Here is a 107,010-nt window from a genome sequence, read left to right as displayed (position 1 = left end):
ACATCGGCAAGCTGCCCGACCACAACACCGCCGCCGCCCTGCGCCGCATTCCCGGCATCTCGGTGATGGAAGACCAGGGCGAGCCCCGCTTCCCCGTCATCCGCGGCCTGCGCTCGACCTACAACCGCACGACCATCGACGGTGCCCTGGTCGCCTCGGTCGACGAAAGCGGCCGCACCGTGCCGATGGACATCGTCCCCTCGGTGATGGCCGGGCGGCTGGAAGTCATCAAGACGGTGACGCCGGAGAACGACGGCAACGCCATCGGCGGGGTCATCAACGTCACCACCCGCAGCGCCTTCGACATCGGCCGCCCGTTCTTCAACGGCATGGCCTCGTACGGCATGTACGAGCGCAGCGGCGACGTGCGCAACGACAAGCCGTCCTACCGCCTGGCCTTCGCCACCGGCACGACCTTCGGCGACCAGGACCAGTGGGGCGTGGTGGTCGGCGCCTCGCACGAGCAACTCGACTACGACATCCCGCAGGTCGAATCCCAGGACCCGTCGGTGCGCGAGTACACCGCCGCCGGGGCCCCGGTCGCCTCGGGCGCGCCGACCGGCAACGGCATCCAGGTGCCGACCTATCAGCGGCTGTTCTGGTACAACAACACCAAGCAGCGCAGCGGCGTGAACGCCAAGATCGAGTACCGCCCGACGGATGATTTCCGCTGGGAAGCTGCAGGCCTGTTCTCGCGCATGGAGGACGACGAGGAGCGTATCGAGTACCGCCTCGAGCCGCTCGGCAACGTCGCAAACCAGACCCCGACCAGCGGCTACTTCGCCCGCGGCCGCGGCGTGATCCAGCTGAACCAGCCGATCACCAAGCGCGAGATCGGCCTGCTGCGCAGCGGCTTCGAGTGGACCTTCGCGCCGCAGTGGACCGCCAGCGGCGACCTCGTCTACTCGCAGGCCGGACTGGAAGTCCCCAACCATTCGGTCGAGTTCCGCACCGTCGACGCCCAGGGCGCCAACTACGCGTTCAACTACGACACCACCAATCCGCTGTTCCCGGTATTTACGCCGGTCAACGACGGGGCCGCCCGCAACCCGGCCAACTTCGTGCTGCAGCAGCACCGCGACTCGCTCACCAAGACTGACGAGACCACCGCCCAGGCGCGCTTCGACCTGGCGTTCGACGACGGTAACGCCGACGGCAACTTGAAGGCCAAGTTCGGCGGCCTGCTGCGCTCGACCGAGCGCGAGTTCAACTCCAGCCAGACCAACTATCGGGCCGGATCGGGCTTCGTTTACACCTTGGCCGAGGTCGACAAGCCGGGTCCGAGCGAGCTGATCGCCGGCCGCTACCTGCTCTCCCCGCGCATCGACGCGGGCGCGGCGATGGACTTCTTCAACGCCAACCGCAGCCGCTTCACCACGACGACCAATGCTCCGACCGGCGACTACAAGGTGCAGGAGGATATCTACGCCGCCTACGCCCAGGCCAGCTATGCGTGGGGCGACTTCACCGTCCTCGGCGGCGTCCGCTTCGAGCAGACCGAGGTCGAGTCCGACGCCGTGCGCAGCACCCGCGGCGTGCTGACCCCGGTCAGCAACTCGGGATCCTACGGCAACTGGATGCCCAGCCTGCACGTGGAGTGGAAGCCGCGCGAGGACCTGATCGTCCGCGCCGCCTGGACCAACACCATCGGCCGTCCCGACTACGGCTCGCTGGCCGCGACCGAGGGCATTAACTTCGACGGCAGCCAGCCGACCCTGTCGCGCGGCAATCCCGGCCTGAAGGCCCGCGAGAGCCGCGGCCTGGACCTGTCGGTCGAGTACTATCCGACCGACGGCATGATCTCGCTGGCGGTGTTCTCCAAGGACATCGAGAATGAGATCTTCACCTTGTCCTCGACCGAGACCCTGGACGTCGGTCGCGGCCCGGAGACCGTGCTGGTGTCGACCCCGCGCAACGCCGAGAGCGCCAAGATCCGCGGCGTCGAGTTCGCCGTCCAGCAGGCCTTCACCTTCCTGCCCGCGCCGTTCGACGGCTTCGGCTTCAACGGCAATATCACCTGGCTGGACACCGAGTTCACCTTCCTGACCTCGACCGGCCCCCGGGTCACCGGCCTTTTCCAGCAGCCGGAAATCACCACCAACGAGTCGATCTACTATCAGCGAGGTCCGTTCGAGGCCCGGGTGTCCCACAACTACATCGGCGGCCAGCTGGAGACGATCAACGACGCCAACCCCAACTCCGACCAGTACTGGAAGGGTCGCCACGTCTTCGACGCCAGCCTGTCCTATCGCTTCACCGACCGCTTCACGGTGTTCGTGGAAGGCCAGAACCTGTCGAACACCGGCCGCCAGGAAGTGACCGGCCCCGGCCGCCGCTACCTGCAGGAGTGGGCCAACTACGGCCGCACCTACTGGGTCGGCGCGGCGGTGAACTTCTAGGAGCCCGCGGGATGATCCGTTCGCTGATCCTGGCCGGGACGCTCGCCGTCTCGGCCCCCGCCATCGCCGAGGAAGCCGCCGCGCCCGCGCCGTCGCGTACGGCCGAGGTGCTGCGCCGCTATCCGGCCCCCGAAGCCCGGCAAGGCGTGGCGGTCGACGCCGCCCACGTCTACGCCGTCGCCAACTCGACCATCGCCAAGTACGACAAGAAGACCGGCGCCAAGGTCGCCGAGTGGAAGGGCGACCCGATCCGCTATCCGCACATCAACTCGTGCGCGGTGATCGCCAAGGAACTGGTCTGCGCCAGCTCCAACTTCCCGGCCGTGCCGCACTGGAGCGCCGTGGAGTTCTTCGATCCGGCGACCATGAAGCACCTGCGCACCGTCGCCCTCGGCCCCGGCCGCGGATCGATCACCTGGGTCGACCGCAAGGACGGCGCCTGGTGGGCGGCCTTCGCCAACTATGACGGCAAGGGCGGCGAGGCCCCGCGCGACCACCGCCACTCGGTGCTGGTCCGCTTCGACGACGAGTGGCGCCAGACCCAGAGCTGGAGCTTCCCGCAGTCGGTGCTCGACCGCTTCAAGCCGATGAGCTCGTCGGGCGGCGGCTGGGGGCCGGACGGCAAGCTCTACATCACCGGGCACGACCATCCGGAACTCTACGTCCTGGCCCTCCCGAAGGAAGGCGGCGCGGTGCTGGACCACCTCGACACCATCGGCGTCGCCACCGAGGGCCAGGCCATCGACTGGGACGAAAGCGAGCGCGGCGTGCTCTACGGCATCAGCCGCACCGGCCGCGAAATAGTCGCCCAGCGGGTCCTGCCCGCCAAGTAGACCTCAGGGCTGCGCTGCCGGGACTTCGCCCGGCGGCGCGCCCGTCTGCGGGTCGGCCCCTTCCTTGGGGCTGGTCAGGAACACCACCACGAACACCGCGAACGCCAGGGCCAGGATCCAGAGGATCGCCCGATGACCGTCCAGCCGCGAGCGCGGCCGTACGTTAGTCCGGCTCCCGTCCTGCGTATGTCTGGCCTGCGCCATGATGGTCGCTGCCTCCGCACGGGCAACCGCCCGCCACGCGGCGAAGTTCCCACCTCAGAACGGCTTGCCGATGAAGAAGTAGACCGCTGTCCGCCCGTCGTCCGCCGCCCCAGCGGTGATGAACACCGGGCCGATCAGGGTGTCGGCCGCCAGGAACACGTTCGCGCCCACCCGCACGTCGTTCGCCTCGGCGTCTCCATGCCGCGCCCAAACGTTGCCGACCGCCAGGGTCGCCCCGACATAGAGCGGCACGCTCATCAGGCTCTTGGAGCTGTCGGTCAGCTTGTAGCGGTACATGCCGCGCGCCACGGCGAAGGTCTCGCCCGTCAATTCCTCGACCGAATAGCCTGGGAAGCTGAACGGCCCGCCCAGGGTGAACAGCGAGGCCAGCGGCAGGTCGCCCTGAATCGTATCGCCGCCGGAGATGTTGAAGTTGAGCGCCTGGCGCCCCTTGCTGAAGGCGTAGATGCTGTCCAACCGCAGGGTCTGGAAGCCGGTCTCGCTTCCCAGCGCCTCCAGCCCGACGTTCCACTGCAGCCGTCCGCTCATACCGCGGCTGGGGAAATACGGATTGTCCAGCGTGTCGGCCCCGGCGGAGAAGGCCAATTGCCCCCATTTGAGATCGAAATCGCGCGGCGCGAGGTCGCCCTCCTGCAGCGAGGCCGATCCGCTCCCGAGGTCGACGCCAGCGCGCAGTTCGGCGATCGTCCCGAACTGGCGGCCCAGCGCCAGCGAAAGCAGGCCGTAGGAGGCATCGTACTCGCCCAGCCGGAACCCGGTGTCGTTGTAGACCTTGATCGGGCGCTTCTGCACCGATCCCATCACGTCGACGAACCAGCGCTGGTAGCTGTCGAGCACCTTGAAGTACTCGGCCGAGAATAATGTCCGCTCGCCTAGCGCGCCGACGAAGCGCGCCTCCGAGCCATAGCTGTCGAGCTGCACCAGCCGCAGTTCGGCGGAAAAGTCGAACTCCGTGCCGCTCTCGCTGGAGGCGGCGATGGTCACGCCGGGACGCAGGCGATTGGCGTCGCCGGGCCGCTGGACGGCGTTGACCACCAGGCCTGTCCGCCCGTCGGCGCCCTCCTCGATCCGGTAGTCGACGCGCGAGAACATGCCCATCGCGTAGATGTCGCGCATGGCCGTCCCGACCTCGTCAGGTTCCATCGGCTTGCCCACGAACGGCTCGATCCGCCGCAGCAGGATCTTGTCCGAAAGCCGGGAGTCGTTTTCGACCTTCACGTAGTCGATTGTCGGCGGCGGCTTGTCGACGCTGACCGCCGGCTGCGACGGGCCAAGCGCGGCGATTCGCTGCAGGCCGGCGAGCTGCTTTTCGGACGCCGCCTTGCCGATCGCGATGAACTCCGCACCGCGCTTGAAGTCTGTTGAAGACAGCTCCCCGGTGTTGACGCTGATCAGCACGTCGCCGGGCTTCAGCGTCGCCAGTTGCTGTCGTTCGTTAGCCAGTATCAGGAGGGTGACGGTCTGGCCGAGAATGCCGCCGAGGCTGCGCAGTTGGTCGGCCGCCAGCAACGGCGTCTGGGTGGCTACGACGATGACGACGTCGGCGCCCATATCCCGCGCCACGTCGATCGGCACGTTGTCCGACATGCCTCCGTCGACCAGCAGCTTGCCGTCCAGGCTGTAGGGCGCGAACACGCCCGGCACCGACATCGAGGCGCGCATGGCGCCGGCCAGTTCACCGCGGTCGAGCACCACCTTCTTGCCGGTCTCGATATCAGTGGCGACCGCTCGGAACGGGATCGGCAGGTCGTCGAAGGTCGGGACCGCGGCTCGCACTCGCACCAGCCGGCGCAGTTCGAGCAGCAGGTTGGCGTCCGAGATCAACGCGTCGGGCCTGCGCAGCCGCGTGCCGGCGAGTCCCACGCTGGCCTTGACCGGGAACGCCGCCTGCAGCTGCTTTTCACGATAGGTCAGCCCCTCGCGCGGCGGCGAGGTGTCGAAGATCAGGTCCCAGTCCATGGTCTCGATGGCGTGCTCGAGCTCGTTTCCGCTCATGCCCGAAGCATAGAGGCCGCCGACGATCGACCCCATCGAGGTTCCGACCACCAGGTCCGGACGGATGCCGAGCTTCTCCAGCGTCTGGATGGCGCCGACATGGGCCATGCCCATCGCACCGCCGCCCGACAGCACCAGGCCGATTTTTGGCCGCGCCGGCGCAGGCCGTTCCTGGCCGAAGGCTGGAGCGATCCAGACCCCGAGCCACATCACGCCGAGCATGCAGCCCAGGATCAGGAGGCGTTTGACGAGCGCAAGTGCATCCACGAGGGACATCCGGGCTCACCCTGTCGGCACAGCGATGGCGCCCATCGCGAAGTGACGGCGCCCGCTAAGGCCGCACGCGCCTTTGGATGCTCAGGCTACAGGCCGACGCGCCGCCAGCGGCATCGGGCGAAACCCCGAGTTGGCGGCGGCGAACGCCTAGAACCCGCGGGCGTCCAGCCACTCGCCGATCGCCGTCGTCGCCCGCGGCAGCAGGTCGGGGCGTTCGGCGTAGTAGTGGTCCGCGCCCTCGATGTGCACGAGGCTCTTGTCGGCCGAGGCGGTGGCGTCGAACAGGCGCTGCGCATGGCTGGGCGTGCAGGCGAGGTCGGCGGTGTTGTTGATCACCAGCACCGGGCAGGAAATCCGCCCGGCGTTGACCATCCCGTTGGCGCGGCTCTCGTCATAGCTCCACTGCGAGAGCCACGAGCGCAGAGTGGTAAAGCGGCCCAGCCCCACCGGCCCGTCGTTCACGATTTTCGGATCGCCGAGGTAGCAGGTGTAGGGCCGGCGATCGGACGGGTCCTGGCTCGGATCGGTCCAGCGGACGTCGCTCATGGTCCCCTGCACCACGAAGCAGCGCTCGGCGTCGGGATCGCCGGCCGCCTTCAGCGCGGCGAGCTGGTCCTTGGCCCAGGCGGTGATCCGCCGGTTGCGGTCGATCTGCGCCTGCCGGAACCGCTGCACGAAGGCCGCGGAATACGGCGCAGTCTCGGGGAACGCCGGGTCGTAGAGGTTGAGGCTCGGGTCGCGCTCGAACGGCCGGGATTCGTCGAGGATCGAAGGATCGAGCCATTCGGTCATGGTCACCGAGCGGCTGATGTGCGCGGCCAGCAGCAGTATCCCGTCCGCCGCCTGCAGCCCGGCCCCGGCGATATCGACCTCGTCGCCCGCCGGCGTGTGGGTGATGGTCGGGGTCTGCGCCTGGTCCTGATAGAACAACGACAGCGAGCCGCCGCCGGACCAGCCCCCGAGCACCACCTTCTCGTAGCCGAACCGCGTCTTCAGATCGGCGATGCAGGCCCCCAGGTCGAGGAGGCACTTCTCCATGATCAGCGCAGTGTCGTTTCCGCGGTAGCGCGGGTTGCAATAGATGACGTGCCGCCCGGCCCGCGCCAGGGCCGAGACCAGCGGCAGGAACGAGCCGCCACCGACCGGGTGGCTGAACAGGATGACGGTGTTCGAGTCGCCGACGTCCGGCCGCACCCTCATGCACTCGACGAACACCTGGCCGGTGGGCCCGCCATAAACCTCCTTCAGCCGGCTCTTGTCCGCATGGACAAAGCCGTAGGGCTCGCGAACCACCGCCATCCGTCCCTCCCTCGGGCGCGACTTGAGGCGCCTCCAATTTCTGACTACAAAATCAGAAAAGCTGATTACAGAGTCAATCGTCATGCCGCACGACGGTGAATGGGCCGCGACGACCAAGGGCGAAGCCACCGCCGCGCGCATCCGCGCGGTGGCGCTCGACCAGTTCTCGCAGCTGGGCTTCGAGCGGGTGACGATGGGCGGCATCGCCAAGGCCGCGCGCGTGTCGCAGCCTGCGCTGCACTATCACTTCGAGGACAAGGCCCACCTCTGGCGCAGCGCCATGCTCGGCCTGCGTGCGGTGATCCAGGAGGAAGAGCGGCTGATCGAGGCGGCAGCCGACGCGCCGGCCCTGACACAGCTGCGGGTGGCCATGCGCCTCTTCCTGCAGATCAGCTGGAAACACCCGGCGCTGGGGCGGATCGTGGCGCTGGAAGGCATGGCCGGGGGCGAGCGGCTCGAATGGCTGGACCGCCATCTGCTGGGCCCCCGCAACCGCCGGCTGGCCGCCATCGCCGCCGAGGCCGTCGCCGCCGGCGACCTGCTCCCCTACCCGCCCGAACAGGTCGTGGTGACGCTGCAGACGGCGGCCGTTGGTGTAATCAATCTCGCGCCGATGATGCGCACGACTTTCGACTGCGACGTCGCCGCGGGCCGCGAGGTTCACGACGAGATGATCCTGGAAGCCGTCCTCGGCGGCTTCCTGACTGAAAAGGGCCGCAGAGCCCGGGAGGAAGTCCAGTGACCCAGCATCCCAACGGCATTCACCACCTCGCGTTCATGGCCGCCGACATCAAGAAGCACATCGCCTTCTTCTCGGAGGTGATGGGCTGTCCACTGGTGGCGCTCTTCGACATGCACGGCGTGCCCGGCGGGCTGCACGCCTTCCTGCGCCTGAACGACCACTGCTACTTCTCGATCGTGCAGTTGCCGGCGGTGGCCGACATTCCCATCGAACTCGGCCGCACGCACGCGGGGTCCGGGGCGCTGCCGAGCGCGCCCGGCACGCTGCAGCACCTGGCCTTCGGGGTGGAGACGGAAGCCGACCTGATCGCTATGCGCGACCGCATGCGCAGCAAGGGTGTCAACGTCATCGGCCCCATCGACCACGGCATGTGCAAGTCGATCTACTTCGCCGGCCCCGACCAGATGACGCTGGAGGTCGCGACCTCGGAGAAGGCCCTCGACCCGGCCGCCTGGATCGACCCGGCGGTGTTGGCCAAGGCCGGCATTTCCCCGGAGGAGGCTGCCCGCTTCAAGGCGCCGGCCGCCTATGACGGCCCCTCGCCAGTGCCGCAGCCGCCCTACGATCCGACCATGCCGCACATGGTCTATCCGAAGGAGGTCTATGAGCGCCTGCTGGCGACGCCCGACGAGGTGCTGACCCAGATGGCCTCCTACACCGCCCCGCCGGTGGCCCAGGCTTAGAGATGAGCTACGACGGCGCCGACCCGCCGGTGGCCGAGCGCCGGATCCCGGCCGGCGGCGACTTCCTGTCGGCCCGGGCGCTGGCCGAACTGACGAGTCCGTAAGGTCGAGCGCGACAACATCGAAGCCGGCGGTCTCGAAGGCGCGATGCAGGACGCCGAGCGGCGACGTCGTCGAGCTCGATCCTGATCTAAGCCTCCAGCTCGATGTCCCAGTAGAGGTAGTCGAGCCAGCTCTTGTGTAGGTGGTGCGGCGGGAACCTCCTGCCGCGTTCCTGCAGTTCGAACGCCGTCGGGCGGCGCGGCGTGTGGAACGGGTGCATGTGCGCCTCGTGCGGGGTGCGCCCACCCTTCATCAGGTTGCAGCGCGCGCAGGCCGTGACGATGTTTTCCCAGGTCGTGCGCCCGCCGCGCGAGCGCGGAACCACATGGTCGAAGGTCAGGTCCTCGCCGGCCGTGCAGTACTGACAGCTGAAGGCGTCGCGCAGGAACAGGTTGAAGCGGGTGAAGGCCGGCGGTCGGTCCTGCGGCACGTAGTGCTTTAGCGACACCACGCTGGGCAGCTTCATCGCGAAGGATGGAGAGTGGACTTCCTGGTCGTAGGTCGAGACGACGTCGACGCGATCGAGGAACACCGCCTTGATCACCTCCTGCCACGGCCAGAGGGACAGCGGGTAGTAGCTGAGCGGACGGAAGTCGGCGTTCAGCACGAGGCAGGGCCAGCCGGACGGCGGGTGGTTAAGCACCTGCATGGTCGGCCCTCCGGGCGGGGGCGGTCCCCCCTATGTCGTACGCGTAGAGACTGAAGACAGGCCCCCTTTCGCGATCCGAACGCTCGGCGAATCGCCCACTGGGGGAATTCCCGTAGCCAGGGAATTATATGCCGGTTTTTGAGACAGCTCCATGAAATGAAGCTCGGCGGCCCCGTCCGGATGCGCAGGTCCAGACGGACGGGGCGCGCTGCCCAAGCATCAGGCGCCGACGACGGCGGTGGCGCCGGCCAGGCCAAGGCTGAGGGCGATGAAAACGACGCTGACGCTGGCGTCGAAGATGCGGCCGAGTTGGCTGAGGATGGTCATGGTCTTTGCTCCCTTGGCTTTTCCGGTGCGGCGGCGCCGCTCCCAGGTCCATCTGGACGATGTTTAGATAGGCCTAGATCTAAACGATGTACAGATACATTTTACAATGTAAGCTATTCAGAAATGCATGGAACCGCCTGGGACGCCTCCAGGCCCCGTTCAGCCCATCGCGTCGGCGGCCGCCGACGCCAGTCCGGGACCGGCGCTCCGGTGTTGGCGCAACAAAAAGGGGGCCGGAACCGGCCCCCTTCAGACGCTGACTGGAACGTTCGGCTGTTACGCGCCGACGGCGAGCGTGGCGCCCGCGAGGCTGACGCTCAGGGCGACCAGCACGACCGGCACGATGCGGTCGAAGAGACGTTCGAAGCGGTTGAAACGAGCGAGAGACATGACACACACCTTCCAAGTTGGAACCCTCGGGGGAGCGAGGGTCTAGCAATTTGAACACCGCTAAGATAACGGCGATCTGAACGGCGTCAAGATGATCTTTACGGCGTCTAGATTCAGTTTTAGAGTGACCGCCATGAGAGAAGCTGCAGCCGCCGACAATCGCCCCTATCACCACGGCGATCTGCGCCGCGCGTTGATCGACGCGGCCCAGCGGCTGCTGGAGACCGAGGGCCCGACGGCGCTTTCGCTGCGCGCCGTGGCGCGCGAAGCCGGGGTCAGCCCCGCCGCCCCCTACCACCACTTCAAGGACAAGGGCGAACTGCTCGACGCCGTCGCCCATGAAGGCTGGGACCTGCTCAACGCGCTGATGACGGAGGCCCGCGCCAGCCATGACTCGGTGCGCGACAAGCTCACCGCGCTCGGCGTCGCCTATGTTCGTTTCGCCCGCGACAACCCCGCCCTCTATCGCGTGATGTACGACTGCTCGCGCGACAAGGAGAGCCTGCCCGAGCACGTCCACGCCGAGAACGACAGTGCGTACTGCCAGGTGCGCGACACCCTGGTCGAAGCCGGCGCCGGCCCGATGGACGAACAGGAGCTGGAATTGGCGACCACAGCAGCCTGGTGCGCGGCTCACGGTCTGGCCGAGATGTTCGCCTTCAAGCAGTTCGACCATCTGAAGGACGCGCTGGGCGGCGACGACGCCTTCCTGCGCGGCGTGTTCGAGCACATGGGCATTTTCGGCAAGGCCCACCACGGCTAAAAGCTGACCGGGTGTTCGTCACCCGTTTCGCCCCGTCTCCGACCGGCTACCTGCACCGCGGGCACGCGTTCTCGGCCCTGACCGCGTACGAGGCCGCGCGCGCCGCGGGCGGTCGCTTCATCCTGCGAATCGAGGACATCGACGTCACCCGCAGCCGGCCGCAGTTCGAGGACGCGATCTACGAGGATCTCGCCTGGCTCGGGATCCAATGGGAGACGCCGGTCCGCCGTCAGTCCGACCACCTCGATGACTATCAGGCCGCGCTGGCCGCGCTCACCGCCGACCACCTGACCTATCGCTGCTTCAAGACCCGCAAGGAACGGGCGCAGGCCGCCGCCAGCGCCCCGCACGGCCGCGCCGAGACCTTTCGCGGCGCGGCTCTACCGGCCGCCGAGGAAGCCGAGCGCCTGGCGGCCGGCGCCCCCTTCGCCTGGCGCCTGTCGCTGGACGCCGCCGAGCAGGCCCTGGCGGGCCGGTCGCTGACCTTCACCGAGGAGGGTCAAGGCCCGGGCGGCGAGCATGGCCGGATCAAGGTCGACCCGGCCCTGTCGGGCGGCGACGTGGTGCTGGCCCGCAAGGACGTCGGCGTCGCCTATCACCTGGCCGTCGTGGTCGACGACGCGCTGCAGGGCGTCACCCACGTCATACGCGGCCAGGACCTCTTCGAGGCCGCGCACGTCCAGCGGCTGCTGCAGACCCTGCTCGACCTGCCCGCGCCCATCTATCGCCACCACCGCCTGCTGACGGGTCCCGATGGAAAGCGCTTCGCCAAGCGCGATCACGCCGAGACCCTGCGCGACCTGCGGGCTCGCGGCGTCACCCCCGGCGAGCTGCGTGCGGAGATGGGCTTTGACTGACGGGACGGCTGCGCGCGACCGCGGCCAGGCGCTGGCCGTGCTGGTCGCCGGCGCAGCGATCATCGGCCTGGCCCCGATCCTGGTGCGGCTGGCGGACGCGGGCCCGGCGGCCGTCGGCTTCTGGCGCGTGGCCTTCGCCATGCCGCTGCTGGGCCTGATGGCGCTTCGCGCGGACCGCGGGGTCGGGTCGCCCAACCGCTTCGCCCTGCTCGCGGGCCTCGCCTTCGCCTGCGACCTCGGCTTCTGGCACTACAGCATCCACTTCACCTCGGTCGCCAACGCTACGGTGCTGACCAACCTGACGCCCGTGGTTGTCACCGCCGCGGCCTGGATATTCCTGAAGCAGCGCCCGGCCAAGCTGTTCGTCGCCGCCGTCGCCCTGGCCGTCGCCGGCGCCTGGTTGATGGCCGTCGGCCGCGGCGCGCACGCGCCCGGCTCCAATCCGCCGCTCGGCGACGCCTTGGCCCTGACCACGGCCCTCTGGTACGCGCTCTACTTCCTGGCCATCAGCGCCGCACGCCGCAGCGTCGGCGCAACCCGCGTCATGTTCTGGTCGAGCGTCGCCAGCGCCCCGCTGCTGCTCGTCGCCGCCGTGGCCTTAGGCGAGCGCATATTCCCCGCGACCGCCGGCGGCTGGGCCGCGGTGATCGGGCTCGGCGTCATGCACGTCGCCGGCCAGGGCTCGATCGCCTGGGCGCTGGGCCGCCTGCCGGCCGCCACCGCCTCGGTGGTGGTGCTGATCCAGCCGGTGGTCGCCGCCCTGCTCGGCTGGCTGCTATTTTCCGAGGCGCTCGGCCCGCTGCAGGCGCTGGGCGGGGCCATCGCCCTCTTCGGCGTGGTGCTCTCGCAGGCGGCGTCGAGGAAGTCCGCCGCCTAATCCTCAACACAGTTCGTCATCCCCGGCCGCGCCAGCATGCCGGGGATCCATACGCTCGTGTCTATGGAATGGCCGGGACCTGAAGACCGGCCACGACGACCCTGGAAGATCTCAATGACCCGCGTGGTGCTCGGCGTTGCGCTTGCGGGTGGCCGCCGCCTTCTTGGCCGAGGCCGAGCGCTCCGCCGCCGTCCTGTTGGCCGAGGCCGCGCCGCCCTTTCGGCCGCCCTTGTGCGCGGCCGGATGGCCGGTGTCCTTGCCACGGCCCGAGCCGCCCGGCGCCTTGCCGCCGCCGTCGTCCTTGTTGACCGTCGCCCAGGCTCGGCGCTCGGCCTCCTTCTCTGACACGCCCTTGGCCTCGTAGCCCTCGGCGATGTGGTCGGCCTTACGTTCCTGCTTGTCGGTGTACTTCGACTTGTCTCCGCGAGGCATGATCGGCTCTCCTCATACTGAGGAAAAGCCAACCCGACGCCTCGCCGAAGGTTCCTAGCGCCTAGCTCAGCGCCCAGGCGGTCCGCGCCGCCTCTATCGCCGCCAGCTTGGCGTGGAACGCGCTCCAGTCGTCGCGATCGGCGATCTCGGACCAGATCGCCTCGATCTCGTCGATCAGCAACTCCTGCGGCTCAGGTGCAGCGAAGTAGGAATCGGCCAGCCGTTCCGGCCGCTCCGGCTGGAACCCTTTGATCTGCTCACGGAAGTCGGCGAACGCCTCGCCCGCATAGATGTCCCCGCGCAGCCCCGCCAGCGCCCGCCCCTCGTCGCCGCAGAACCAGTCGAAGAAGAACGGCTCCCAGCGCAGGCGCTCGCCGCCCTCGGCGATGGCGCGGAACGTCGCGTTGGCGAATGCGACTTCCTTGGCCTCCTCGTCGCGCTGCAGCCCCAGCCGGTTCAGCAGGGCGCCGGCCAGTTCCTGGCGATAGGCGGGGCCGAAGCCGTTCAGCGCCGCGATCAGCGCATCCTGGTCGGCGACCTGCGCCAGGCAGCCGGCCAGCTGCTGCAGGTTCCAGAACACGGCCTCCGGCTGGCGGCCGAAGCTGTAGAGCCCGGCGGTGTCGAAATAAGCGGCCGTGAAGTTCGGGTCGTTGTGCGGCAGGAACCGGTAGGGGCCGTAGTCGAAGCTCTCGCCAGTGATGTTCATGTTGTCGGTGTTCAGCACCCCGTGCACGAACCCCGCCGCCATCCACCGCGCCGTCAACCGCGCCGCGCGGGCCGCCACCGCCTCCAGAAGTCCCGCGCCCTTGTCGGCCGCGCCGACCAGCTCGGGATAGTAGAGCTCGACCACGTGGTCGACGAGCCGCGTGATGGCCGGCGCGTCCTGCAGGTAGGCCTGGCGCTGAAAGGTCCCGAACCGGATATGGCTGTGCGACAGCCGCACCAGCACGGATGAGCGGGTCGGGCTTGGCTCGTCGCCTCGCACCAGCTGCTCGCCGGTCTCAACCAGCGAAAACGAGCGCGAGGTCGGCACGCCCAGCGCCTCCAGCATCGCCGTGGCCAGCACCTCGCGCACCCCGCCCTTCAGCGTCAGCCGCCCGTCTCCGGCCCGCGACCACGGCGTCTGGCCCGAGCCCTTTGTTCCCAGCTCCAGCAGGCGACCGGTTCCGGCCTCGCGCAGCTGGGCGAAGGTGAAGCCGCGGCCGTCGCCGAGGTCGGGGTTGTAAGCGCGGAACTGGTGGCCGTGGTAGCGCATGGCCAGCGGCTGCGGCGGCTGGCCCGGCAGGGGCTCGAAGCGGCCGAAGTGCGCGGTCCACTCGTCGTCGGTCAGGGTGTCCAGGCCCACGCTCGCCGCCGCCCGGTCATTGCGGAAGCGCAGGAAAGTCATCGGGAAATCGGCCGCCGACACCGGATCGAAGAACACCGGGCCGAGGTCCTGGACATGCGGGTCGGGGCGATAGGCGGGCGAGACGGGCATGCACATCAGATGCGCGATCACATCGGCGCCAGCAACGACCGATTGAAGTATTTCACCTAACGCCCGCATGGTAACCGGTGCCATGGCGCGACGACTGACCCTGGACTTCCTGAAGACCGAAACCGCCTCGGGGGTGATCCTCGCCACCGCGGCGCTGCTGGCGGTCGCTCTGGCGAACTCGCCCTGGGCCGATCACTACTTCGCGTTCATCAAGCACGAGATCACGATCCAGATCGGGGCCTTCTACGAGGCCAAGCCGGCCTATCGGTGGATCAAGGACGGCTTGATGGCGATCTTCTTCTTCGTCGTCGGGCTGGAGATCAAACACGAGATCCTGCGCGGCGAGCTGTCCAATCCGCGGCGCCTCGCCCTGCCGGTCCTCGCCGCGCTAGGCGGCATGATCGCCCCGGCGGGGGTCTATCTGCTGCTCAACCTCGGCCAGGGCGGCGCGCCCCAGGGCTGGCCGGCCCCCACCGCCACCGACATCGCCTTCGCGCTCGCAGCTCTGGCCGTCGCAGGGCCGCGGCTGCCGTCCTCCCTGCGGATCTTCCTGCTGACTCTCGCCATCGCCGACGACCTCGGCGCCGTGGCGCTGATCGCCATCCTCTTCACCTCCGACGTCAACATGTACGCCCTCGGCGGGGCGGCCGCGTCGATCGCCCTGATGGCGCTGATGTCGAAGTGGAAGAGCGCTCCTTACCTGTTCTATGCGGCCTGCTTCGCGCTCGCCTGGGCTTTCTGCCTGAAGAGCGGCGTCAACACCTCGCTGGCCGGCGTCGCCGCGGCCATGACCGTGCCGATCGACCCGCGCAAGCCGGGGCACGAGGGGCCGCTCAAGCACTTCATGGAGAGCCTGCACCCCTATGTCGCCTACCTGATCCTGCCGCTGTTCGCCTTCGCCGCGGCCGGCTTCTCGTTCCAGGGGCTGTCGCTCGCCACCCTGGCCAATCCAGTGCCGCTCGGCATCGCCATGGGGCTGTTCGTCGGCAAGCAGATTGGCGTATTCGGGTTCTCGGCCGCGGTGATCGGGCTCAAGCTCGCCCGCCGCCCCACTGGGGCCAAGTGGCTGGAGCTCTATGGCGTCTCGCTGCTCTGCGGCGTCGGATTCACCATGAGCCTGTTCATCGGCGGCCTCGCCTTCGATCCCAACGACACCCTGGCCCAGACCGAGGTACGGATGGGCGTCATCGCCGGCTCGATCCTCTCGGCCCTGGTCGGCATGGCCGTGCTCGCCTACGCCCAACGCCAGCGGGCCGAAGCCGAGGGCTAGACCAGCGCGCTCGCCCAGGCCTCGTCACCGCGCGCAGCCGCCACGATCCTCACCTCGCCGGCGAAGGCCGCGACGCTCGCGACCGTCTGGGCGAAGTCCGGCGCGTCCGGTTCGCCGCTCTGGCTGATCACCACCGCCGCGATCGGCAAGCCCCGCGAGCGCAGGGTCTCGATCGCCGTCAGGGTATGGCTGATCGAACCCAGATAGGACCCTCCGACCACCACGCTCGGAAGTCCCAGCGCCAGCATCAGGTCCAGTCCCGTGCCGTCTTCGGCCATTGGCGACATCACCCCGCCGGCGCCCTCGACCAGCATCAGGTCGGCGGCGCTGGCCGCTAGCCCGGCGCGGCAGAACTCGGTCAGCGCCGAGATCCGCAGGTCGACGCCCTCCAGCCGTGCGGCCATCGGCGGCGACAGCGGCGCGGCGAAGCGCAGCGGCGCGATGGCGTCCAGTTCGGCCAGCGTCAGCAGGCGATCCATCGCCGCGAGCAGCCGGCCTGGATCGCTGTCGGTCCAGTCCGCGGGATCGATGCCGCTCACCGCCGGCTTGAGCGCCGCGACGCTCAGGCCCTTGGCCCGGGCCGCGCGAAGCATGGCGCAGGCGACGTAGGTCTTGCCGACGTCGGTGTGCGCGCCGGTGACGAACAGCTGGCGCATCAGGCCCCCATCAGCGGTGCGATCGCCGCCGCCAGCCGGTCGATCTCTTCGTCAGGATGACCGGCCGTGAACGCCACCCGCAACCGCGCGGTGCCGGCCGGCACGGTCGGCGGCCGGATCGCCACCACCAGGAAGCCCTGCGCCTCCAGCGCCTGGGCCGCCGCCAGGGTGCGGCCGGCCTCGCCCAGCACGATCGGCACGACCGCGCTGGCCGCCTGCGGCAGGTTCAGCGCCCGCGTGAAACGCCGCGCCTTGCTCAGCACCGCGGCGACCCGCTCGGGCTCGGCGGCGATCACGTCCAACGCGGCCAGCGCCGCGGCGGCGTTCGCCGGCGGCAGGCCCGTCGTGTAGACCACCGTGCGCGTACGGGTCTTGATGAAGTCGATCACCGGCGCGCTCGCGCAGACATAGGCGCCATAGCCGCCCAGCGCCTTGGAGAAGGTGCCCATCGCCAGGTCGACCTTGGCGGTGGGGAACGTCGCCGCCGTCCCGCGGCCCTCGCCCACCACGCCCAGCCCGTGCGCGTCGTCGACCAGCAGCCAGGCGTCGTGAGCCTGAGCCACGGCGCTGATCTGGTCGAGCGGCGCCACGTCGCCGTCCATCGAGAACACGCCGTCGGTGGCGATCAGCGCCCGCCCGGCCTCGCCGCGATAGGCGGCCAGCTTGGCGGCGAGGTCGGCGACGTCGTTGTGGGCGAACGGCACGATCCGCGCCTTCGAAAGCTGCGATCCAGACCAGATGCAGGCGTGCGCCAGTTCGTCGATCAGGATCAGGTCGCCCTCGCCGACGAAGGTCGGAATGATCCCGGAATTCGCCAGGTAGCCCGAGCCGAACACGCAGGCCGCCTCTGCGCCCTTCAGCGCCGCCAGCCGCGCCTCCAGTTCCCCGAAGATCGGGTTGTCGCCGGTCACCAGCCGCGAGGCGCCCGAGCCGACCCCGTGGGTCTCCACGGCCGCCAGCGCCGCGGCCTTCACGGCCGGATGATGCGAGAGATTGAGATAGTCGTTGCAGGAAAAGGACAGCAGCCGCCGCCCGTTCCGCTCGACCCACAGCCCGTCCATTCGGCGGGTCGGGACCAGTGTGCGCTTCAAGCTGCGCGCCTCGAGCGCGTCGAGCTTGGACTGGGCGAAAGCGGTCAGACTGTCCATCACGGCGCGCGGTATGCACGAGGCGGAGCTTCGGTTAAAGCCACGGCTCATGACTTTCCCCACACCGGACTGGCTTTCCCAAGGCGCCGACAACGTCTGGCGCCCCTACTGTCAGATGAAGACAGCGCCGGCGCCCCTAGCGGTAGCTCGCACGCAAGGCGCGCGGATCATCCTCGAGGACGGCCGCGAGTTGGTCGACGGCATCGCGTCCTGGTGGACCGCCTGCCACGGCTACAATCACCCGCACATTCGCGCGGCGGTGACCGCCCAGCTGGAGCGCGCGCCGCACGTGATGTTCGGCGGCCTGGCGCACGAGCCGGCCTATCGCCTGGCCAGGCGCCTCGCCGACCTGCTGCCCGGCGACCTCAACCACGTCTTCTTCGCCGAGAGCGGCTCGGTCTCGGTCGAGATCGCCATGAAGATGGCGCTGCAGTACTGGATCAACCGCGGGGTCGCCGGCCGCACCCGCTTCCTCAGCTTCAAGGGCGGCTATCACGGCGACACCCTGGCCACGATGACCATCTGCGACCCCGAAGAGGGCATGCACAGCCTGTTCGCCGGTGTCATGCCGGCCCAGGTGGTCACCGACCTGCCGCTCGATCCAGCGTCGGAAGCCGCCCTCGACGCGCTGCTGGCTGAGCAGTCCGGTGAGATCGCCGCCATCATCGTGGAGCCGCGCATCCAGGGCGCCGGCGGCATGCTGTTCCACTCCGACGACGTGCTGCGCACCTTGCGCCGTCTGGCCGACAAGCACGACCTGCTGCTGATCTTCGACGAGATCTTCGTCGGCTTCGGCCGCACCGGCGACCTCTTCGCCTGCTCCGGCTCGGGCGTCACGCCCGACATCATCACTCTGTCCAAGGCCCTGACCGGCGGCACACTGCCGCTCTCGGCCGCCATCGCCCGCAGCAAGGTCTTCGAGGCCTTCTGGTCCGACGACGCGGGCGCAGCCCTCATGCACGGCCCGACCTACATGGCCAACCCGCTGGCCTGCGCGGCGGCCAACGCCAGCCTCGACATCTTCGAGACCGGCCAGTGGAAGGCAGACGTCGCCCGCATCAACGCCGCCCTCTCTGAGGGGCTGGAGCCTTGCCGCGCCGCCCCCGGCGTCGTCGACGTGCGCACCTACGGCGCCATCGGCGTCGTCGAGTTCGACCACCCGGTCGAGACCGGCCCGCTCTGCATGGCCTTCGCCGAGCAGGGCTGCTGGATCCGCCCGATGGGCAAGGTCGTCTACCTGACCCCGCCCTACGTCACCACCGACGACGAACTCGCCCAACTGACTGGCGCGATCCGGACGGTGCTGCTGGGTCTCTAGTTGCTCCCCCTCTGGGGGAGTTGTCAGCCGAAAGGCTGACTGTCCCCCTCTGTCTCGATGCTGCGCATCGAGCCGCCTCCACCAAGAGGGGAGGAACTGGGCTACCCGATCGCCGCCTTCAGCGCCGCGGCGGTTTCCTTGGCCGCCTCGACCACCGCCGGCGAGACGTCGGGCATCAGGTAGAAGTCGTGGATCAGGCCCGGGTACTCGACGTGCGCGGCCTTGGCGCCGGCGGCGTTCAGCGCCGCGGCGTAGTCGCGGCCCTCGTCCTTCAGCGGGTCGAAGCCGGCGGTGACCACCAGGGCGGGCGGCAGGCCGGCGGAGAGCTTGGCCTTGCCGAGGAACGCGCGGCCCGACTGCGCATGGCCGATCGCGGCCAGCGACTTGTCGAACCAGGCCAACGCCGCCTTGGTCAGGATCGGGCCGTCCAGTTCCTTGCGCGACGCGGTCTCCACCTCCGGCCAGATGCCCGGATAGAGCAGCAGCTGGAAGGCGATCTTGCGGGCCGGATCGTCCTTCAGGTCGATCGAGACCGACGCCGCCAGGTTGCCGCCGGCCGAGTCGCCGCCGACCGCGATGCGCTGGGGATCGAAGCCGATCTCGGCCGCATGGTCGAAGGCCCACTTGGTCGCCGCCAGGGCGTCGTCGTGCCCGGCCGGGAACGGATGCTCGGGCGCCAGCCGGTAGTCGATCGCCAGCACCCGCACGCCGGCCAGCGAGGCCAGCCGCCGGCAGTGGCCGTCATGGGTCTCCAGGTCGCCGATCGTGAAGCCGCCGCCGTGGAAGTAGACCAGGCCGCCGCTCGGGGTCTTGGCGCCGCCGGGGGTGTAGAGCCGCGCCGGAACAAGGCCGGCCCCGCCGTCGACCTGCAGGTCCTTGGCGACCACGTCCTGCGGCGGGTTCTGATCCGTCGCCTTGCGCTGCATCTGGTAGCCCATGCGGATCATGGCGGGCGGCACGGCGTCCAGCGGCGGAGCGTTCGCCGCCTGTTCGGCGGCCGCGTCGATCATCGCCTTGAAGTGCGGGTCCAGCATCAGTCTTCCTCTCCTTGAAACTCAGCCGACGTTGCGGCCGCGGCCTTCCCAGTAGGGCGCGCGCAGCTCCCGCCGCAGCACCTTGCCGGACGGGTTGCGCGGCAGGACCGCAATGAAATCCACGCTCTTGGGGACCTTGTAGCCGGCGATCAGCGCCCGGCAGTGATCCATGACGGCGGCGGCGTCCGCCTCGGCGCCCGGCCGCAGCACGACGAACGCCTTCACCGCCTCGCCCCACCTGTCGTCCGGCACGCCCACCACCGCCGCGTCGGCCACGGCTGGGTGCGAGAACAGCGCGTTCTCGACCTCGGCCGGATAGATGTTCTCGCCGCCCGAAACGATCATGTCCTTCACCCGGTCGTGGATGAAGAGATAGCCGTCATCGTCGAAATAGCCGGCGTCGCCGCTACGGAACCACCCTTCCGGGCAGATCGCCTGGGCGGTCGCCTCGGCCCGGTTCCAGTAGCCCTTCATCACGCCCGGCGATCGGATCTCGATTTCGCCGACCTCGAACGGCGCGGCGTCGCGGTCATCGACGCGCACCCGCACCTCGAAGCCGGCCGATGGGATGCCGCACGAGCGCAGTTTCCCCCGCGCCGGATCGTGCGCCTCGGGCGGCAGGTTGGTGCCGCCGCCGATGGTCTCGGTCAGGCCGTAAAGCTGAGTGAACTGAGCCGGGAACGTCGCCTGCGCCCGCTTCAGCACCTCTTCCGAGATCGGCGAGGCGCCGTAGTAGATATTGCGCACGCTCGAGAGGTCGGTCTGCCCGACCTCCGGCCGCTGGAGGATCATGTTGATCAGCGCCGGCACCAGGAAGGCGTGCTCGATACGGTGCTGCTCGATGACCTTGAGGATCACGCCGGGATCGGGCTCGCGCAGCACGATGGCCTTGGCCCCCTGCAGCAACGCCAGGATGCCGAGGTTGGCCCCGGCCACATGGAACAGCGGCATCGCCACCAGCACCGCCATGCCCGGCGCGAATTGCGCCCACTGCTGAAGGGCGGACTCGAACACCGTGGCGTAGTTCCGCTCGGTCAGCTGCACGCCCTTGGGCAGGCCGGTCGTGCCCGAGGTGTAGAGCTGGATGACGTCGTCGTCGTCAGCGGCAGGAAGCTGTGGATCCTGCGCCGGATACCTGCCGATCCAGTCGGCGAACCCCGGCCACTGCGCATGCCCCGGCTCGATCTGCACCACCGTCTCCAGAACCGGCAGATCGGCGGCGATCTTCTCGATCACCGGCGCGAAGTCGGCGCCCGTGACCACCAACCGGCAGCCGGCGTCCTTGAGCACGAAGGCGATTTCGGGCGGCGCCAGGCGCCAGTTGACAGGCGTCAGGCAGGCGCCGGCCTTCAGGCAGCCCAGCCAGAGCAGGAAGAACGCGTCGCTGCCCTTGGTCAGCACACCGACCCGCTCGCCGGGCGTCACGCCGGCGGCGATCAGCGCCTGCGCGCATTGCGAGGCCAGCCGGTCCAGTTCGCCATAGGTCGTGACCGCACCCTCGAACCAGATCGCCGTCTCGGCGGGGCGAACGCGCGCGTGATGGCGCGCGATGTCGGCGACGCATCGGATGTCCTGGGACATCGCTCCTCCCTCCTCTCTTCTTTTCGGAGAGGATGATCCTTCAGCAAGCGGGCCGGCAAGACCCTCGTCCTGCCGGCCCGCAAAAGCCTTCGCGCTTTGAAAGCCTTACTCGGCGGCTTCCTTCGGGGCGTAGCCCAGGACGGCCTTCACTTCGAGGAACTCGTTGAAGGCGAAATCGCCCCACTCGCGCCCGTTGCCGCTCATCTTGTAGCCGCCGAACGGCGCCATCAGGTCGCCGCCGCCGCCGTTGATCGACACCTGGCCGGCGCGCAGCTTGGAAGCCACTTCACGCGCCTTGGCGAGATCGGCTGCCTGAACGTAAGCGGCCAGGCCGTACTCGGTGTCGTTGCCGATCTCGACCGCTTGATCGAGGGTCTCGTAGCCGAGGATCGACAGCACCGGGCCGAAGATCTCTTCCTTGGCGATGGTCATGTTCGGGGTGACGTTCGCGAACACGGTCGGCTTGACGTAATAGCCGACATCCAGGCCTTCCGGGCGGCCGACGCCGCCGGCGACCAGGGTCGCGCCCTCGTCGATGCCCGACTGAATCAGCTTCTGGATCTTGTTGAACTGAACTTCCGAGACCACCGGGCCCAGCTGGCTGTTGCCGTTCGGGTCGCCGACGGTGACCTGCGCGGCCGCTTCCTTGGCGACCGCGATCGCTTCGTCCATGCGCTTCTGCGGGACCAGCATGCGGGTCGGGGCGTTGCACGACTGACCCGAGTTGGTCATCACCGTGGCCACGCCGCGGCCCACGCCCTTGGCGAACGCCTCGTCGTCGAGGACGATGTTCGGGCTCTTGCCGCCCAGTTCCTGGGCCACGCGCTTGACGGTCGGGGCGGCGTTCTTGGCCACCTCGATGCCGGCGCGGGTCGAACCGGTGAACGAGATCAGGTCCACGTCCGGGTGGCTCGACAGCGGCACGCCGACGCCCACGCCGTCGCCCTGCACAAGGTTGAACACGCCGGCCGGCACGCCGGCGGCATGCATGATCTCAGCAAAGATGTGACCCGTGAACGGCGCCACTTCCGACGGCTTCAGCACCATCGTGCAGCCGGTCGCAATGGCCGGGGCCACCTTGCAGACGATCTGGTTCAGCGGCCAGTTCCAGGGGGTGATGAAGCCGCAGACGCCGATCGGCTCCTTGACGATCATCGTCGGGCCCCGGTCTTCGGTGAACTTGTAATCCTTCAGCACGGCCACGGCGGTGCCCAGGTGGCCCATGCCGATCGGAACCTGCGCGCGTTGCGCCAGGCTGGCCGGAGCGCCCATTTCCTCGGTGACGGCGGTCGCCAGGTCGCCGAAGCGCTTCTGGTACTCGGCCAGAATGCGGTTCAGCACGTCCATGCGCTCTTCGCGGGTGGTCTGCGACCAGGTCGCAAACGCTTTTCGGGCGGCCTTCACGGCCTTGTCCACGTCAGCCGCCGAGCCCAGCGAAATCTTGCCTGCAACCTTCTCGGTCGCCGGGTTGATGACGTCGAGCGTCTTGGGTTCGACCGGATCAACCCACTGACCGTCGATGTAGAACTGCAGGTACTCGCGCATGACGTCCTCCCGGAGGCGTTCGTTGGATTTGGAGCGCCGACGAGATCCCCCGACGGCTTCAAACAAGCATTTTAGTGATCAATGATCACTGTGGAAGAGGCAACCTTCTAGCCCTGAAGGATTCAAGCCGAAGCCCGCCCCTCCAATTGGTGCACATGCGGCTGTCCCGCAACCGGGCTACGGCCCTTCAGAACATAACCGGCCCGGATCGAGCCGATGTAAAGGTCCTTCAGATCGGGGCCGCCCCAGGTGACGTTGGTCGGGTGGTTCACCACCTCGCCCGACGGGTCGTGAATCACCGTCGTCACCCCCAGCTCCGGCGTGATCGCCACCACCTTGTTGGCGGCCGGCAGGCAGACCCAGAGGTTGCCCTCGGCGTCGAGGCCGATCCCGTCGGTGTAACCTAGCTCGTTGTGATCGATCCCCGGGGCGTCAGGGGCCTGCAGCTTGCCCAGCACCGGGCCGTAGCGGCCGCCGGCGCCCAACGTCCCGCCGTCGTGGATCGGGAAGCGCATGACGTCAGCGCCGCTGGTCTGGGCGCAGAACAGGTAGCGCTCGTCCGCCGAAAGGGCCATGCCGTTCGGGAACTTGAGGCCTTCGGCCACCACCTCGCTCGACCCGTCCGGCCTCAGCACGAAGATGAAGCCGTCGGTGCGCCCGTCCAGCGCCTGGGGCCAGGTCTCAGCGTGAGTGGAGTTGGCGCACCAGATGTTCCCGGCCCGGTCCATCACCGGATAGTTGGCGCTTGTCAGGCGCCGGCCTCCGACTTCCGTCAGCAGGGTTTCATGCTCGCCGCTCGCCGGATCGAAGCGCTGCAGCGGCCCGTCCTCGCGGTCATAGATACCGAAGTTCGCGATCAGCACCCGGCCCCGCCGATCCATGTTGATCCCATTGGGCGCGCCGCCCTTGGGCCCCATCCGCTTGAACGAGCCGTCAGGAAAAATCTCGGCGACCGCGCACTGATGGTCGGAGGCGAAGACCCGGCCGTCCGGCCCGACCACTACATCCTCGGGTCGGTCGATTCCCACGGCGACCTTCGTCAGGTCGCCCGGCGCGATGGGCGAGAGCGGCATGGCGTATCCTCGGCAGGCCTATTGTCGACCGCGAGCTTGGCCTGCCGGAACGCCGGTTTTCAAGCGGAGTCTAGACCCCGGTGGTGGGGCCGATGCCCTCGCCGTCCTCCGGGAACGTCATCCACTTTTCCTGCTTCTCGCGCGCCTCGCGCTTGGCCTGGAAGTCGTTCGCCCGCGCCATCAGCGCCTGGGCGTCGCGGCCGAGCTTGGCGAAGTTGGTGTCGGGGGGGGCGCTGAGCGCGGTCGGGTGGAAGAGTTCGATGTCGTGCAGCAGCTGCAAGAATTCCTGGTCCTCCTGGCTGCCGTCCGCGGGAGGGTGCTCCAGAAGGTCCGCCACCCGTTGAAGGGCCGCCTCGAAGGACTCCTGGTCTTTGATCATAAGTGTGCTCCTGCCGTCGGGCGAAGCCGCAGGGCGACGCCCCGCTAAAGCAAAGCCCGAAGCGCTGTCCGGTTCCCCGCCCCTTGCGATCCGGCTGCGCCCCCTCTAAAGCCGGACGGGTAACGCCGGAGCTTTCCATGACCGCGATCCTGACCATCCTCGCCTTCCTCGTCGTCATCGGCGGCCTGAACTACTTCGAGTTCGGCCGGCTCGACTAAGGCGACGCCTTGGCTGACACCGCCCGAGGCGCAGCCCTCGTCACCGGAGGGTCGCGCAGGATCGGCCGGGTCCTGACCCAGGCCGCCGCCGACGCGGGCTTCGATGTCGCCATCCACGTCCGAACCATAGACGACGACGCCGAGGCCGCCGCCGCAGATGTTCGCGCGCGCGGCCGGAAGGCCTCCATCCATGCCTGCGACCTGCGCGACGAGGGCGACACAGCGCCGCTGGTCGGCGCCGCCGAAAGCGAGCTCGGCCCCGTCACCCTGCTGGTCAACTGCGCCTCGGTGTTCGAGAATGACGCCTTCGCGAGCATGAACCGCGCCTCGTGGGACGCGCACCTGGAGACCAATCTCCGCGCGCCGCTCGTGCTGGCCCAGGCCTTCGCCCGCCGCCTGCCCGCCGGCCGCACCGGTCAGATCGTCAACATCCTCGACCAGCGGGTGTTCGCGCCGGGCCCCGACTTCTTCAGCTACTCGCTGTCCAAGAGCGCGCTATGGGCCGCCACCCTGATGCTTGCCCAGGAGTTGGCCCCGCGCATCCGGGTCAACGGCATAGGGCCGGGCCCCACCCTGCCCTCGATCCACCAGGAAGGCAGCGATTTCGACGACGAAGTCGCCACGACCCTGCTGCGCCACCCGGTCGATCCGGCCGAGATCGGCCATGCGCTGCGGTACCTCATTGACGCAAGGTCAGTGACGGGCCAGATGATCGCCGTCGACGCCGGCCAGCACCTGGCCTGAGCCGCTTCCCTGGAACGGAGCCCCCTTGGTTCTTCCATCGCTGCAGCAGAGTTCGCCTGAGGTCCCGGCGCCCGAGCCGCAAGGCCGCGTCGTCATGACCAAGGTGTTCGTCACCGGCCTGAAGGTCGCCGCCGAGATCGGGGTCTACGCCCACGAGAAGGGCATGTCCCAGCCGTTGATCGTCGATGTCGAGCTCGACGTGCCGACCGCCGGCGCCACCCGCCTGGCCGACACCGTCAACTACGAGACCATCGGGGAGTCGGCCCGCGCCATCGCCGCGGCCGGCCACATCCAGCTGGTCGAGGACTTCGCCGAGCGCCTGGCTCGCGCCTGCCTCGCCGACCCGCGGGTCATGCGAGCCCGCGTTCGGGTCGAGAAGCCGCAGGCCCTCGCGCCGCACGCCGCCGCCGCCGGGGTCGAGATCACCGTCGTCAGGGGCTGATGGCCAGCTACGCCGCGCGCCTCTCACCGCTGCAGGGCGAGACCGTCTGGACCATCGAGAAGTCCGTCATCGTCGAGCGGCGCACCGGTCGTGAGCGACGGTTTCCGCTTGCGGAACTTCGCGGCGTCACCCGCGCCGGCCGCGGCGCTGTGCTGCAGTTCCAGCGTCGTCGCCTGACCATCCCCGCCCTCAGCTACGGCGAGGCCCTGCGCCCGCAGGACCAGGGCGAGAGCTTCGAGGCGTTCCTGGCGGCCCTTTCGATCGCTGCGCCCGAGCGCCCCATCCGCCGTCCTTCGCCCAACACCGAGGCGGTGCTCTGGGTCATGGGCCTGATGGCGGTCGGCGCGCTGGCCGTGCTGCTGGCGGCTGGCGTCGCCGGGGCCTGGCTGCTGGGCGTCGCCCTGGCCGCGCGGCTGGTCTTCGTGGTGATCCTCGGTGCGGCGGTCCTGCCCTGGCTGCGGCCGAGAAATCGGTAATCGTCCTGCATCCAAGCGACATGAACGCGAATTAAGCTGGCATTCGCGCTGAACGGGGCCACATCTCGTTCAGATACCTCGCTTGGGAGACTGCATTGAGCCAAACCGAAACCACCGTTGTGACGACCGAGGACCGCGTCCTGCCGGCAGTGGTCTACGGCCTCTACCTGCTTGGGCTGGTGAACGGCCTGACCATCCTGGTCGGCTTGGTGGTGGCCTACATCAACCTCGACAAGGCCGGCCCGCGGATGCGGACCCACTACGACTTCCAGATCCGGACCTTCTGGATCGGTCTGGCGATCTTCTTGTCGCTGGGCCTGCTGATTGGGATCAGCGCGATCCTTTCGCTGGTGCTGATCGGTATCCCATTCCTGATGCTGTTCCTCTTCCTGTGGGGCGCGGTCGGGGTCTGGTTCGCGGTCCGCTGCATCGTCGGCCTTGTCTACATCTCGCAAGACCAGGCCTATCCGCGGCCGAACACCTGGCTGATTTGACGGCAATAGCTGCACCGCGCCGCTCGAAAGGGCGGCGCGGCTGTCGTCGCGCACGGCCTGTGGCCCCACGGCACTAGACCCCCTCTCCCCGCTTTGGCAGCATCGGCTATCGTCGACGCCATGGGGGGCGACGGCGCGGGGGGGTTCGTAGCCAACCTGGGTGTGGCGCTGCAGCGGGGGAGCGCGAGCGACGGTCCAGAGGCGGCTGGAGGGCGAATCCCCCCATCCCCATTCTTCGAAACACGAACAAAAACGCCGCCCGGACTGCTCCGGGCGGCGAACTTGTCTTGGCGGTTGTGGCGCGGTCTAGGCCGGCACGGCCTCGCGGCGCACCATGCGGGCGTAGTCGTCGGCCAGGCCCAGCGACAGGGCGCCCGGCGTGAACCGATACTCGCCGATCTCGCCGACCGGCGTCACTTCGGCGGCGGTGCCGACCACGAAGCACTCGGTGAAGTCGGCCAGCTCTTCCGGCTTGATGTGACGCTCGATCACTTCGATGCCCTTCGACTTGGCCAGCGCGATCACCGATTGACGGGTGATCCCATTGAGGAAGCAGTCCGGCGTCGGGGTGTGCAGCGCGCCGTCCTTGACGAAGAACACGTTCGAACCGGTGCTCTCGGCGATATAGCCGCGGTAGTCGAGCATCATCGCGTCCGTGTAGCCGGCCTTCTCGGCGGCGTGCTTGGAGATGGTGCAGATCATGTAGAGGCCGGTGGCCTTGGCGTGGACCGGCTCGGTCTCCGGCGACGGGCGCTTGTACTTAGCCCAGGTCAGGCGAATGCCCTTGGCGCGCTCTTCCGGGCTGAAATAGCTCGGCCAGTCCCACACCGCGATGGCGACGTGGATCTTGGTGTTCTGGGCCGAGACCCCGATCATTTCCGAACCGCGCCAGGCGATCGGACGCAGATAGGCGTCGGTCAGGCCGTTCTTGGCGCAGGTGTCCTTGCAGGCCTGGTCGATCTCCTCCACCGTGAACGGAATCTCGAAGTCCAGCATCTCGGCCGACTTGAACAGACGTTCGGTATGTTCACGGAGCTTGTAGATCTCTCCCCCATACATCCGCTCGCCTTCGAACACCGCCGAGGCGTAATGGAGGCCATGCGTCAGTACGTGCACCTTCGCCTCGCGCCAGGGCACGAACTGGCCGTCCAGCCAGATCCATCCGTCGCGATCGTCAAAGGGCACTAGAGACATGAGGGAAAGTCCTCCTTTCAATACGGCCCTCTTACAGACTCCCCCGCCCCCCGCGTCAAACAAAATGGGTTTCAAAGTGTAATGGTCGCAGCCGATCCCAGGCTCATTCTGCGCGACGAGGAACTCGACGGCGGGCTCGAAATGCTCCTACTCGCCGAGGCCGCGCTATGGGCCGGCGTCGACGCCGGACTGGAGGCCGAGAGCGGCCTCGGTCTCGGGCGTTCGCACTGGCGCGCGGCCTTTCTGCTCAAGCGCCGGCCGGGGGTCGGGGTGCAGGAGCTGGCCCACCTGACCAGCCTGTCGAAGCAGGCCGCCAGCCGCATCGTCGCCGACCTCGAGGCCAAAGGCCTGGCCGAGAAGATCGCCGGCGATCTCGACGGTCGCCGCCGCGCGGTCAGCCTCACGCCGGCCGGCGCCGCCTTCGAGGACCGCATCTCAGAACGCTTGCGCGCCCAGCTCGCCCGGTCCTATCGGGTTGGCGGCCTGGACGGCGTGGCCGGCGCCAGGCAGATCCTGTCGGCCCTGGCCGGCGGGCGGATGAAGAGCGGAGGCGCCTGATGGCCGCGGTCGACACTGCCGAACGTCACCTGCTGGTGGTCGACGACGACGACCGCATCCGCGACCTGCTCAAGCAGTACCTGACCCGGCACGGCTTCCGCGTCACTTCGGCCCCCGGCGGCGCCCAGGCCCGCAGCCTCATCGAAACCATCGACTTCGATCTCGCGGTCTTCGACGTGATGATGCCGGGCGAGGACGGCTTTTCGCTGGTCCGCTGGCTGCGCGAGCGCCGGGGCGCCGCCGGCCGCACGCCGGTGCTGATGCTGACCGCACGCGGCCTGGCGGAAGACCGCATCGAAGGCCTCAAGCTGGGCGCCGATGATTATCTGGCCAAGCCGTTCGAACCGGAGGAGCTGCTGCTGCGCATCGAGGCCATCCTGCGCCGCTCCGACCAGCGCCCGTCCGGCGCCGCCAACGGCAGCCTCTCGCTCGGCGCGTGCAGCTTCGACCTGGAGCGCGGCGAGCTCAGCCGCGGCGGCCTGCCCGTGCGGCTCACCGAAGCCGAGGTCGCCCTGCTCAAACGCCTGGCCCGCAGCCCGCACGAGCCGGTCGACCGCCTGGAGCTGGCCCGCGAGACGGTCGACCCCTCCGGCCGCGCCGTCGACGTCCAGGTCACCCGCCTGCGCCGCAAGATCGAGAACGATCCCAAGACCCCTCGCTACCTGCAGACGGTCCGCGGCGTCGGCTACCTGCTGGCGCCGGACTGATGGATCGGCCGTGAAACTCCCCCGCCGCCTCGAACCGCGCTTGGTGCAGCGGCTCATCAAGCGCAGCCTGCCGACCTCGCTGTTCGGCCGCTCGCTGCTGATCATCGTCCTGCCGGTGGCGCTGATGCAGATTGCGGTGACCTGGATATTCTTCGACGCTCACTGGCAGACGGTCACCAGCCGCCTCTCCGACGGTCTGGCGGGCGAAGTCGCCTGGGCGGTCGAGAGCTACCAGGACGATCCCAGTCCGCAGACCATGTCCACGATCGCCGGGCGGGCGGAGAAGTCGCTGAACCTCTCCATCGCCCTGCAGCCGGGCCGAGATCTGCCGCAGGGCCGGCGCACCAACGCCTTCGCCGTCGTCGACCGCGCGATCGACCGAGCGCTCTCGCAGCGGCTGGACTCGCCCTACTGGTTCGACACCACCCGCTACCCGGCCTATGTCGACATTCGGGTGAAGGTCGACCAGGGCGTCATCCGCATCCTCGCGCCGCGCGACCGCGCCTTCGCCACCCAGGGCCACATCTTCGTCCTGTGGCTGGCCATGGCGACGATCCTGCTGACCGCCATCGCCATTCTGTTCATCCGCAACCAGACCCGCACCATCGAGCGGCTGGCCAGCGCCGCCGACGCGTTCGGCAAGGGCGTCGACGCCCCGACCTTCAAGCCCAGCGGCGCGCGCGAAGTGCGCCAGGCCGCCCAGGCCTTCCTGGCGATGAAGTCGCGCATCCAGCGCCACATCGACCAGCGCACCGCCCTGCTGGCCAGCGTCAGCCACGACCTGCGCACGCCGCTCACCCGTCTCAAGCTGGAACTCGCCTTGGCCGATCCCGGCCCGCGCACCGCCGAGATGAAGCGCGACCTGGCCGAGATGGAGCACATGATCGACGAGTACCTCGCCTTCGCCCGCGGCGAGGGCGGCGAGGCCGTCGAGACCGTTCACCTGAAATCGCTGATCGACGAGGTCAGCGAAGGCGCCGTGCGCGCCGGAGCCCAGGTGCGCGTCGCCGCCGAACCGGACCTGCTGGCCGCCGTCAGGCCCAATGCGCTCAAGCGGGCGCTGTCCAACTTGGTGATGAACGCCGCCGCGCACGGCGAGACGGTCGAGGTCGCCGCCACAGCGCGCGCCTCCGGCGGCGTCGAGATTATTGTCGACGACGACGGTCCAGGGATCCCGCAGGACCGCTACGAGGACGCCTTCAAGGCCTTCAACCGTCTCGATGAATCGCGGAACCAGAACGAGAAGGGCGTCGGACTGGGCCTGGCCATCGCCCGCGACGTCGCCCGCAGCCACGGCGGCGACATCACCCTCGACCGATCCCCTATGGGCGGCCTCAGGGCGATTGTCAGGTTGCCTGGATAACCGGGTTCGGCCAGTCTCCGCCGCACGCCGAGATTGCGCGATGAGGAACCGCCGATGACCCTAGCCCGCCTGGCCGCCGCGACCGCCTTGGCCGCCGCGATCGCTTCGCCCGCCCTGGCCGACGATCCGGTCGAAGGGCTCTGGCTGGTCCAGGCCGGGACCGCAAAGGTCAAGGTTGCGCCCTGCGCGAGCGACAAGACGAAGATGTGCGGTCAGGTCGCCTGGCTGAAGACGACCGGCGCCAAGGACGCCAACAATCCTGACGCCTCGCTGCGCAGCCGCCCGATCCTGGGCATGCTGATGATCCGCGACTTCAAGTCGGCGGGCCCCGGCAAGTGGACCGGCGGCAAGATCTACGATCCAAACTCGGGCAAGACCTACGGCTCCAAGATGACCGCCAACCCGAACGGCACGCTCAAGGTCGAAGGCTGCATAGCCGTCGTTTGCCAGGCTCAGACCTGGAAGCGGACAAGCTAGCCCCCCAGCTCCCTGGACCGCCGCGTCGCCGCCGCCACCGCTTCGCGCAGCAGCTCTGGAAGGCCGTTCGCGCCAAGCAGCACATCGAGCGCCGCCTGTGTCGTGCCGCCGGGCGAGGTGACCTGCTTGCGCAATTCAGCCGGCTCCTCCCCGCTGCGCGCCATCAGCGCCGCGGCCCCGGCGATCGTCGAGCGGGCGAGCCGGGCGGAGTCCGCCGCCGGCAGCCCGGCCGCTGCGCCCGCCGCCTCCAGCGCTTCGACGAAGGCGTAGAGATAAGCCGGCGCCGAGCCGGACACGCCGGTCGCCGCATGCATCAGCTCTTCGTCGGCGACGTCCACCACCGCCCCGACGGGCGCGAACAGCGCATGGGTCCGCGCCTTGGCTTCGGGATCGGCCGCAAAGATGCTCGCCGTGCCCTGGCAGACCGCCACGGCCGTGGTCGGCATGATCCGCGCCACCGCACGGCCGCCGAACGCCTGGGAGATGTCGGCGCTGCGCACCCCCGCCGCGATCGAGACGATCACCGCGTCGGGCGCCAAATGCTCGGCGACCTGCGCGGCCGCCTCGCGCCACAATTGCGGCTTGACCGCCAGCAGCACGGTCTTGGCCTGGGCGAGTTCGCCGTCAGGGGGATTGATCCGCGCGCCGGCGGCCTTGGCCGCCTCCAGCGTCGGATTGGAATGGGGTTCGCGAATGATCAGGTCGCTGGCCTGGAACGCCCCCGCCGTGCGCCAGCCCTCGATCAGCGCCCCGCCCATGCGGCCGGCGCCCAGCATCAGGATTGGCGTCATCGGTAGACCTCGAGCGTGATGGCCGAACGGCTTTCGGCGGCATCACGCTCTAATGGTTTCGTTCGACGACGCCTAGGCTTCGCCGACGGTCTCGAACATGCAGGCGGCCACCGCGTCGGCCGCCGACTTCGATCCGCGCACCAGGAAATCGAACGCCGGATAGAAGCGGTCGGCCGCCTCCATGGCCACGTCGATCATCGCCGCCGCCTGGGCGAGGCTCGGACGCTCGCCGGTCATCAGCGCCATCGAGTGGCGGAAGATGATCTCGCCGTCGTCCCAGACTTCGAAGTGACCCAGCCAGACGCGCTGGTTGAGGGTGGACACCAGTTCGTAGGCCGCAGTCTTCTGTTCGGGCGTGGCTTGCAGGTTCACCGACAGGCACAGTTGCAGGCAGTCCGCTTCCGGACGCCAGGCGAACCACAGTTCATAGTCTTTCCAGTCGCCGGTGAGGGCGAAGGCGAGGTCGCCGTCTTCCGTGCGGTCGAACTGCAGGTTCTCGGCGGTCAGCACATGCTCGACCACGTCTAGCGGGTCGAGGGCGACCAGGACGTCTTCGTCAGGCTGAGAGGTGTCCATTAGACCAGAGGTCCTTTCGCAGAGGGCGTCCGCGGCCGGGCCGGCCATCGAATCGCCTGCGATATTGAAAGTAAGCTGCTTCGTGGTCCCCGCGTCACCGGGTTTCTTTTCCGGGGCGAGCCACGTTCGCGTGTATTTAAGACCTAGTCTTTCTTCGCGGCCTTCTTGGTCGCCTGCTCCTTGAGCGCGGCCACCTCGGCGCGCAGCGACGCGATCTCGGCCTTGAGGGCGTCGAGGTCGTCGCGGCGGACGAGGTCGAAGTCGGCCACGAAGCGATCGGCCTGGGCGCGGAACGCGGCCTTGGCCTCGTCTCCGGCCGTCTGGGCCAGGCCCATCGCCGCGCTGGTCAGCTTGGCGAACTCGTCCAGAAAGGGGTTCTGAGTCTGCATGGCCCCTATATGGCCCGCCGGGGGATGAAAGCGAAGGGCTTCTCGTCTAAACCTTGGCGGCGAAGCATTCGGAGACACCCGCCTTGCCATTCCCCGATTTCGACCCAGTCCTCGTACAGATCGGGCCTTTCGCAATTCGCTGGTACGCCTTGGCCTATGTGGCCGGCATCCTGCTGGGGTGGCGCTATGTCGCGGGGATGATGAAGAATCAGGCGCTGTGGGGCCCCCGCGGCGCGCCGGCCACGCCGGCCCAGATCGACGACCTGATCCTCTGGATCACCCTCGGCATCATCCTCGGCGGCCGGCTCGGCCACGTGTTCTTCTACACGCCCTCGATCATCGTCCAGGACCCGCTGCAGATCGTGAAGGTCTGGGAAGGCGGCATGAGTTTCCACGGCGGCGCGCTTGGCGTGCTGATCGCGGTGTTCGCCTTCGCAGGGCGCAACAAGATCGACGTGCTGCGCCTGGGCGACGCCGTGGCCGCCTGCGCGCCGATCGGCCTGTTCTTCGGACGTATCGCCAACTTCATCAACGGCGAACTCTGGGGGCGGCCGTCCAATGTGCCGTGGGCGTTCATCTTCCCGCAGGCCGACGGCGTCACGCCGCGCCACCCCAGCCAGCTCTACGAGGCCGCGCTGGAAGGAGTCGTGCTCTTCCTTATCCTGCGCTGGGCCACCCATCGCGCGGGCCTGCTGCAGCGGCGCGGCGTCGTGGCCGGGATTTTCCTGCTGGGCTACGCCGTCTTCCGCACCTTCGTGGAGAACTTCCGCGAGCCTGACCGCTACCTCCAGCACTTTCCGCTGGGCCTCACCATGGGGATGATGCTGTCGGCGCCGATGGTGATCGGCGGCCTCTTCCTGATCTGGCGCGGCATGCGCGAACCGCTGGCGACGCAAGCTGCGTCGCCGCCCAGCCAAGCCAAGACAGAGACGCCATGAGCCTGCGCGACCGCCTGACGGCCCAGATCCGGGCCAGCGGGCCGATGAGCGTCGCGCAGTACATGCACGCCTGCCTCCACGACCCGGACGACGGCTACTACGCGACCCGCCCGGCGCTCGGCGAAGCCGGCGACTTCATCACCGCCCCGCTGGTCAGCCAGATGTTCGGCGAGCTGATCGGCCTCTGGGCCGTCGAGACCTGGAGCCGCCTGGGCCGCCCGGCCAAGTTCCGGCTGGTGGAGATGGGGCCCGGCGACGGCACGCTGATGAGCGACCTGCTGCGCGCCGCGCGGCTCTCGCGCGAGTTCACCGAGGCCGCCGACGTCTGGCTGGTCGAGGTCTCCCAGCCCCTGCGCGACCGCCAGCGCCAGACGCTCGGCGATCATCTGTCGTGGGCGGCCTCGCTGGACGAGGTGCCCGGCGGCGCGCCGCTGATCCTGGTCGCTAACGAACTGCTCGACTGCCTGCCGGCCCGCCAGTTCGTGCGCACCGACAAGGGCTGGGCAGAACGCATGGTCGGCCTCGACGACGCCGGCGCGCTGGCCTTCGGTCTGGCCGGCGCCCCCGGCGTGGACCGGCTGGCCCCGGTCGGCGCGATCCTCGAGCACTCGCCCGCCCAGGCCGCCCTCGGCGAGGCGCTGGCCCTGCGCGTCATGGCGGACAGCGGCGCGGCCCTGCTCATCGACTACGGCCGCGCCGCGCCCGGACTCGGCGACACGCTTCAGGCCCTGCGCCGCCATCAGAAGGAGAGCCCGCTGGCCAGCCCCGGCGAGGCCGATCTCACCGTTCACGCCGACTTCCCCGCTGTGATGGCCGCCGCCGCCGCCCAGGGCGCCCAGACCCCGCAGATCCTCACCCAGGGCGAGTTGCTTGTGCGGCTCGGGATCGGCGCCCGCGCCGAGGCCCTGGCCAACGCCCGCCCCGACCTGAGCGACGTCATCGAGCGCCAGCTTGAGCGTCTGGTCTCGCCCGACCAGATGGGCGATCTCTTCAAGGCCGCCTGCATCCATTCCGCCGGCTTCGAACCGCCAGCCTTCGAGACGCTTACGTGACCGATCTTCCTGTTCTGACTTCGCCGCTGCTCGACCTGGCGGGGATTCGCCACGCCTTCTTCACCCGGCAGGGCGGCGTCTCCACCGGCCTCTACGCCAGCCTCAACGTCGGCCGCGGCTCCAAGGACGCACCCGACGACGTGATCGAGAACCGCCGCCGCGCCGCCGCGCACTTCGGTCAGCCGGAAGGCGCGCTCAACACCTGCTACCAGATCCACTCCGCCATCGCGCTGATCGCCGAGGGTCCGTGGAACGGCGAACGGCCGCAGGCCGACGGCGTCGTCGCCAACACGCCCGGCCTGGTCTGCAGCGCCCTGGCCGCCGACTGCGCGCCGATCCTCTTCGCCGATCCCAAGGCGCGCGTGGTCGCCGCCGCCCACGCCGGCTGGAAAGGCGCCCTGGCCGGCATCGCCGAGGCCACGATTGCGCGGATGGAGACCCTCGGGGCTCGGCCGGCAGACATCGTCGCCGTGGTCGGCCCCTGCATCGCCCAGGCCTCCTACGAGGTCGGACTGGAATTCCTCGACGCCTTCACGGCGCAGGCTGCAGAGAACGTCGAGTTCTTCGTTCCGGGCGAGGCGCCCGACAAGGCGATGTTCGACCTGCCCGGCTACGTCCTGCATCGGCTGCGCCGGGCCGGGGTCGGCGCCTGCGAATGGCTAGGCCGCGACACCTGCGCCGAGGAGGACCTGTTCTTCTCCAACCGCCGGGCCTTCAAGCGCGGCGAGCCGGACTTCGGCCGCCTGCTCTCGGCCATAGCGCTGAACTAGGCGTTGGGCCGCAGGTCGAACCGTTCCCGTGGCAGCGCGTGCGGCAACTCCGCCTGCAGGAACGCGACCATCTTCTCGCGCACCTCGCAGCGTAGATCGAAGGCTTCACCGGCGTTACGCGCGCTCGTCAGGCAGCGGACCTGCATTGTCCGCTCGCTGAGCTCGGTCACCGCGAGATTGACCACGTTGCGGTCCCACAGCGGCGAGGCCGCGGCGATCTCCTCCAGCTTGCGGCGCAGCACCTCGATTGGCGCCGAATAGTCGACATAGACCATCGCCGTGCCGATCAGCGAGGCGCTCTCGCGCGTCCAGTTCTGGAACGGCTTCTGGATGAAGTAGGTCAGCGGCAGAACCATCCGGCGCCAATCCCACAACTTCACGACCACGTAGGTCGAGCCGATCTCCTCGATCCGCCCCCACTCGCCCTCGACGATGACCGCGTCGTCGATCCGGATCGGCTGGGTGGTGGCGATCTGAATTCCGGCGATCAGGTTGGTCAGGAACGGCTGGAGCGCCAGCCCGGCGATGATCCCCGCAGCGCCGGCGGAGGCCAGCAGGCTCACCCCGTACTGCCGCACGCCGTTGAAGGTCATCAGCGCGAACGCGATGGTGAGCACCACGATCAACGCAGCGGCCGTACGCCGCAAGATCCGCGTCTGCGTCACGTGCTTGCGGGCCAGCAGATTGTCTTCCACGTCGATCCGGAAGCGGCGCGTATAGATCAAGGTGGCGATGTCCAGCGCGGTCATCGCCGCCCAGCCACAGAGCACGATGAAGCCGATCAGCAGCACGCGGCCAAGCACGTCCAGCTGCACCTGGCCCAACCTCGCCAGCGGCGCGGCGGCTCCCAACCCCAGGATCAGGGCCGCCAGCCGGCTGGGCCTGCGGGTCCGCTTGATCAGCTCCCGCCAGAACTCGTCGCGCGAGGCGATCAGCCGCCGGACCGTCATCACCAGCGCCTGGTGGGCCGCCAACGCCAGTAAGGCGCCTCCGGCCAGGATCACCATGCTGAGCAGCCAGGCAGGCAGCCAAGAGGGCGCAACCCCCTCCATCCACTCCATCATGTCGCGATTGTCTCGAACTTGCGCCGGCCGAGCCGGCCTGGGTCCGTCAACAAACGCGACAGCTCAGGAATGGATCAAGGCACGATTGTCGTGAACAGATAGACCGCGAACAGCACCAGGTGCACGACGCCCTGCAGCACCGTGGTCCTTCCGGTCGCCAGCGACAGGGTGGTGACCAGCAGGGTCAGCATCAGCAGCACCATCGCCTTGGCGTCGAGGCCGAGCGACAGCGGCCAGCCCATCACCAGCGAGACCACCGCCACGACGGGAATGGTCAGGCCGATCGAGGCCAGGGCCGAGCCCAGCGCCAGGTTCAGGCTGGTCTGCAGACGGTCGGCCCGCGCCGCGCGCACGGCGGCCAGGCTCTCCGGCAACAGCACCAGGCCGGCGATGATCACCCCGACCACGGCCTTGGGGGCGCCCGCGCCGGCCACGGCCGCCTCGATGGTGGGCGCGAGCGACTTGGCCAGCAGCACGACGGTGACCAGCGCCACGACCAGAAGGGCAAGGCTGAGCCAGGCCGCCAGCGCCGTCGGCGGCGCGGCGTGGGCGTCCTCGTCGTGCGCGGCCGAGCCGCTGGGCAGGAAGTAGTCGCGGTGGCGCATGGTCTGCACGAGCACGAAGGTCCCGTAGAGCACCAGCGACACCAGGCCGACGAAGGCCAGTTGGCTGTTCGAATAGACGGGGCCGGCCGCCGAGGTCGTATAGTTGGGCAGCACCAGGGTCAGCACCGCCAGCGCCGCCAGGGTGGCCAGCGCCGCGCTCACCCCCGCCTGGCCATAGCGCTGCTCCAGGTGGCGCGCGCCGCCGAGCAGCAGGCAGAGGCCGACCAGGCCGTTGAGAATGATCATGATGGCGGCGAACACCGTGTCGCGCGCCAGTCCCGCGCCCGCCGGGCCGCTGGACAGCATCAGGGAGACGATCAGCGACACCTCGATCACCGTCACCGCGACGGCGAGCACCAAGGTGCCGTAGGGTTCGCCGATCTTGTGGGCCACCACTTCGGCGTGGTGCACGGCGGCCAGAACGCAGGCGACCAGTCCGATCGCCAGAACTAAGTCGTAAGGCCCGCCGAGCTTCGATCCGAAAAGCAGCAGCGAGCCGACGATAGGTGAGAGCCAGGTCCAGGCCGGGAGTCCGATTTTGGGCATGGCGCACACCGTAAACCAAGCGGCGCCATGCCGCGAGGCGAACCCATTCTCCCCGCGAGATTGTTACGTGATCTCGTCCTGCGCCGTTGTGGGGCCTTGCTCCCCGGCCCTCGCCTGCTAAAAGCCCGGCAATTACCGATACCTGCCCCTGGGGGACCGATGAAGCTGCTGGCCGGCAACTCCAACCGCGCGCTGGCGGAGGCTGTCGCCTCGCGCCTCGACCTCCCCCTCACCCGTGCGCAGGTGAAGCGTTTCGCCGACAACGAGGTTTGGGTGACGATCGATGAGAACGTCCGCGGCGAGGACGTCTTCATCATCCAGTCGACGAACTATCCCGCCAACGACAACCTGATGGAGCTGCTGGTCTGCATCGACGCGCTGAAGCGCGCCTCGGCCCGGCGGATCACCGCGGTGATGCCCTACTTCGGCTACGCCCGTCAGGACCGCAAGACCGGCGGCCGCACGCCGATCTCGGCCAAGCTGGTCGCCAACCTGATCGAGCGCGCCGGCGCCGACCGCGTGCTGACCATGGACCTGCACTCGGGCCAGATTCAGGGCTTCTTTGACATCCCGACCGACAACCTGATTTCGGCGCCGCTGCTCGCGAACGACATCAAGATCAACTACGACAAGCCGGCCGACATCATGATCGTCTCGCCCGACGTCGGCGGCGTGGTCCGCGCCCTGGCCGTGGCCTCGCGCCTGAACGCCGAGCTGGCCATCGTCGACAAGCGCCGCTCCGGCCCTGGCAAGAGCGAAGTCGCCAACGTCATCGGCGACGTCTCGGGCCGCCGCTGCATCCTGTTCGACGACATGATCGACGGCGGCGGCACGCTCTGCAACGCCGCCCAGGCGCTGATCGACGCCGGCGCCACCGAGGTCTCGGCCTATGTGACCCACGGCGTGATGTCCGGCGCGGCGGTCGAGCGCGTGAACGGCTCGGTGCTCAAGGAACTGGTGATGACCGACTCCATCCCGGCCCCGGAGCGCGCCCTCGAAGGCGGCAAGATCCGCTATGTCAGCTGCGACCAGCTGCTCGGCGAAGCGATCCGCCGCATCGCCAACGAAGAGTCGGTATCCAAGCTCTTCGACTGACCCCGTTGACCTGCGGCGGTGGTCCTCAGGCGGCCTCGCCCGCAACCCGGCCGCGCCCGCGGCCGAACGACGCCCCTCAGGCGCGGTCGTCGACCGTCGCCGACTGCGCTCCTATGGTCGTCCGGCCGGGTCCGTCGGAAGGGGTCACAAATGCGTCAGACCTCGCCTAGAACCGGTTTTGGTTAAGCCTCGTTAACCGCTGGCGGTCACATTCTCGCCCGCTGGAGGGGCTAGGCTCCCACGCCTTATTTCTTGGGGAAGGCTCTGGATGATTTCGGCTTCTCGCGCTGGCCTGACGGCCGTCGCCATCGCATTCGCCACAATTCTGGCCTCCTGCGCCGAACCTCCGCCGCCTAAGCCGGCGGAGCCGCCCGCGCCGGCCGTCAGCCTGGCGCCCAGCATCGTCGAGCAGGCCTCCGCCTACCGGTACTACATGGACAAGGCCGCCGCGGTCTCGCCCGCCTTCGTCGACGGCCAGATGGTCGCCGAGGGCCTGAAGGTCGCCGCCTCCTATGAGCCCAAGCAGTTCCTGAAGGGGGCCATCGCGTACGGCGCGATCGTCGCCCTGCAGGACCCGACCTTCGTCGCCGGCGTGAAGCAGTACTCGGGCACCGCGGCCCAGCGCCAGCAGATCGCCTATGAGATCATGAAGGACCCGGCCTACGTAGTCGGCCTCCCGGGCGCGGCCAGCGGGGCCGGGGTCGTGATCGCCGCGCTCGGCGAGGACGGGAACAAGTTCTACCAGGCCGGCAAGGCCGTGAAGCAGGCCGCCTACGACGTCCAGAAGCAGTCCTGGTCCAAGAGCGACGTGGTCGGCCGCGACGCGCGCCTGTCCCAGGCCAAGCTGCTCGGCTCGACCCCGGCCGTCGGCGACATCACCCAGACCACCCGCCTGCAACAGGCGATCAGCGGCGCCCAGCCGCTCGGCGTGACCGGCGCGTCCGTCACCCCGCCGTTCACGCCGGTGGTGATTCGCAGCCTCGCCGTCGCCGCCCTCGCCGTGCTCGGCCAGGCCAGCGAGCCGAACGTCGCCACGCTCAACGCCATCATGGTCGAGCCGAACGTCGCCTCCTGCGCCAATATGGCCAAGCTGAACCTCTATCAGTGTCTGGCCGTCTCCAAGCCGCACTATGAGGACGTCTTCTGCCTGGGCCAGCACGCGATGATGGACACCGCCCGCTGCGTCATCAAAGCCTCGGGCCAGCCCGAGCCGTTCGAGCCGCGCTTCGTTCCGACCGTTCGCGAGAACGCCAGCTACAAGCCGACCCCGGCCAAAAAGCCTGCGGCGAAGAAGCCCGCGAAAAAGGGTTAGAAATCATTTCCCCTGCCCGTTGCCACGGGCGGGGGTTTTGTGTATCTACGCGCACCTTTCGGCCCTAACGGGTCGTTCCGTCGCCGCGCGGGTCTTCGCGCGGCGGCTTCGTTTTGAGGCGAGGCCATGGCCGATATTATCCTGAACGTTGAACTGCGCGAGCGCATTGGAACCGGTGGTGCGCGCGCCGCCCGCCGCGAGGGTCTGGTCCCCGGCGTGCTGTACGGCGGCGACAAGGATCCCGTGGCGATCACCGTCAAGTCGAACGAGTTCCGCAAGGCGCTCTACACCGGCAAGCTGCTCGGCCACCTGGTGACCCTGAAGCACGGCTCGGAAACCCAGCCGGTCATCGCCAAGGTCGTGGACATGCATCCGGTGACCGACGAGCCGATGCACTTCGACCTGTACCGCGTCGACGAGCATCAGACGATCAAGATCTCGGTTCCGGTTCACTTCAAGAACCAGGAAGCCTCGCCGGGCCTGAAGAAGGGCGGCACGCTGAACGTCGTCCGTCACGAAGTCGAACTGGCCTGCCCGGCCGACTCGATCCCGGAAGAGCTGGTCTTCGACCTGACCGGCCTGGAAATCGGCGACACCATCCGCATCGGCGCCTTCGACCTGCCGAAGGGCGTGAGCCCGACCGTCGACCGCGACTTCGTGATCGCCACTGTGGCCGGTTCGGCCGCGGGCGCCTCGGAAGCCGCTGAAGAAGCCGCCGGCGAAGCCGAAGCTTAAGTCCCTGACGGCCGGTTGGGGGGCAGCGCATGCTCGTCCTGGCCGGCCAGGGCAACCCGGGAGCCCGCTATGCGGGCAACCGGCATAATATCGGCTTCATGGCCGTCGACGAGATCGCGCGCCGCTGGCGATTCGGTCCCGAACGCTCCCGTTTCTCCGCCCTCGTCCGCGAGGGCGAGATCGAGACGCCCAGCGGCCCGGTCCGCACCCTGATCCTCAAGCCTCAGACCTTCTACAACGAGAGCGGTCGCTCCGTGGCCGAGGCGCTGAAGTTCTACAAGCTCAAGCCCGCCGACCTCGTGCTGTTCTACGACGAGATCGACATGGCGCCCGGCCGCTTCCGCATGAAGCTGGGCGGCGGCGCGGCCGGCAACAACGGCGTGCGCTCGGTCACCGCCCACATCGGCCCCGACTTCCGCCGCGCGCGGCTCGGCGTCGGGCATCCCGGCCACAAGGACCGCGTCCAGGGGCACGTGCTCTCCGACTTCCACAAGGTCGACCAGGCCTGGGTGGAGGCGCTGCTGCGCGCCGTGGCCGACGCCGCGCCCCTGCTCGCCGAGGGCGAGGACGAGAAGTACCAGACCGAGGTCATGCGCCTGGCCCCCGCCGACAAGAGCGACGTGCCGCGCGGCCGCCAGGCCTAATGCTTGGGCCAATCGGTCTAACGTGCTAGGTCGCCGGCTCGAATTTCAGGAACAGCTCTCCCCATGGCTCTCAAAGTCGCGATCGTCGGCCTGCCCAACGTCGGCAAGTCGACCCTCTTCAACGCGCTCACCCAGACGGCCGCGGCCCAGGCCGCCAACTATCCGTTCTGCACCATCGAGCCGAACACCGGCGACGTGGCCGTCCCCGAGCCGCGCCTGAACGCCCTCGCCGCCATCATCCCGTCCAAGGAGATCATTCCGGCCCGGATGAACTTCGTCGACATCGCCGGCCTGGTGCGCGGCGCGTCCAAGGGCGAGGGCCTGGGCAACCAGTTCCTGGCCAACATCCGCGACTGCGACGCCGTCGCCTTCGTCGCCCGCTGCTTCATCGACGACGACATCACCCACGTCGAAGGCAAGATCGACCCGCTCGCCGACCTCGAGACCATCGAGACCGAGCTGATGCTGGCCGACCTCGAAAGCCTCGAAAAGCGCGTCGCCAACCTCGAGAAGCGCGCCAAGACCGGCGACAAGGAAAGCGCCCAGACCCTGCGCCTGGTCAACGTCGCCCTGGCCGAGCTCAACGCCGGCCGCCCGGCCCGCAAGGCGCAGGTCTCGGCCGAAGACGACAAGGCGTGGCGCATGCTGCAGCTGCTGACCTCCAAGCCGGCGCTCTACGTGTCCAACGTGGACGAGGCTTCGGCCGCCACCGGCAACGACCTGTCGAACCTGGTCGCCGAGCGCGCCAAGCGCGATGGCGCCGATCATGTCGTGATCTCCGCCCAGATCGAGAGCGAGATCGCCCTCCTGGACGAAGCCGAGCGCGTCGAGTTCCTGGAGACCCTCGGCCTGACCGAGCCGGGCCTCAACAAGCTGATCCGCGAGGCCTACCACCTGCTCGGCCTGCAGACCTACTTCACGGTGGGCCCCAAGGAAGCCCGCGCCTGGACCATCCACAAGGGCGACACCGCCCCGCAGGCGGCCGGCGTGATCCACACCGATTTCGAGAAGGGCTTCATCCGCGCTGAAACCATCGCCTACGAGGACTATGTGAACCTCAAGGGCGAGGCCGGAGCCCGCGACGCCGGCAAGCTCCGCGCAGAAGGCAAGGAATACGTCGTCAAGGACGGCGACGTGATGAACTTCCGCTTCAACGTCTGACGCCCCTCCCAGCTGACAGGCACGCAACTTGCAGGGCCGCCGCCGCGCGGCGCGCCGCCTGCAAGCTTGGCTTGTGAGCTCCGGCGACCTCGCGCAAGTTTCCGGAATGCTTCCGGGGGCTGGAAGCGTCGGCCTTCATGACGTCGAGAGCTGGAAGGTGACGCTGGACGCCCCGGCGCCGGCCTAGGCCGGCGCCGAGGGGCGCCGCTTTCGTGAGCGCCCGTAGATGAATCCGCGTCGCCCGTGCTGAGGTTCTCTGCTTAGCTCGCGTCTAACAAGACGGGAGAAACGCATGGGCGAGACCATCACCCTCCGGGGCGCGGACGGCTTCGAGTTTTCGGCCTACCACGAGCAGGCCTTCACCCCGCGCAAAGGCGGGGTCATCGTGCTTCAGGAAATTTTCGGCATCGACCGGCACATCCGCGCCGACGTCGAACGCTGGGCCAAGGCCGGCTACGAGGCGATCGCCCCCTCGCTCTACGACCGCCGCGAACGCCACTTCACCGCCGCTCACGACCCCGAGGGGCTGGCCGCCGGCGTCGCCCATGCCCGCGCCACGCCGCTGGAGCAGGCGCTGACCGACATCGCCGCCTGCCGAGACTTCCTGGCTGCGCGCGGCAAGGTCTTTGTCGTCGGCTACTGCTACGGCGGCTCGTTGACCTGGCTGAGCGCCGCCAAGGTCGAAGGGATCGCCGCAGCCGCCAGCTATTATGGCAGCCTTGTGCAGGCCAACGCCGCACTCCGGCCGCTTTGCCCGACGATCATCCACCTTGGCCACACCGATCCTGGGATCCCCGCCGACGAGGTCGAGAAGGCCGTGCACGAACACAACCCCGACGTCCCGGTCTACATCTACGAAGGCGCCGGCCACGGCTTCAATAACGATAGCCCCGAGCGCTACAACGAAGAGGCCGCCGACCTTGCCCGCGCCCGCACCCGCGAGTTGTTCGAGAACGCGTGAGCATGGGCCAGCAGATCACCCTCAAGAGCACGTTCGACGGCTTCGAGCTCGGCGCCTATCACGCAAAACCGAGTGATGCGCGCCGTGGCGGCCTGCTGCTGATCCAGGAGATCTTCGGGGTCACAGACCACATCCGTGAACTGGCGGACGCCTTCGCCGCCGACGGCTACGAGACCATCGCCCCGTCGTTCTACGACCGTCTCGAACGCGGCTTCCAGGCCGACTACAGCCAGGCGTCCATCGCCAAGGGCGTCGAGTATTCCCAGGCCACCCCCTGGGATCAGGTCGCCGGCGACGCCCAGGCCGCCATCGACGCGCTCAAGGCCCCGGTCTTCGTCACCGGCTTCTGCTGGGGCGGCGCGGCCGCCTGGCTGGCCGCCTGTCGCTGCACCGGCCTGTCGGCCGCCGCCAGCTTCTACGGGCGCCGGATCAGCGAACTGAAGGACGAGACGCCCCAGGTTCCGATCATCCTGCACTTCGGCAAGACCGACGCCTCGATCCCGCCCGAGCGGATTGACGAGATCGCCGAGCGTCATCCCGACATCCCGATCCACCTCTATCCGGCTGGGCACGGCTTCGTCTCCGATCGCCGCGCCGACTACGACGCTGACAGCGCCCGGCTGGCCCGCCTGCGGACCCTGGCGCTGTTCTCCAACAACGGCGGGGGGCGAAGTTCGGCGTGATCCTGGAAACCACCAGACTGCGGCTGCGGCCGCTGGCGGCGAGCGACCTCGACGCCCTCTGCGCGATCGCCGCCGATCCGCAGGTGATGGCCCACGTCGGCGACGGCGTGCCGCTCAGCCGGGCGGCGACCGCGCTCTGGATCAATAACGCCGCCGCCAGCCTGATGATGAGCGAAGTCGGCAGCCGCGCCGTCGTCCTGCGCGATAGCGACGCCCTGATCGGCTGGGTCGGCCTGATCCCCACGCCCCACCCCAATCGCCTGGAACTGATCTACGGCTTCGCCCGCGCCTACTGGGGCCGGGGCTACGCCACCGAGGCCGCAAGGGCCCTCCTGGCCGCCTGCACGCCCGATGCGGTCGACGCAACCATCGACCCGGCCAACCTCGCTTCCTGGCGCATCCTGGAGAAGCTGGGCTTCATCGTCGTCGGAGAGGAAGAGGACGAGTACGGCCTCCCGACCCTGCGCCTGCACCTCGAGATCGGTGAATCGGCGGCCGCCGGCTAGGGCTCGCGCTCCTCGATCTGCTTGCGCACCTCGGGCACCGTCTCCAGCGCCCGCACCAGCACCGCCTGCGCCGCCAGGATGCCGATCCCGGCGGCGTAGCCGGAGAACACCCCGGCCGGATAGCGACCGCCGTGGCCCACCGCCCAGACCTGCCAGTAGATGAACAGCGCCGCCGCCGCGAGCAGCCCCACGCCGGTGAGCACCGAGATCGGCGTCTGGCCGAACCCCGCCTGGAAGCTCATCCACACATAGCGCGCCAGTCCGCGCTTCAGCGGCGGCGCCGCCAGAGGCCCTACGAACGAGACGAACAGAAACATGGCCGGCCAGATCAGCGTGCGCTGGGCGATCAGCTCGGCGCCGCCGGGCAGCACGCGGAAGGCGTTCACGACCGCTCCGGCATAGATCAGCACCGCCGCGCCGACCGCCACGTCCTGCATCCGCCGGAAGTCTCGCCAGGGCTTGATGAAGCTCATGGCTTGGACTTAGGCGATCGATGCGGCAGGGGTAAGACCCAATCGCCCCGGCGATGGCCGATGGCCCCTGCGCAGCCCGTCGCCGAGCGGCGCGATCGCAGCTATGCTGTTCGCCGAAGGGGCCGCCAAGCGCCCCGGCGCTCTCTCGCCTCACGGATCCCATGAAGCCGGTCGCCCTGGCCCTAGCCGCCGCCGCCCTCCCGCTCGCCGCCCATGCCGGCGAAACGGCCTGCTGGTTCGAACAGGGCGTCATCGTCGCGCCTGCCTCGATCGACGGTCTGGCCGGCGACTACATCGTCGACACCGGCTCGCCCCTCACCCAGCTGCACGAGACCAAGGCCCAGAGCGCCGGCCTCGTCGAACAGGACCAGCGCGGGCCCGTGCGGATCGCCGGCCTGACCCTGCCCGACCGCCCGTTCGTCATCGCCGACCTCGACGCCCGCACCTACGCCTTCCCCACCCCGATCGCCGGCGTGATCGGCGCCGACCTGCTGTCGGCCTATGTGGTCGAGGTCAGCTTCGCGCCCTGCAAGATCGCCATCTATCCACGCGCCCGGGCCCCGCGCGTACGCAGCAAGGTCGGCGTCCTGCCGCTGCGGGTCGTCGGCGGCGTCGCCACCGCCCGCGCCGCCGTCTCCGACGGCCCCAGAGCCGTCAGCGGCGAGTTCGTGATCGCCACCGGCTCGGACGCCGCCGTGCGGGTCTCCCAGCGCCTGGCCTCGGTTCCAGGCGCCGCCAAGCCGGAGGATCTGCTGCCTTATGGCGAGACCCACGCGCAACTGCGGGCCGCCTCCTTCGCCGGCGCCCTGTTCGAGAACGTGCCGGGGGCTCTGGCCGACACCCAGGCCGACGGAGTCATCGGCGCCCCCCTGCTGGCCCGCTGGCGGCTGCGCTTCGACTTCCCGGCCGGCAAGCTGCTGCTCGCCCCGGCCGGCTGAACCCATCGCGCACCTCCGCCAGTCGTTTGGGGTATCGCTGATTTTCGGGCGGCGCAAAGTCAAGCAGGGCGCAGGTTACGAAAAAAGGCCCCGGATCGCTCCGGGGCCTTCTCGTATCTCGCTGGAAGATCTGCGCCCTAGTGGGCGACATTCTTCCAGATCTTGCGGTAGCTGGCGTACAGCAGGCCCGCAAAGATGAAGAGGTAGATCATCGCGGCCATGCCGAAGGCCTTGCGCTCTTCCATCTTGGGCTCGGAAGCCCAGGCGATGAAGGCCGCAACGTCCTTGGCCTGCTGTTCCAGCGTCGACTTGGTGCCGTCGTCGAACGTCACCTGGCCGGCCGCTAGCGGCGGAGCCATGGCGATGAAGCCGCCGGGCGGAACCTTGTCGTGCGGGCCCGACCACGCCGCGGTGACGTCACCGGCCATGTACGGGTTGTAGTGCTGGCCGGCGCCGACCTTCAGACCCGCGGGCGGGTTCTTGTAGCCGGTCAGCAGCGAGTAGATGTACTGCGGCCCCGCATGACGAGCCTTGGCCATCACCGACAGGTCCGGCGGATAGGCGCCGCCGTTGGAGGCCCGCGCCGCCGCTTCGTTCGGGAAGGGCGACGGGAACTTGTCGGCCGATGTGCCCGGACGATCGATCACATCACCCGTTTCCGAGTCGATGTCCTTGATCTGATAGTCCTTGGCGATCGACTTCACATACGGGTTGTCGTTCGGGTTCTTGTACTTCGGATCGTAGAACGGTCCGCCTTTCTGGCCGAGGTTCCGGAAGTACATGAGGTTCATCGAGTGGCAGGCCGAGCAGACCTCCCGATAGACCTTGTAACCCCGTTGCAGCTCAGCCTGATCGAACTTGCCGAACGGACCTTCGAAGCTGAATTCGACATGCTTCGGCGGCAGGGCGCCGCCGGCGGCTTGAGCCGCCGGGGCCGCGAGAACGGCCAAGCCAAGCGCCGCGAGCGCGATACCTTTACGCAGCATCTGAGGCTCAACCCCTCTTTTCAGGCGAAGCCGCGGCGCCGGCCGGCGCGTTGGCGGGATGCGAAAGCACAGGTTCACTGATCGATTCCGGCAGCGGAAGCGGGGTCTCGGTGAGGCCCAGGATCGGCAGGACGACCAGGAAGTAAGCGAAGTAGTAGAGGGTCGCGACCCGCGACAGCCACACCATCGAGTTCAGGTCGGCGTCGAACAGCTTGAAGGTCGACAGACCCGGGATCACGTGGTTGTCCGGCAGCTGACCACCGCAGTAGCCGAGCACCAGGCAGGCCAGCACGAAGATGAAGAAGTACAGCTTCGCGGTCGGCCGGTAGCGCATCGAGCGCACCTTGGAGGTGTCGAGCCACGGCAGGACGAACAGCACCGCGATGGCGCCGAACATCAGGATCACGCCGCCCAGCTTGTCGGGAACCGCGCGCAGGATCGCGTAGAACGGCAGGAAGTACCATTCGGGAACGATGTGCGCCGGGGTCACCAGCGGGTTGCCGGGGATGTAGTTGTCGGCGTGGCCGAGGGCGTTCGGGTTGTAGAACACGAAGGTCGCGAACAGGATCAGGAACACCACGATCGCGAAGCCGTCCTTCACCGTGTAGTACGGGTGGAAGGGAACGGTGTCTTCCTTCGACTTCACGTTCACGCCGGTCGGGTTGTTGTTGCCCGGGACGTGCAGCGCCCAGATGTGCAGGCCGACGACGCCCGCGATCATGAACGGCAGCAGGAAGTGCAGCGAGAAGAAGCGGTTCAGGGTCGGGTTGTCGACCGCGAAGCCGCCCCACAGCCAGGTGGTGATCGCTTCGCCCACGACCGGCAGCGCGCCGAACAGGTTGGTGATCACGACGGCGCCGTGGAAGGACATCTGGCCCCAGGGCAGCACGTAGCCCATGAAGGCGGTGGCCATCATCAGCAGGTAGATCACGCAGCCCAGGATCCACAGCACTTCGCGCGGAGCCTTGTACGAGCCGTAGTACAGCCCGCGGAACATGTGGATGTAGACCGCGATGAAGAACATCGAGGCGCCGTTGGCGTGCATGTAGCGGATCAGCCAACCGTAGTTGACGTCACGCATGATGCGCTCGACCGAGGCGAAGGCGTGGTCGACGTGCGGCACGTAGTGCATGGCCAGCACGATGCCGGTGACCAGCTGGATGCCGAGGCAGACCGCCAGGATGCCGCCGAAGGTCCACCAGTAGTTCAGGTTCTTCGGGGTCGGGAAGTCGATCATCGAGTCGTACGCGAGGCGCACGACAGGCAGACGGGTGTCGAGCCAACGCTCGATGCCGGTCTTCGGTTCGTAATTGGAATGTCCGCTCATCTGGGTCAGCCCACCTTGACCTTGGTGTCGGAAAGGAAGGTGTAGTCGGGCACCGCCAGGTTCTTCGGCGCCGGACCCTTACGGATGCGGCCCGAGACGTCGTAGTGCGAACCGTGACACGGGCAGAACCAGCCGCCGTAGTCGCCGCCGCCGAACGTCGGCACGCAGCCGAGGTGCGTGCAGGTGCCGACCAGCACGAGCCACTGGGCCTTGCCCGGCTTGTGACGGTCTTCGTCCTTCTGCGGATCGGGCATGCTCGCGCCGTCATCGCCAATGGCCTTGGCGATCTCCGCGCCAGTCCGATTGCGGATGAACAGCGGCTTGCCGCGCCACTTGATGGTGACCTGCTGGCCTTCCTCGACCTTGGTCAGGTCGAATTCGACCGACGCCAGCGCCAGCGTATCGCCGGACGGGTTCATCTGGTCGATGAACGGCCAGGCGAGGCCCGCGACAGCGCCGCCGGCCGCAGCCGCCGCCGCAATATGAATGAAATCACGCCGGTTCGGGTCGTCGCCCGCGGCATGCGTATCGGGATTTGCGCCCGCGACGGTGTCGGCCACCTTAAAGCTACCCTTCGTTTGGGGCCGCGTGCCCGCGGCCCGTCAGATCACTACGGATAATTCCGGAGTGATCCCGCCTTCGACCCCTGCCAGCGGTTCTGGTAAGGGCCACCGGAACTGAACGCTGGCGCCGGGCAAACCCGCGGAAGACAGTCGGATTGCATCTCGCACCCCACCCTTCCGTGATTCGCCCCTGGCCCCGGCTAATCCCGTGGCTGGACCGCTTAGAATGCTGCTCGCGCTTTTTCAACCGGACATTCCGCAAAACCTTGGCGCGGCTCTTCGCCTCGGCGCCTGTATGGGGGTGCCCGTACACGTCATCGAGCCTTGTGGTTTCCCGCTTTCCGACAAGGCTATCCGTCGCGCGGCGATGGATTACGGCGAACCGGCCGACGTCGTTCGCCATGCCGGCTGGAGCGATTTTCGGGCCGCCAAGGGGTCGGCTCGCATAATGCTGTTCTCCACTAAGGCCGCGCAGCCATTGCATGATTTCGTATTCCGGCCCGACGATATCCTGCTGTTCGGCCGCGAAAGCCTGGGCGTTCCGGACGAGGTTCACGACTCCGCCGACGCCCGCGTCTTCATTCCGCTCACGCCCGGTCGGCGCTCGCTCAACGTCACCGTCTCGGCCGCCATCGGCCTTTCCGAGGCGTTGCGGCAGACCGATCAATTTCCTAAGCCCGTGCAAATTTCCTAACTGCGGTACGCGATGACCAACATTTCTCCCGAGATCGAAGCCCGGCGCGACCGCGCCAAGGAATGGTTCGAAAGTCTGCAGACTCGAATCTTCGCCGAGCTCGAGCGCCTCGAAGAAGAGGCGCCGGCCGACCTCTATCCCGGCGAACCGGGCCAGTTCGAGGCGCGCCCCTGGACGCGCGAGACCGGGACCGGCGGCGGGATCGGCGGCCACCTGAAGGGCCGGCTGTTCGAAAAAGCGGGGGTGCACACCTCCGCGGCCCTGGCCCGCTTCTCGCCCGAGATGGCCGCCCAGATGCCCGGCGCCGACAAGGATCCGAGCTATGTCTCGGCCAGCATCAGCCTGATCGTGCATCCGCGCTCGCCGCGCGTGCCGACCGTGCACATGAACACCCGCTTCCTGTCGACGGCCGAGAGCTGGTTCGGCGGCGGCGCCGACCTGACGCCGATGCTCGACGCCCAGCGCAGCCAGGAGGCCGACGACGCGGTGCTGTTCCACGCGGCCATGCAGGCCGCCTGCGATCCCTATGACCCCGAGTGGTACGGCAAGTACAAGGCCTGGTGCGATGAGTACTTCTACCTGCCTCACCGCAAGGAGCCGCGCGGCATCGGCGGCATCTTCTACGACCGCCACAACAGCGGCGACTTCGAGAAGGACTTCGCCTTCACCCGTGCCGTCGGCGAGGCCTTCCTCGACGTCTACCCGAAGATAGTCCGCCACCGCATGGACGAGCCGTGGACCGAGGCCGACCGCCAGGAACAGCTGGTCCGCCGCGGCCGCTACGTCGAGTTCAACCTGCTCTACGACCGCGGCACGATGTTCGGCCTCAAGGCCGGCGGCAACATCGACACCATCCTGTCCTCGATGCCGCCGATGGTCAGCTGGATCTAGGTCAAAGCCCAGCTGTCATCCCGGTTTGCGAAGCAAGACCGGGACCCATGCCGGCTCGGCGCGAATGGGTCCCGGACAATCCCTGCGAGCTTTCCGGGATGACACCTCAGGTCAGGCCGTCTCGATGAACCGCTGCAGCCAGGCGCCAACCCTCAGTCGGTCGTCGGGCTGCTCGTAGCTCATCACCGCACGGTCGGCCTCCTCCTCGGTCAGCCGCACCCCCCGCCTGGTCTCGATCAGCGCCTTGGCGTAGTCCGGCTCGAACTCGGGATGCAGCTGCAGCGAGACCGCCCGGTCCTCGCCGTAGTCCAGCATGCCGATCGGACAGAAGTCGTTGCCGCCAATCACCTGGGCGCCGGGCGGCGCCTCGACCACCTGGTCTTGGTGCGAGCCGGGCACGGCGATCGGCTCAGGACTGTCCATCCAGCCGCGCGCGGCGCCAAGCCGGTAGCGTTGCAGGCCCAGCCCCCAGCCGTTGGGCGACTTGATCACCTTGCCGCCGAAGGCCTGCGCCATGATCTGGTGGCCGAAGCAAATCCCGACCAGCGGCGCTTGCCCCTTGGCGGCGCGCAGGAAGTCCTCCAGCGGCGCGATCCACGGCTCGGGGTCGTAGGTCCCGGCCGAAGATCCCGTCACCAGCCACGCCCCGCACGCATCGACCCCCGACGGCGACTCGCCCGCCGCCACGTCGTAGACGGCGTACTCATAGGCGCTCTCGCCGAACAGCCGCCGGAACATCGACGGATAGCTGCCGTACCGCCCGCGAATCTCCTCCGGCGGCGCGCCGGTCTCCAGAATGCCGAGCTTCATTCTTGTCCTGCCGCTAGTACGCCATGCCCTGGGCCACGGCCTTCAGCTTCTCGATGGCCGAGAACTTGTCGTCGATGAAGTCGTGGTCGATCCACCAGTCCTCGACCTCGCGCAGCACCTGGCCGACCATCGGGCCCTTGGGCACGCCGGACTTGAGCACGTCCTCGCCGGTCAGCGGGAACGGCGGCGGGGTCCAGCTTTCGGCCAGGGCCAGCAGGCCGCGCCACTGGTGCGTGGCGGCCGAACGCTCGGAATGGGCCCAGGCCAGCTTGATGCGGTCGCTGAACGCCTGCACGCCGATCTTGTAGACCGCCCGGCGGCTCTCGCGCGGGCTCATCCACGAGGTGATCCGCGGGGTCTTGCCCATCGCCGCGACCAGCCGGTCGCGCTGCTCGTTGGAGAGCCGCAAGCCCTCGGCCGCCTTGCCGACGCCGACCTCGTTGTCGGGCAGCAGCGTCGCCAGCCGCAACAGCGGATCGCAGATGAACAGCTGCTCGGTCTCGACCTCGACCAGCTGGTTGAGCGCCGCCAGGTCCGTGGCGCTCGGCAGCAGCTGGGTCAGCACGCGGGCTTTCGCCATCATCGCCAGCGCCGGGCGCGGGTCGTAGGCCGCCAGCAGCTTCAACAGCTCCTTGGCCACCCGCTCGGCCGCCAGATTGCCCATCAGCTCGCGTCCGGCCTCGCAGGCGGCCAGCGCCGCGGCGTCCGGCTCGCCCTTGCCGTACCAGGCCAGGAACCGGAAGTAGCGCAGGATGCGCAGGGAATCCTCGGCGATGCGGGTCGCCGGATCGCCGACGAACACCAGCCGCCCGGCCTTGGCGTCGGCCACGCCGGTCCCGGTCGGGTCCGTCAGGTTCCCCAGCCGGTCGGCATAGACCGCGTTCATCGTGAAGTCGCGCCGCTGGGCGTCCTCGGCCCAATCCTGGGTGAAGGCCACCACCGCCCGGCGCCCGTCGGTCTCGACGTCCCGGCGCAGGGTCGTCACCTCGAAGGGCTCGCCGCTGACGATCGCGGTGACGGTGCCGTGGTCGACCCCGGTCGGGGCGACCTTGATCCCGGCCGACTCCAGCGCCTTGGTCGCCTGGTCGGGCGTCAGGGTGCAGGCGATGTCGACATCGCCTACCGGCGCGCCCAGCAGGGCGTTGCGGACCGCCCCGCCGACGAACCTGGCGCAACCGGGGCCGCCGGCCGCCTCCAGCGCCTCCATCACCGGCGCTGCGGGCTTCATCCAGGGCTTTTCGCCGATGCTCTGCGTCACTTTGCGGGCGCCTTCTTCTCGAAATGTCCCGGCGCCACGTGTCCGCCGGCCTCCACTTCCGCAGGAACATAGGTCTCCCCGCGGTTGTCGCCATGGAAAAGACCGGTCGCCAGCAGCGAAACCGCCAGCAGCCCGCCGGCGATCGCCACCAGCCAGGTCCATGGCGTCGAGCCCATCGGCCGCCCCGTGCGCAGCGCCACCTCGCGCCACACGAACCAGATGACGAAGGGCGCCGCCATCAGCAGCAGCCGCGGAGCCAGCTCCCTAAGCAACCGCCGCTCCATAGAGCCGATCGTAGAGCGCCCGCAGCATTCCCGCCGTCGCGCCCCAGATGAAGCGGTCCTCATGGGTCATGGCGTAGAAACGGCGCAGCTGGCCGTCAGGTCCCTGGCGCTCGTGCCGCTCGTGATTGGCGGGATCCATCAGGAACCCGAACGGCGTCTCGAAGATGTCGGCCACCTCCGCCGGATTTGGGGTCAGCGAGAAGCCCGGCTGAATGAACCCCACCACCGGCGTCACCAGGAACCCGGTCCCAGTGCGATAGGGCGAGGAGAGCCCCGCCAGGCTCACGAAGTCCGGCGCCAGTCCGACCTCCTCGTGCGCCTCGCGCAGGGCCGTGACCGGGCTGGTCTCGCCGGGGTCGGTGCGCCCGCCCGGCAGCGCGATCTGGCCAGTGTGGCTGCGCAGGGTGTCGGCCCGCCGGGTCAGCAGCACCGAGTAGCCGTGCGGCCGCTCGATCAGCCCGACCAGAACCGCCGCCGGCTTCAGGCTCACCGGCTCGTTGGGAAAGGCGTTCGGCCCCAGGTCGAAATCCGACGCGGCCGTGCTCGCCGGCTCGCCGTCGAGCGGGTCGAGATGTCCGGCGATCCACTCGCGCATCTCGTCCGGCGGCGCATTGGGGCTCACAGCTGGTGGGCTCCGGCCGGACCGACCGGGAACCAGGCGCCGTTCGACTCGACGCCCAGGCGCGGGCCCTCGGGGGTGTCTCGCTCCTGCGCCAGCTCGACCAGCTCGTAGAACACCGGCCGGGCGATCAGCGCCTCCAGCCCGCGCCGCACGTGCAGATAGGGCCGCGGCTCGCCGGTCGCGGGGTCCATCTCGACCCGGATCTCGTTCTCGGGCCCGGCGACCACCTCGTCGCCGACATTGGTCAGGAACTTCAGCCCCTCGCCTTCGCGGTCCACGCGGGTGGCGATGAACGGCGCGTCCTCGACCGTGATCTTCATCTTCTCCACTGGGGTCACCAGGTGGAAGCCGTCGGGGTCCTTGCGCAGCACCGTCGAGAACAGCCTCACCAGCGCCTCGCGCCCGATCGGCGTGCCCTCGTGGAACCAGGTCCCGTCCTTGCGGATCACGATGTCGATCTCGCCGCAGTGGGCGGGATTCCACAGATGCACCGGCGGCAATCCGCGGCCAGGCGCTTGTTTGGCCGCAGCGATCACGCCGTCGAGGCCGGGCTTGGATGTCGTCTCTCCCATGCAGCAAAGGTAAGGACCCGCGTGCGTCGCCTCAACGGGGTTCTTCCACAAGCCGCAAGCATCGTCCGCCTCGACATCGCCGTTTCAATCGCCGCAAGGTGGCGGCCGCCGCCGAAGGACACGCCGCATGACGCAGCCCCCATCCGCCTCCACCGAGATCGACGCCCGCATCGCCGCGCTCGGCGACTGGCGCGGGCAGACCCTCGCCCGTGTCCGCGCCCTGATCCACCAAGCGGTCCCCGAGGTGGTCGAGGAGGTGAAGTGGCGCGGCACGCCGGTCTGGTCGCACGACGGGATCATCTGCACCGGCGAGACCTACAAGGCCTGCGTCAAGCTGACCTTCGCCAAGGGCGCGGCCCTCGACGACCCGGCCGGCCTGTTCAACTCCAGCCTCGAAGGCAACACCCGCCGCGCCATCGACATCGCGCAAGGCGCGGCCCTGGACGAGAGCGCCTTCAAGGCCCTGATCGCCGCCGCCGCCGCGCTTAACAGCGCCTCCAAGAAGAAGCCCAAGAAGGGCTGAGCGCGCTCAGGCCGTGACCGGCCCATCCAGCAGGTCGACCCCGCGCGCCAGCACCCGACGCTGGTTCACCGGTCCCGGCATGCGCACACCCTTGCACGGCGCGGCCGAGAAGCCGAAGCGGTTGAAATAGGGCTCGTCGCCGACCAGCAGCACCGGATAGCCGGCGGCTTGCGCGGCTGCGCAGGCGCGCTGCACCAGCTCGCCGCCGACGCCGAACTTGCGGCCCTCGGCGCGCACCGCCAACGGCCCGAGGAAGATGACGGGTGTCGCGCCGACATGCACCTTCCACATCCGCACGACGCCGATCAGCCGCGCGCCGTCCCAGGCGCAGAAAGACATCTCCGGGCGGAACTCGGCGAACTCGCGCACGCGCTCGGACGACTTCACGAAGCGGCCGGGCCCGAAGGCGTGATCCAGCAGCGCCTCGATGGCGTCGGCGTCGGCGGGTTGTTCTTGGGTGTAGGAAAGGGCCTGGTCGGCGGGATCGATCATGAACGTCTTTGCGATGCGGGAAGCGGCGGGGTCCGCCGCCATACGCGCAACGGCGACGGCGAGCGGGGCTCTAGCTGGCGCGGCGGGCGCGCCCGGTTCGTCGCTGGCGTCGCATGGACGTGTCCAGATCGTTCACAGGAAGCGCGGCGCATAAGGCCATGACGGCCTCGCGTCAATCGTGCGTTGCGGCGCAGGTCGTCGCGGTCCAAGTTGCGCGGCCTTTGCAGTCCCGAGTGCCGAGCTCGCATGTCCGACCCGTCCGAAGCGGCTCACCAGCCGACCACCGCCCGCGAGCTCCTCGCCCACCGCGACTACATGCTGTTCTGGTCGACCCGCGTCGCCTCGACCCTCGGCGTACAGATCCAGAGCGTGGCGCTCGGCTGGCAGGTCTACGCCGTCGCGCGCCAGACCCACAGCGTCGCCCAGTCGGCCTTCTATGTCGGCATGATCGGGCTGGTGACCTTCATCCCGGTGCTGCTGCTGGCCCTGTGGGCCGGCGAGGCCGCCGACCGCTACGACCGCAAGCGCATCCTCCAGCTTTGCTACGCCGGCGAGATCGCCTCGGTGCTGATCTTGCTCTCGGCCAGCCTGTTCGGCTTCGCCACCATCCCGCTGCTGCTGGGCGTGGCCGTGCTGTTCGGGATCAGCCGCGCCTTCATGGGCCCGGCCGGCACCGCCATGGGCCCGATGCTGGTGCCGCGCAGCCTCCTGCCGCGCGCCATCGCCTGGAACTCCCTGGCCTGGCAGGGCGGCTCGATCATCGGCCCGGCGCTGGGCGGGGCGCTGGTCTCGATCTCGCCGGCCGTCGCCTACGGCACGACCAGCGGCCTCTATCTGATCGCCGTGCTGACCGTCTCGTTGATCGCCATGAACACCAAGCCGGAAACCCAGGCCGGCTCGCGCTGGACTCTGATCAAGGAAGGCCTCGGCTACGTCTGGCGCAACAAGATCGTCTTCGGGGCGATCTCGCTGGACCTGTTCGCCGTGCTGCTCGGCGGGGCCACCGCCCTGCTGCCGGTCTACGCCCGCGACATCCTGCACGTCGGGGCCGAGGGCTTCGGCATGCTGCGCGCGGGTCCCGCCATCGGCGCCACCCTGGTGGCGATGTGGCTCGCCGCCAACCCGATCCGCACCAAGGCCGGGCCGATCATGTTCGTCGGCGTCGCCGTCTTCGCGCTCGCCACCATCGTCTTCGGCCTGTCGCAGACCTTCTGGCTGTCGGTCGTGGCCCTGGCCGTGCTCGGCGGGGCGGACATGCTCAGCGTCTATGTCCGGCAGACCCTGGTGCAGATCGTCACCCCCGACCAGATGCGCGGCCGCGTCGCCGCCGTCTCCTCGCTGTTCATCGGCGCGTCGAACGAGCTGGGTGAGTTCCGCACGGGCGTGGCGGCTCGCTTCATGGGCGCGGTGGCGGCCGCGGTCTCCGGCGGCGTGGCCGCGTTGATCGTCACCGGCCTCTGGGCCAAACTGTTTCCCGCCTTGCGCAAGGCCGACAGGCTCGAATAACAACGACGCTATTCTTTTAGGGAGATTGATCGATGGGTGCACTTTCAGGGAAAGTTGTTCTGGTCACCGGCGGCGGCAACGGCATTGGCCGTGATTGCGCGCTGATCGCGGCGGCCGAAGGCGCGAAGGTCGTGGTCAACGACCTCGGCGGTGGTCTGAAGGGCGAAGACGAAGGCTCGGCGGGTCCGGCCGAACAGGTCGCGCAGGAAATCCGCGCCGCGGGCGGCGAAGCGGTCTCCAACTCCGACAGCGTCACCGACCTCGACGCCGTCTACGGCATGGTCGAGCAGGCCAAGAAGGAATTCGGCGGCCTGCACGCGGTCATCAATCCGGCCGGCATCCTGCGTGACGTCATGTTCCACAAGATGACCGAAGCCGAGTGGGACGCGGTCATTGCCGTCCACATGCGCGGCTCGTTCAACGTCGCCCGCGCCACCATCGAGCTGTTCCGCGAACAGAACGACGGCGCCTACATGTTCTTCACCTCGACCTCGGGCCTGCTCGGCAACATCGGCCAGGCCAACTACGGCGCGGCCAAGATGGGCATCGCCGGCCTGTCGCGGATCATCGCCATGGAAGGCGCGCGCAACAACGTGCGTTCGAACTGCCTGGCCCCGGTCGCTTGGACCCGCATGACCCAGTCGGTGCCGGTGAAGGACGAAGCCGCCGCCGCCCGTCGCGCGGTGATGGCCGAGAAGATCCGCGCCGACCAACCGGCCCGCTTCTCCGTCGCCATGGTCACCCCGGCTGCGGCCCATGTTTCGGGTCAGATCTTCGGCGCTTCGGGCGAGAACATCATCCTCTACAGCCAGCCGCGTCCGATCGAGACCGTGACCAAGGAAGAAGGCTGGACGGTGCAGTCGATCCTCTCGGAAGCCGTTCCGAAGATGGAGCCGAAGTTCACCCCGCTCTCGCGCCCGCCGCTGGCGAGCCAGGGCGGCGACGCGGCCCCGGCCAAGGCCGGCTGATCCTCGCGATAGCCTAGAACGACCAGGCGGCGGCTCCCCAGGGGGCCGCCGCTTTTCTTTGCACATGCGCAATCGCTTACGCTGCAAGGGGTACTGGCCCGAAACTTGCTTAACGCCAGGCGTCCTTTCGCCAGGAGCGCCCCATGCCCGTGAGCAGCGTCGGCCCCGCCAGTTGGTACGCCCAGCCCCAGTTCGCCACCCCTGCCGGCAAGGCCAGGGAGAGCGAAGAATCCGCCGGCAAGCTGCGCATCGAGGAGCCGGCCAGGCCGGATCGGACGATGACGCCGGAGGAGGAAGAGAAGCTCAAGAAAACCCTCGCGGGCATGGCCGCCGGCGACTTCCAGAGGATCCTCGAGGAAGACGCCCAGCGCGCCGCCGAAAAACGCGCGCAGGAGGGCCGCGACCCGGCCGGCGCCGTGATCGACCTGCGCGTCTGAGCCCCTAGAGTCGGTGGGTGCGCACCCACTCCTCGCGCGTCAGTTCCCAGTACAGCGAGCGCCGCGTCGTCCCGTCCGGCCGCACGCTGTCGATCTCGCCCATGCGCCGAAAACCCGCCGCATCGATCGAGGCGGCCGAGCGCACATTGTCCAGCGCCGCGGTCAGGGCGATCAGCCTTACGCCCAGATTCTCGAACATGAAGGCGATCGACCGCGCGACCCCCGCCTTACCGCCGTGCGAGTTCTGCCGGTCCGCCCGCCGGGCCCCGGCGATCTCCGCCGCCGACCGATCCGGCCAGACCGTGAACCGCGAGTAGCCGGCGACCTCCCCGGCCTCGTCGAGCGACACGGTCAGCAGGCATTCGCCCTTTTGGCGCAGCGCCTCGCTCTCCTCGACCCAGCGGCCGACGTTCGTCTCGTTGATCGGCCGCGGCAGGTCGTAGATCGGGTCCGACACTTTCGGGTCGGCCAGCAGCGCCGTCAGGCCGGCGACGTGCTCGGGCCCGGCGATGATCATCGCCGGCCCGCCCGCGCTGCGCACCGCCGCGCGGATCGCCGCCTCTTCCTCCGGGCTGACCTGAAGCACTGTCCTGGGCGGCGCGCTCATCGCCGTCTCCTCCATAAGCCGCCGGTTGGCCCGGCCTTTGCTCCAGCCTAGCCCAGTCACGGAGCATTCGCATGCAAGTCGGCAGTTCCAGCCTCGCAAACGGCCTTTTCTCGACCGATACGCTGAGCAAGATCGGTCAGCTCGGCAAAACCGACTCGGCAAAACCGTCCGCCGCGGCCGAAGCTGCGCGCAAAGCCGAGCTTTCCAAGTCCGCCCAGCGCGCCGTCCTCGACGAGATCCGCGAGAAGGGCATCTACGCCTGGGCCCAGGAGCAGAAGCTCGAAAAGCTGAAGGAAAAGATCGAGGCCGAGGTCAGATCCGCCAACCCCGACGCCGACCCTGCCACTATCGAGAGCGAGGTCGCCCGCCTGGTGAAGGAAGCGATGGAACAGGCCCTGAAGACCGAAGCCGCCGAATCCGCCAAGCGCGGCGAACCGGCCAAACCAATGATCATCGACATCTCGGTCTGACAGGCCCCGGCCTCAGCGTGTCATCCCGGCTTCGGCACAGCCGAAGACCGGGACCCATGAACACCTGATCCTTCAAGCAGCGGCATGGCCCCGCCCCCATTCCGCCAGTTCGGCGCGAATGGGTCCCGGTCTTGCTTCGCAAACCGGGATGACACCGGCTCATCAGGCTCGCTGGGGACCCTCCCCTACACCGTCTCGCGCGGCCCCACCGGGCTCGGCTGGTTCTCCGTCCGCCAGCGGATCTCGTCCGGCGTCCCCGGCAGAGGCGGCCGATAGCCCTGGATCGACCACAGCTCATAGGACGTCTCGTCGATGTGGTACTCCCAGTTCAGCCCCCGGTCGCGGACGTAGGGCGCCAGCGCCGCGTCGGCCATTTCGATGAACTTCGCCCTGATCTCGGCCGTGGGCATGGTCCGGGCGATGTGGTCGATCCAGATGCGCACGAAGTTGTCGACGCTCTCGCCGCCGATGAAGAACGAGTCGGCCGCGACCTCCTGGAACACCACCCCGACATAGAACTTCGGCAGCCCGCGGGCGTAGAGCGCGGTGATCGCCTCCGACAGCCCCTTCTTGTCCTCCAGGCTGAACGCCCCGACCGGGTGGTAGATTTTCCAAAGCGGCATGGCTCGACTCCTCTGCGGACGGCTTCGACGCCGCCTTGACTTCAATAATGATGATTGTCATCATTGAATCCATAGGGCCGTCAAGAGGCAAGCCGATGAAGATCAGCAAGGCGCAGGCGCAGGAGAACCGCGACCGGATCGTCGGCGCAGCCGCCACGCTGTTTCGCGAACGCGGCTTCGACGGGGTCAGCGTCGGCGACCTGACCAAGGCCGCCGGCTTCACCCACGGCGGCTTCTACAACCACTTCGAGTCCAAGGACGCCCTGGCCGCCCAGGCCCTCGAAAGCGCCTTCGCGACCATGGCCGGCCACCGCGAGCGCGCCCGCGACCTGCCCGAAATGCTCACCCACTACCTGTCCCAGGCCGCCCGCAGGGCCCCGGGCAAGAGCTGCCCCGCCGCCGCGCTCGGCGGCGACGTCGGCCGCGGGTCAGGCGACGTGAAGGCCGCCTTCGCCGGCGGCGTCGAACAGATGATCGCCTCGGTGGAAGCGCGTCTGCCCGACGGCCCCGACCGCCGCGCCCGCGCCCTCGGCGTCGTCACCCGCATGGCCGGCGCCCTGATGCTGGCCAGAGCCGTCCCCGACGGCCCCCTGGCCGACGAACTCCTGGAAACCAACCTCAAGCTGGCGATCGCCGAAGCGGGATGAGCGCGACTCCCTCTCCCCCTTGAGGGGAGAGGGAAAGTCACGCGGGCAGCGCCTAGTGATCCCCGCCGCAGTGCGAATGGTCGGCCAGCGCCTCGATCACCCGGCACTCGGCCACCGCCCCGTGGCTGCAGGTCGCCAGCATCCGGGTCAGTTCGCCCTTCAGCGCGGTCAGCTTGGCGATCTTGTCCTCGACCGCCGCCAGATGCCGGCCGGCGATCTCGTCGACCGGCCCGCACGACCCATCCGGCCGGTCGGAAAGTTCGAGCAGCGTGCGCAGGTCCTCCATCTCGAAGCCCAACTCCCGCGCATGGCGGATGAAGCTCAGCCGCCGCACATGGACATCGTCATAGAGCCGCCGGTCGCCCTCGCTGCGAGGCGGGGCCGGCATCAGCCCGGCGCCCTCATAGAAGCGGATGGTGGTCACTTTTACGCCGGCCCGGCGCGAGAGTTCGCCGATCGAGATGTCGCCCGCCATTCGCCGCTTGCTCCTACAGTGACTGTAGGATCCATCACTTAGGCATGACCTACGAGATCGTCCACCACAAGGCGCCGCCGCCCGCCCCCGAAGAGGCCGCCTGCGCCTCCGCCGGATGCGGTTGCGAGGACACCGCCCGCGCCGTCGAGAACGGCTCCCCCGCCTTCCGCCGCGCCGTCTGGATCGTGCTTGGCCTCAACGCCGGGATGTTCGCGCTGGAGGTGGTCCAGGGCCAGCTCGCCGGCTCCATGGCCCTGCAGGCCGACGCCCTCGACTTCGCCGGCGACAGCGCCACCTACGGCCTGTCGCTGTTCGCCCTGACCCAGAGCCTGGCGTTCCGGTCCAAGGCCGCCCTCGTCAAGGGCGTCAGCCTCGGGCTGATGGGGGTCTACGTGCTGGTCGCCGCCCTCTGGCGCACCTTCGTCGATGGCGCGCCCGATGCGGTGACCATGGGCTGGGTCGGCGCGCTGGCGCTGTCGGCCAACGTCGTCTCCGCCCTGCTGCTGCTACGCTTCCGCGACGGCGACGCCAATGTCCGCTCGGTCTGGCTCTGCTCGCGCAACGACGCCATCGGCAACGTCGCCGTGCTCTGCGCCGCAGGCATTGTCGCCTACACCGGCACGAAGTGGGCCGACCTGGCGGTCGCCGCGATCATGGCCAGCCTGTTCCTCTCGACCGCTGCCTCGATCATCCGCCAGGCCCGCGGCGAACTTCGCGCGCAGGCGGCCGCGTAGTGGATGTCATCCCGGTTTCGGCGCAGCCGAAGACCGGGACCCATGAACACCGGATGGGTCATGCACGACCACGGCCGCGTCCCATTCTGCACTCCAGACGCAAACCGCAATGACAGTGGGGGAGGACGCTCAGCTCTCCGCCAGCGCCTTCAGCGGCCCGTCGGTTAGCCGCCGCACGATCCACTCGGTCTGCGCGCTCGCCCCCAGCGAATCGTAGAACGCGATCGACGGGGCGTTCCAGTCCAGCACCGACCATTCCAGCCGCGCCAGCCCCTCGTCCTGGCAGCGCTGGGCCAGCCGCCGCAGCAGCGCCTTGCCGGCCCCTAGTCCCCGCGCCTCCGGAACCACGAACAGGTCCTCCAGATAGATCCCGTGCCGGCCGCGGAAGGTCGAATAGTTGTAGAACCACAGCGCAAAGCCCACCGGCGCGCCGTCCGCCTCGGCGATGTCGCAGAACGCCCGCGGATGCTCGCTGAACAGCGCCGCCTCGACGTCGGCCTGCGTCGCCTCGACCTCGTGCAGCAGCTTCTCGTACTCGGCCAGGCCGCGGATGAAGCCATAGATCAGGCCCGCGTCCGCCGGGGTCGCCGGCCGCACTTGCACCTCGGCCGCCGCGGCGGTCTTCTCCTGGCCCATGCCCGTCTCTCCCGACTTTCTCGACTACGTGCTCGAGCAGCTGCATCCCCTTGGCGGGATCACCCACCGCCGGATGTTCGGCGGCGTCGGCGTCTCGCGGCACGAGCTGTTCTTCGCCCTGATCGCCGACGACGTGCTCTACTTCAAGGCGGACGCGGTCACCGTCCCCGACTTCGAGGCCGCCGGCTGCGAGCCCTTCAGGCCGTTCGGCGGCGACAAGGCGATGAACTACTGGACGCTCCCGCTCGAAGCCCTCGAAGATCCCGACGAAATGACCGCCTGGACGACCAGGGCCCTCGACGCGGCCCTACGCGCGACAACGGGAAAGCAGCGCGGAACCTAGTTCCCCCATAGGCGGCGCAATTGCGTCACCCTACCACCACGCCCGGCGGCGGCTTGCTGCTCTCCGGCACGAAGAAGTCCGGCATCAGCGGCGTGGTCGGATCGACCCGATATTTGTCGAAATCCCTCACGCCCTCGCCATAGAGGAAGCTGTCGTCGATCAGGAAGTTGCCCGTGAACTCGCGGCTCGGCTTCTCGAAGATCGCGTGCGCCGCATCGGCCATGATCTCCGGCGTGCGGCAGGCCTTCATGCCCTCCTCGCCGGCCAGGGCGAATTGGATCGCCGCGGTGGCGATGCCGGTGCGCGGCCAGAGCGCGTTGAACGCGATCCCGTCCTCGCGGAACTCCTCGGCCATGCCCAGCACGCACATGCTCATGCCGAACTTGGCCATGGTGTAGGCGACGTGCCCTTTGAACCACTTCGGGCTCATGTCCAGCGGCGGCGACAGCATCAGCACATGCGGATTGGCCGCCTTCTTCAGATGCGGGATGCAGGCCTTCGAGGTCAGGTACGACCCGCGCGCATTGACCTGGTTCATCAGGTCGTAGCGCTTCATCTCGGTGGCCAGCGTGCCGGTCAGCTGGATGGCCGAGGCGTTGTTGACGCAGATGTCGATCCCGCCGAACGCCGCCACGGTCTTCTCGACCGCCTCGTAGACGCTGGCCTCCTCGCGCACGTCGACGATCAGCGGCAGCGCCTTGCCGCCGGCCTTCTCGATGTCCTCGGCCGCCGAATAGATCGTGCCCGGCAGGTGCTTGTGCGGCTCGGCGGTCTTCGCGGCGATGGCGATGTTCGCCCCGTCCCTGGCCGCCCGCAGCGCGATGGCCAGGCCGATGCCTCGGCTGGCCCCGGTGATGAAGAGGGTCTTCCCGTTCAGGCTCATAGGCTCACTCCGGTGATTTCCTCCGACAGCGCCCATAGCCGCTCGGCGCTTTCCGGATCGATGGCGTAGGGCATGACGCCCTTCATCGGGTTGTCCTTGCTCCAGGGCGGCGCCTCGGCGCAGTCCTCAAGGTAGAGCCCGCCGACGCCCTCCAGCTCCTCGCCGACCGCGGCCCAGACGCTGGTCGAGGCGCCCTGCTCGGGGGTCTTGAAGCCCTCGCGGACGTTGCCTTCCTCGTCCATCCAGCCCATCGCCACCATCTCCTCCTTGGGAAGATAGCGCTGCAGCGGGGTCATGATGCCGCCGGGCATCACCGCGTTGGCGGTGATCCCGTGCTCCTCGAAGCGGGCGTTGTACCCGACCGCGAACAGCGAGTTGGCGGTCTTCGACTGGCCATAGGCCTCCCACTTGTCGTAGGGCCGGCTCAGATAGTTGGGGTCGTCCCAGTTGATGTCGCTGCGCCGGTGGCCGATCGACGACAGCGCCACCACCCGCGCCAGCCGGTCCTCGTCCGAGGCGTTCAGCAGCGCCCGGGTGAGCCCCACGGTCAGCACGAAATGGCCGAAGTGGTTGGTGCCGATCTGCAGCTCCAGGTCCTCGGCCGTGCGCAGCAAGGGCGTCGCCATCACCCCGGCGTTGTTGATCAGGATGTCCAGCGGCTGGTCGCCCCAGGCGTCTACGAACGAGCCGACTGAGCCGAGGCTGGCCAGGTCGAGCGTCCCGGCCACCACCTTGTCGGCCCCGATCGCCTCGTTGATCGCGACGGCCGCCTTCTCGCCGGCGACGCGGTCGCGCACCGCCAGCATGACGTCCGCGCCCGCCGCGGCCAGCGCCTTGGCGGTCTCGTAGCCGATGCCGCTGGCCCCGCCTGTGACCACGACGTTGCGGCCGGAGAGATCATGGTCGCCGGCCACCACGCGGGCGGGGGTGAAGGCGCCGAAGCGGGAGCGGATCATGGGTCAGGACACCTTGCTGAAGTCGGGAGCGCGCTTCTGCGCGAAGGCGGCGAACGCCTCCTTGGCCTCGGCGGACTTCAGCTGGGCGGCGAAGTGCGCGCCCTCCTCGTCCATGCGCTGGGCCAGGCCCGTCTCGTCGCGCATCAGCGCCTTGGTGATCACCACCGCGGCCGGCGGGCGGGCGGCGACGGCTTCGGCCGCGGCGCGGGCCTTGGCGCGCAGCTGGTCCAGCGGCACGACCTCGTTGGCGATGCCCCAGTCGACCGCCTTCTTGGCGTCGACCGCCTCGCCCAGCACGAACATCGAAAACGCCCGCGCATGGCCGATGCGGCTCGGCAGGGTGATGCTGGAAGCCGCCTCCGGCACCAGCGCCAGGTTCACGAACGGCGTGGTCAGCAGCGCGTTGTCGGCCAGATAGACCAGGTCGCAGTGCAGCAGCATGGTGGTGCCCACGCCCACCGCGCGGCCGTTCACCGCAGCGATCAGCGGGGTCTTGGCCCGCGCCAGCGCCGCCAGCAGCGGATTGCCGCCGCGCCGCGCCTCGTTGGCCGAGGACTCGCCGGCGTTGACCGCCGCGAAATCGCTGATGTCGTTGCCGGCGGTGAACATGTCGCCGTTGGCCTGGATCAGGACGCAGCGCACGTCCTTGTCGAACTCGGCCTGATCGATGGCGTCGCCCAGGGCCTGATACATGTCGCGGGTCAGCGCGTTCTTCTTGTCCGGACGGTTCATGGTCAGGGTCAGGACCCCGCCGGACTTCTCGATCAGAATATGGTCGGCCATTGAAATGCGCTCCTAAACTTACGCCGTATGCTAACGCGGCGCGGAGCGCGGATCGAAGCGGAATCTTCCAGTGTCCTCCCGGTTTCGGCGCACCCGAAGACCGGGAGGAAAGCACGGCGCGCGCCGAGCCCCTACGCCGCCCGGTACCAGATCACCCCGGCCTCGTCGGGCTCGGCGACCGCCTGGCCGCGGGCCATCAGGCAGTTGAGGTGCGCCAGGCTCTCGCCGGTGGCCATGCCCAGCACCCATTGGTCGATCTTGCGGCGGAACAGCACCGGGAACACGTCCACCGCCCGCTTCGGCTCGGCGATCAGTTTGCGCAGCCGCGCCAGCCCGCGCTCGTGCCCGCCGATCAGGTGGTCGATCCGCGCGTGCAGGCCATGGAAGGGCTCGTTGTGCGCCGGCAGCACCAGGACGTCGTTGTCCACCCGATCCTTGATCGCCGCCAGCGTCGTCAGCCACTCGGTCAGCGGGTCGCCGTCCGGCTCGGTCGGGAACACCGACACGTTCGACGAGATCTTCGGGAGCACCTGATCTCCCGAAATGAACAGCTTCAGGTCCCTCTGCCAGAGGCAGACATGCTCAGGGGAATGGCCCGACCCGACCACCACCTCCCACGGCCGCCCGCCGATCTCCACCACGTCGCCGTCCGACAGCCGCCGGAACGTGTCGGGCAGCGCGTGCAGGCCCTTGCCGAAGCCGCCGAACCGGGCGCGATAGTCCTCCAGAGCGTCGTCGTCCCATCCGGCGGCGCGGTAGAACGCCAGCGCATCGGCCGGCGCCTCGCGGCCGGTGTCGGCCGCCAGCGAGCGGCACATCAGGAACTCCAGCCGGCTGATCCACAGCCGGCACTGGAACTTGCGGGTCAGCCAGCCGGCCATGCCGATGTGGTCGGGATGCATGTGGGTGACGAACACGCGCGTCACCGGCTTGCCGCCCAGCGCGCCGGCGAACGCCTTGCGCCAGGTCTGCTGGGTGTCCGATCCGCCCATGCCGGTATCGACGATCGCCCAGCCCTCGCCGTCCTCGATCGCCCAGACGTTGATGAAGGCCAGCGACCCGCCCAGCGGCATCCGCAGCCACTTCACGCCCGGCGCCACGTGGACCGCCTCGCCCAGTTGCGGCCCTTCGGCGAACGGATAGCTCAGCCGCGCCCGCGCCGTCTGTTCCTGGGTCTCTTCGAAGCCGTCGCGCAATGCCGTCCCCTTCTCACTATCGCCCCATTTTGAACGCACTTCTGGTTAGGGCAAACGCAACCTTCAGCGCCGTTCAGACGTCATTCACGACGAACTTGACCCACTGGCGCTGCGGGGGCTTATGTCCGCGCGATAGGGAACCACCCAGGAGTTTTTCGAAAATGAGGCCATTCATCACGGGGCTGGCCGCCACCTTGGCCGTGCTGGCCTTGGCGCCGGCCGCCGTCTCGCAAGGCAAGAAAGCCGCCGAGATCTCGGAAAAGGCGCGCACCCAGGGGATGGCCGAGGCTCCGGCCCTCGCCAAAGCCGCGGGCATTTCCTGCAACGTCACCGACGCCCTGTTCGTCGGCAAGACCGAAGACAAGAAAGCCAAGACCAAGACCAGCTACTACGAAATCGACTGCGACCAGGGCGTCGGCTTCGTGCTGTCGGCGGTCGAGGGCGGCGCGACCACCTCGTTCACCTGTATTGAAGCCGGCACCCCGGGCCCCGACGGCAAGCCGTCGAACCTGGCCTGTAAGCTTCCGGGCAACGCCGATCCCAAGGCCGACCTGGCCGGCGTCCTCGCCGCGGGGAAGGTTCAGTGCACCCCCGAAGCCGCCCGCGGCATCGGCCAAAGCGCCACCGCCACCTATCTCGAAGTCGCCTGCCAGGGCTCGGCCCAGGGCTACGTCCTGAAGACCAGCGCTCCGATCGATGCGGCCAAGCCGGTCGAGGCCACCGACTGCATGCTCTATGACGGCGGCCAGTCGAACATCTCCTGCACCCTGCGCACCAAGGAACAGCGCCTGGCGGTGATCGACACCATCGCGGCCCAGGCCAACAACGGCTGCACCGTGAAGGACAAGCGCTACATGGGCATGTCTCAGACCGGCTCTTCGTTCTTCGAAGCCGCCTGCGCCGACGGCAAGGGCTACCTCTACCGCGTCGACGCCGGCAAGCTGACCCAGACCTACGACTGCGCCAAGGCGCAGGGCGTCATGGGCGGCTGCACCCTGACCGACACCAAGGAAGCGGTCACCGAGCAGAACGGCCTCTACACCAAGCTGGCCAAGGCCGCGGGCTTCAACTGCGACGTCTCGAAGTACGCGCCGTTCCCGAGCGCCAACAACAAGGACATCGTCGAGATGGCCTGCTCGAACCGTCCGGACGGCGGCGTCGGCGTGTTCGGCGGCCCGAACGACAAGCCGATCGTCTACGACTGCGCCCGCGCGCCGATCGCCGGCTATCGCTGCTCGTTCACCAAGCTCGACGCCAACAGCTACGGCTCGGTCACCGCCGACCTGAAGAAGCTCGGCAAGCCGGACTGCGCGGTCTCCAACGCCCGCGTCATCGGCAAGACCGCCAAGGGCACGACCTACCTGGAAGTCGCCTGCGCCGACGGCCTGAAGGGCTACGTCATGGAGTACAGCGCCGACCTGACGCCGCTGAGCACCACCGGCTGCGCCTTCACCAAGGACTGCAAGCTGCCGGGCAACGTCTAAGCCCGGCCAGCCAAGCCAAAGCGAAAGGCCCGGGGGCGACCCCGGGCCTTTTTCTTTGCGGCGGCTAGGCGACGCGCTGGAACTGAGAGGCGCCGGTCTTGGGGTCGGCGTTTTCCAGCCGCACGACCAGCCGATCTCCGACCTCGACCTTGTGGGCGGCGACCCGCGCCACCACCGGCAGTTCGCACAGCTGCATCCGCGCCCCGCGCTCGTCGATGTCGGTGACCACCGCTTCGAAGCTCTCCCCGACTTGGTCGTGCAGCATCACCGCCTCGGCCAGGTCGATCACCGCCCGGTCGATCTGCCCGGACTGGGCGTCGGCGCGCGCCATCACCTTGGGCAGCTTGCCGAAGGCCTCGACCGCCGCGGCCGGCGGCGGGCCGCCGTTGGCGATCGCCAGCACGGTCTCGACCACATAGCGGTCCGCCAGCCGCCGCAACGGCGCGGTCGCATGCGCATAGGGCGCGGCCATCGCTGCATGCCAGGGCGCCTCGCCTTCCGAGAACGGCACATAGGACGCCGGCGCGCACGCCCGCCGCACCGCCAGCATGAACGCCGCCTGCTTCGGATCGCGCGGGTCCAGCCGGACCTCGAACTGCGCCAGGCTTTCCATCTGCGGCCAGCTGAGCCCGAAGGCCCGCGCCGTCTGCCGCAGCCGCCCCACCGCCCGCGCATCGGGCTCGGGCATCACCCGGAAGAGGCCGGTCTTGCGCGCCTGCATGACCTTGGCGATCGCCAGGTTGGTCGCCAGCGACAGCGCCGCGTTCTGCTCCTCGGCCCGCGCACGCGGGCGGAAGCGCAGTTGCAGCCGCCCATCGACCGAGGCGACTTCCTGCTCGGGCGGATCGACCCGCACCGCTCCGCGCTGCGCTTCGGCCGCATCGATCCGCCCCGCCAGCTCGGCGAACCCGGCCGGCAGCTCCTGCGGCGTCACTGTCTCGTAGGCCAGCTTGGCGACGCTGCGGATCAGCGCCCGCTCGGCGCCCTCCAGCGTCGGCTCGCCATCGGGGGCGACCCGCACGGTGAACACCACCGCCGGCCGCGGCCCGCTCGGCAGCAGGCTGGCCGCGCCCTCGCTCAGCACGCGCGGATAGAGGCTGGCCTTGCCATCGGGCAGATAGAGCGTCGCGCCTCGCTTCCAGGCCTCGACGTCCAGCGGGTCGCCGTCGCGGACGAACCAGCCGACGTCGGCGATCGCGTAGTGGAGAATGAGGTCGCTTCCGCGCGCCTCGATCGCGAAAGCCTGGTCGAGGTCGATCGAGGCGGCCGGGTCCAGGGTCACGAAGGCCCGCTCGGTGCGGTCGACGTGGGCGGTCGGCTTCCGCTGCGCCGCGGCCTCGGCGGCGGCCAGCACTTCCGGCGGGAAGGCGTCCGGAACCTTGAAGCGGGTGCGGATTTCGGCCAGGCCCTGGCTCAGCGCCTGGTGCGGATCGACGAGCGTTTTCATGCCCAAGCTCTGTCAGGCCCGCCCGCCGCTGTCATCCCGCCGGACACAAAAGGATCGCCCAAACGAAAAGGCCCGCGGATCGCTCCGCGGGCTTTTCTCATTGGGTCAGGTTCGCCTTAGGCGTGCGAAAGCAGGTGTTCCGCATTGCCGCGCAGGTGCGCCAGCGCCTTGGTCACGAACACGTTGACCGTTTGATAGAAGGCCAGTTGACCTTCGATGTTCTCGTAATCGGCAAACAGCATGATCGCCTCCATATGCTGGAGGCTACTTATGCTGCGACGCACCCAAGATCAATGGTGCGACGCAATATTTCCGATTGTGATGAAAAATGTGAAGCGCCTCGACTTCAGTGCTGGGTAGGGAAATTCTCCTGCCGAGCCTGGGCGCAAGCTTGTTCGCACATGCGGCAAGCTTCAGCGCAGATCCGGCAGTGCTCCATGTGGGCGGCGTGCCGTTCGCACTCCTCCGCGCATAGCCGGCAGGCCGCTTCGCACAGTTCGATCATCTGGCCGACCAGCATCTGGTTGGATCCCGTGCGCCGCGTCGCCAGAGCCCCCGTCGCCGCGCAGACGTCGGCGCAGTCCAGGCAAGAGCGTATGCATTGGGTCAGCTTGGCCACCATCTCCTCGCCCAGGCAGGCGTCGGCGCAGGCGGTGCAGGTCTGGGCGCAGTCGTAGCATTCCTCGATGCAGGCGATCAGCGCGGCGTTGGCGAGTCCCCCCGCCTGAGGATGCGTCGGAATGATCTGCTGGGCGTGCATGGCGGCCTCCCGGGGTTGGGGTGTCCTCCCCAACCGGCGGACGCGGCCCAAGTTCCCAACGGGTGTAATCCCGGTTTGCGAAGCAAGACCGGGACCCCATGCACACCGGATCGTGGAAATCCTCCCCCGCTAGGGAGGCGGATCGGGGCGACGCGCCGAGACGGAGGCGGACCGCTCTCGAGCAACCGCCCCCTCTGACCGAAGCGACCTAGATCGCCGCTTCGATGAACTTGGGGCCCGGCTCGGCCATGGCCTTGGCGAACGCCGCGTCGAATTCTTCGGCCGTCTCGCAGCGCACCGCCGGCACGCCCAGGCCCTTGGCCAGCGACACCCAGTCGATCTTCGGATCGCCCAGGTCGAGCAGCTTGCTGGCCGACGGGCCCGGATTGCCCGAGCCGGTGCGGCCCATCTCGATGTTGAGGATGCGGTACGAGTGGTTGGCGAACACGACCACCGTCACGTCCTGGTTCTCGCGCGCCATCGTCCACAGCGACTGCACCGTGTACATCGCCGAGCCGTCGCCGTTCAGCGACACGATCTTACGGTCCGGCGCGGCCGTCGCCGCCCCGATCGCCAGCGGACCGCCGATGCCGATCGCCCCGCCGGTCAGGGCCAGCACGTCGTGCGCCTTGGCGGTCGCGCAGGGCACCGCGACGCCGCCGCCCGAGGTCACCGAGTCGTCGCAGATGATCGCGCCTTCCGGCAGGTGGCGGGCCACCGATACGCCGGCCGACTGCGGGGTCAGCGGGCCGGTCGGGGCGGCGTCGGCCACCTTGTAGGGCTGGGCCGGCCCGCTCGCCGGCGCGCCAAGGGCGTCGGCCAGCGCCGCCAGGCCGGCGACGGCGTCTTCGCTGCGCTGCGCCAGGGTCGTGGTCTCGCAGCCCTCCGGCGCCAGCACGCTCGGCCGGTCCGGATAGGCGAAGAACGCCACCGGGGTCACGGTGCCGACGAACACCATCAGGTCGGTGCCGGCCAGGTCGGCCAACGCCGCCTCGCCGAAGTACTGCATCCGCGCCGGCTGGAAGACGCCGGCCCCGCGCGGCTGGCGCGCGCAGAAGGTGTCGGCCATCACCCGCACGCCGGCCGCCTGCAGGCGCGCAGCCTGTTCCAGGGCCTTGGCGCTGGTCCCCTGGCCGCCTAGCAGCACCACCGGCTTGGCGGCGGCGCGGACCTTTTTAGCGACCTCCTCGACCACGCCGCTGGCTGGCGGCGCGCGGGTCGGGACCGGCGCTTTGACCGCGCCTTTGGTGGTTTCCAGCCACGCCGAGTCGGCCGGCAGGATCAGGCTGACCGGCCCGCCCGGCGGGCCGTAGCTGGCGGTCACCGCCTCGGCGGTCAGTTCGGCGACGCTGTCGGGGCTGTCGGCCGACTTCACCCACAGCGAGTTGGGCCTGACGATGGTCGGGATGTCGGAGTTCAGCGGCGCGTCGTACTGGCGGTGATAGGTGGCGTGGTCGCCGATCACGTTGACGACCGGAGTGAAGGCTCGCCGCGCGTTGTGCAGATTGGCCAGGCCGTTGCCGTAGCCGGGGCCCAGGTGCAGCAGGGTGCAGGCCGGTGTCTCGGCGATCCGCCCATAGCCGTCGGCCGCCCCGGTCGCCACGCCTTCGAACAGGCACAGCACCGGCCGCATGCGCGGCTCTCGGTCCAGCGCCGCCACGAACTGCATTTCGCTGGTGCCGGGATTGGCGAAACAGGCGGTGACCTCGTTCTCGACGAGGGTCGTAATCAGGGCGTCGGCGCCGTTCATCAGAACACCATCACATCAGCAGCATCGGAAAACAGTCGTTCGGCCTCGGCCGCCCGCAGCGTGCGGGCGACGGGCTGGGCGATATAGCCCTTGTCGGTGATCTCCCCGGCGTTGGCGTCGGGGGGCGTATCCAGCACCAGCGCGCGGGCCACCTTGCCGCCCGAGCCCTTGGCTCCCGCGTTGAAGCGCTCGATCCCGGCCCGCACCGCCGCGGCGATCGCCGGGCGGTCCATGTTCGGGTTCGGATAGAACAGCAGGCCGACGGCTTCCTTGCCCTCGCCGCAGACCACCGCGTCGGTGACCGCGTCGCCCACCGCCGACACCGCCTTCACGCGCAGGTCGCCGACCGTGACGAAGGTGCCGCTCGCCAGCTTGAAGTTCTCCGAGATGCGGCCGTCGAAGGCCAGGCCCGCGCGCGGGTCGGAAGGGTCCACCAGTCGGGCTGCATCGCCCAGCAGATAGAAGCCGTCGGCGTCGAAGCTCTGCGCCGAAAGTTCAGGCCGCCCAAGATAGCCGGGCGAGACCTGCGGGCCCTTCACCCGGAACTCCAGCTTGCCCGCCGCCGGGGTCAGCTTGACCGCCGTGCCGGGCGCCGGCAGGCCGATCAAGCCCATGCGGTCGTTGCGCCAGTGGACGTTGCAGGCGGTCGGCCCGGTCTCGGTCGCGCCATAGCCGGAAGCGAAGCTGATCTTCTCGCCGACGCTCGCCACGGCGACGGCCTGGATGCGGTCGCAGGTGTCCTGGCCCAGGGCCGCGCCGCCGTACTGCAGCACCCGCACCCGCTCGAAGAAGGTCCTGGCCAGCGCCTCGTCGCGCTCCAGTTCGCCGACCAGCAGCATCCAGCCGGCCGGGACCATGTTGTGATAGGTGGTCGGCACGTCCTTGAGGTTCCGCACCGTTTCGGCGAACCGCCCCGCCACCGGCTGGCCGGCGTCGATGTGCAGCGTCCCGCCCCGGTGAAGCGCCATGTGCAGGATCGAGTTGGCCCCCAGGCTGTGGCTCCAGGGCGCGGAGTTGACCATCACCGGCGGCTCGTCGTCGTCGAAGCAGGCCGCGATCTGCGCCGAGTTCACGGCGATCCCGCGGTGCAGGCAGATCACCGCCTTCGGCAGCCCGGTGGATCCCGAGGTCAGAAGGTACTTGGCGTGGTCGTCGGGTTTGGCGGTGGCGTCGACGCCCGCTGCGGCCGTCAGCCGCGCCAGCGGCACGTCGCCCGGCCGCGCGTTCTTGGCCGCGATCACCGGCAGCCCGGCCAGGAACGGCGCTTCCAACGCCTCGGAGAAGAGGGCCGCGTCCTCGGTGTAGACCGCGGCGGGCTTCAGCACTTCGACCGCATGAGCCAGCCGCGTCAGGTTCGCCCCCGGCAGGCCGTACTGCGGCGAGACCGGCGCGATCGGCATGCCCTGGCTCATCGCCGCATAGGCGACCAGCCCGTGGTCGATCCCGTTGCGCGCCAGGATCAGCAGCGGCCGCGTCCCGACCACGCCCAGTTCGCGCAAGCCGCCGGCGATCGCCCGCACCTGCTCGCGCGCCTCGCCGAAGCTGGTCCGCCGCCAGCCCTCGCCCGAACGCTCGGCCAGCCAGGTCCGCGCCGGTGCCTCGGCCGCCCAGCGGTCCAGCGCCTGGGTCATGGTCGTGAAGTCGCCGGAGTACGGCGTCGGATTGGACAGGATCAGCTCGCCGCCGCCCCTCTCCTCGATGTCCAACTGGGGCCGCGCATAGCGCGCGTCGCGGAACGGGGCGTCTGTGGGGCGGATTCTAGCGTCCATGATGCGCATAGCCTTAGCGGGCGAGCGCCAGGGATGTCATCCGGCAAATCGGGCTCGGCTAGGGGCCCGCCTTCACCTCGAGCGGCGCGAACTTCACCTGGCCCGCCTGCCGAGCGGCCCGCGCCCGCCTCGACAGCCGCCGCGCCTCCTCCAGCCGGGAAAACACGAACGCGCTCTCGCGGGCCGCCGCATAGGGCGCCAGCCCGCCGAGCGTGGCGACGCGCAGCGCCGCGTTGACCGTCTGCAGCCGTGTCCAGGCCCGCCGGTCGATCGGCAGCGCCAGCCCCAGGCCCGCCGCCGTCGCGCTGCGCCGCGCGGCCCGGTACGGCGCCCAGGCCGCGGTCAGCGCCAGACACGACGCCAGCCCCAGCGCGCCCAGCGCAACCAGTTCCGAGAGGCTCGGCGCGGTCCCGGCCGCGGGGGTCGGAATGTACCCCGCCAGCCCCAGCAGCACCCCGGCCGCGAACAGCGCGACCATCACGCTGGCGAACCAGCCGATCGCAAAGGCGCTGTAGAGCGGCCGGCGCGCCGCGGCGGCGGCGTCATAGGCCGCCGGACGATGCGGATGGCGCAGTCCGCTCCATAGCGCTGCGTCCCGCCGCCGGTCGGCCTGCGGCCTCCACCAGCCCAGCGTCAGCACGCTGATCGCCGCGTCGCGCAGCTCGCCCAGCGCGAAGGCCGACGACGAGCCTTCGAGCTCGAACACCTGCCCGCGCCACTCGGTGCGCGTCGCCAGATAGACGAAGCCGACGAAGCGGCAGAAGCCCAGGAACAGCGCCACGCTCGCCGCCGCGGCCAGCGCCACCGGCGCGCCCCAGACGCCTAGGCCCCGCACCGCGACAGCGGCCGCCGCCAGCGCGGCGCCGACGACGGCCAGCTTGGCCAGGGCGCCGATCAGGAGTTCGATCCCCAGTCCGCCATAGTCCAGCGCCTCGCCGTTCATGTCGGTGGCGGCCCACAGCCGCCGACGCGTTTCGCTGCGCGCCCAAAATCCGTGAAGCCCGAACGTGAGGATGTTGAGAGCGCCGTGACGCAGGCCGAGCGCACGGAACTCCCGTGAATCGACCCTTTGCACGAGCGTCAGACTCGGGCCGCCCGACTCGGCGGCGTTCGATCGCGACATCTACTCCCCCGCGACGAGCCTGCGGCGCGCGAGTGCGCCGGTTACTTCCCACTGTCGGTAGTATGTCGCGAAAGTATTGCCGAGACCCGAACCGGGCGCTCGTCGCTTCCCGTCCTGGGGGAACTAGCCCCCCAGGGTCTCGGCGAAACGCACCGGCTGGCCGATGCTCGGGGCGACCAGTTCGTCGTCGCGCATCACCACCGTGCCGCGAATGATCGTCGCCGTCGGCCAACCCTTGGCATCGAAGCCGTCGAACGGGGTCCAGCCGACGCGGGTGGCCATGTCCTCGTGCTTGATCGTGCGGCGGGCCTTCATGTCGACCACGGTGATGTCGGCGTCGTAGCCGACCGCCAGACGGCCCTTGTCGGCCATGCCGAACACCCGGTTCGCCCCATGGCTGGTCAGGTCGACGAAGCGCTCCAGGCTCAGCCGTCCCTCGTTCACGTGGGTCAGCATCACCGGCACCAGGGTCTGCACGCCTGGCATGCCCGACGGCGAGGCCGGATAGGGCCGGGCCTTCTCGTCCTTGGTGTGCGGCGCGTGGTCCGAACCCAGCACGTCGGCGATGCCGGCGGCGATGCCGTGCCACAGCCCGGCCTGGTGATAGGCGTTGCGGATCGGCGGGTTCATCTGGGCGTAGCCCTTCAGCCGCTCATAGGCTTCCGGCGCGGTCAGGGTCAGGTGCTGCGGGGTGACCTCGACGCTGGCCACGTCCTTGTGCTGCGCCAGGAACTCGATCTCCTCGCGGGTGGTGACATGCAGCACGTGGATGCGCTTGCCCAGCGCCTTGGCGATCCGCACCAGCCGGTGCGTGCTCTCCAGCGCCGAGGCGGCGTCACGCACCTCCTCGTGGCTGGTCCAGTCGCCGGTGCGGGCCAGCGGCCGGCGCTCGGCCAGGCGGTACTCGTCCTCGGAGTGGAACGCCGCGCGGCGGTTCACGTGGCGCAGCACCTGCTCGATGCCCTCGTCGTCCTGCACCAGCAGGCTGCCGGTCGAGGCGCCCATGAACACCTTGATCCCGCAGCAGCCGGGCAACCGCTCCAGCTCGCCGAGGAACTGGGCGTTCTCGTGGGTGCCGCCGACATAGAAGGCGTGGTCGGTGTGCATCCGGCCGGCGGCGCGATGCAGCTTGTCGGCCAGGGCGTCGGGGTCGGTGGTGGTCGGCTCGGTGTTCGGCATCTCGAACACGGCGACGACTCCGCCCATGGCCGCGGCGCGCGATCCGGTCTCCAGGTCTTCCTTCCACTCCAGGCCGGGCTCGCGGAAGTGCACCTGGGTGTCGATCACGCCGGGCAGGACGGTCAGCCCCTTGGCGTCGAACACTTCGCCCGCGCTGGCCTGGCTGAGGTCGCCGATCTCTACGATCTTGCCCGCGCGCACGCCCACGTCGGCCAGGCCGCGGCCGGCATGGTTCACCACCTCGCCGCCCCTCACGATGAGGTCGAAGGTCTCGGGCATGTGTCGTCTCTGGCTAACTGGCTTTGGAACTGGTTTGGGCGAGCAGGTCCTTGGCGGCGTTGGTCACCCAATCCACCGGCAGGTCCATCATGTGACAGAGCGCCTGCGAGAGCCCCGGGTCAACCTCGCGGATCTGATCCAGGCTGCGAATGCCGCGCACGATCCGGGTGTTTTCGCCCCACGGGCCGTACAGCTTGTCGTCGGAAGGCCCGAACAGGCCGATGGTCGGCGTTCCGGCCGCGGCGGCCATGTGCATCAATCCGCTGTCATTGCCGATGAACAGCCGCGCGCGCTTGAGGCAGGCGTAGCTGGCCAGCAGCTCGACCTTCCCGGCCAGGTCGATGGTCCGCTCGCGCGGCACGACGTTGCGCAGCGCGCTGACCGCCTGCTGGTCGTCGGGACCGCCCAGCAGCATCAGCCGGCCGCCGGCCAGCGGCCCGCCCATGAGCTGGATCGCGACCTGCGCGAAGCGTTCGGCCGGCCAGGTCTTGCCTACCCAGTTGGCGGCCGGCGCCATGGCCAGGATCGGCCCCTTGCCCGCGGTCAGTTCGTCGGCATAGGCCTCGGTCGCCGCCGAGGTGAACAGGTACGGCGCCGGCGGCTCGTCCTCGATCTTCAGCAGCCGCGCGGCCTCGACGACCTTGTGGACCCCGCCGCCCGAGCCGCGCTTGTAGACCGCCCGCCGCTCGCGGCGCAGGAACTGCGAGATCGCCGAGCCCCGCAGGTCGACGATCAGCCCCCACTTGCGATGGCGCACCTCGCGCCACAGCTTGAACCAGTGGCCGCCGTTCTTGGCCTTCTCCAGCACGATGAGGCGATCGAGATTGGGGACTTCGGCGAACAGCGGCGCGGCCGCCTTGCCGGCGACGATCGTAAAGCGCGCGTTCGGAACCTCGTCCAGCAGGCGTTTGATCAGGCCGGACGACAGCACCGCGTCGCCGATCCGGGTCGCGGTGATGAACAGAATCGGGAAGGACCCGTGCGCCATCGCCCTTCTATAGGGCTCCTGACGCTGGCGCTCCACCCGCTCAGCCCTTAACTCCACCACCATGTCGACGCAGCCCCCGATCGCAGCCCTCTCCCGCCGCGCCCTGATCGCCGTCTCAGGCGAGGACTGGCGCAGTTTCCTGCACGGCCTCATCACTCAGGACGTGGAGAGCCTCGCGCCCGGCGAGGTGCGGTTCGGCGCTCTCCTGAACCCGCAGGGGCGGCTTTTGTTCGACTTGTTCGTGGTCGGACGCGACGACGGCGCCTTCATCGACGTCGAACGCGACAACCGCGAGGCGCTGATACTGCGCCTGAACATGTACCGGCTGCGCGCCAAGGTCGTGATCGCCGCCGACGAGACCCCGGTGCTCGCCGCCTGGGGCGCCGACCCCGGCCCCGGCTGGTCGCCTGACCCGCGGCTGGCCGCCCTCGGCTGGCGCGGCTACGGCGTCGAAGCCGCGCCGACCACCGACGAAACGGCCTACGACGCCCACCGCCTGGCGCTCGGCGTGCCGGGCCCGGCCGACTGGGGCGTCGAGAAGACCTATCCGATCGAAGCCAACTTCGACCTGCTGCACGGCATCGACTTCCACAAGGGCTGCTTCATCGGCCAGGAGACCACCTCGCGCATGAAGCGCCGCGGTCAGATCAAGAACCGCATGCTGCCGCTGACCTTCGACGGCCCGCCCCCAGCCGCCGGCGCCGAGCTGCTGCTCGACGGCGAACGCCGCGCCGGCGAAGTGCTCTCCGGTCACGGAACCCGCGCCATCGCCCTCGTCCGCCTCGACCGCCTGGAAGGCGCCCTCACCGCCGACGGCCAAGCCGCCCGCGCGGAGAAGCCGGACTGGCTGGAAGGCTAAAACCAGCTGTCATCCCGGTTTGCGAAGCAAGACCGGGACCCATGGACACCAGATCGTACAAGCACGCCCACGGCGCTTCCCCATCCTGCCCAGCCGGCGCGAATGGGTCCCGGACAAGCCCTGCGGGTTTTCCGGGATGACACTTTGGGGTCAAACGCCCTTGGGCCCAGAACACCCGCCCAGCCCCGCCTCGTACCGCCGCCCCAGCAACGTCCTGTGCTCGACGAGTTCGATCCGGCTGCCGATCGCGCATCGGCTGACTCGATTGAGGACCACGTAGACACGACGCTCTCCCACGCGGACCCACGCACCAGGAAGCGTTCCGAATTTCGTTTCACGGATCGTCAGTTCATCGACCGCGCCATACGTCGAATGGCCGGGCCCGATGGCCATCGCGCGCAGGAACATGCCTCCAAGCACCAGCACGAGCATGGCGATCGCCGCGATTAGCACCAACCTATCGCGCCGTCCCACCACGTCACCTGCCAAGCAAAAACCCCCGCAGCGCCGCCAGCGTCTCCGCCGGCTTCTCCTCGGCCAGAAAGTGCCCGGCCCCCTCGATCGCCTGACCGCGCAGGTCCTCGCACCAGGGCCGCCAGACCTCCAGCACATCGTACCAGTGGCCGACCGCCCCCTTGGCGCCCCACAGCACCTGGGTCGGTGCCGCGATCTTCTTCACCCCGCGGTCGGCCTCGTCGGCGGCGACGTCATAGGTCGCCCCGGCCCGGTAGTCCTCGCACATGGCGTGGATCACCGCCGGGTCGGCCAGCGCCTGCACATAGTCGGCGTAGGCGGCCGGCTCGAAATAGGTCGCGCCCTGGGCGATGCGGAACGCGAAGTGCACCGGGTCGGCGGCGATGAAGTGCTCCGGGAACGGATGGGCCTGGGCCAGGAAGCTCCAGTGCCAGTAGCCCAGCGCGAACCGCCTGTCGGCCATCCGCCAGACGTCGGCGGTCGGGATGATGTCGAGGACGCTCAGCCTGCCGACCGCCTGCGGCGTATCCAGCGCCATGCGGTAGGCGGTGCGTCCGCCGCGGTCATGGCCGGCGACGTCGAACCGCTCGAACCCCAGCGCCGCCATCAGCGCCACCATGTCGCGCGCCATCGCCCGCTTCGAATAGGGCTCGTGGTCGGGCGTCGTCGCCGGCTTCGATGAGCCGCCGTAGCCGCGCAGGTCCGGCGCCACCACCGTGAAATCCTTGGCCAGTTCGCCGGCGATCTGGCCCCACATCATGTGCGTCTGCGGATAGCCGTGCAGCAACAGCAGCGGCGGCCCCGAGCCGCCCTGCCGAAAGCGCAGCACCGCCTCGCCGGTGCTCATGCGCTCAAGCTTGAACCCCTCGAAGGACATCGCTCAGCCCTCGGCCGGCTCGTAGGTCAGACGGATCGCGTCCGGGCCGATCCTTTCGTGGGCGACCAGCCGCAGCCGCGGCCGCGGCCCGACGAAGTACGGATCGCCGTGGCCCAGCACGACGGGATGCAGATAGATCCGGTAGACGTCGATGAGCCCGACCTCGCCCAGGCTCCTGGCCAGCACCGGCCCGCCGACCTCGATCTCGCCGGGCTGCTCGGCCTTCACCTTGCGCAGCACCGCCTCGAAGTCCTCACCGACCAGCGTGGCGTTCGGCCCGACCTCGGTCAACGAGCGCGACACCACCCACTTGTGCTGCGCCCGCCAGGCGTCGGCGAACGCGCGCTCGGCCTCGCCCCAGCCCGCATCGTCGTCGTCCCAGTAGCGCATGATCTCGTAGAGCCCGCGGCCATAGATCGCCCCGGTCTGCTCGCGCGCCTGCTCGACGAAGTGCTGGAACAGCACGGGATCCGGCGCGAACCGGTCGTAGTCGACATAGCCGTCCAGCGACGAGTTCATTCCAAAGACCAGCCTCGCCATGCGCAGCCTCCCTTGCTGGGCCGCACCATGACGGAGTTCTACGCGTCTGCGTAGCGATCCTTCTCCCCTTGCGGGAGAAGGTGGCCCGCGCAGCGGGTCGGATGAGGGGGAGCGCCCCCTCCGCGACGCTGCCCCCGCCAGAACGTTGCGCCCCCTTCATCCGGCCGCCTTCGGCGTCCACCCTTCGCCCCCGAGGGGAGAAGGGTGCGCGGTGCGTCTGTCAGAAGAACAGCTTGCGCACCGTGAACTTCACCGTGCGGCCGACCGGGTCCAGCAGGTCCGGCTGGTAGCTGATCGGCGTGATCCCTTGCGGGGTCTTCACGTCCTGGCGCTCGTCGAACAGGTTGTCGACCGACAGGGTGGCGCGCATGCCGCGCAGCCAGCGGTGCTCGCGAGCGATGGGCTGCATGCCGAGGTCAGCGAACAGCCGCAGGTTCACGGTCGTCAAATCCGAGAACTCCAGGTCCTCGGCCGCGGTCAGGCCGGTGACCTTGGTCGCGCTCTGCCACTTGGCGTTCGCCGCCACGCCCAGGCCACCGCGGGTGTAGTTGGCCTGCAGGTCGACCTGGTGGCGCGGCGAGCCGCCGCCCGAGCCCAGCGCCCCGCCGTCCAGCAGGTCGAGGGTCGGCACGCCCGGCCGGATCTCGACTTCGTCCTTGAACGCCACGGTGTGATAGAGCCCGATCTGGAAGACGCCGTTGCGCGGGCCGCCCGGCCCGAAGCCGCCGATGCGCCCGCCGCCACCGCCGGGGCCGCCGAAGCCGCCGCCGCCCATCCGGGGACCATCGCCGCCGCCCCCGCCCATGCCGCCGCGAGGCGGGCCGTCGCCGGGCGGCGGACCGTCCGGCGGGCCTTCGCCCTGGCGTTGCTGCCCACCGCCCTGTTGGCGCTGGCCCTGCTGACCCTGGCCTTGCTCGCCCTGGCCTTCCCGTTGACCCTGCTGGCCTTCGGCGCGCTGCCGCTCGGCCTGCGCGGCCTGGAACCTCTGGCGCATCGCCGCCTGCTGCTCCGGGCTCGGCTGCGGACCGACCGGGCGCGAATAGGTGAAGCCGTAGCGCAGCTCGTCGCGCGACTGCTTGGCGAAGTTCACCGGCCGCGCGTCGATCAGGGTCAGCTCGCCGGCCGCATTGCGCACGAAGCGGTCGGGGAAGGCGTCCTCGATCTGGGTCGAGGCCGACGGGAACGCGGCCACCGCATCGTCGGTGCGGGTCGAGACGTAGTTGGCCTGGAAGTTCAGGTTCACCTTATCCCAGGGCTTGTAGCTGACCCCAAGCTTGAGGGTGTCGCGCTGGCTGGAGTCCAGAGTCGAGAGGCCGCCGCTGACGCGGGTCACCTCGACGGTCTGGCCGGTGCGGAAGTCGAACACCCGCACGCCGGGGGTCGAGGTCAGCGGGTCGCCCAGCTGGTTCATGGTCGGCGCCTGGTCGGTGCGCGTGAACGAGGCCAGCACCCGCAGCGGCTTGATCGGCGTCCAGTTGAGCCCGCCACCGACCGTCTGCAGGTCTCCGAAGTCCGACAGGTTCTGGTAGCCGAGGTTCACATTGGCCGACAGCTTGCCGAGGTGCTCGCCCAGTCCCTCGCCGTCGCGGATCAGCGGCACGTCGAAATTGGCCTGCAGCTGGCCGATGTTGCGGTCCAGGGTGTTGGAGGTCGTCACGCCCAGGCGGTCGGCCTCGCTCTCGAACTGGGTGGCCGAGACCCGCGCGGTCAGGGTGGTGCTGACCTGGCCGGCCGGCAGCTCCCACAGCGCCCGGTTCAGCACCAGATCGGTCTGGGCGGTCGTGGTGGTGCTCTTGGTGCGGTCGGTATAGGGCACGCCGCTGAAATCGCGGTCGGTCGAGGACTTGGCCACGTCCTGGGTCAGCCCGCCGGTCGTCGACCACTGCCAGCCGGCATAGGCGCCGGCCGCGGCGGCGGCGATCCGCCCCGAGGTGGTCTCGGAGCGGCGCAGCAGCGCGTCGTCCGAGAACGGCGACAGGCCGAGCCTGCCCTGGCTGTCGGTGAAGTCGAGCCCGGCGTTGATGGTGCCGTTGACGCCCTCGCCCAGGGGCCGCGCATAGACGCCGTTCAGCGACAGGGCGGTAGTGTCCGAGCTCAGGGTGCGCTGGTCGCCCTCGCCGCCGACGATGTCGCGGTCGCCTTCGTAGATCGGCTTGGTGTCGGTGACCCGCGCGTCCAGCAGCAGCCGCTGGCCGCGCAGGATATTCAGCACCGAGCCGTGGCCCATGACGCTCTGGCCGCCGCCGTCCTGGGTCGGGCTCGAGCCCGAGGCCTCGGCCAAAGTCGCCTTGAAGCGCTGGCGCAGCACGAAGTTCACGACCTTCTGGTCGGCCGGATAGCCGTACTTCAGCGAGACCTCTTCCGGCAGGATGTCGACCCGCGCGATCGCCTCGGTCGGCAGGTCGCGGATTTCCGCAAAGCCGGTGATCCGCCCGCCGTTGATGAGCACGACCGGCCGCCCGCCCGAGCCCTGGCCGCTGGTCAGCTGCGGCGAGAGCGCGTCGAGCAGCTCGGTGACGCTGGCCGCGCCATAGGCCCGGATCTCGCGCGGCGAGATCGACAGCTCTGGGGTGATGTCGCCGATCACCGAGCCCGGCAGGGTGCGCTGGCCGGCGACGACCACCAGCTCCTCGACCTCGGTCTCCTGGTCATGCTCGTCGGTCTGGGCCAGCGCGCCTCCGGCGCAGAGCGAGGCCGCGGCGACTCCGCAAAGCAGGCGGGCGGCGATCCGGCGGGGGAGAAGCGATGAACTCACGAGGTGCTATCCAGGTCATTGGGGAGAATGGAGGAGAAGCTCTGCGGCTAACTGCCTCTGTTCTCCTGAACGGGAGATGAGGCGAGTTTCCGTCGCTGTTGTTTCGGCCATTCGTCAGAACCGACAAAAACCTGCCGCGCGCCGATAGCCGCCGATAGACATTGAAACGTCCGCGACAAACCGCGCCCTGGCGCAGCTATCGGCGGCTTGCTGCAAGTCGGCGGCGAAAACCTGCCGATAGGGCCGCTATCGGCGGCGCTTGAAGCCCTCCCTGCCGAAAGCCAAGACTGCGCCCCATGACCGGCGATCTGATTCGATGCGGCTGGCGCGGCATGGCCGGCGACCCGCTTTACGAGGCCTACCACGACACCGAGTGGGGCGTGCCCGAGTACGACGCGCGCGCCCTCTGGGAGAAGCTCGTCCTCGACGGCTTCCAGGCCGGCCTCGCCTGGATCACGATCTTGCGAAAGCGCGACGCCTTCCGCGAGGCCTTCGCCGGCTTCGATCCCGACCTCGTCGCCCGCTTCGGCGAGGCCGAGCGCGCCGCCCTGATGGCCAACGCCGGCATCGTCCGCTCGAACGCCAAGATCGACGCCGCCATCCAGAGCGCGCGGCTCTATCTCGACATGCGCGAGAAGGGCGAGGACTTCAGCCAGTTCATCTGGAGCTTCACCAACGGCCGCGTGGTCCAGAACAGGTGGACCGAGATCGGCCAGGTGCCGGCTCAGACCCGCGTCGCCGAGGAGATGTCCAAAGCCTTGAAAGCCAAGGGTTTCAAGTTCGTCGGCCCGGTGATCGTCTACGCCTTCATGCAGGCTGTCGGCGTCGTCAACGACCACCTGACCTGCTGCCACCGCCACGAACAAGTCAAACGGCTGGTGCGTTAGTATGCCCGACATGATGCTCGAACTGGCCTGTCCGACCGGCCCCGTCTGCGGGGTGGACGAGGCCGGCCGCGGCCCCTGGGCCGGGCCGGTCAGCGCCGGCGCCGTGATCCTCGATCCGAACCGGGTGCCCGAAGGCCTCAACGACTCGAAAAAGCTCAGCGCCAAGGCCCGCGACGCCCTGGAACTGGAGATCAAGTCGTGCGCGCTCGCCTGGGGCGTCGGCTTCGCCTCGGTGGACGAGATCGACGAGCTGAACATTCTGCACGCCACGGGCCTGGCCATGCGCCGCGCGGTCGAGGCCCTGGCCGTGACGCCGGCATTCGCGCTCGTCGACGGCAACTACAAGTTCAAATTGCCTTGTGAAATCAAGACCGTGGTCAAGGGCGACTCGATCAGCGCCTCGATCGCCGCGGCCTCGATCCTGGCCAAGACCGCCCGCGACCGGCTGATGGTCGAGATGGACGGCCTCTATCCCGGCTACGGTTTCGCCGGCCACAAGGGCTACCATGCCCAGGTCCACGTCGAGGCCCTGCGCACGCTGGGCCCCTGCCCGATCCATCGCCGCGGTTGGGAGCCGATCCGCCTGGCCCTGATCGAGCGCGGCGAACTCGTCGACATCGTCGATTGATCCATTGAATCAAGATTGACGCCCAGCCCCCGCGGATCGATCGCGGGAACATGGACAGCGCCCTCGCCCCCTCGCTCCGCCTCCAGGCCCAGGCCTGCCTGGCGCTCGGTTCGCCCTTCAACGCCCAGCTGCTGGAGCTGGCCGCCGACGACCTGGACGCCGGCGGTCCGACCGCCGGACTGCTCGCGCCCTGGGCCGGTCAGGACCTGCGCGCGCTGATGGCCGCCGCCGTCCCGTTGCGGCTGCTCGGGGCCCTGCACGACCTGGTGCTCAGCGCCGACGCCCCCGCCCTTGCCGACGCCTATCCTCAGCCCGGCAAGGCTTTCGCCGCCGGGTCGGCCTGGCGCGAGGCCCGCCGCGCCATGACCGATCACGCCGAGGGCCTCGCCGCCTTCATGGACCACGAGCCGCAGACCAACGAGGTGCGCCGCTCTGCCGCCCTGTTGGGCGGCTTTCTCACCATCGCCAAAGAGACCGGCCTGCCGCTGCGCTGTTTCGAGATCGCCGCCAGCGCCGGTCTCAACCTCTCCTGGGACCGCTATCGCTACGATCTTTCAGGCGCCGCCTGGGGGCCGGAAAGCCTGGTGCTGCTGCCCTCCGACTGGTCCGGGGCCTTGCCGCCCCTGGACGCCGACGTCCGCGTCGTTCATCGCCAGGCCTGCGACCGCCGTCCGGTGGACCTCAAGGATCCCGTCCAACGCCGACGTCTGCAGGCCTATGTCTGGCCCGATCAGTTCGACCGGCTGGAACGAATTCGCGCGGCGATCGAGGTCGCGCTCGCAAGCGGCGTCGACGTCGAGCCGGCCGACGCCGTCGACTGGACTGCGCGCTCCGCGGCCGCGACGGCAGGCGCGGCGACGGTGATCTACCACTCGGTGTTCTGGCAATACATGCCCGCCGAGAGCCAGGCCGCGCTACGCCAAGCCATTGAAAATATTGGCGCCTCAGCCACTCACGACGCGCCGCTCGCCTGGCTGCGCATGGAGCCCCCGCCCGAAAATATGGCGATCATGGAAGTTAGGCTTACGATGTGGCCCGGTGGACAAGAGCGCGTCCTGGCGGTCGTTCACGCCCACGGCGCTTCGGCGCGATGGACCGGTTAATCAATATCAACGGCCGTTAACCACGTTCGGTAAAGCCCCGTTCACCACGAGGACTCAGGATTCTGACTCCGGACATCGAGGTGACCTTATGGGCGTACTGGCCGACACGATCATTCACGGCGACTGCATCGAGGAGCTGAAGAAGCTGCCCGAGAAGTCGGTCGACCTGGTCTTCGCCGACCCTCCCTACAACCTCCAGCTCGGCGGCGACCTGCTGCGTCCCGACAACTCCAAAGTCGACGCCGTCGACGACCACTGGGACCAGTTCGAGAGCTTCGCGGCCTACGACAAGTTCACCCGCGAGTGGCTGACCGAGTGCCGCCGGGTGCTCAAGGACGACGGCGCGCTCTGGGTGATCGGCAGCTATCACAACATCTTCCGGGTCGGCGCGACCTTGCAGGACCTCGGCTTCTGGCTGCTGAACGACATCGTCTGGCGCAAGACCAACCCGATGCCGAACTTCAAGGGCACCCGGTTCACCAACGCCCACGAGACCCTGATCTGGGCCGCCAAGGGCCGCGGCTCGCGCCGCTACACCTTCAACTACAACGCCATGAAGATGGCCAACGACGACGTGCAGATGCGCTCGGACTGGACCTTCCCGCTGTGCACCGGCGAGGAGCGTCTGAAGGACGAGAACGGCGCCAAGGCCCACCCCACCCAAAAGCCTGAAGCCCTGCTGCACCGGGTGATCCTGGCTTCCACCAAGCCCGGCGACATCATCCTCGACCCGTTCTTCGGCACCGGCACGACCGGCGCGGCCGCCAAGCGCCTGGGTCGCCGCTACATCGGCCTGGAGCAGGACGAGAAGTACGTCGCCCTGGCCAAGGACCGGATCAGCAAGATCGTCCCCATCGCCCCCGGCGACCTGGAAGTCACCGGCTCCAAGAAGTCCGAGCCGCGCGTGCCGTTCGGCCAGGTGCTGGAAGCGGGCCTGCTCAGCCCCGGCGACGCGCTCTACTGCCCCAAGGGCGAACGCATGGCCCGCGTCCGCGCCGACGGCAGCCTGGTGGTCGGCGACCTCTCCGGCTCGATCCACAAGGTCGGCGCCATGATCCAATCGGCCCCGGCCTGCAACGGCTGGACCTACTGGCACTTCAAGTCCGACAAGGGCCTGGCCCCGATCGACGTCCTGCGCGCCAAGATCCGCTCGGCGATGCCGCAGGCCTGAGAGCGTGGCCTACGGCCTGGGACTTGAGCGGACCGAGAACCGCCTGGCGGCGTCGCATCCCCAATGGGGGCAGGCGTTCGCGGAGGAGGCCGCCCGCATCCGCGCGGCGGTCGGCGCCGACATTGTCGCCCTGGAACACTACGGCAGCACGTCGGTGCCCGGCCTTTCCGCCAAGCCGATCATCGACCTGCTGATCGGCGTCGCCGACCTCTCCGTCGCTGACCGCCATGCCCCGGTGATGATCGCGCTCGGCTATGACGACGCCGGCGACGGCGGCGTCGAGGGCCATCGCATCTTCGGCAAGGGCGCGGCGCGCACCCACCTCGCCCACTTCGTCGTCCATGACGGTCCGGAGTGGATCGCGACGCTTCAATTTCGAGATCGGCTTCGCGCCGATCCAGCCCTGCGCGACGCCTACGGGCGATTGAAGGCGCAACTGGTCGCCGAGCATCCCACGGACCGCGCCGCCTATACCGCCGGCAAGGCCGCGTTCGTTCAGGCCGCGCTCGCCCGCTAGATCAGGTTGCTCAGCCCCGCCCGCGCGGCTTTGAGGAACACGCTCGGCAGCGCATCGAGGCCCGAGCGCGGCGTCCAGATCAGGCCCCCCGCGTCGCCCTCGGCCCGCAGCAGCCGAAGGGTCAGGCTGAAGTGCGTGAACACGTGCTCGACCTCGCCGACCGCGCGCCAGTCGGCGCCGACGGGCGCGGCGGCCGCAGCCTCTTCGTCGCTCCAGCCGGTCGCGCGCCAGTCGCTGGTCGGCAGGGCCAGCATGCCGCCCAGCAGCCCCTTGGGCGGCCGGCGGACCAGCGCCACCTCGTTCCCGCGCGTCAGGATGTAGGCCACGCCGTTGCGATGCGGCCGCGCCGCCTTGGGCGTCTTGCGCGGATAGGTCTCCGGCTCGCCGCCGGCCAGGCCGGCGCAGAACTCGGCGACCGGGCAGCGGTCGCAGAGCGGCGCCTTGGGGCGGCAGACCGTGGCGCCCAGGTCCATTAGCGCCTGCGCCCAGTCGCCCGGCCGATGGTCGCGAACCAGCGCCGCGGCCAGCGCCTTCAGCTCGGTCTTGCCGTCCGGCAGCGGCGTCTCCACCGCGAACAGCCGCGACATCACCCGCTCGACATTGCCGTCGACCACGTTCGTCGGCAGGTCAAAGGCGATCGCCCCGACCGCCGCGGCCGTGTAGGGTCCAAAGCCCGGCAAAGCGCGCAATCGCTCCTCGGTGTCGGGAAACACCCCGCCATGGTCTCGGGCCACGGCACGGGCGCAGGCCAGCAGATTGCGGGCCCGGGCGTAGTAGCCAAGCCCGGCCCAGGCGGCCATCACCTCGCCGTCGTCCTCGGCCGCCAGATCGCCGACGCTCGGCCAGCGGTGCGTGAACTTGAGGAAGTATGGCGTGGCGTGCGGCACCGTCGTCTGCTGGAGCATCACTTCCGACAACCACACGCGATAAGGATCGGCGCGCACGCCCAGCGCACGGTCAGCCGGCCCGACCCGCCAGGGCAGGTCGCGGGCGTTGGCGTCGTACCAGGCCAGCAGGCGGTCGCGGAGCGTCTCGGGCGTCACAAGGCCTCAGCTACCCGATCCTCGCCTCGGACGGGAGCCTTGTTGTAGAGTGCCGGCCGATGCCCCGTCCCTTGCCCACTCCCGCCGAAGCCGCCGAGATCCTGGCGCGCAAGCGCACGCGGCCGCAGCGCCGGCCGCCGCCGGTCGCCGGGCGAGGTCTCTCCAAGCTGCTCAAGGAACTCGACGCCAAGTACGGCCAGGGGCCCGGCGCGCTGCAGGCCCGCTGGCGCGAGATCGTCGGCGTCGAACTGGCCAAGCGCACCGAGCCGGTGAAGCTGACCAAGCCGCGCGGCGGCGGACCGGGCGCGCTGGAGATCCGCGTCGCCGGCGCCTCGGCCGCCCTGATCCAGCATCAGGCGCATGAGATTGTCTCGCGGGTAAACCTGTTCCTCGGCGAGGGGGCGGTGAACAAGCTGCGCATCGTACAGGGCCCCTTGCGCACCGCCGCGGCGGCGGAGCCCAAGACCGCGCGCAAGCGCGCCGCTCCGCTGGACGCCGCCCGCGAGGCCGAACTCGCCAAGTCGCTGGAGAACGCGCCCGACGGCCCCCTGAAAGCCGCATTGCTCAGGTTGGGTCGGGGCGTTATGCGGCGAGGCGCCGGCTGAGCCCGGTTGACTTTGCCCCGGAGCCCACGTTCCACGAGCCGGGAATCGCGCTTTAATCTTTCATTCGGACTTCCGCAGAGGTGCAAATGCCGAACTTCAACCGTCGTCTTCTCGTCGTTGCGGCCTTGGGCGCGCTCGCGCTGGCCGGCTGCTCCAAGAGCGGCGGCGCCGGGTCCGTCGACACCGCCGACATGACCCTGGGCGATCCGAACGCCAAGGTGAAGATCGTTGAGTACGCCTCGCTGACCTGCAGCCACTGCGGCAAGTTCAACAACGAGGTCTTCCCCGAGTTCAAGAAGAAGTACATCGACACCGGCAAGGTGCATTACACCTTCAAGGAATTCCTGACGCCGCCGAACGAGGTCGCCGCCGCCGGCTTCCTGACCGCGCGCTGCGCCGGCAAGGACAAGTACTTCCAGGTCACCGACGCCATCTTCCATGCTCAGCAGGAGATGTTCACCACCGGCGACATGCGCGGGATCCTGCTGCGCACGGCCCAGTCGGCCGGCATGACCGAAGAGAAGTTCAACGCCTGCATCACCGACGAAGCGGCGCTGAAGGCCCTGAACGAGCGCGTCGAAAAGGCCATCAAGGTCGACAAGATCACCGCCACGCCGTCGTTCATCGTCAACGGCAAGAAGGTCAAGGAAGGCGAGATGACCATGGCCGAGCTCGACGCGGCCGTCGCCGAGGCCTCGAAGTAAGCCATGCGCCAGCCGAACCGCCGCATCGCCGTCGCCGCCTTCGGGGCGCTAGCGCTGTGCGCCGGTTCGGCCCTGGCCGCGCCGGCGGCCCTGCCTGACGACATGACGCTGGGCGATCCGAAGGCCAAGGTGAAGCTGGTCGAGTACGCCTCGCTCAGCTGCAGCCACTGCGCAACCTTCAACAACCAGGTCTTTCCGGCCTTCAAGAAGAAGTACATCGACACCGGCAAGGTCCACTACACCCTGCGAGAGATCCTGACTCCGCCGGCCCAGGTCGCCGCGGCCGGCTTCATCACCGCCCGCTGCGCCGGTAAGGACAAGTACTTCACCGTCGTCGACGCGGTGTTCCGCGGCCATGACGAGATGGTCAAGACCGGCGACGCGCGCGCCGTGCTGGTCGGCGCGGCCAAGGCAGGCGGCATGAGCGAAGCCCAGTTCGAAGCCTGCCTCTCCGACGAAAGCGCGCTCGAAGCGCTCAACGCCCGCGTCGCGCGCAACGCCAAGCAGGGCGAGATCTCGGGCACCCCCACCTTCGTCTTCAACGGCAAGAAGGTGAAGGAAGGCGAGATGACCGCCGCCGAACTCGACGCGGCGGTCGCCGCGGCCTCCAAGCGGTAGGGAGGCGCCCCCGGCCCGTGCATTTTCAGAGGCTCCGACTCTCCGGCTTCAAATCCTTCGTCGATCCGACTGAGTTTCGGATCGAGCCCGGAGTCACGGGCATCGTGGGACCGAACGGCTGCGGCAAGTCGAACCTGCTGGAGGCTCTGCGCTGGGTGATGGGGGCCAATTCCGCCAAGGCGATGCGCGCCGGCGGCATGGACGACGTCATTTTCGCCGGCTCCGGGAACCGCGCCTCGCGCAACCACGCCGAAGTTGTCCTCACCATCGACAACGCCGACCGCCGCGCCCCGCCGGCCTTCAACGACGCCCCGGTGCTAGAGGTCGTACGACGGATCGATAAGGGCGCAGGCTCGACCTACAAGATCAACGGCCGCGAAGTGCGCGCCCGCGACGTCCAGCTGCTGTTCGCCGACGCCTCGACCGGCTCTAACTCTCCGGCCCTGGTGCGCCAGGGGCAGATCTCCGAATTGATCGCCGCCAAGCCGCAGAACCGCCGCCTGATCCTGGAAGAAGCCGCCGGCGTCTCGGGCCTGCATTCGCGCCGGCACGAGGCCGAGCTGCGGCTGCGCGCGGCCGAGACCAACCTCGCCCGGCTCGACGACGTCTCCCGCGAACTGGAGACCGCGCTCAACCGCCTGCGCCGCGAGGCCCGCCAGGCAGAGCGCTACAAGAAACTCTCAGCCGAGATCCGGGCCCTGCAAGGCGCGGTGCTGTTCGCCCGCTGGTCCGAAGCCCGCGACGCCGCCGTGCGCCTGCGCGAGGAGGCCGCCGCCGCCGCGGTCGCCGTCGAAACCAACACCCGCGAGGCCGCCGCCGCCACCACCCGCGCCGCCCAGGCCGAAGAGGCGATCAAGCCGCTGCGCGAGGCCGAGACCATCGCCGCGGCGATCCTGCACCGCCTGGCCATCGACAAGGACCGGCTGGAACGCGAAGGCGAGGCCCTGGCCGCCGAGGTCGAGCGCCTGACCGGCGATTTGACCCGCATCGACGGCGACCGCGCCCGCGAGACTCAGATCGCCCACGACGCCCAGGCCGCCCTGGCGCGTATGGTCGAGGACCTGGAGGCGCTGGAAGCCGCCATCGCGGCCGCCCCCGAGCGCGTGCCGGAGTTGGAAGCCGCCGCCCGCGCCGCCGACGAGGCCCGCATCGCCGCCGACAAGGCGGTAGAGGAGCTGGCCGCCCAGGCCGCCGCCGACGAGGCCCGCCGCCGCGCTGGCGCCGCCCGCGTCGACGAGGCCCAGAACCGCGTCTCGCGCACCCGCCGCGCCCTCGACCAGGCCAAGGGCGAGCGCGCCCAGCTCGGTCCCGCCGTCACGCCGCAAATCGAAGAAGCCCGCGTCGAGCTGGAACGCGCCCAGGCCGCGCTGACCGCCGTCCGCGCCGCGCTGGAGACCGCCGAGGACGAACGCGGCAAGGCCGCCGCCGCCGAGACCGAAGCCCGCGAGGCCGCCCGCAAGCAGGACGAACACCTCGGGCGGCTCACCGCCGAGGCCCGCGCCCTGGCCCAGATCGTCGCTCAGCAGCGCCGCGCCGGCTTCGCCCCGGCCCTCGACTCGGTCGTGCCGGCTCGCGGCTACGAGCGCGCGGTCGCCGCCGCGCTCGGCGACGACCTCGACGCGGCCCTCGATCCCAAGGCCCCGGCCTATTGGGGCGGCGGCGAGGCCGCACCGGCCGCCTGGCCGCCCGGCGTCGAACCGCTGGCCGCCAAGGTGAAGGCGCCCGAAGCTCTGGCCGCCCGCCTGGCGCACATCGCCGTTGTCGCCCGCGAAGACGGCGACCGCCTGCAGGCATTACTGCCGACCGGCGCGCGGCTGGTCTCCAAGGAAGGCGACCTCTGGCGCTGGGACGGCTTCGTCGCCCGCGCCGACGCGCCCAAGCCCGCCGCCATCCGCATGGAACAGAAGACCCGGCTGGCCGAGGTCGAGACCGAGATCGAAGCGATCTCGCCGCGCGCCGCCGTCGCCAAGGAGGCGCTGGCCGCCGCATCGGCCCGGGTCCGCGCCGCAGAAGACGCCGTCCGCAACGCCCGCCGCGAACCGCCCACCGCCGAACAGAAGGTCACCATCGCGCGCGGCGTCCTCGAAAAGCTCGACCGCGAGGCCACCCGACGCGAAGCTCAGGCCCAGTCGCTCGACGACATGATCGGCCGCTTCGAGGCCGAGCTCGCCGACGCCGAGCAGATCCTGGCCACCGCCGTCGCGGAAACCTCGAGCCAGGGCGAGGCCGGGGATCTGGTCGAACGCCTGGCCGCCGCCCGCGCCGCCGCCGGCCCGGCGCGCGAGGCTGCGTCGGCCGCGCGCTCGGCCCTCGAACTGGAAGTGCGCGAACGCGACGGCCGCGCGCGCCGCCACGAAAACCTCAAGCGCGACAGCGACGACTGGAGCCGTCGCGGCAAGACCGCCGCCCGCCGTCTCGAAGACCTCGCCGAGGGGCGCGCCAAGGTGCAAGCCAATCTCGACAAGGCGCTGGAGGCCCCTTCCTCCCACCAGGAGCGGCTCGGCAAGCTGCTGGACGAACTGGCCGCCGCCGAAGCTCGCCGCGCCCAGTCCTCCGACGCTCTGGCCCAGGCCGAGGGCGCCCGCACCGAGGCCGACCGCGCCCTGCGCGCGGCCGAAGCCGCCGCCGGCGAGGCCCGCGAGCTGCGCGCCTCGCTGGCCGCCAAGCTGGAGGCGGCGATTGAGCGCCTGACAGAGATTACGACCCAGATCCGCGAGACGGCGCGCGTCGAGCCCGAGCAGCTCGCTCGCCAGCTGGCTGAAGAAGCTGTCGCCATTCCGACCGACGCCGGCGGCATGGAGGCCCACCTCTACGCCCTGGAGCGGCAGCGCGACTCGATCGGCGCGGTGAACCTGCGCGCCGAGGAGGAAGCTGGCGAGCACGCCGCCCGCCTTGAGACCATGATGAGCGAGCGCACCGACTTGACCGGCGCCATCGCCAAGCTGCGCCAGGGCATCGACGAACTGAACGGCGAAGGCCGCGAGCGGCTTCTCGCTGCGTTCGAGGTCATCAACGAGCACTTCAAGACGCTCTTCCAGGCCCTGTTCCAGGGCGGCCAGGCCGAGCTGCGGCTGGTCGAGTCCGACGATCCGCTGGAGGCCGGCCTGGAGATCTACGCCTGCCCGCCCGGCAAGCGGCTTTCAACCATGAGCCTGATGAGCGGCGGCGAGCAGGCGCTGACCGCCTGCGCCCTGATCTTCGGGGTGTTCCTCGCACAGCCCGCGCCGATCTGCGTGCTCGACGAGGTCGACGCCCCGCTCGACGACGCCAATGTCGACCGTTACTGCAATCTGCTCGACGAGATGCGCCGCCGCACCGAGACCCGGTTCATCACCATCACCCACAACCCGGTGACCATGGCCCGCATGGACCGGCTGTTCGGCGTGACCATGGCCGAGCGCGGCGTCTCTCAGTTGGTCTCCGTCGATCTGCGCCAGGCGGAGGCCATGGCGGCGCAGTAAGCCTAGGTTCCTCAAGGGAATCTGCGCCGTAGCTAACGCCAGTTCCCGACAAGCAAGCGCCGCAGGCGGTGGACGAGTTGTCGCGACGCCATTTTCCCAAGCAATTACAACGCGCTAAATCGCACAACCCCAGCCTTGACGCACCGCACCCGCGCCTATAGGTTCCGCGCGACTTGAAGCCCCGGCCGCGGCGGGCGACGTCGTGGTTCCAAAAGGCCGCCCGACGCATGCCGCATCCGGACAATTCGCGCGACGAGGCTATTAAGCGCCTCGACGAAAGGGCTGCGGCGCTTGAACAGCGCACTACCCCGGTCGTGCGCGACTACGGTTCCAAGGCCGCCGGCTACGGCTATCGCCTCATGGGCGTGCTGATAGGCGGCGTCTTTGTGGGGCTGGGCTTCGGAGCTGGGGCGGACGTCGTTCTGAAGACGGCGCCTTGGGGGATGATCATCGGGGTCCTGGTGGGCTTCGGGGTTTCTATTTGGATGGCCGTTCGTTCGGCCCAGCGCATGAGCGCCGAAGCGGCGAGGGAGTGGGGACCCGTTCAGGACCTCCCCCCCGACGACGAGGACGATTGAGGGAGTTCGAGGCGGCATGGCCGACCCGATGCATCAGTTCGAGATCCACAAGGTCGTGGATCTGCCTTCGTTCACTCTGCCGGGCGTCGGCGCGATCGACATGTCGATCACCAATTCGACTGTCGCCATGTTGGCGGCCGCGACCCTGGTGATCCTGTTCTTCGCCGTGACCACCGCCAAGGCCGCGGTCGTGCCGGGCCGGCTGCAGGTCATCGGCGAGGGGATGTTCAGCTACATCGACGACCTCGTGACCGGGATCATCGGCCACGAAGGGCGCAAGTTCTTCCCCTACATCCTGACCCTGTTCATGTTCATCCTGATGATGAACATGCTGGGCATGTTCCTGGTCTTCACGGCCACCTCGCAGCTGGCGGTGACCGCCTCGCTCGCGGTGATGACCATGCTGATCGTCATCATCTACGGCGTCCTGCGCAACGGCGCGAACATGTACAAGCTGTTCGTCCCGTCCGGCATCCCCTGGTACATGCTGATCCTGGTCACCCCGATCGAGATTCTGTCCTTCCTGCTGCGTCCGGTGACTCTCGCCCTTCGTCTGTTCGGCAACATGCTGGGCGGCCACGTGGCCATGAAGGTCTTCGCCGGCTTCATCATCTCGCTGGGCGCTCTGGCCGCCACCGGCGGCGTCGCCTCCCTCGCCTATGTTGCGGCGGCTCTCTCGCTGGGCGGCGTCGTCGCTCTGACGGCCCTCGAGTTCCTGGTCGCCTTCCTGCAGGCGTTCGTCTTCGCGGTTCTGGCCTGCGTCTATCTCAACGACGTGGTCAACCTCGGCCATCACCACTGATCGGCCGTCGCACTCAACAACCCTCTTCAACTTTCAAACGGGACTGAAAACTATGGACGCTGAAGCCGCTAAGTTCATCGGCGCTGGCCTCGCTACCCTGGGCATGATCGGCGCCGGCATCGGCGTGGGCACCATCTTCGGCCACTTCCTGGCGGGCGCCACGCGCAACCCGTCGGCCGCCGGCGGCCAGTTCACCAACCTCATCCTCGGCGCGGCTCTGACCGAAGCTCTGGGCATTCTGGCCTTCGTGCTCGGCCTGCTCATCCTGTTCTCCTAAAGCCAGATCCGCAGGTCCCGAGGGGCGCGTCGTCATCGTCGCGCCCTGACCTGCGTTTATAAGGACGCCTAAGCCTTATGGCCGCCGAGACCACATCCCACGAGGCCGTCGCCGCCGAACACGGGGCTCACGCTCCGGACGGCGTGACGGAAGTCGCCGCCCATGGCGGCGGCGAGAGCGGAGGTGGCCTGCCCCAGTTCGAGTTCGAACATTGGGGCGGCCAGATCGTCTGGCTCTTCCTCATCTTCGCTGTCCTCTACATCCTGCTGGCCAAGGTCTTCATTCCTCGGCTCCGCAAGATCCAGGACACCCGCGCGGCGACCATCGCCGACGCGGTGACCCAGGCCCGCAGCGTCCAGGCTGAAGCCGAGGCGCAAGCCAAGGCCGCCCAGGCCGAGATCGATGAAGCCCGCGCTCGCGCGCGCGGCCTCGCCGTCGAAGCCAAGGCCAAGGCCGCTGCTGAACTCGCCGCCAGCCAGAAGGCCGAAGACGCCCGTCTTCAGGCCCAGATGGATGAGGCCGAGGCCCGCATCCGCGGCCTGCGCGACCAGGCCATGTCCAACGTCCGCGGCATCGCCGGCGAGACGGCCCAGGCCATGGTCGAGAAGCTGACGGGTCAGAAGGTGACCGCGGCCGAGATCGACGCGGCGCTCGCCGCTCGCGTTCAAGGAGCCGCCTGATGCCCGCTTTCCTTAATCCCGCCAACGCGGAGTTCTGGGTCGGCGTCGGCCTGCTGATCTTCCTCGGCATCGTGATCTTCGTGGCCAAGGCCCCGAAGGCCATCAACGCCGCCCTGGACGCCAAGGCCGCCAAGATCCAGGCCGACCTGGACGAGGCCGCCCGCATCCGCGAGGAAGCTCAGCGCCTGCTGACCCAACTGAAGGCCGAGCGTGCAGAAGCCGAGGCGCAAGCCAAGGACATGCTCGCCACCGCTCAGGAAGAAGCCCGTCGCTACGAGGCCGAAGCCAAGGCGAAGCTGGAGGAGAGCCTGGCTCGCCGTCAGCAGCTCGCCGAGCGCAAGATCGCCAACGCCGAGGCGCAAGCCGCGGCTGAGGTGAAGGCCGCCGCCGCCGACCTGGCCGCTCAGGCCGCCGAGGTGGTGCTGACCAAGCGCCTGTCGGGCGCGAAGACTGATCCGCTGGTCGACCGTGCGATCAGCCAGCTGGGCTCCAAGCTCCAGTAGGAACTAACGGTTTAGCGCCGGCGTCTGAAAAGGCGCCGGCTGCGAACCATGAAGCGAAGGCCCTTAGGCGCCAGAAGACGCTCGATCTTCAAAGCCTGATGCCAGGACATCTTCAGGATTTGCGGGTCCCGCCGCAGCAGCCGCCGGATCGGCGAGATCATCCGGGGGTGCGCATGATGCAGGCGGACGAACTGCCGCCGCGCCTTGAACGAGTTCCGCAGGATCACCATCAACCCGACGACGATCACCGGGATCCCGCCCGGGCCCGGCAGAGGCGCGATGAGGATTCCGGCGACGACGATCAGCCCGCCGACGACGACTAGGCCGAAGCGCACGAGTCGACCCGCGAGATCGCGGGTGACGTCGTCGGTGGCGCGATTGCCGCGCACGCTGGGCATGGCGAGTGACACGTTCAAACCTGGATTGAGCCCGCGCGCCGAACTGGGGAGGACCAGCGGTCGGGCGTCCTGCGATATGAGAACGTATCTAGGACTCGTAAAGGCGACCCTGCGGTTAAATTTCGTCCACTTGTGGCTATTCAGCCGCGAGCGGCGCCGGAGACACACCTTGAGCCTCGGGCCGCCACGTCAGACGCGGCTTGCGGGCGGCCAGAGTCTCGTCCAGGCGGCGTAGCGGGGCCAGGTAGGGGGCCCCCTTGAAGCGCTCGGCGTCGCCGGCCTTGGCCGCGTGGGCCAGGGCGGTCAGCGCCTCGCAGAACCGGTCCAGCTCGTGCTTGGGTTCAGTCTCGGTCGGCTCGATCAGCATCGCCCCGTGGACGACCAGCGGGAAGTACATGGTCATCGGGTGGAAGCCCTCGTCGATCATCGCCTTGGCGAAGTCGAGCGTGGTAACACCGGTGCCGTCCAGCCAGGCGTCGTCGAACAGCGCCTCGTGCATGCACGGGCCTTCCGGGAAAGCCGGGCTCATCACCGGCGACAGCCGCGCCTTGATGTAGTTGGCGTTCAGGACCGCGTCCTCGGCGACCTGGCGCAGGCCGTCGGTCCCGTGGCTGACCATGTAGGCGTAGGCGCGGACGAACATGCCCATCTGGCCGTGGAAGGCGCTCATGCGGCCAAAGCCCTGGGCGGCTTCCTCAACGGTCTCCTCGACCAGCTTGAAGCCGTCTGCGTCCGACACCACCCAGGGGGCCGGCGCGAAGGCCGCCAGGGCCTGCGACAGCACCACCGGACCGGCGCCCGGCCCGCCGCCGCCATGCGGCGTCGAGAAGGTCTTGTGCAGGTTGATGTGCATGGCGTCGACGCCCAGGTCGCCCGGACGCACCCGACCGACGATGGCGTTGAAGTTGGCGCCGTCGCAGTAGAAGTAGGCCCCGGCCTCGTGGGTCAGGCGCGAGATCTCCAGGATGTCGCGTTCGAACAGGCCGCAGGTGTTGGGGTTGGTGACCATGATCGCCGCCACGTCGGGCGACAGCTTGGCGGCGAGATCCGCGGTGTCGACGCGGCCGTCCTCGGTCTGGGCGATCTCGACCACCGAGTAGCCGACGAAGGCGGCGGTGGCCGGGTTGGTGCCGTGGGCCGAGGTCGGGACCAGAACGGTTCGGCGATGCCCCTGCCCGTTCGCCTCGTGCGCCGCCTTGATGGCCAGCAGCCCGCAGAGCTCGCCGTGCGCGCCGGCCTTCGGCGACAGCGCCACTGCAGGCATGCCGGTCAGGGTCTTCAGCCAGTGGGCCAGGCGGTCCATCAGCGCCAGCGCGCCCTGGACCGTGGCCTGCGGAGCCAGCGGGTGCAGGTCGGCGAAGCCGGCCAGGCGCGCCATCTTCTCGTTCAGGCGCGGATTGTGCTTCATCGTGCACGAGCCCAGCGGATAGAGCGCCAGGTCGATCGCGTGGTTCTTCTGAGACAGGCGCACATAGTGGCGCATCGCCTCCGGCTCGGACAGGCCCGGCAGGCCGATCGGCGCAGCCCGCACCAGGTCGCCGAGGTCCGAGGCGTCCTGCGACGCCGGGGCCAGGTCGACGCCGGTCTTGTCCCAGCCGCCGAGTTCGAAGATCAGCGCCTCGTCCTGCAGCAGGCCGCGGCCCCCGGTCAGCGAGGTGTGGCCGGTCGCTTCGGCGGCGCCTTCCGGACGGGTCGGACGTCCAACGTTCTGCATGGTCATTACGCGGTCCTCCCGGCGAGCGCCTGGGCGAAGGTCTGGATGTCCTGGGTGGTGGTGGTCTCGGTCGCGGCGACCAGCAGGACGTCGTCCATACCGGCGGCCGGGTCGAGCCGCGAGAACGGCACGCCGGCGACGACGCCGTCGGCCAGCAGGGCCTCGACCGCGGCGGCCGCATCGCCCTTCAGGCGGATCGCGAACTCGTTGAAGAACCGCGGGGTCAGCACCTCCACGCCCGGCACGGCCGCCAGGGCGTCGCGCAGCTCGCGGGCCTTGGCGTGGTTCAGGGCGGCCAGCTGGCGCAGCCCCGTCTCGCCCAGCAGCGACAGGTGGATGGTGAAGGCCAGGGCGCAGAGCCCCGAGTTGGTGCAGATGTTCGACGTCGCCTTCTCGCGGCGGATGTGCTGCTCGCGGGTCGAGAGCGTCAGCACGAAGCCGCGCCGGCCCTCGGCGTCGACCGTTTCGCCGCACAGGCGGCCCGGCATCTGCCGCACCAGCTTTTCGCGACAGGCGAAGAGGCCGACATAGGGGCCGCCGAAGTTCAGGCCGTTGCCGATCGACTGGCCCTCGGCCACGGCGATGTCGGCGCCCATCTCGCCCGGCGACTTCAGCAGGCCGTAGGAGACCGCTTCCGTCGTCACCACGATCAACAGGGCGCCGGCCGCGTGGGCCGCCTGCGCGATCTTGCTCACGTCGGTGACCACGCCGAAGACGTTCGGGGTCTGCACCACCACCGCGGCGGTGTCGCTGTCGATCGCGTCGAGCACGGCGGCTTCGGCGTCGATCGCCGCGGCCTGGCGCACGATGTCCATGCCCTCGGCATGAGCGATGGTCTGCGTGGTCGCCGCATAGTGCGGATGCAGGCCGCCCGACAGCACCGCCTTCTTCCGGCGGGTGACGCGCTGGGCCATCATGACCGCCTCGGCGCAGGCCGTGGAGCCGTCGTACATCGAGGCGTTGGCCACATCGAGCCCCGTCAGGGCCGCGACCTGGGTCTGGAACTCGAACAGCACCTGCAGCGTGCCCTGCGCGATTTCCGGCTGGTACGGCGTGTAGCTGGTCAGGAACTCCGAGCGCTGGATGATGTGATCCACCGTCGCCGGGACATGGTGCTTGTAGGCCCCCGCCCCGCAGAAGAACGGCCCCGCCCCCGCCGGGCGGTTCATCGCCGCCAGGCCGGCCAGCTCGCGCTCGACCTCCAGTTCGCCGGCGTGCAGCGGCAGGTCGAACAGGTCGGCCTTGCGGGCCGCCTGCGGCACATCGACGAACAGGTCGTCGATCGACGCCGCGCCGATGGTCGCCAGCATCTGCGCGCGGTCGGCCGGGGAAAGGGGCAGGTATCTCATGGTGTCGTCACTCCCCGCTCCTGCGAGCGGCGCGTCGGCATGGGCCCCGGCCTGCGCCGGGGTCGGCGGTGTTGATTACAGCGTGCCCAGGAAGGCTTCGTAGGCGTCGCGGTCCATCAGCGCCTCGACCTCGGCCGGGTTGGCCAGCTTGACCTTGGCGAACCAGCCCAGGCCTTCCGGCTGGTCGTTGACTGTCTCCGGCGCGTCGCCCAGCGCGGCGTTGCCCTCGACGACCTCGCCCGAGACCGGGGCGTAGACGTCTGAGGCGGCCTTGACGCTCTCGACCACGGCCAGGTTGTCGCCGGCCTTCACGGTCTTGCCCGCTTCCGGGACCTCGACGAACACGACGTCGCCCAGTTGCTCGGCGGCGTAGGCGGTGATGCCGATGGTGGCCACGTCGCCCTCGACGACGACCCACTCGTGATCCTTGGTGAAACGCATTGGGAGGGCCCTCTCAGAGCTTGCGAACGTAGCGATGGGGAATGAAGGGCATGGCGACGACCTCTGCGGCCTGGGCCTTGCCCCTAACAATGACTTTCAGCTTCGAACCGGGTTCGGCATGGGCCGGCGGCACGAAGCCCATGGCGATGGGCTTGCCGAGGCTCGGCGAGAACCCGCCCGAGGTGACGACGCCGATCACGGCGCCGGCCTCGTCGGCGATCTCCGCGCCCTCGCGGGCCGGGGCGCCTTCCAGAACAACCAGACCGACGCGCTTGCGGCTGACGCCCTCGGCCAGCTCCTTGGCGATGCGGGCCGCTCCCGGGAAGTCGCGCGCATCGCGACGCTTCTTGGAGACCGAGAACGCCAGGTCGGCTTCGACCGGGCTCACCGTCTCATCGACGTCGTGGCCGTAGAGCGGCAGACCGGCCTCCAGGCGCAGGCTGTCGCGCGCGCCCAGGCCGATGGGCTTCACGCGCTCGTCGGCCAGCAGGGTGTTCCAGACCCGCTCGGCCTCCGAGGCGGGGATCGAGAATTCGTAGCCGTCCTCGCCGGTGTAGCCCGAGCGCGAGACGATGGCGTCGGTCCCAAAGGCGGTCATCGCCCGCGCGTCCATGAACACCATGCCCGCGGCGTCCGGGGCATGCTCGGCCAGCACCGCAGCGGCCTTCGGACCCTGCAGCGCCAGCAGCGCGCGGTCCTCCAGACGCTCGATGCGCACCTGGCCGGCCAGTTCGTCGTCGATGACCTTGAAGTCGTTGTCCTTGCAGGCGCCGTTGACCACCACGAACAGGCCGTCATCGTCCGGACGCGCGGCCATCAGGTCGTCAATGATGCCGCCCTTCTTGTTCAGCAGCACCGAGTAGCGCTGCTTGCCGGGCTTCAGGCCGATGAAGTCGCCAGGCGTGACCTCCTCGAAGGCCGACAGCGGCGAGACCCCGCGCAGGCGGGCCTGGCCCATGTGCGAGACGTCGAACAGGCCGGCGTTCTCACGGGTCCAGAGGTGTTCCTTCAGCACCCCGTCCTTGTACTGCACCGGCATGGAGTAGCCGGCGAACGGAACCATGCGGGCGCCCGCAGCGATGTGCGCGGCGTTGAGCGGGGTGGTCTTCAAGGTCTCGTCGGACACGGCGGACTCCGGCTGATGACATCGCGAGCGCGCGTCAGGGTCATGCCCTCGCGACGTTCGCGCCCCCGCTGTCCCTGAGCCTGAGAGATTTCAGGACCACGCGGTCCCTTGCTCCTTCGGCGAGCTCCGGTCGCCCGGCGCTACTTTCCAGCGTTCATCAGCTCGCGCGGTCCTTTTGCCTGAGCGTTTCCGGGGCGGTTGCGCCTTCGGCTCCGGACCCCGAAAGGTCCGATCTCTCCCGCGAGAGTCGCCGCATAACTCTTCGATCGCCGAAGGGGAGTCAATGCGCCACGCGCCGCCAGCCGAGCGCTTGTGACGATCTGCGCGCGGGCGTCGCAGGGCAGGCCCCCATGCTGCGGCTCCGCCCACGATGCAATCCGCCAAGTACGGTGCGGGCCTGGGACGCTGAGCGCCCCAGGCGAAGCGTCCTACATCCGGTCGGTGGCGGCGATGCCCAGCAGGTCCAGCGCTTGCTCCAGCTGACGCAGGGTTGTCTCGGCCAGGGCCAGACGCGAGGCCTTCACCGCCGGTTCGGCGCTGAGGATCGGGCAGGCCGCATAGAACTTCGAGAACGCCTGGGCCAGCTTGTAGGCGTGCTCGGCCACGAAGTTCGGGGCCTTCTTGTCGTAGGCGTCGATCAGCGCCTGGTCGTAGGCGTCGAGCAGCAGCACCAGGTCGCGCTCGGCCGGTTCGGCGACCACGATCGGCCCCGGCGCGGCGCCCTCGGCCTGCGCCTTGCGCAGCACCGACTTCACCCGCACCGCCTGGTACAGCAGGTACGGCCCGGTCTTGCCCTCAAAGCTCGAGAAGCGGTCCAGGTCGAAGACGTAGGACGTGCCGCGGAAGTTCTGCAGGTCGGCGAACTTCAGCGCCGCGACCGCCACCTTGTGGGCGGTGTCCTCGAAGGTGTCGGGGTCGAGCTCGGCGCCCAGGCCCGCCTCATGCAGGCGCTCGCGCGCCTTGTCGCGGGTCATGACGATCATGTCGTTCAGCTTCAGGACGCCGCCTTCGCGGGTCTTGAACGGCTTGCCGTCGGTCCCGTTCATCGTGCCGAAGCCGACATGCTCCAGGCTGCCCTTCTCCGCGTAGCCGGCCAGATAGGCGGCGCGGAACACGATCTCGAAGTGGTCGGCCTGGCGCTGGTCCACGGCGTAGAGCACGTGGTCGGGACCGAAGGTCTGCTTGCGGTCGAGGATCGTCGCCAGGTCGGTCGTGCCGTACATGGCCGAGCCTTCCGAGGAGACCACCAGCAGCGGGTCGGGGCTCGGAACCACGACCACCGAGCCGTCCGGCAGCTTCTTCTTCTTGGTCTCGTTCGGACCGGCGACATGCACGATGCGCGCGCCCTGGTCCTCGACCAGCAGGCCCTTGGCCTCGAGGTCCTCAACCATCGGCTTGATCAGCTCGTCGACGTCGCTCTCGCCCTTCCAGAGGTCGAAATCGACACCCAGGGCGTGGAAGTCACGCTCGAGAGCGACCTTGGTCACCTTGGCGAAATGGCGCCACAGCAGGAAGTAACCGGCGCGCCGCGCCTGAAGTTCGGCGGTCAGCTTGCGGGCCCGGTCGCGATAGTCCGGCTCGGACTTCCCGCGCGCCGCGGCCAGCGGATAGAGCCGGTCGAGGTCGGCCAGGCTGACCTTCTCGTCGAACAGGGCGAAGGCGGCGGCCTCGTCGGCGTCGCTGACCGCGCCCTTGGCGTTCAGGTCCTCGACCGCCTTGGCGACCTGCGCGTCCTCGTCGGTGACCGCGCCGATCAACAGGCCCATCTGGTAGCCCCAGTCGCCGAAGTGGGCGTCGCCCAGCACCGTGTCGCCGCGGAACCGGTAGATGCGCTTCAGCGATTCGCCGATGATCGACGAGCGCAGGTGGCCGACGTGCATCGGCTTGGCCACGTTCGGCCCGCCATAGTCGATCATCACCTTGCGCGCGGTCTCCACCGTCTGCGCGCCCAGGCGCGGGTCGGCGGCGATCTCGGCGGCGCGGGCCGAGAGGGCGGCGTCGCTGACGCGCATGTTGATGAAGCCAAGGCCTGCAGCCTCGACCGAAGCCAGGCGCGGGTCGCCGGTCAGGTTCGCCACCACCTCGGCGGCGATCTCACGTGGGTCGCGCTTGGCCACCTTGGCTGCGGGCAAGGCCCCATTGCACTGGAAGTCCGCCAGATCGGGCCGGTCAGACGGCGTCACCCGGCCGAGTTCGGCCGGCAGTCCCGCCGCGGCGAAAGCGGCGGCGACCGCTTCGCTCAGGCCCCTTTTCAGGTCGCTCATTTGTTTTCGTTGGTGTTCCCGGCGACGGCGGCCCCGGCGTTAAGCCGGAAGCGCTTGCCGTCACGGTTGAAGGCCGCCATCTGCGGCGTGACGTCGAACCCGACCAGCACTTCGAAGTTCGCGCCGCTGGTGGTCATGGTGGCGCGCGGAATGGTGATCTGATTGATCGTTTCGGTGGCGTAGACGCGATCCTGACCGGCCGGGAAGGTGATCGGCAGATCGAAGTATTCCTTGGCGATCACCGACTGGCCGCGCTGGGTCACCGCGACCCAGTAGCGATAGTTCTTCGACGCCCCTTCGGCCTGCGGGCCTTTGCCCAGTTCGAAGAGGATTTCCATCTTCACCTGGATCGGCTCTTCGTCCTTGTACTGGCACCCGGCCGAAATGCCCTGGATCTCGCCGGAATACCCGACCGCCGAGGACGCCTCGCGGTTGTCCTTGAATTCGACGTAGCGGGCGGCGTCGTAGAGCACCTTCACATAGGGGCAGGGGCCGGCGTTACGCAGCTGCGGCAGCGGCGCCTGGATGTCGCTCCATTCCGAATCGCGCTTGCGCTTCTTGGCCGCCTCTTCCTGCTGGCGTTGTTCATCATTGCCGCGGCGTTGGGCGAGCGCCAGCTCGGGAACCGTGGACCCGGCCACGATCAGGCCGGCGGCAAGCAGCATAAGGGAGCGGCGCATCAAGGACGTCCAAAAGCCAGAGGGGCGCGCCGCCTCTGCGGGCGGTGCGTGCATCGTCCCTACTAATGGCTATCGATTGAGGCCGCAACGCGGCTGGCGGACACGCCCTTGAACGCCTAACCTGCCGGCATGTTGCAAGAGCCCCGCCCTCGCCCTCCGCTGACGGTCCTGCTGGCCACGCCGCGCGGCTTCTGCGCCGGCGTCGACCGCGCCATCCAGATCGTCGAGCGCGCCATCGAGAAGTACGGGGCCCCGGTCTATGTGCGCCACGAGATCGTTCACAACCGCCACGTGGTCGAGCGCCTGAAGAATCTCGGCGCGGTCTTCGTCGAGGAGCTGTCTGAGTGCCCGACCGACCGCCCGGTGGTGTTCTCCGCCCACGGCGTGCCCAAGTCGGTGCCGGCCGAGGCCAAGGGCCGCCAGATGCTCTATCTCGACGCCACCTGCCCGCTGGTGTCCAAGGTCCACGTCGAGGCCCAGCGCCATTATGACGCCGGCAAGGAGATCGTGCTCATCGGCCACGCCGGCCATCCCGAGGTCGTCGGCACCATGGGCCAGTTGCCCGACGGCGTGGTGAAGCTGATCGAGACGGTCGAGGACGCCCGCGCCTTCAATCCGATCGACCCGGCCAATGTCGCCTTCGCAACCCAGACCACACTGTCGGTCGACGACACCGCCGAGATCGTCGCGGCCCTGCGCGAGCGGTTCCCGGACATCGCCGCCCCGCACAAGGAAGATATCTGCTACGCCACCACCAACCGCCAGGAGGCGGTGAAGGCGATCTCGGCCCGCGCCGAGGTGCTGCTGGTGCTTGGCTCTGCCAACTCCTCGAACTCGGTGCGGCTCGTCGAGGTCGGCAAGCGCTCGGGGGCCAAGGGCGCCTATCTGATCGACGACGCCCGAGGCCTGGACCTGGCCTGGCTCGATGGCGTCTCGACGGTCGGCGTCACCGCCGGGGCCTCGGCGCCGGAACTGCTGGTCCAGGGCCTGATCGACCGCCTGGGCGAAGCCTTCGACGTCACCGTCGAGGAAGTCGACACCGTGCGCGAGACGGTGAGCTTCAAGCTGCCGCGCAAGCTGACAGCGGACGCTTGACGCGCGGCCCGCGCTCCCGCACTTCCGCGCCAGCATGGCCGTTTACACCGACATCACCGACGAGGAGCTGAACGCGCTCCTATCCGACTTCGACCTCGGCGCGCCCCTGTCGTTCAAGGGCATCGCCGAAGGCGTCGAGAACTCGAACTTCCTCCTCGAGACCGAGACCGGGAAGTTCATCCTCACCGTCTACGAAAAGCGGGTGCGCGAGGACGAGTTGCCGTTCTTCCTCGGCCTGACCCGCTGGCTGGCCCAGCACGACTATCCCTCGGCCACGCCAATGATCGACAAGGCCGGCGAGGCGCTGAAGCGCGTTCGCGGCAAGCCCTGTGCGATCTTCTCGTTCCTGCCGGGCCTGTCGGTCCGCCGCCCGAGCGCCGCCCACTGCCGCGAGGCCGGCGAGGGCCTGGCCCGCCTGCATCTGGCGGCCGACGGCTTTGCCCTGACCCGCGCCAACGACCTCGGCCAAGCCGCCTGGGCGCCGATGTTCGAAGGGCTGAAGGCGCAGGCCGAAGCGCTGAAGCCGGGCCTGGCCGCCGTCATCGACGCTGATCTCGCGCGCATCGCCGCGGCCTGGCCTCAGGACCTGCCGGGCGGGGTGATCCACGCCGACTACTTCCCCGACAACGTCTTCTTCCATCCGGGCGGCAAGTTCGCCGGGACCATCGACTTCTACTTCGCCTGCAACGACGCCCTGGCCTACGACATCGCCGTGGCGCTGAACGCCTGGTGCTTCGAGGCCGACGGCAGCTTCAACATCACCAGCGCCCGCGCCATGCTGGCCGGCTACGAGGCCCACCGCCCGCTGAGCCCCGCCGAGCGCGCCGCCCTGCCGGTGCTGGCGCACGGCGCGGCCATGCGCTTCTTTCTGACCCGGCTGCACGACTGGCACGCCACCCCGGCCGGCGCGCTGGTGCGCCCGAAGGACCCGCTGGAATACGAGCGTAAGCTGGCCGTCCACCGCTCGGCTCCCGACCTCGTCCTGCTCGGCGAGGCTTTGTGACCCCTCAGGTCGTGATCTACACGGACGGCGCCTGCTCGGGAAATCCCGGCCCCGGCGGCTGGGGCGCGGTGATGATCTCCGGCGCGCACGTCAAGGAGATCTGCGGCGGCGAGCCTGGCACCACCAACAACCGCATGGAGCTGATGGCCGCCATCCAGGCGCTGGAGGCCCTCAAGAAGCCGTGCAAGGTCGAGCTCCACACCGACAGCACGTACGTCATGAAGGGCATCTCGGAGTGGATCTTCGGCTGGAAGAAGCGCGGCTGGAAGACGGCCGACGGCAAGCCGGTCAAGAACGACGACCTCTGGCGGCGGCTCGATACGGCCCGCGCGCGCCAGGACGTCAGCTGGAACTGGGTCAAGGGTCACGCCGGCCACGAGTTGAACGAGCGCGCCGATGCGCTGGCCCGCAAGGGCCTGGAGCAAGCCCGCAAGGCTTGACCGTTCAGGCCTGAACGACAACCATGTTCGGGCTTGAACAACAGGAGGCCGAAACATGGCCCCGACCCTGCAGGATCGTCCTGACGTCGCCGTGTTCAGCGAGATCGGCGT

The 107,010-nt window shown here is 69.0% G+C and carries 116 protein-coding genes, 1 pseudogene and 1 riboswitch (2 of these 118 only partly in view); of the genes and pseudogenes, 60 read left to right on the top strand and 57 right to left on the bottom strand.

Translation table 11 applies throughout. The annotated features are described in order from the left end of the window. Both GGQ61_RS10585 and GGQ61_RS10580 read left to right on the top strand, forming a co-directional pair. Positions 1-2,399: pseudogene (locus GGQ61_RS10585) on the top strand (TonB-dependent receptor); its annotated part reaches 157 nt to the left of the window's first position; the annotation flags it as partial. Between the two features lie 11 nt (positions 2,400-2,410). Next, a complete protein-coding gene (locus tag GGQ61_RS10580; RefSeq protein WP_246370602.1) occupies positions 2,411-3,232 on the top strand; it encodes a hypothetical protein in 822 nt (273 codons plus the stop codon). A 3-nt stretch (positions 3,233-3,235) separates the two neighbouring features. Here GGQ61_RS10580 and GGQ61_RS10575 read toward each other — a convergent pair whose 3' ends face one another. The 3 genes from GGQ61_RS10575 to GGQ61_RS10565 form a co-directional block, all read right to left on the bottom strand. Continuing rightward, positions 3,236-3,436 (bottom strand): hypothetical protein, encoded by a 201-nt coding sequence (locus GGQ61_RS10575; RefSeq protein WP_183772242.1) that lies wholly within the window; start codon positions 3,434-3,436, stop codon positions 3,236-3,238. Positions 3,437-3,490: 54 nt separating this feature from the next. After that, positions 3,491-5,728 (bottom strand): patatin-like phospholipase family protein, encoded by a 2,238-nt coding sequence (locus tag GGQ61_RS10570; protein WP_183772240.1) that lies wholly within the window; start codon positions 5,726-5,728, stop codon positions 3,491-3,493. Positions 5,729-5,875: 147 nt separating this feature from the next. Beyond that, complete coding sequence (locus tag GGQ61_RS10565) at positions 5,876-7,027, bottom strand: alpha/beta hydrolase family protein (RefSeq protein ID WP_183772238.1); 1,152 nt, start codon at positions 7,025-7,027, stop codon at positions 5,876-5,878. Positions 7,028-7,109: 82 nt separating this feature from the next. Here GGQ61_RS10565 and GGQ61_RS10560 point away from each other — a divergent pair, with 82 nt between their 5' ends. After that, on the top strand, positions 7,110-7,769 hold the full coding sequence (locus GGQ61_RS10560; RefSeq protein ID WP_183772236.1) for a TetR/AcrR family transcriptional regulator: 660 nt from the start codon (positions 7,110-7,112) through the stop codon (positions 7,767-7,769). Next, positions 7,766-8,452: a VOC family protein gene (locus tag GGQ61_RS10555; RefSeq protein WP_183772234.1), complete on the top strand. Its 687-nt coding sequence runs from the start codon at positions 7,766-7,768 to the stop codon at positions 8,450-8,452. The genes GGQ61_RS10560 and GGQ61_RS10555 overlap by 4 nt, the downstream gene beginning before the upstream one ends. 190 nt (positions 8,453-8,642) lie before the next feature. On the opposite strand, the gene GGQ61_RS10550 is transcribed toward GGQ61_RS10555, so the two are convergent. Then, positions 8,643-9,203: an HNH endonuclease gene (locus tag GGQ61_RS10550; protein WP_183772232.1), complete on the bottom strand. Its 561-nt coding sequence runs from the start codon at positions 9,201-9,203 to the stop codon at positions 8,643-8,645. Positions 9,204-10,053: 850 nt separating this feature from the next. On the opposite strand from GGQ61_RS10550, the gene GGQ61_RS10545 reads away from it, so the two are divergent. From GGQ61_RS10545 to GGQ61_RS10535, 3 genes are read left to right on the top strand one after another with little or no spacing between them, the layout of a single operon-like run. Next, entirely contained in the window at positions 10,054-10,683 is a 630-nt protein-coding gene (locus GGQ61_RS10545) for a TetR/AcrR family transcriptional regulator (RefSeq protein WP_183772230.1), read from the top strand. 11 nt (positions 10,684-10,694) lie between these two features. Then, positions 10,695-11,540 (top strand): tRNA glutamyl-Q(34) synthetase GluQRS, encoded by an 846-nt coding sequence (gene gluQRS / locus GGQ61_RS10540; RefSeq protein WP_183772228.1) that lies wholly within the window; start codon positions 10,695-10,697, stop codon positions 11,538-11,540. Continuing rightward, positions 11,533-12,417, top strand: coding sequence for a DMT family transporter (locus tag GGQ61_RS10535; RefSeq protein WP_246370601.1), 885 nt, complete (start codon positions 11,533-11,535; stop codon positions 12,415-12,417). The genes gluQRS and GGQ61_RS10535 overlap by 8 nt, the downstream gene beginning before the upstream one ends. A 111-nt stretch (positions 12,418-12,528) precedes the next feature. Here GGQ61_RS10535 and GGQ61_RS10530 read toward each other — a convergent pair whose 3' ends face one another. After that, positions 12,529-12,849 (bottom strand): plasmid stabilization protein, encoded by a 321-nt coding sequence (locus GGQ61_RS10530; protein WP_183772224.1) that lies wholly within the window; start codon positions 12,847-12,849, stop codon positions 12,529-12,531. A 61-nt stretch (positions 12,850-12,910) separates the two neighbouring features. Continuing rightward, the gene (locus tag GGQ61_RS10525; RefSeq protein WP_183772492.1) at positions 12,911-14,326 is read right to left on the bottom strand and encodes a protein adenylyltransferase SelO family protein; all 1,416 of its coding nucleotides are present in this window, start codon (positions 14,324-14,326) and stop codon (positions 12,911-12,913) included. Positions 14,327-14,408: 82 nt separating this feature from the next. Between GGQ61_RS10525 and nhaA the strand changes: the two genes are divergently transcribed. Beyond that, a complete protein-coding gene (nhaA, locus tag GGQ61_RS10520; protein ID WP_183772222.1) occupies positions 14,409-15,596 on the top strand; it encodes a Na+/H+ antiporter NhaA in 1,188 nt (395 codons plus the stop codon). Here nhaA and bioD read toward each other — a convergent pair. Both bioD and bioF read right to left on the bottom strand, forming a co-directional pair. After that, on the bottom strand, positions 15,593-16,252 hold the full coding sequence (gene bioD / locus GGQ61_RS10515) for a dethiobiotin synthase (protein WP_183772220.1): 660 nt from the start codon (positions 16,250-16,252) through the stop codon (positions 15,593-15,595). The two genes, nhaA and bioD, sit on opposite strands and share 4 nt — an antisense overlap. Beyond that, positions 16,252-17,400, bottom strand: coding sequence for an 8-amino-7-oxononanoate synthase (bioF, locus tag GGQ61_RS10510; protein WP_183772490.1), 1,149 nt, complete (start codon positions 17,398-17,400; stop codon positions 16,252-16,254). The genes bioD and bioF overlap by 1 nt, the downstream gene beginning before the upstream one ends. A gap of 49 nt (positions 17,401-17,449) precedes the next feature. Between bioF and GGQ61_RS10505 the strand changes: the two genes are divergently transcribed. Further along, the gene (locus GGQ61_RS10505) at positions 17,450-18,718 is read left to right on the top strand and encodes an adenosylmethionine--8-amino-7-oxononanoate transaminase (protein ID WP_183772218.1); all 1,269 of its coding nucleotides are present in this window, start codon (positions 17,450-17,452) and stop codon (positions 18,716-18,718) included. A gap of 101 nt (positions 18,719-18,819) precedes the next feature. Here the strand turns inward: GGQ61_RS10505 and GGQ61_RS10500 are convergent, their stop codons facing one another. The 5 genes from GGQ61_RS10500 to GGQ61_RS10480 all read right to left on the bottom strand — a co-directional run bounded on the left by GGQ61_RS10500 (position 18,820) and on the right by GGQ61_RS10480 (position 24,330). Then, complete coding sequence (locus GGQ61_RS10500) at positions 18,820-19,752, bottom strand: alpha/beta hydrolase (RefSeq protein ID WP_183772216.1); 933 nt, start codon at positions 19,750-19,752, stop codon at positions 18,820-18,822. 21 nt (positions 19,753-19,773) lie between these two features. Further along, complete coding sequence (locus GGQ61_RS10495; protein WP_183772214.1) at positions 19,774-21,333, bottom strand: long-chain-fatty-acid--CoA ligase; 1,560 nt, start codon at positions 21,331-21,333, stop codon at positions 19,774-19,776. 105 nt (positions 21,334-21,438) lie between these two features. Beyond that, on the bottom strand, positions 21,439-22,878 hold the full coding sequence (locus GGQ61_RS10490) for an aldehyde dehydrogenase family protein (RefSeq protein WP_183772212.1): 1,440 nt from the start codon (positions 22,876-22,878) through the stop codon (positions 21,439-21,441). A gap of 122 nt (positions 22,879-23,000) precedes the next feature. After that, a complete protein-coding gene (locus GGQ61_RS10485) occupies positions 23,001-23,951 on the bottom strand; it encodes an SMP-30/gluconolactonase/LRE family protein (protein ID WP_183772210.1) in 951 nt (316 codons plus the stop codon). Between the two features lie 70 nt (positions 23,952-24,021). Beyond that, positions 24,022-24,330, bottom strand: coding sequence for a hypothetical protein (locus tag GGQ61_RS10480; protein ID WP_183772208.1), 309 nt, complete (start codon positions 24,328-24,330; stop codon positions 24,022-24,024). 83 nt (positions 24,331-24,413) lie between these two features. Here GGQ61_RS10480 and GGQ61_RS22460 point away from each other — a divergent pair, with 83 nt between their 5' ends. From GGQ61_RS22460 to GGQ61_RS10460, 5 genes are all read left to right on the top strand, one after another. Continuing rightward, positions 24,414-24,548 carry a hypothetical protein gene (locus GGQ61_RS22460; RefSeq protein WP_281372652.1) on the top strand — a complete coding sequence of 45 codons (135 nt, stop codon included), beginning with the start codon at positions 24,414-24,416 and terminating at the stop codon, positions 24,546-24,548. 9 nt (positions 24,549-24,557) lie between these two features. Continuing rightward, entirely contained in the window at positions 24,558-25,292 is a 735-nt protein-coding gene (locus GGQ61_RS10475; protein ID WP_183772206.1) for an SDR family oxidoreductase, read from the top strand. 94 nt (positions 25,293-25,386) lie between these two features. Then, positions 25,387-25,734: a dihydroneopterin aldolase gene (gene folB, locus GGQ61_RS10470; RefSeq protein WP_183772488.1), complete on the top strand. Its 348-nt coding sequence runs from the start codon at positions 25,387-25,389 to the stop codon at positions 25,732-25,734. Then, positions 25,734-26,210, top strand: a complete 477-nt coding sequence (locus tag GGQ61_RS10465; protein WP_183772204.1) for a hypothetical protein — start codon at positions 25,734-25,736, stop codon at positions 26,208-26,210. Before folB ends, GGQ61_RS10465 begins: the two co-directional genes overlap by 1 nt. 95 nt (positions 26,211-26,305) lie before the next feature. Next, entirely contained in the window at positions 26,306-26,704 is a 399-nt protein-coding gene (locus GGQ61_RS10460) for a DUF4870 family protein (RefSeq protein ID WP_183772202.1), read from the top strand. Between the two features lie 306 nt (positions 26,705-27,010). Here GGQ61_RS10460 and GGQ61_RS10455 read toward each other — a convergent pair whose 3' ends face one another. Beyond that, positions 27,011-27,898, bottom strand: a complete 888-nt coding sequence (locus GGQ61_RS10455) for a branched-chain amino acid aminotransferase (RefSeq protein WP_183772200.1) — start codon at positions 27,896-27,898, stop codon at positions 27,011-27,013. An 81-nt stretch (positions 27,899-27,979) separates the two neighbouring features. On the opposite strand from GGQ61_RS10455, the gene GGQ61_RS10450 reads away from it, so the two are divergent. Genes GGQ61_RS10450 through GGQ61_RS10435 form a run of 4 tightly spaced genes read left to right on the top strand, consistent with a single transcriptional unit; the run spans position 27,980 to position 31,003 of the window. After that, on the top strand, positions 27,980-28,456 hold the full coding sequence (locus GGQ61_RS10450) for a MarR family winged helix-turn-helix transcriptional regulator (RefSeq protein ID WP_183772198.1): 477 nt from the start codon (positions 27,980-27,982) through the stop codon (positions 28,454-28,456). Further along, positions 28,456-29,163 (top strand): response regulator, encoded by a 708-nt coding sequence (locus GGQ61_RS10445; RefSeq protein ID WP_183772197.1) that lies wholly within the window; start codon positions 28,456-28,458, stop codon positions 29,161-29,163. Before GGQ61_RS10450 ends, GGQ61_RS10445 begins: the two co-directional genes overlap by 1 nt. Before the next feature lie 10 nt (positions 29,164-29,173). Then, positions 29,174-30,526, top strand: a complete 1,353-nt coding sequence (locus GGQ61_RS10440; protein WP_343056114.1) for an ATP-binding protein — start codon at positions 29,174-29,176, stop codon at positions 30,524-30,526. Positions 30,527-30,580: 54 nt separating this feature from the next. Continuing rightward, complete coding sequence (locus GGQ61_RS10435; protein ID WP_183772195.1) at positions 30,581-31,003, top strand: DUF2147 domain-containing protein; 423 nt, start codon at positions 30,581-30,583, stop codon at positions 31,001-31,003. Here the strand turns inward: GGQ61_RS10435 and proC are convergent. The 3 genes from proC to GGQ61_RS10420 all read right to left on the bottom strand — a co-directional run bounded on the left by proC (position 31,000) and on the right by GGQ61_RS10420 (position 32,759). Beyond that, positions 31,000-31,794, bottom strand: a complete 795-nt coding sequence (proC, locus tag GGQ61_RS10430; RefSeq protein ID WP_183772193.1) for a pyrroline-5-carboxylate reductase — start codon at positions 31,792-31,794, stop codon at positions 31,000-31,002. The genes GGQ61_RS10435 and proC overlap by 4 nt on opposite strands. Positions 31,795-31,866: 72 nt before the next feature. Beyond that, entirely contained in the window at positions 31,867-32,370 is a 504-nt protein-coding gene (locus GGQ61_RS10425) for a type III secretion system chaperone family protein (protein ID WP_183772191.1), read from the bottom strand. A gap of 143 nt (positions 32,371-32,513) precedes the next feature. Further along, positions 32,514-32,759 (bottom strand): accessory factor UbiK family protein, encoded by a 246-nt coding sequence (locus GGQ61_RS10420; protein ID WP_183772189.1) that lies wholly within the window; start codon positions 32,757-32,759, stop codon positions 32,514-32,516. Positions 32,760-32,842: 83 nt separating this feature from the next. On the opposite strand from GGQ61_RS10420, the gene lgt reads away from it, so the two are divergent. From lgt to pgeF, 3 genes are read left to right on the top strand one after another with little or no spacing between them, the layout of a single operon-like run. Beyond that, positions 32,843-33,697 (top strand): prolipoprotein diacylglyceryl transferase, encoded by an 855-nt coding sequence (gene lgt, locus GGQ61_RS10415; protein ID WP_183772187.1) that lies wholly within the window; start codon positions 32,843-32,845, stop codon positions 33,695-33,697. Continuing rightward, entirely contained in the window at positions 33,694-34,749 is a 1,056-nt protein-coding gene (locus GGQ61_RS10410; protein WP_183772185.1) for a class I SAM-dependent methyltransferase, read from the top strand. The genes lgt and GGQ61_RS10410 overlap by 4 nt, the downstream gene beginning before the upstream one ends. After that, the gene (gene pgeF, locus GGQ61_RS10405; protein WP_183772183.1) at positions 34,746-35,519 is read left to right on the top strand and encodes a peptidoglycan editing factor PgeF; all 774 of its coding nucleotides are present in this window, start codon (positions 34,746-34,748) and stop codon (positions 35,517-35,519) included. The genes GGQ61_RS10410 and pgeF overlap by 4 nt, the downstream gene beginning before the upstream one ends. Here pgeF and GGQ61_RS10400 read toward each other — a convergent pair. Beyond that, positions 35,516-36,583 carry a mechanosensitive ion channel family protein gene (locus tag GGQ61_RS10400; protein WP_183772181.1) on the bottom strand — a complete coding sequence of 356 codons (1,068 nt, stop codon included), beginning with the start codon at positions 36,581-36,583 and terminating at the stop codon, positions 35,516-35,518. The two genes, pgeF and GGQ61_RS10400, sit on opposite strands and share 4 nt — an antisense overlap. A 74-nt stretch (positions 36,584-36,657) precedes the next feature. Continuing rightward, a complete protein-coding gene (locus GGQ61_RS10395) occupies positions 36,658-37,734 on the bottom strand; it encodes a calcium:cation antiporter (protein WP_183772179.1) in 1,077 nt (358 codons plus the stop codon). A 159-nt stretch (positions 37,735-37,893) separates the two neighbouring features. Here GGQ61_RS10395 and GGQ61_RS10390 point away from each other — a divergent pair, with 159 nt between their 5' ends. From GGQ61_RS10390 to GGQ61_RS10355, 8 genes are all read left to right on the top strand, one after another. Next, complete coding sequence (locus tag GGQ61_RS10390) at positions 37,894-38,829, top strand: ribose-phosphate pyrophosphokinase (RefSeq protein ID WP_183772177.1); 936 nt, start codon at positions 37,894-37,896, stop codon at positions 38,827-38,829. Between the two features lie 268 nt (positions 38,830-39,097). Continuing rightward, the gene (locus GGQ61_RS10385) at positions 39,098-40,141 is read left to right on the top strand and encodes a hypothetical protein (protein ID WP_183772175.1); all 1,044 of its coding nucleotides are present in this window, start codon (positions 39,098-39,100) and stop codon (positions 40,139-40,141) included. 126 nt (positions 40,142-40,267) lie between these two features. Beyond that, positions 40,268-40,876 carry a 50S ribosomal protein L25/general stress protein Ctc gene (locus tag GGQ61_RS10380; RefSeq protein ID WP_183772173.1) on the top strand — a complete coding sequence of 203 codons (609 nt, stop codon included), beginning with the start codon at positions 40,268-40,270 and terminating at the stop codon, positions 40,874-40,876. Positions 40,877-40,905: 29 nt separating this feature from the next. Then, a complete protein-coding gene (pth, locus tag GGQ61_RS10375) occupies positions 40,906-41,520 on the top strand; it encodes an aminoacyl-tRNA hydrolase (RefSeq protein ID WP_183772170.1) in 615 nt (204 codons plus the stop codon). A gap of 63 nt (positions 41,521-41,583) precedes the next feature. Then, entirely contained in the window at positions 41,584-42,681 is a 1,098-nt protein-coding gene (gene ychF, locus GGQ61_RS10370) for a redox-regulated ATPase YchF (RefSeq protein ID WP_183772168.1), read from the top strand. A 292-nt stretch (positions 42,682-42,973) separates the two neighbouring features. After that, positions 42,974-43,642, top strand: a complete 669-nt coding sequence (locus tag GGQ61_RS10365; RefSeq protein WP_183772166.1) for a dienelactone hydrolase family protein — start codon at positions 42,974-42,976, stop codon at positions 43,640-43,642. 2 nt (positions 43,643-43,644) lie between these two features. Next, positions 43,645-44,325: a dienelactone hydrolase family protein gene (locus tag GGQ61_RS10360; RefSeq protein WP_183772484.1), complete on the top strand. Its 681-nt coding sequence runs from the start codon at positions 43,645-43,647 to the stop codon at positions 44,323-44,325. Continuing rightward, on the top strand, positions 44,322-44,831 hold the full coding sequence (locus GGQ61_RS10355; RefSeq protein WP_183772164.1) for a GNAT family N-acetyltransferase: 510 nt from the start codon (positions 44,322-44,324) through the stop codon (positions 44,829-44,831). Before GGQ61_RS10360 ends, GGQ61_RS10355 begins: the two co-directional genes overlap by 4 nt. Here GGQ61_RS10355 and GGQ61_RS10350 read toward each other — a convergent pair. Continuing rightward, positions 44,828-45,304, bottom strand: coding sequence for a hypothetical protein (locus tag GGQ61_RS10350; RefSeq protein ID WP_183772162.1), 477 nt, complete (start codon positions 45,302-45,304; stop codon positions 44,828-44,830). The two genes, GGQ61_RS10355 and GGQ61_RS10350, sit on opposite strands and share 4 nt — an antisense overlap. 161 nt (positions 45,305-45,465) lie before the next feature. Here GGQ61_RS10350 and GGQ61_RS10345 point away from each other — a divergent pair, with 161 nt between their 5' ends. After that, positions 45,466-46,242 carry a pepsin/retropepsin-like aspartic protease family protein gene (locus GGQ61_RS10345; protein WP_183772160.1) on the top strand — a complete coding sequence of 259 codons (777 nt, stop codon included), beginning with the start codon at positions 45,466-45,468 and terminating at the stop codon, positions 46,240-46,242. A gap of 137 nt (positions 46,243-46,379) precedes the next feature. Here the strand turns inward: GGQ61_RS10345 and GGQ61_RS10340 are convergent, their stop codons facing one another. From GGQ61_RS10340 to petA, 3 genes are read right to left on the bottom strand one after another with little or no spacing between them, the layout of a single operon-like run. Further along, the gene (locus tag GGQ61_RS10340) at positions 46,380-47,228 is read right to left on the bottom strand and encodes a cytochrome c1 (RefSeq protein ID WP_183772158.1); all 849 of its coding nucleotides are present in this window, start codon (positions 47,226-47,228) and stop codon (positions 46,380-46,382) included. A gap of 7 nt (positions 47,229-47,235) precedes the next feature. Beyond that, positions 47,236-48,555: a cytochrome b gene (locus GGQ61_RS10335; RefSeq protein ID WP_183772156.1), complete on the bottom strand. Its 1,320-nt coding sequence runs from the start codon at positions 48,553-48,555 to the stop codon at positions 47,236-47,238. Positions 48,556-48,560: 5 nt separating this feature from the next. Next, a complete protein-coding gene (gene petA / locus GGQ61_RS10330) occupies positions 48,561-49,115 on the bottom strand; it encodes a ubiquinol-cytochrome c reductase iron-sulfur subunit (RefSeq protein ID WP_183772154.1) in 555 nt (184 codons plus the stop codon). Between the two features lie 229 nt (positions 49,116-49,344). Here petA and GGQ61_RS10325 point away from each other — a divergent pair, with 229 nt between their 5' ends. Together GGQ61_RS10325 and hemF are read left to right on the top strand one after the other, a co-directional pair. Next, the gene (locus GGQ61_RS10325; RefSeq protein ID WP_183772153.1) at positions 49,345-49,812 is read left to right on the top strand and encodes a tRNA (cytidine(34)-2'-O)-methyltransferase; all 468 of its coding nucleotides are present in this window, start codon (positions 49,345-49,347) and stop codon (positions 49,810-49,812) included. A 12-nt stretch (positions 49,813-49,824) separates the two neighbouring features. Beyond that, positions 49,825-50,703 carry an oxygen-dependent coproporphyrinogen oxidase gene (gene hemF / locus GGQ61_RS10320; RefSeq protein ID WP_183772151.1) on the top strand — a complete coding sequence of 293 codons (879 nt, stop codon included), beginning with the start codon at positions 49,825-49,827 and terminating at the stop codon, positions 50,701-50,703. A 111-nt stretch (positions 50,704-50,814) separates the two neighbouring features. Here the strand turns inward: hemF and GGQ61_RS10315 are convergent, their stop codons facing one another. The 5 genes from GGQ61_RS10315 to GGQ61_RS10295 are packed head-to-tail and all read right to left on the bottom strand — an operon-like array spanning position 50,815 to position 54,249. Further along, complete coding sequence (locus tag GGQ61_RS10315; protein ID WP_183772149.1) at positions 50,815-51,513, bottom strand: glutamine amidotransferase-related protein; 699 nt, start codon at positions 51,511-51,513, stop codon at positions 50,815-50,817. A 13-nt stretch (positions 51,514-51,526) separates the two neighbouring features. Beyond that, positions 51,527-52,771: a CCA tRNA nucleotidyltransferase gene (locus GGQ61_RS10310; protein WP_425500997.1), complete on the bottom strand. Its 1,245-nt coding sequence runs from the start codon at positions 52,769-52,771 to the stop codon at positions 51,527-51,529. Continuing rightward, a complete protein-coding gene (locus tag GGQ61_RS10305; protein ID WP_183772147.1) occupies positions 52,768-53,043 on the bottom strand; it encodes a hypothetical protein in 276 nt (91 codons plus the stop codon). The genes GGQ61_RS10310 and GGQ61_RS10305 overlap by 4 nt, the downstream gene beginning before the upstream one ends. After that, on the bottom strand, positions 53,036-53,650 hold the full coding sequence (locus tag GGQ61_RS10300; RefSeq protein ID WP_183772480.1) for a CoA pyrophosphatase: 615 nt from the start codon (positions 53,648-53,650) through the stop codon (positions 53,036-53,038). The genes GGQ61_RS10305 and GGQ61_RS10300 overlap by 8 nt, the downstream gene beginning before the upstream one ends. Before the next feature lie 23 nt (positions 53,651-53,673). Continuing rightward, the gene (locus GGQ61_RS10295) at positions 53,674-54,249 is read right to left on the bottom strand and encodes a DUF1285 domain-containing protein (protein WP_183772145.1); all 576 of its coding nucleotides are present in this window, start codon (positions 54,247-54,249) and stop codon (positions 53,674-53,676) included. Positions 54,250-54,376: 127 nt separating this feature from the next. On the opposite strand from GGQ61_RS10295, the gene GGQ61_RS10290 reads away from it, so the two are divergent. Then, a complete protein-coding gene (locus GGQ61_RS10290; RefSeq protein WP_183772143.1) occupies positions 54,377-54,772 on the top strand; it encodes a DUF1801 domain-containing protein in 396 nt (131 codons plus the stop codon). 6 nt (positions 54,773-54,778) lie between these two features. Here GGQ61_RS10290 and GGQ61_RS10285 read toward each other — a convergent pair whose 3' ends face one another. After that, positions 54,779-55,264 (bottom strand): GNAT family N-acetyltransferase, encoded by a 486-nt coding sequence (locus GGQ61_RS10285; protein ID WP_183772141.1) that lies wholly within the window; start codon positions 55,262-55,264, stop codon positions 54,779-54,781. 246 nt (positions 55,265-55,510) lie between these two features. Here GGQ61_RS10285 and GGQ61_RS10280 point away from each other — a divergent pair, with 246 nt between their 5' ends. The 3 genes from GGQ61_RS10280 (at position 55,511) to GGQ61_RS10270 (ending at position 58,175) form a co-directional block, all read left to right on the top strand. Continuing rightward, positions 55,511-56,770: an MFS transporter gene (locus GGQ61_RS10280; protein ID WP_183772139.1), complete on the top strand. Its 1,260-nt coding sequence runs from the start codon at positions 55,511-55,513 to the stop codon at positions 56,768-56,770. 32 nt (positions 56,771-56,802) lie between these two features. After that, entirely contained in the window at positions 56,803-57,738 is a 936-nt protein-coding gene (locus tag GGQ61_RS10275; protein WP_183772136.1) for an SDR family NAD(P)-dependent oxidoreductase, read from the top strand. 143 nt (positions 57,739-57,881) lie between these two features. Then, complete coding sequence (locus GGQ61_RS10270) at positions 57,882-58,175, top strand: hypothetical protein (RefSeq protein ID WP_183772134.1); 294 nt, start codon at positions 57,882-57,884, stop codon at positions 58,173-58,175. Between the two features lie 4 nt (positions 58,176-58,179). On the opposite strand, the gene GGQ61_RS10265 is transcribed toward GGQ61_RS10270, so the two are convergent. Beyond that, the gene (locus GGQ61_RS10265; RefSeq protein ID WP_183772132.1) at positions 58,180-58,782 is read right to left on the bottom strand and encodes a GNAT family N-acetyltransferase; all 603 of its coding nucleotides are present in this window, start codon (positions 58,780-58,782) and stop codon (positions 58,180-58,182) included. 71 nt (positions 58,783-58,853) lie between these two features. On the opposite strand from GGQ61_RS10265, the gene GGQ61_RS10260 reads away from it, so the two are divergent. Next, on the top strand, positions 58,854-59,252 hold the full coding sequence (locus GGQ61_RS10260) for a hypothetical protein (RefSeq protein ID WP_183772130.1): 399 nt from the start codon (positions 58,854-58,856) through the stop codon (positions 59,250-59,252). A gap of 185 nt (positions 59,253-59,437) precedes the next feature. On the opposite strand, the gene GGQ61_RS10255 is transcribed toward GGQ61_RS10260, so the two are convergent. Continuing rightward, on the bottom strand, positions 59,438-59,875 hold the full coding sequence (locus GGQ61_RS10255; RefSeq protein WP_183772128.1) for a tautomerase family protein: 438 nt from the start codon (positions 59,873-59,875) through the stop codon (positions 59,438-59,440). 95 nt (positions 59,876-59,970) lie between these two features. Between GGQ61_RS10255 and GGQ61_RS10250 the strand changes: the two genes are divergently transcribed. Beyond that, entirely contained in the window at positions 59,971-60,522 is a 552-nt protein-coding gene (locus GGQ61_RS10250; protein ID WP_183772126.1) for a TetR/AcrR family transcriptional regulator, read from the top strand. Between the two features lie 52 nt (positions 60,523-60,574). On the opposite strand, the gene GGQ61_RS10245 is transcribed toward GGQ61_RS10250, so the two are convergent. Next, a complete protein-coding gene (locus GGQ61_RS10245; protein WP_183772124.1) occupies positions 60,575-60,997 on the bottom strand; it encodes a MerR family transcriptional regulator in 423 nt (140 codons plus the stop codon). Between the two features lie 44 nt (positions 60,998-61,041). Here GGQ61_RS10245 and GGQ61_RS10240 point away from each other — a divergent pair, with 44 nt between their 5' ends. Then, complete coding sequence (locus tag GGQ61_RS10240) at positions 61,042-61,731, top strand: cation diffusion facilitator family transporter (protein WP_183772122.1); 690 nt, start codon at positions 61,042-61,044, stop codon at positions 61,729-61,731. Between the two features lie 129 nt (positions 61,732-61,860). On the opposite strand, the gene GGQ61_RS10235 is transcribed toward GGQ61_RS10240, so the two are convergent. After that, positions 61,861-62,367, bottom strand: coding sequence for a GNAT family N-acetyltransferase (locus GGQ61_RS10235; RefSeq protein WP_183772120.1), 507 nt, complete (start codon positions 62,365-62,367; stop codon positions 61,861-61,863). Between GGQ61_RS10235 and GGQ61_RS10230 the strand changes: the two genes are divergently transcribed. Beyond that, positions 62,366-62,710, top strand: coding sequence for a TfoX/Sxy family protein (locus tag GGQ61_RS10230; protein ID WP_183772118.1), 345 nt, complete (start codon positions 62,366-62,368; stop codon positions 62,708-62,710). The two genes, GGQ61_RS10235 and GGQ61_RS10230, sit on opposite strands and share 2 nt — an antisense overlap. A 25-nt stretch (positions 62,711-62,735) precedes the next feature. Here GGQ61_RS10230 and GGQ61_RS10225 read toward each other — a convergent pair whose 3' ends face one another. The 4 genes from GGQ61_RS10225 to GGQ61_RS10210 form a co-directional block, all read right to left on the bottom strand. Further along, positions 62,736-63,593, bottom strand: a complete 858-nt coding sequence (locus GGQ61_RS10225) for an SDR family oxidoreductase (RefSeq protein ID WP_183772117.1) — start codon at positions 63,591-63,593, stop codon at positions 62,736-62,738. Continuing rightward, positions 63,590-64,549: an oxidoreductase gene (locus tag GGQ61_RS10220; protein ID WP_183772116.1), complete on the bottom strand. Its 960-nt coding sequence runs from the start codon at positions 64,547-64,549 to the stop codon at positions 63,590-63,592. The genes GGQ61_RS10225 and GGQ61_RS10220 overlap by 4 nt, the downstream gene beginning before the upstream one ends. A 3-nt stretch (positions 64,550-64,552) precedes the next feature. Next, positions 64,553-65,332 carry an enoyl-CoA hydratase-related protein gene (locus GGQ61_RS10215; RefSeq protein WP_183772114.1) on the bottom strand — a complete coding sequence of 260 codons (780 nt, stop codon included), beginning with the start codon at positions 65,330-65,332 and terminating at the stop codon, positions 64,553-64,555. 131 nt (positions 65,333-65,463) lie between these two features. Beyond that, on the bottom strand, positions 65,464-66,528 hold the full coding sequence (locus tag GGQ61_RS10210; RefSeq protein ID WP_246370600.1) for an MBL fold metallo-hydrolase: 1,065 nt from the start codon (positions 66,526-66,528) through the stop codon (positions 65,464-65,466). A gap of 161 nt (positions 66,529-66,689) precedes the next feature. Here GGQ61_RS10210 and GGQ61_RS10205 point away from each other — a divergent pair, with 161 nt between their 5' ends. Beyond that, positions 66,690-68,012 carry a hypothetical protein gene (locus GGQ61_RS10205; RefSeq protein WP_183772112.1) on the top strand — a complete coding sequence of 441 codons (1,323 nt, stop codon included), beginning with the start codon at positions 66,690-66,692 and terminating at the stop codon, positions 68,010-68,012. A 64-nt stretch (positions 68,013-68,076) separates the two neighbouring features. Here GGQ61_RS10205 and GGQ61_RS10200 read toward each other — a convergent pair whose 3' ends face one another. From GGQ61_RS10200 to GGQ61_RS10170, 8 genes are all read right to left on the bottom strand, one after another. Further along, positions 68,077-69,459, bottom strand: coding sequence for an RNB domain-containing ribonuclease (locus tag GGQ61_RS10200; protein ID WP_183772110.1), 1,383 nt, complete (start codon positions 69,457-69,459; stop codon positions 68,077-68,079). Between the two features lie 116 nt (positions 69,460-69,575). Further along, positions 69,576-69,701 carry a hypothetical protein gene (locus GGQ61_RS22455; protein WP_281372650.1) on the bottom strand — a complete coding sequence of 42 codons (126 nt, stop codon included), beginning with the start codon at positions 69,699-69,701 and terminating at the stop codon, positions 69,576-69,578. Between the two features lie 104 nt (positions 69,702-69,805). After that, positions 69,806-70,219, bottom strand: coding sequence for a four-helix bundle copper-binding protein (locus tag GGQ61_RS10195; RefSeq protein ID WP_183772108.1), 414 nt, complete (start codon positions 70,217-70,219; stop codon positions 69,806-69,808). A gap of 208 nt (positions 70,220-70,427) precedes the next feature. Next, the gene (locus GGQ61_RS10190) at positions 70,428-71,969 is read right to left on the bottom strand and encodes an acetolactate synthase large subunit (protein WP_183772106.1); all 1,542 of its coding nucleotides are present in this window, start codon (positions 71,967-71,969) and stop codon (positions 70,428-70,430) included. Further along, the gene (locus GGQ61_RS10185; protein WP_183772104.1) at positions 71,969-73,738 is read right to left on the bottom strand and encodes a feruloyl-CoA synthase; all 1,770 of its coding nucleotides are present in this window, start codon (positions 73,736-73,738) and stop codon (positions 71,969-71,971) included. Before GGQ61_RS10185 ends, GGQ61_RS10190 begins: the two co-directional genes overlap by 1 nt. A 58-nt stretch (positions 73,739-73,796) precedes the next feature. Continuing rightward, on the bottom strand, positions 73,797-74,861 hold the full coding sequence (locus GGQ61_RS10180) for a DUF898 family protein (protein WP_183772102.1): 1,065 nt from the start codon (positions 74,859-74,861) through the stop codon (positions 73,797-73,799). 123 nt (positions 74,862-74,984) lie between these two features. Further along, the gene (locus tag GGQ61_RS10175; RefSeq protein ID WP_183772100.1) at positions 74,985-76,319 is read right to left on the bottom strand and encodes a dihydroorotase; all 1,335 of its coding nucleotides are present in this window, start codon (positions 76,317-76,319) and stop codon (positions 74,985-74,987) included. A gap of 13 nt (positions 76,320-76,332) precedes the next feature. Continuing rightward, a complete protein-coding gene (locus GGQ61_RS10170; RefSeq protein WP_183772098.1) occupies positions 76,333-77,307 on the bottom strand; it encodes a glycosyltransferase family 9 protein in 975 nt (324 codons plus the stop codon). A gap of 61 nt (positions 77,308-77,368) precedes the next feature. Here GGQ61_RS10170 and ygfZ point away from each other — a divergent pair, with 61 nt between their 5' ends. Continuing rightward, complete coding sequence (ygfZ, locus tag GGQ61_RS10165; RefSeq protein ID WP_183772096.1) at positions 77,369-78,166, top strand: CAF17-like 4Fe-4S cluster assembly/insertion protein YgfZ; 798 nt, start codon at positions 77,369-77,371, stop codon at positions 78,164-78,166. 150 nt (positions 78,167-78,316) lie between these two features. Here the strand turns inward: ygfZ and GGQ61_RS10160 are convergent, their stop codons facing one another. The 4 genes from GGQ61_RS10160 to GGQ61_RS10145 all read right to left on the bottom strand — a co-directional run bounded on the left by GGQ61_RS10160 (position 78,317) and on the right by GGQ61_RS10145 (position 82,812). After that, positions 78,317-78,598 carry a hypothetical protein gene (locus tag GGQ61_RS10160; protein WP_183772094.1) on the bottom strand — a complete coding sequence of 94 codons (282 nt, stop codon included), beginning with the start codon at positions 78,596-78,598 and terminating at the stop codon, positions 78,317-78,319. Positions 78,599-78,644: 46 nt separating this feature from the next. Beyond that, positions 78,645-79,517, bottom strand: a complete 873-nt coding sequence (locus GGQ61_RS10155) for an alpha/beta fold hydrolase (RefSeq protein ID WP_183772092.1) — start codon at positions 79,515-79,517, stop codon at positions 78,645-78,647. A gap of 3 nt (positions 79,518-79,520) precedes the next feature. After that, entirely contained in the window at positions 79,521-80,057 is a 537-nt protein-coding gene (locus tag GGQ61_RS10150) for a dihydrofolate reductase family protein (RefSeq protein WP_183772090.1), read from the bottom strand. A gap of 220 nt (positions 80,058-80,277) precedes the next feature. Then, a complete protein-coding gene (locus tag GGQ61_RS10145; protein WP_183772088.1) occupies positions 80,278-82,812 on the bottom strand; it encodes a TonB-dependent receptor in 2,535 nt (844 codons plus the stop codon). A 296-nt stretch (positions 82,813-83,108) separates the two neighbouring features. Here GGQ61_RS10145 and GGQ61_RS10140 point away from each other — a divergent pair, with 296 nt between their 5' ends. The 5 genes from GGQ61_RS10140 to GGQ61_RS10120 all read left to right on the top strand — a co-directional run bounded on the left by GGQ61_RS10140 (position 83,109) and on the right by GGQ61_RS10120 (position 87,118). Further along, positions 83,109-83,699: a DNA-3-methyladenine glycosylase I gene (locus GGQ61_RS10140; RefSeq protein WP_183772087.1), complete on the top strand. Its 591-nt coding sequence runs from the start codon at positions 83,109-83,111 to the stop codon at positions 83,697-83,699. A gap of 1 nt (position 83,700) precedes the next feature. Next, the gene (locus tag GGQ61_RS10135; protein WP_183772085.1) at positions 83,701-84,327 is read left to right on the top strand and encodes a ribonuclease HII; all 627 of its coding nucleotides are present in this window, start codon (positions 83,701-83,703) and stop codon (positions 84,325-84,327) included. Between the two features lie 50 nt (positions 84,328-84,377). After that, positions 84,378-85,430, top strand: coding sequence for a DUF2332 domain-containing protein (locus GGQ61_RS10130; protein WP_183772074.1), 1,053 nt, complete (start codon positions 84,378-84,380; stop codon positions 85,428-85,430). 88 nt (positions 85,431-85,518) lie between these two features. After that, complete coding sequence (locus GGQ61_RS10125; protein WP_183772072.1) at positions 85,519-86,601, top strand: site-specific DNA-methyltransferase; 1,083 nt, start codon at positions 85,519-85,521, stop codon at positions 86,599-86,601. A 4-nt stretch (positions 86,602-86,605) separates the two neighbouring features. Continuing rightward, complete coding sequence (locus GGQ61_RS10120) at positions 86,606-87,118, top strand: GrpB family protein (protein ID WP_183772070.1); 513 nt, start codon at positions 86,606-86,608, stop codon at positions 87,116-87,118. Here GGQ61_RS10120 and mutY read toward each other — a convergent pair. Further along, entirely contained in the window at positions 87,115-88,161 is a 1,047-nt protein-coding gene (gene mutY, locus GGQ61_RS10115) for an A/G-specific adenine glycosylase (protein WP_183772068.1), read from the bottom strand. The genes GGQ61_RS10120 and mutY overlap by 4 nt on opposite strands. A 59-nt stretch (positions 88,162-88,220) precedes the next feature. On the opposite strand from mutY, the gene GGQ61_RS10110 reads away from it, so the two are divergent. From GGQ61_RS10110 to GGQ61_RS10070, 9 genes are all read left to right on the top strand, one after another. Further along, the gene (locus GGQ61_RS10110; protein ID WP_183772066.1) at positions 88,221-88,766 is read left to right on the top strand and encodes a DUF721 domain-containing protein; all 546 of its coding nucleotides are present in this window, start codon (positions 88,221-88,223) and stop codon (positions 88,764-88,766) included. A gap of 86 nt (positions 88,767-88,852) precedes the next feature. Continuing rightward, the gene (locus GGQ61_RS10105) at positions 88,853-89,470 is read left to right on the top strand and encodes a DsbA family protein (RefSeq protein WP_183772064.1); all 618 of its coding nucleotides are present in this window, start codon (positions 88,853-88,855) and stop codon (positions 89,468-89,470) included. Between the two features lie 3 nt (positions 89,471-89,473). Further along, positions 89,474-90,088 (top strand): thioredoxin domain-containing protein, encoded by a 615-nt coding sequence (locus tag GGQ61_RS10100; protein ID WP_183772062.1) that lies wholly within the window; start codon positions 89,474-89,476, stop codon positions 90,086-90,088. Positions 90,089-90,105: 17 nt separating this feature from the next. Continuing rightward, the gene (locus GGQ61_RS10095) at positions 90,106-93,549 is read left to right on the top strand and encodes an AAA family ATPase (RefSeq protein WP_183772060.1); all 3,444 of its coding nucleotides are present in this window, start codon (positions 90,106-90,108) and stop codon (positions 93,547-93,549) included. Between the two features lie 227 nt (positions 93,550-93,776). After that, entirely contained in the window at positions 93,777-94,127 is a 351-nt protein-coding gene (locus GGQ61_RS10090; RefSeq protein ID WP_183772058.1) for an AtpZ/AtpI family protein, read from the top strand. Between the two features lie 16 nt (positions 94,128-94,143). Further along, positions 94,144-94,929: a F0F1 ATP synthase subunit A gene (locus GGQ61_RS10085; protein ID WP_183772056.1), complete on the top strand. Its 786-nt coding sequence runs from the start codon at positions 94,144-94,146 to the stop codon at positions 94,927-94,929. A gap of 52 nt (positions 94,930-94,981) precedes the next feature. Then, positions 94,982-95,206 (top strand): F0F1 ATP synthase subunit C, encoded by a 225-nt coding sequence (locus GGQ61_RS10080; RefSeq protein WP_183772054.1) that lies wholly within the window; start codon positions 94,982-94,984, stop codon positions 95,204-95,206. Between the two features lie 77 nt (positions 95,207-95,283). Continuing rightward, positions 95,284-95,886, top strand: coding sequence for a F0F1 ATP synthase subunit B family protein (locus GGQ61_RS10075; RefSeq protein ID WP_183772052.1), 603 nt, complete (start codon positions 95,284-95,286; stop codon positions 95,884-95,886). After that, entirely contained in the window at positions 95,886-96,389 is a 504-nt protein-coding gene (locus tag GGQ61_RS10070; RefSeq protein WP_183772050.1) for a F0F1 ATP synthase subunit B, read from the top strand. The genes GGQ61_RS10075 and GGQ61_RS10070 overlap by 1 nt, the downstream gene beginning before the upstream one ends. Positions 96,390-96,400: 11 nt before the next feature. On the opposite strand, the gene GGQ61_RS10065 is transcribed toward GGQ61_RS10070, so the two are convergent. From GGQ61_RS10065 to GGQ61_RS10035, 7 genes are all read right to left on the bottom strand, one after another. Then, complete coding sequence (locus GGQ61_RS10065; protein ID WP_343056121.1) at positions 96,401-96,799, bottom strand: PGPGW domain-containing protein; 399 nt, start codon at positions 96,797-96,799, stop codon at positions 96,401-96,403. A 124-nt stretch (positions 96,800-96,923) separates the two neighbouring features. Further along, positions 96,924-98,507, bottom strand: a complete 1,584-nt coding sequence (gene gcvPB / locus GGQ61_RS10060) for an aminomethyl-transferring glycine dehydrogenase subunit GcvPB (protein ID WP_183772048.1) — start codon at positions 98,505-98,507, stop codon at positions 96,924-96,926. After that, positions 98,507-99,850, bottom strand: coding sequence for an aminomethyl-transferring glycine dehydrogenase subunit GcvPA (gene gcvPA, locus GGQ61_RS10055; protein ID WP_183772046.1), 1,344 nt, complete (start codon positions 99,848-99,850; stop codon positions 98,507-98,509). The genes gcvPB and gcvPA overlap by 1 nt, the downstream gene beginning before the upstream one ends. A gap of 75 nt (positions 99,851-99,925) precedes the next feature. After that, positions 99,926-100,291: a glycine cleavage system protein GcvH gene (gene gcvH / locus GGQ61_RS10050; RefSeq protein ID WP_183772044.1), complete on the bottom strand. Its 366-nt coding sequence runs from the start codon at positions 100,289-100,291 to the stop codon at positions 99,926-99,928. Between the two features lie 13 nt (positions 100,292-100,304). Further along, positions 100,305-101,417 (bottom strand): glycine cleavage system aminomethyltransferase GcvT, encoded by a 1,113-nt coding sequence (gene gcvT / locus GGQ61_RS10045; protein WP_183772042.1) that lies wholly within the window; start codon positions 101,415-101,417, stop codon positions 100,305-100,307. Positions 101,418-101,574: 157 nt separating this feature from the next. Continuing rightward, positions 101,575-101,668, bottom strand: a riboswitch (glycine riboswitch). A gap of 177 nt (positions 101,669-101,845) precedes the next feature. Beyond that, positions 101,846-103,681, bottom strand: a complete 1,836-nt coding sequence (gene argS / locus GGQ61_RS10040) for an arginine--tRNA ligase (protein ID WP_183772040.1) — start codon at positions 103,679-103,681, stop codon at positions 101,846-101,848. Next, positions 103,678-104,361 (bottom strand): Tat pathway signal sequence domain protein, encoded by a 684-nt coding sequence (locus GGQ61_RS10035; protein WP_183772038.1) that lies wholly within the window; start codon positions 104,359-104,361, stop codon positions 103,678-103,680. Before GGQ61_RS10035 ends, argS begins: the two co-directional genes overlap by 4 nt. A gap of 129 nt (positions 104,362-104,490) precedes the next feature. Here GGQ61_RS10035 and ispH point away from each other — a divergent pair, with 129 nt between their 5' ends. The 4 genes in view from ispH to GGQ61_RS10015 are tightly spaced (at most 55 nt apart) and all read left to right on the top strand, a layout consistent with a single transcriptional unit that may run on beyond the window. After that, complete coding sequence (gene ispH, locus GGQ61_RS10030) at positions 104,491-105,456, top strand: 4-hydroxy-3-methylbut-2-enyl diphosphate reductase (protein WP_183772036.1); 966 nt, start codon at positions 104,491-104,493, stop codon at positions 105,454-105,456. 34 nt (positions 105,457-105,490) lie between these two features. Next, positions 105,491-106,459 carry a homoserine kinase gene (gene thrB / locus GGQ61_RS10025; protein WP_183772034.1) on the top strand — a complete coding sequence of 323 codons (969 nt, stop codon included), beginning with the start codon at positions 105,491-105,493 and terminating at the stop codon, positions 106,457-106,459. Continuing rightward, positions 106,456-106,899: a ribonuclease HI gene (gene rnhA / locus GGQ61_RS10020; RefSeq protein WP_183772032.1), complete on the top strand. Its 444-nt coding sequence runs from the start codon at positions 106,456-106,458 to the stop codon at positions 106,897-106,899. The genes thrB and rnhA overlap by 4 nt, the downstream gene beginning before the upstream one ends. 55 nt (positions 106,900-106,954) lie before the next feature. Then, a protein-coding gene (locus GGQ61_RS10015; RefSeq protein WP_183772030.1) for a MarR family winged helix-turn-helix transcriptional regulator crosses the window boundary here: on the top strand, positions 106,955-107,010 show its 5' end (the start). The gene runs 424 nt beyond the window's last position; 56 of the gene's 480 nt are visible here — the first part of the coding sequence; the start codon lies at positions 106,955-106,957; the stop codon falls past the right edge of the window.

Source organism: Phenylobacterium haematophilum, assembly GCF_014196295.1.
GTDB classification, from domain to species: domain Bacteria; phylum Pseudomonadota; class Alphaproteobacteria; order Caulobacterales; family Caulobacteraceae; genus Phenylobacterium; species Phenylobacterium haematophilum.
The sequence above is the reverse complement of the archived record's forward strand: the minus strand, read 5'-3'. Positions and strand labels throughout refer to the sequence as shown.

Excerpts from the sequence above, each read along its gene's own strand:
- GGQ61_RS10580 (WP_246370602.1), top strand. The coding sequence starts at position 2,411 with ATGATCCGTTCGCTGATCCTGGCCGGGACGCTCGCCGTCTCGGCCCCC.
- GGQ61_RS10575 (WP_183772242.1), bottom strand. The coding sequence starts at position 3,436 with ATGGCGCAGGCCAGACATACGCAGGACGGGAGCCGGACTAACGTACGG.
- GGQ61_RS10570 (WP_183772240.1), bottom strand. The coding sequence starts at position 5,728 with ATGTCCCTCGTGGATGCACTTGCGCTCGTCAAACGCCTCCTGATCCTG.
- GGQ61_RS10565 (WP_183772238.1), bottom strand. The coding sequence starts at position 7,027 with ATGGCGGTGGTTCGCGAGCCCTACGGCTTTGTCCATGCGGACAAGAGC.
- GGQ61_RS10560 (WP_183772236.1), top strand. The coding sequence starts at position 7,110 with ATGCCGCACGACGGTGAATGGGCCGCGACGACCAAGGGCGAAGCCACC.
- GGQ61_RS10550 (WP_183772232.1), bottom strand. The coding sequence starts at position 9,203 with ATGCAGGTGCTTAACCACCCGCCGTCCGGCTGGCCCTGCCTCGTGCTG.
- GGQ61_RS10545 (WP_183772230.1), top strand. The coding sequence starts at position 10,054 with ATGAGAGAAGCTGCAGCCGCCGACAATCGCCCCTATCACCACGGCGAT.
- GGQ61_RS10530 (WP_183772224.1), bottom strand. The coding sequence starts at position 12,849 with ATGCCTCGCGGAGACAAGTCGAAGTACACCGACAAGCAGGAACGTAAG.
- GGQ61_RS10525 (WP_183772492.1), bottom strand. The coding sequence starts at position 14,326 with ATGCCCGTCTCGCCCGCCTATCGCCCCGACCCGCATGTCCAGGACCTC.
- nhaA (WP_183772222.1), top strand. The coding sequence starts at position 14,409 with ATGGCGCGACGACTGACCCTGGACTTCCTGAAGACCGAAACCGCCTCG.
- bioD (WP_183772220.1), bottom strand. The coding sequence starts at position 16,252 with ATGCGCCAGCTGTTCGTCACCGGCGCGCACACCGACGTCGGCAAGACC.
- bioF (WP_183772490.1), bottom strand. The coding sequence starts at position 17,400 with ATGGACAGTCTGACCGCTTTCGCCCAGTCCAAGCTCGACGCGCTCGAG.
- GGQ61_RS10505 (WP_183772218.1), top strand. The coding sequence starts at position 17,450 with ATGACTTTCCCCACACCGGACTGGCTTTCCCAAGGCGCCGACAACGTC.
- GGQ61_RS10500 (WP_183772216.1), bottom strand. The coding sequence starts at position 19,752 with ATGCTGGACCCGCACTTCAAGGCGATGATCGACGCGGCCGCCGAACAG.
- GGQ61_RS10495 (WP_183772214.1), bottom strand. The coding sequence starts at position 21,333 with ATGTCCCAGGACATCCGATGCGTCGCCGACATCGCGCGCCATCACGCG.
- GGQ61_RS10490 (WP_183772212.1), bottom strand. The coding sequence starts at position 22,878 with ATGCGCGAGTACCTGCAGTTCTACATCGACGGTCAGTGGGTTGATCCG.
- GGQ61_RS10485 (WP_183772210.1), bottom strand. The coding sequence starts at position 23,951 with ATGCCGCTCTCGCCCATCGCGCCGGGCGACCTGACGAAGGTCGCCGTG.
- GGQ61_RS10480 (WP_183772208.1), bottom strand. The coding sequence starts at position 24,330 with ATGATCAAAGACCAGGAGTCCTTCGAGGCGGCCCTTCAACGGGTGGCG.
- folB (WP_183772488.1), top strand. The coding sequence starts at position 25,387 with ATGACCAAGGTGTTCGTCACCGGCCTGAAGGTCGCCGCCGAGATCGGG.
- GGQ61_RS10465 (WP_183772204.1), top strand. The coding sequence starts at position 25,734 with ATGGCCAGCTACGCCGCGCGCCTCTCACCGCTGCAGGGCGAGACCGTC.
- GGQ61_RS10455 (WP_183772200.1), bottom strand. The coding sequence starts at position 27,898 with ATGTCTCTAGTGCCCTTTGACGATCGCGACGGATGGATCTGGCTGGAC.
- GGQ61_RS10450 (WP_183772198.1), top strand. The coding sequence starts at position 27,980 with ATGGTCGCAGCCGATCCCAGGCTCATTCTGCGCGACGAGGAACTCGAC.
- GGQ61_RS10445 (WP_183772197.1), top strand. The coding sequence starts at position 28,456 with ATGGCCGCGGTCGACACTGCCGAACGTCACCTGCTGGTGGTCGACGAC.
- GGQ61_RS10435 (WP_183772195.1), top strand. The coding sequence starts at position 30,581 with ATGACCCTAGCCCGCCTGGCCGCCGCGACCGCCTTGGCCGCCGCGATC.
- proC (WP_183772193.1), bottom strand. The coding sequence starts at position 31,794 with ATGACGCCAATCCTGATGCTGGGCGCCGGCCGCATGGGCGGGGCGCTG.
- GGQ61_RS10425 (WP_183772191.1), bottom strand. The coding sequence starts at position 32,370 with ATGGACACCTCTCAGCCTGACGAAGACGTCCTGGTCGCCCTCGACCCG.
- GGQ61_RS10420 (WP_183772189.1), bottom strand. The coding sequence starts at position 32,759 with ATGCAGACTCAGAACCCCTTTCTGGACGAGTTCGCCAAGCTGACCAGC.
- GGQ61_RS10410 (WP_183772185.1), top strand. The coding sequence starts at position 33,694 with ATGAGCCTGCGCGACCGCCTGACGGCCCAGATCCGGGCCAGCGGGCCG.
- GGQ61_RS10400 (WP_183772181.1), bottom strand. The coding sequence starts at position 36,583 with ATGATGGAGTGGATGGAGGGGGTTGCGCCCTCTTGGCTGCCTGCCTGG.
- GGQ61_RS10395 (WP_183772179.1), bottom strand. The coding sequence starts at position 37,734 with ATGCCCAAAATCGGACTCCCGGCCTGGACCTGGCTCTCACCTATCGTC.
- GGQ61_RS10390 (WP_183772177.1), top strand. The coding sequence starts at position 37,894 with ATGAAGCTGCTGGCCGGCAACTCCAACCGCGCGCTGGCGGAGGCTGTC.
- GGQ61_RS10385 (WP_183772175.1), top strand. The coding sequence starts at position 39,098 with ATGATTTCGGCTTCTCGCGCTGGCCTGACGGCCGTCGCCATCGCATTC.
- GGQ61_RS10380 (WP_183772173.1), top strand. The coding sequence starts at position 40,268 with ATGGCCGATATTATCCTGAACGTTGAACTGCGCGAGCGCATTGGAACC.
- pth (WP_183772170.1), top strand. The coding sequence starts at position 40,906 with ATGCTCGTCCTGGCCGGCCAGGGCAACCCGGGAGCCCGCTATGCGGGC.
- ychF (WP_183772168.1), top strand. The coding sequence starts at position 41,584 with ATGGCTCTCAAAGTCGCGATCGTCGGCCTGCCCAACGTCGGCAAGTCG.
- GGQ61_RS10365 (WP_183772166.1), top strand. The coding sequence starts at position 42,974 with ATGGGCGAGACCATCACCCTCCGGGGCGCGGACGGCTTCGAGTTTTCG.
- GGQ61_RS10360 (WP_183772484.1), top strand. The coding sequence starts at position 43,645 with ATGGGCCAGCAGATCACCCTCAAGAGCACGTTCGACGGCTTCGAGCTC.
- GGQ61_RS10350 (WP_183772162.1), bottom strand. The coding sequence starts at position 45,304 with ATGAGCTTCATCAAGCCCTGGCGAGACTTCCGGCGGATGCAGGACGTG.
- GGQ61_RS10345 (WP_183772160.1), top strand. The coding sequence starts at position 45,466 with ATGAAGCCGGTCGCCCTGGCCCTAGCCGCCGCCGCCCTCCCGCTCGCC.
- GGQ61_RS10340 (WP_183772158.1), bottom strand. The coding sequence starts at position 47,228 with ATGCTGCGTAAAGGTATCGCGCTCGCGGCGCTTGGCTTGGCCGTTCTC.
- GGQ61_RS10335 (WP_183772156.1), bottom strand. The coding sequence starts at position 48,555 with ATGAGCGGACATTCCAATTACGAACCGAAGACCGGCATCGAGCGTTGG.
- GGQ61_RS10325 (WP_183772153.1), top strand. The coding sequence starts at position 49,345 with ATGCTGCTCGCGCTTTTTCAACCGGACATTCCGCAAAACCTTGGCGCG.
- hemF (WP_183772151.1), top strand. The coding sequence starts at position 49,825 with ATGACCAACATTTCTCCCGAGATCGAAGCCCGGCGCGACCGCGCCAAG.
- GGQ61_RS10315 (WP_183772149.1), bottom strand. The coding sequence starts at position 51,513 with ATGAAGCTCGGCATTCTGGAGACCGGCGCGCCGCCGGAGGAGATTCGC.
- GGQ61_RS10300 (WP_183772480.1), bottom strand. The coding sequence starts at position 53,650 with ATGCGCGAGTGGATCGCCGGACATCTCGACCCGCTCGACGGCGAGCCG.
- GGQ61_RS10295 (WP_183772145.1), bottom strand. The coding sequence starts at position 54,249 with ATGGGAGAGACGACATCCAAGCCCGGCCTCGACGGCGTGATCGCTGCG.
- GGQ61_RS10290 (WP_183772143.1), top strand. The coding sequence starts at position 54,377 with ATGACGCAGCCCCCATCCGCCTCCACCGAGATCGACGCCCGCATCGCC.
- GGQ61_RS10285 (WP_183772141.1), bottom strand. The coding sequence starts at position 55,264 with ATGATCGATCCCGCCGACCAGGCCCTTTCCTACACCCAAGAACAACCC.
- GGQ61_RS10280 (WP_183772139.1), top strand. The coding sequence starts at position 55,511 with ATGTCCGACCCGTCCGAAGCGGCTCACCAGCCGACCACCGCCCGCGAG.
- GGQ61_RS10275 (WP_183772136.1), top strand. The coding sequence starts at position 56,803 with ATGGGTGCACTTTCAGGGAAAGTTGTTCTGGTCACCGGCGGCGGCAAC.
- GGQ61_RS10270 (WP_183772134.1), top strand. The coding sequence starts at position 57,882 with ATGCCCGTGAGCAGCGTCGGCCCCGCCAGTTGGTACGCCCAGCCCCAG.
- GGQ61_RS10265 (WP_183772132.1), bottom strand. The coding sequence starts at position 58,782 with ATGAGCGCGCCGCCCAGGACAGTGCTTCAGGTCAGCCCGGAGGAAGAG.
- GGQ61_RS10260 (WP_183772130.1), top strand. The coding sequence starts at position 58,854 with ATGCAAGTCGGCAGTTCCAGCCTCGCAAACGGCCTTTTCTCGACCGAT.
- GGQ61_RS10255 (WP_183772128.1), bottom strand. The coding sequence starts at position 59,875 with ATGCCGCTTTGGAAAATCTACCACCCGGTCGGGGCGTTCAGCCTGGAG.
- GGQ61_RS10250 (WP_183772126.1), top strand. The coding sequence starts at position 59,971 with ATGAAGATCAGCAAGGCGCAGGCGCAGGAGAACCGCGACCGGATCGTC.
- GGQ61_RS10245 (WP_183772124.1), bottom strand. The coding sequence starts at position 60,997 with ATGGCGGGCGACATCTCGATCGGCGAACTCTCGCGCCGGGCCGGCGTA.
- GGQ61_RS10240 (WP_183772122.1), top strand. The coding sequence starts at position 61,042 with ATGACCTACGAGATCGTCCACCACAAGGCGCCGCCGCCCGCCCCCGAA.
- GGQ61_RS10230 (WP_183772118.1), top strand. The coding sequence starts at position 62,366 with ATGCCCGTCTCTCCCGACTTTCTCGACTACGTGCTCGAGCAGCTGCAT.
- GGQ61_RS10235 (WP_183772120.1), bottom strand. The coding sequence starts at position 62,367 with ATGGGCCAGGAGAAGACCGCCGCGGCGGCCGAGGTGCAAGTGCGGCCG.
- GGQ61_RS10225 (WP_183772117.1), bottom strand. The coding sequence starts at position 63,593 with ATGAGCCTGAACGGGAAGACCCTCTTCATCACCGGGGCCAGCCGAGGC.
- GGQ61_RS10220 (WP_183772116.1), bottom strand. The coding sequence starts at position 64,549 with ATGATCCGCTCCCGCTTCGGCGCCTTCACCCCCGCCCGCGTGGTGGCC.
- GGQ61_RS10215 (WP_183772114.1), bottom strand. The coding sequence starts at position 65,332 with ATGGCCGACCATATTCTGATCGAGAAGTCCGGCGGGGTCCTGACCCTG.
- GGQ61_RS10205 (WP_183772112.1), top strand. The coding sequence starts at position 66,690 with ATGAGGCCATTCATCACGGGGCTGGCCGCCACCTTGGCCGTGCTGGCC.
- GGQ61_RS10200 (WP_183772110.1), bottom strand. The coding sequence starts at position 69,459 with ATGAAAACGCTCGTCGATCCGCACCAGGCGCTGAGCCAGGGCCTGGCC.
- GGQ61_RS22455 (WP_281372650.1), bottom strand. The coding sequence starts at position 69,701 with ATGCTGTTTGCCGATTACGAGAACATCGAAGGTCAACTGGCCTTCTAT.
- GGQ61_RS10195 (WP_183772108.1), bottom strand. The coding sequence starts at position 70,219 with ATGCACGCCCAGCAGATCATTCCGACGCATCCTCAGGCGGGGGGACTC.
- GGQ61_RS10190 (WP_183772106.1), bottom strand. The coding sequence starts at position 71,969 with ATGAACGGCGCCGACGCCCTGATTACGACCCTCGTCGAGAACGAGGTC.
- GGQ61_RS10185 (WP_183772104.1), bottom strand. The coding sequence starts at position 73,738 with ATGGACGCTAGAATCCGCCCCACAGACGCCCCGTTCCGCGACGCGCGC.
- GGQ61_RS10180 (WP_183772102.1), bottom strand. The coding sequence starts at position 74,861 with ATGTCGCGATCGAACGCCGCCGAGTCGGGCGGCCCGAGTCTGACGCTC.
- GGQ61_RS10175 (WP_183772100.1), bottom strand. The coding sequence starts at position 76,319 with ATGCCCGAGACCTTCGACCTCATCGTGAGGGGCGGCGAGGTGGTGAAC.
- GGQ61_RS10170 (WP_183772098.1), bottom strand. The coding sequence starts at position 77,307 with ATGGCGCACGGGTCCTTCCCGATTCTGTTCATCACCGCGACCCGGATC.
- ygfZ (WP_183772096.1), top strand. The coding sequence starts at position 77,369 with ATGTCGACGCAGCCCCCGATCGCAGCCCTCTCCCGCCGCGCCCTGATC.
- GGQ61_RS10160 (WP_183772094.1), bottom strand. The coding sequence starts at position 78,598 with ATGCTCGTGCTGGTGCTTGGAGGCATGTTCCTGCGCGCGATGGCCATC.
- GGQ61_RS10155 (WP_183772092.1), bottom strand. The coding sequence starts at position 79,517 with ATGTCCTTCGAGGGGTTCAAGCTTGAGCGCATGAGCACCGGCGAGGCG.
- GGQ61_RS10150 (WP_183772090.1), bottom strand. The coding sequence starts at position 80,057 with ATGGCGAGGCTGGTCTTTGGAATGAACTCGTCGCTGGACGGCTATGTC.
- GGQ61_RS10140 (WP_183772087.1), top strand. The coding sequence starts at position 83,109 with ATGACCGGCGATCTGATTCGATGCGGCTGGCGCGGCATGGCCGGCGAC.
- GGQ61_RS10135 (WP_183772085.1), top strand. The coding sequence starts at position 83,701 with ATGCCCGACATGATGCTCGAACTGGCCTGTCCGACCGGCCCCGTCTGC.
- GGQ61_RS10130 (WP_183772074.1), top strand. The coding sequence starts at position 84,378 with ATGGACAGCGCCCTCGCCCCCTCGCTCCGCCTCCAGGCCCAGGCCTGC.
- GGQ61_RS10125 (WP_183772072.1), top strand. The coding sequence starts at position 85,519 with ATGGGCGTACTGGCCGACACGATCATTCACGGCGACTGCATCGAGGAG.
- GGQ61_RS10110 (WP_183772066.1), top strand. The coding sequence starts at position 88,221 with ATGCCCCGTCCCTTGCCCACTCCCGCCGAAGCCGCCGAGATCCTGGCG.
- GGQ61_RS10105 (WP_183772064.1), top strand. The coding sequence starts at position 88,853 with ATGCCGAACTTCAACCGTCGTCTTCTCGTCGTTGCGGCCTTGGGCGCG.
- GGQ61_RS10100 (WP_183772062.1), top strand. The coding sequence starts at position 89,474 with ATGCGCCAGCCGAACCGCCGCATCGCCGTCGCCGCCTTCGGGGCGCTA.
- GGQ61_RS10090 (WP_183772058.1), top strand. The coding sequence starts at position 93,777 with ATGCCGCATCCGGACAATTCGCGCGACGAGGCTATTAAGCGCCTCGAC.
- GGQ61_RS10085 (WP_183772056.1), top strand. The coding sequence starts at position 94,144 with ATGGCCGACCCGATGCATCAGTTCGAGATCCACAAGGTCGTGGATCTG.
- GGQ61_RS10080 (WP_183772054.1), top strand. The coding sequence starts at position 94,982 with ATGGACGCTGAAGCCGCTAAGTTCATCGGCGCTGGCCTCGCTACCCTG.
- GGQ61_RS10075 (WP_183772052.1), top strand. The coding sequence starts at position 95,284 with ATGGCCGCCGAGACCACATCCCACGAGGCCGTCGCCGCCGAACACGGG.
- GGQ61_RS10070 (WP_183772050.1), top strand. The coding sequence starts at position 95,886 with ATGCCCGCTTTCCTTAATCCCGCCAACGCGGAGTTCTGGGTCGGCGTC.
- gcvPB (WP_183772048.1), bottom strand. The coding sequence starts at position 98,507 with ATGACCATGCAGAACGTTGGACGTCCGACCCGTCCGGAAGGCGCCGCC.
- gcvPA (WP_183772046.1), bottom strand. The coding sequence starts at position 99,850 with ATGAGATACCTGCCCCTTTCCCCGGCCGACCGCGCGCAGATGCTGGCG.
- gcvH (WP_183772044.1), bottom strand. The coding sequence starts at position 100,291 with ATGCGTTTCACCAAGGATCACGAGTGGGTCGTCGTCGAGGGCGACGTG.
- argS (WP_183772040.1), bottom strand. The coding sequence starts at position 103,681 with ATGAGCGACCTGAAAAGGGGCCTGAGCGAAGCGGTCGCCGCCGCTTTC.
- GGQ61_RS10035 (WP_183772038.1), bottom strand. The coding sequence starts at position 104,361 with ATGCGCCGCTCCCTTATGCTGCTTGCCGCCGGCCTGATCGTGGCCGGG.
- ispH (WP_183772036.1), top strand. The coding sequence starts at position 104,491 with ATGTTGCAAGAGCCCCGCCCTCGCCCTCCGCTGACGGTCCTGCTGGCC.
- thrB (WP_183772034.1), top strand. The coding sequence starts at position 105,491 with ATGGCCGTTTACACCGACATCACCGACGAGGAGCTGAACGCGCTCCTA.